This is a genomic window from Citrobacter sp. R4 (assembly GCF_026719175.1).
In the GTDB taxonomy this organism is placed as follows: domain Bacteria; phylum Pseudomonadota; class Gammaproteobacteria; order Enterobacterales; family Enterobacteriaceae; genus Citrobacter_A; species Citrobacter_A sedlakii.
On record NZ_JAPPSU010000015.1, the window covers coordinates 1 to 84,688 of the forward strand.

Annotated in this window: 77 protein-coding genes, 6 tRNA genes, 2 rRNA genes and 2 pseudogenes; 63 read left to right on the top strand and 24 right to left on the bottom strand. The window is 55.3% G+C overall.

What is annotated here, in order from left to right:
- The 4 genes from OOJ60_RS21410 to OOJ60_RS21425 form a co-directional block, all read left to right on the top strand.
- A 23S ribosomal RNA gene (locus OOJ60_RS21410) occupies positions 1–102 on the top strand; the annotation flags it as partial.
- 129 nt (positions 103–231) lie between these two features.
- Positions 232–347 (top strand): 5S ribosomal RNA (gene rrf, locus OOJ60_RS21415).
- A 54-nt stretch (positions 348–401) separates the two neighbouring features.
- Positions 402–478: transfer RNA gene (locus OOJ60_RS21420), tRNA-Asp, on the top strand.
- Between the two features lie 8 nt (positions 479–486).
- Positions 487–562, top strand: a tRNA-Trp gene (locus OOJ60_RS21425).
- A 95-nt stretch (positions 563–657) separates the two neighbouring features.
- Here the strand turns inward: OOJ60_RS21425 and hdfR are convergent.
- Positions 658–1,491 (bottom strand): HTH-type transcriptional regulator HdfR, encoded by an 834-nt coding sequence (gene hdfR, locus OOJ60_RS21430; protein WP_199957865.1) that lies wholly within the window; start codon positions 1,489–1,491, stop codon positions 658–660.
- A gap of 118 nt (positions 1,492–1,609) precedes the next feature.
- On the opposite strand from hdfR, the gene maoP reads away from it, so the two are divergent.
- The gene (gene maoP, locus OOJ60_RS21435) at positions 1,610–1,948 is read left to right on the top strand and encodes a macrodomain Ori organization protein MaoP (RefSeq protein ID WP_042292859.1); all 339 of its coding nucleotides are present in this window, start codon (positions 1,610–1,612) and stop codon (positions 1,946–1,948) included.
- Between the two features lie 25 nt (positions 1,949–1,973).
- Here the strand turns inward: maoP and OOJ60_RS21440 are convergent, their stop codons facing one another.
- The gene (locus tag OOJ60_RS21440) at positions 1,974–3,494 is read right to left on the bottom strand and encodes a YifB family Mg chelatase-like AAA ATPase (RefSeq protein WP_205613155.1); all 1,521 of its coding nucleotides are present in this window, start codon (positions 3,492–3,494) and stop codon (positions 1,974–1,976) included.
- A 351-nt stretch (positions 3,495–3,845) separates the two neighbouring features.
- Between OOJ60_RS21440 and ilvL the strand changes: the two genes are divergently transcribed.
- The 7 genes from ilvL to ilvA all read left to right on the top strand — a co-directional run bounded on the left by ilvL (position 3,846) and on the right by ilvA (position 10,399).
- Positions 3,846–3,944 (top strand): ilv operon leader peptide, encoded by a 99-nt coding sequence (gene ilvL, locus OOJ60_RS21445; protein WP_001311244.1) that lies wholly within the window; start codon positions 3,846–3,848, stop codon positions 3,942–3,944.
- 86 nt (positions 3,945–4,030) lie between these two features.
- The gene (gene ilvX, locus OOJ60_RS24910; protein WP_204375586.1) at positions 4,031–4,081 is read left to right on the top strand and encodes a peptide IlvX; all 51 of its coding nucleotides are present in this window, start codon (positions 4,031–4,033) and stop codon (positions 4,079–4,081) included.
- Positions 4,082–4,083: 2 nt separating this feature from the next.
- On the top strand, positions 4,084–5,730 hold the full coding sequence (gene ilvG / locus OOJ60_RS21450) for an acetolactate synthase 2 catalytic subunit (RefSeq protein WP_205613156.1): 1,647 nt from the start codon (positions 4,084–4,086) through the stop codon (positions 5,728–5,730).
- Complete coding sequence (ilvM, locus tag OOJ60_RS21455) at positions 5,727–5,990, top strand: acetolactate synthase 2 small subunit (RefSeq protein ID WP_042292846.1); 264 nt, start codon at positions 5,727–5,729, stop codon at positions 5,988–5,990. Before ilvG ends, ilvM begins: the two co-directional genes overlap by 4 nt.
- A gap of 19 nt (positions 5,991–6,009) precedes the next feature.
- Positions 6,010–6,939 carry a branched-chain-amino-acid transaminase gene (ilvE, locus tag OOJ60_RS21460; protein WP_042292843.1) on the top strand — a complete coding sequence of 310 codons (930 nt, stop codon included), beginning with the start codon at positions 6,010–6,012 and terminating at the stop codon, positions 6,937–6,939.
- A gap of 62 nt (positions 6,940–7,001) precedes the next feature.
- Complete coding sequence (gene ilvD / locus OOJ60_RS21465) at positions 7,002–8,852, top strand: dihydroxy-acid dehydratase (protein ID WP_042292842.1); 1,851 nt, start codon at positions 7,002–7,004, stop codon at positions 8,850–8,852.
- Positions 8,853–8,854: 2 nt separating this feature from the next.
- Positions 8,855–10,399 (top strand): threonine ammonia-lyase, biosynthetic, encoded by a 1,545-nt coding sequence (gene ilvA / locus OOJ60_RS21470; RefSeq protein WP_205613182.1) that lies wholly within the window; start codon positions 8,855–8,857, stop codon positions 10,397–10,399.
- Here the strand turns inward: ilvA and ilvY are convergent.
- A complete protein-coding gene (ilvY, locus tag OOJ60_RS21475; RefSeq protein ID WP_042292841.1) occupies positions 10,396–11,286 on the bottom strand; it encodes an HTH-type transcriptional activator IlvY in 891 nt (296 codons plus the stop codon). The genes ilvA and ilvY overlap by 4 nt on opposite strands.
- Before the next feature lie 152 nt (positions 11,287–11,438).
- Here ilvY and ilvC point away from each other — a divergent pair, with 152 nt between their 5' ends.
- Positions 11,439–12,914 (top strand): ketol-acid reductoisomerase, encoded by a 1,476-nt coding sequence (gene ilvC, locus OOJ60_RS21480; RefSeq protein ID WP_042292840.1) that lies wholly within the window; start codon positions 11,439–11,441, stop codon positions 12,912–12,914.
- 63 nt (positions 12,915–12,977) lie between these two features.
- Here ilvC and ppiC read toward each other — a convergent pair whose 3' ends face one another.
- From ppiC to OOJ60_RS21500, 4 genes are all read right to left on the bottom strand, one after another.
- The gene (ppiC, locus tag OOJ60_RS21485; protein WP_001140251.1) at positions 12,978–13,259 is read right to left on the bottom strand and encodes a peptidylprolyl isomerase PpiC; all 282 of its coding nucleotides are present in this window, start codon (positions 13,257–13,259) and stop codon (positions 12,978–12,980) included.
- 100 nt (positions 13,260–13,359) lie between these two features.
- Positions 13,360–14,505, bottom strand: coding sequence for a glycerate kinase (locus OOJ60_RS21490; protein ID WP_205613157.1), 1,146 nt, complete (start codon positions 14,503–14,505; stop codon positions 13,360–13,362).
- A 7-nt stretch (positions 14,506–14,512) separates the two neighbouring features.
- Positions 14,513–15,781, bottom strand: coding sequence for a GntP family permease (locus OOJ60_RS21495; RefSeq protein WP_042292830.1), 1,269 nt, complete (start codon positions 15,779–15,781; stop codon positions 14,513–14,515).
- Positions 15,782–15,900: 119 nt separating this feature from the next.
- Complete coding sequence (locus OOJ60_RS21500) at positions 15,901–17,040, bottom strand: sugar diacid recognition domain-containing protein (protein WP_042292828.1); 1,140 nt, start codon at positions 17,038–17,040, stop codon at positions 15,901–15,903.
- A gap of 393 nt (positions 17,041–17,433) precedes the next feature.
- On the opposite strand from OOJ60_RS21500, the gene rep reads away from it, so the two are divergent.
- Positions 17,434–19,458, top strand: a complete 2,025-nt coding sequence (rep, locus tag OOJ60_RS21505; RefSeq protein ID WP_205613158.1) for a DNA helicase Rep — start codon at positions 17,434–17,436, stop codon at positions 19,456–19,458.
- A 30-nt stretch (positions 19,459–19,488) separates the two neighbouring features.
- Here the strand turns inward: rep and gppA are convergent, their stop codons facing one another.
- Positions 19,489–20,979, bottom strand: a complete 1,491-nt coding sequence (gene gppA / locus OOJ60_RS21510; RefSeq protein ID WP_205613159.1) for a guanosine-5'-triphosphate,3'-diphosphate diphosphatase — start codon at positions 20,977–20,979, stop codon at positions 19,489–19,491.
- Between the two features lie 5 nt (positions 20,980–20,984).
- Positions 20,985–22,250: an ATP-dependent RNA helicase RhlB gene (rhlB, locus tag OOJ60_RS21515; protein ID WP_060569249.1), complete on the bottom strand. Its 1,266-nt coding sequence runs from the start codon at positions 22,248–22,250 to the stop codon at positions 20,985–20,987.
- 143 nt (positions 22,251–22,393) lie between these two features.
- Here rhlB and trxA point away from each other — a divergent pair, with 143 nt between their 5' ends.
- The 18 genes from trxA to OOJ60_RS21605 all read left to right on the top strand — a co-directional run bounded on the left by trxA (position 22,394) and on the right by OOJ60_RS21605 (position 37,520).
- Positions 22,394–22,723 (top strand): thioredoxin TrxA, encoded by a 330-nt coding sequence (gene trxA, locus OOJ60_RS21520; RefSeq protein ID WP_042292820.1) that lies wholly within the window; start codon positions 22,394–22,396, stop codon positions 22,721–22,723.
- A 125-nt stretch (positions 22,724–22,848) separates the two neighbouring features.
- Complete coding sequence (locus tag OOJ60_RS21525; protein ID WP_120714861.1) at positions 22,849–22,971, top strand: rho operon leader peptide; 123 nt, start codon at positions 22,849–22,851, stop codon at positions 22,969–22,971.
- Between the two features lie 87 nt (positions 22,972–23,058).
- Positions 23,059–24,318: a transcription termination factor Rho gene (gene rho, locus OOJ60_RS21530; RefSeq protein WP_002437993.1), complete on the top strand. Its 1,260-nt coding sequence runs from the start codon at positions 23,059–23,061 to the stop codon at positions 24,316–24,318.
- A 240-nt stretch (positions 24,319–24,558) separates the two neighbouring features.
- Positions 24,559–25,662: a UDP-N-acetylglucosamine--undecaprenyl-phosphate N-acetylglucosaminephosphotransferase gene (gene wecA, locus OOJ60_RS21535; RefSeq protein ID WP_205613160.1), complete on the top strand. Its 1,104-nt coding sequence runs from the start codon at positions 24,559–24,561 to the stop codon at positions 25,660–25,662.
- Between the two features lie 12 nt (positions 25,663–25,674).
- The gene (gene wzzE, locus OOJ60_RS21540; protein WP_042292818.1) at positions 25,675–26,721 is read left to right on the top strand and encodes an ECA polysaccharide chain length modulation protein; all 1,047 of its coding nucleotides are present in this window, start codon (positions 25,675–25,677) and stop codon (positions 26,719–26,721) included.
- A 55-nt stretch (positions 26,722–26,776) separates the two neighbouring features.
- Positions 26,777–27,907, top strand: a complete 1,131-nt coding sequence (wecB, locus tag OOJ60_RS21545; RefSeq protein ID WP_205613161.1) for a non-hydrolyzing UDP-N-acetylglucosamine 2-epimerase — start codon at positions 26,777–26,779, stop codon at positions 27,905–27,907.
- The gene (wecC, locus tag OOJ60_RS21550; protein WP_205613162.1) at positions 27,904–29,166 is read left to right on the top strand and encodes a UDP-N-acetyl-D-mannosamine dehydrogenase; all 1,263 of its coding nucleotides are present in this window, start codon (positions 27,904–27,906) and stop codon (positions 29,164–29,166) included. Before wecB ends, wecC begins: the two co-directional genes overlap by 4 nt.
- The gene (rffC, locus tag OOJ60_RS21555) at positions 29,163–29,840 is read left to right on the top strand and encodes a dTDP-4-amino-4,6-dideoxy-D-galactose acyltransferase (protein ID WP_205613163.1); all 678 of its coding nucleotides are present in this window, start codon (positions 29,163–29,165) and stop codon (positions 29,838–29,840) included. Before wecC ends, rffC begins: the two co-directional genes overlap by 4 nt.
- Before the next feature lie 4 nt (positions 29,841–29,844).
- The gene (gene rffA, locus OOJ60_RS21560) at positions 29,845–30,975 is read left to right on the top strand and encodes a dTDP-4-amino-4,6-dideoxygalactose transaminase (RefSeq protein WP_205613164.1); all 1,131 of its coding nucleotides are present in this window, start codon (positions 29,845–29,847) and stop codon (positions 30,973–30,975) included.
- 1 nt (position 30,976) lies between these two features.
- Positions 30,977–32,227, top strand: coding sequence for a lipid III flippase WzxE (wzxE, locus tag OOJ60_RS21565; protein WP_205613165.1), 1,251 nt, complete (start codon positions 30,977–30,979; stop codon positions 32,225–32,227).
- Entirely contained in the window at positions 32,224–33,303 is a 1,080-nt protein-coding gene (locus OOJ60_RS21570) for a TDP-N-acetylfucosamine:lipid II N-acetylfucosaminyltransferase (RefSeq protein ID WP_205613166.1), read from the top strand. The genes wzxE and OOJ60_RS21570 overlap by 4 nt, the downstream gene beginning before the upstream one ends.
- Positions 33,300–34,652: an ECA oligosaccharide polymerase gene (gene wzyE / locus OOJ60_RS21575; protein ID WP_205613167.1), complete on the top strand. Its 1,353-nt coding sequence runs from the start codon at positions 33,300–33,302 to the stop codon at positions 34,650–34,652. The genes OOJ60_RS21570 and wzyE overlap by 4 nt, the downstream gene beginning before the upstream one ends.
- A gap of 2 nt (positions 34,653–34,654) precedes the next feature.
- Entirely contained in the window at positions 34,655–35,395 is a 741-nt protein-coding gene (gene wecG, locus OOJ60_RS21580; protein ID WP_042292808.1) for a lipopolysaccharide N-acetylmannosaminouronosyltransferase, read from the top strand.
- 202 nt (positions 35,396–35,597) lie between these two features.
- The gene (thrP, locus tag OOJ60_RS21585; RefSeq protein WP_042292806.1) at positions 35,598–36,983 is read left to right on the top strand and encodes a bifunctional threonine/serine APC transporter ThrP; all 1,386 of its coding nucleotides are present in this window, start codon (positions 35,598–35,600) and stop codon (positions 36,981–36,983) included.
- A gap of 102 nt (positions 36,984–37,085) precedes the next feature.
- Positions 37,086–37,162 (top strand) — tRNA-Arg (locus OOJ60_RS21590).
- A 57-nt stretch (positions 37,163–37,219) separates the two neighbouring features.
- Positions 37,220–37,295, top strand: a tRNA-His gene (locus OOJ60_RS21595).
- A gap of 19 nt (positions 37,296–37,314) precedes the next feature.
- A tRNA-Leu gene (locus tag OOJ60_RS21600) sits at positions 37,315–37,401 on the top strand.
- A gap of 42 nt (positions 37,402–37,443) precedes the next feature.
- Positions 37,444–37,520: transfer RNA gene (locus OOJ60_RS21605), tRNA-Pro, on the top strand.
- A 569-nt stretch (positions 37,521–38,089) separates the two neighbouring features.
- On the opposite strand, the gene hemY is transcribed toward OOJ60_RS21605, so the two are convergent.
- Genes hemY through hemC form a run of 4 tightly spaced genes read right to left on the bottom strand, consistent with a single transcriptional unit; the run spans position 38,090 to position 42,173 of the window.
- A complete protein-coding gene (hemY, locus tag OOJ60_RS21610; protein ID WP_042292802.1) occupies positions 38,090–39,286 on the bottom strand; it encodes a protoheme IX biogenesis protein HemY in 1,197 nt (398 codons plus the stop codon).
- Between the two features lie 2 nt (positions 39,287–39,288).
- On the bottom strand, positions 39,289–40,473 hold the full coding sequence (gene hemX / locus OOJ60_RS21615; RefSeq protein ID WP_205613168.1) for a uroporphyrinogen-III C-methyltransferase: 1,185 nt from the start codon (positions 40,471–40,473) through the stop codon (positions 39,289–39,291).
- Positions 40,474–40,494: 21 nt separating this feature from the next.
- On the bottom strand, positions 40,495–41,235 hold the full coding sequence (gene hemD, locus OOJ60_RS21620) for a uroporphyrinogen-III synthase (RefSeq protein ID WP_205613169.1): 741 nt from the start codon (positions 41,233–41,235) through the stop codon (positions 40,495–40,497).
- Positions 41,232–42,173 (bottom strand): hydroxymethylbilane synthase, encoded by a 942-nt coding sequence (gene hemC / locus OOJ60_RS21625; RefSeq protein ID WP_042292864.1) that lies wholly within the window; start codon positions 42,171–42,173, stop codon positions 41,232–41,234. The genes hemD and hemC overlap by 4 nt, the downstream gene beginning before the upstream one ends.
- Before the next feature lie 388 nt (positions 42,174–42,561).
- Here hemC and cyaA point away from each other — a divergent pair, with 388 nt between their 5' ends.
- The gene (gene cyaA, locus OOJ60_RS21630; RefSeq protein WP_042292797.1) at positions 42,562–45,108 is read left to right on the top strand and encodes a class I adenylate cyclase; all 2,547 of its coding nucleotides are present in this window, start codon (positions 42,562–42,564) and stop codon (positions 45,106–45,108) included.
- A gap of 60 nt (positions 45,109–45,168) precedes the next feature.
- Here cyaA and cyaY read toward each other — a convergent pair whose 3' ends face one another.
- Positions 45,169–45,489 (bottom strand): iron donor protein CyaY, encoded by a 321-nt coding sequence (gene cyaY / locus OOJ60_RS21635; protein ID WP_042292793.1) that lies wholly within the window; start codon positions 45,487–45,489, stop codon positions 45,169–45,171.
- Between the two features lie 139 nt (positions 45,490–45,628).
- Here cyaY and lptM point away from each other — a divergent pair, with 139 nt between their 5' ends.
- The 8 genes from lptM to corA all read left to right on the top strand — a co-directional run bounded on the left by lptM (position 45,629) and on the right by corA (position 52,687).
- Positions 45,629–45,832 (top strand): LPS translocon maturation chaperone LptM, encoded by a 204-nt coding sequence (gene lptM / locus OOJ60_RS21640; protein ID WP_042292789.1) that lies wholly within the window; start codon positions 45,629–45,631, stop codon positions 45,830–45,832.
- A gap of 36 nt (positions 45,833–45,868) precedes the next feature.
- Positions 45,869–46,693 (top strand): diaminopimelate epimerase, encoded by an 825-nt coding sequence (dapF, locus tag OOJ60_RS21645; RefSeq protein ID WP_042292786.1) that lies wholly within the window; start codon positions 45,869–45,871, stop codon positions 46,691–46,693.
- Positions 46,690–47,397, top strand: coding sequence for a DUF484 domain-containing protein (locus tag OOJ60_RS21650; RefSeq protein WP_042292783.1), 708 nt, complete (start codon positions 46,690–46,692; stop codon positions 47,395–47,397). The genes dapF and OOJ60_RS21650 overlap by 4 nt, the downstream gene beginning before the upstream one ends.
- On the top strand, positions 47,394–48,290 hold the full coding sequence (xerC, locus tag OOJ60_RS21655; RefSeq protein WP_042292780.1) for a tyrosine recombinase XerC: 897 nt from the start codon (positions 47,394–47,396) through the stop codon (positions 48,288–48,290). Before OOJ60_RS21650 ends, xerC begins: the two co-directional genes overlap by 4 nt.
- A complete protein-coding gene (gene yigB / locus OOJ60_RS21660; RefSeq protein WP_181822256.1) occupies positions 48,290–49,006 on the top strand; it encodes a 5-amino-6-(5-phospho-D-ribitylamino)uracil phosphatase YigB in 717 nt (238 codons plus the stop codon). Before xerC ends, yigB begins: the two co-directional genes overlap by 1 nt.
- Before the next feature lie 90 nt (positions 49,007–49,096).
- The gene (uvrD, locus tag OOJ60_RS21665) at positions 49,097–51,259 is read left to right on the top strand and encodes a DNA helicase II (RefSeq protein ID WP_042292776.1); all 2,163 of its coding nucleotides are present in this window, start codon (positions 49,097–49,099) and stop codon (positions 51,257–51,259) included.
- A gap of 269 nt (positions 51,260–51,528) precedes the next feature.
- Entirely contained in the window at positions 51,529–51,585 is a 57-nt protein-coding gene (ysgD, locus tag OOJ60_RS21670) for a YsgD/CorL family protein (protein ID WP_212723238.1), read from the top strand.
- A 151-nt stretch (positions 51,586–51,736) separates the two neighbouring features.
- Positions 51,737–52,687, top strand: coding sequence for a magnesium/cobalt transporter CorA (corA, locus tag OOJ60_RS21675; RefSeq protein ID WP_205613170.1), 951 nt, complete (start codon positions 51,737–51,739; stop codon positions 52,685–52,687).
- A gap of 51 nt (positions 52,688–52,738) precedes the next feature.
- On the opposite strand, the gene rarD is transcribed toward corA, so the two are convergent.
- Positions 52,739–53,635, bottom strand: a complete 897-nt coding sequence (gene rarD / locus OOJ60_RS21680; RefSeq protein WP_205613171.1) for an EamA family transporter RarD — start codon at positions 53,633–53,635, stop codon at positions 52,739–52,741.
- A gap of 43 nt (positions 53,636–53,678) precedes the next feature.
- Positions 53,679–54,146, bottom strand: a complete 468-nt coding sequence (gene yigI, locus OOJ60_RS21685; protein WP_042292767.1) for an acyl-CoA thioesterase YigI — start codon at positions 54,144–54,146, stop codon at positions 53,679–53,681.
- Positions 54,147–54,311: 165 nt separating this feature from the next.
- Here yigI and pldA point away from each other — a divergent pair, with 165 nt between their 5' ends.
- The 3 genes from pldA (at position 54,312) to rhtC (ending at position 57,773) form a co-directional block, all read left to right on the top strand.
- Entirely contained in the window at positions 54,312–55,181 is an 870-nt protein-coding gene (gene pldA, locus OOJ60_RS21690; RefSeq protein ID WP_205613172.1) for a phospholipase A, read from the top strand.
- A 75-nt stretch (positions 55,182–55,256) separates the two neighbouring features.
- Entirely contained in the window at positions 55,257–57,086 is a 1,830-nt protein-coding gene (recQ, locus tag OOJ60_RS21695; RefSeq protein WP_042292863.1) for an ATP-dependent DNA helicase RecQ, read from the top strand.
- A 66-nt stretch (positions 57,087–57,152) separates the two neighbouring features.
- Positions 57,153–57,773 (top strand): threonine export protein RhtC, encoded by a 621-nt coding sequence (rhtC, locus tag OOJ60_RS21700; protein WP_042292762.1) that lies wholly within the window; start codon positions 57,153–57,155, stop codon positions 57,771–57,773.
- 14 nt (positions 57,774–57,787) lie between these two features.
- Here rhtC and OOJ60_RS21705 read toward each other — a convergent pair.
- A pseudogene (locus OOJ60_RS21705) lies at positions 57,788–57,862 on the bottom strand (hypothetical protein); the annotation flags it as partial.
- Between the two features lie 108 nt (positions 57,863–57,970).
- A complete protein-coding gene (gene rhtB / locus OOJ60_RS21710) occupies positions 57,971–58,591 on the bottom strand; it encodes a homoserine/homoserine lactone efflux protein (protein ID WP_205613173.1) in 621 nt (206 codons plus the stop codon).
- Positions 58,592–58,701: 110 nt separating this feature from the next.
- Between rhtB and pldB the strand changes: the two genes are divergently transcribed.
- The 3 genes from pldB to OOJ60_RS21725 all read left to right on the top strand — a co-directional run bounded on the left by pldB (position 58,702) and on the right by OOJ60_RS21725 (position 61,513).
- Positions 58,702–59,724 (top strand): lysophospholipase L2, encoded by a 1,023-nt coding sequence (gene pldB / locus OOJ60_RS21715; protein ID WP_205613174.1) that lies wholly within the window; start codon positions 58,702–58,704, stop codon positions 59,722–59,724.
- A gap of 8 nt (positions 59,725–59,732) precedes the next feature.
- Entirely contained in the window at positions 59,733–60,533 is an 801-nt protein-coding gene (gene yigL / locus OOJ60_RS21720) for a sugar/pyridoxal phosphate phosphatase YigL (protein ID WP_205613175.1), read from the top strand.
- 80 nt (positions 60,534–60,613) lie between these two features.
- Positions 60,614–61,513 carry a carboxylate/amino acid/amine transporter gene (locus OOJ60_RS21725; protein WP_205613183.1) on the top strand — a complete coding sequence of 300 codons (900 nt, stop codon included), beginning with the start codon at positions 60,614–60,616 and terminating at the stop codon, positions 61,511–61,513.
- Here the strand turns inward: OOJ60_RS21725 and metR are convergent.
- Positions 61,401–62,354, bottom strand: coding sequence for an HTH-type transcriptional regulator MetR (gene metR / locus OOJ60_RS21730; protein ID WP_042292748.1), 954 nt, complete (start codon positions 62,352–62,354; stop codon positions 61,401–61,403). The genes OOJ60_RS21725 and metR overlap by 113 nt on opposite strands.
- Before the next feature lie 232 nt (positions 62,355–62,586).
- Here metR and metE point away from each other — a divergent pair, with 232 nt between their 5' ends.
- Complete coding sequence (gene metE / locus OOJ60_RS21735; RefSeq protein ID WP_199957926.1) at positions 62,587–64,848, top strand: 5-methyltetrahydropteroyltriglutamate--homocysteine S-methyltransferase; 2,262 nt, start codon at positions 62,587–62,589, stop codon at positions 64,846–64,848.
- A gap of 62 nt (positions 64,849–64,910) precedes the next feature.
- On the opposite strand, the gene OOJ60_RS21740 is transcribed toward metE, so the two are convergent.
- A complete protein-coding gene (locus OOJ60_RS21740) occupies positions 64,911–65,723 on the bottom strand; it encodes a dienelactone hydrolase family protein (RefSeq protein ID WP_205613176.1) in 813 nt (270 codons plus the stop codon).
- Positions 65,724–65,984: 261 nt separating this feature from the next.
- Between OOJ60_RS21740 and udp the strand changes: the two genes are divergently transcribed.
- From udp to tatC, 8 genes and pseudogenes are all read left to right on the top strand, one after another.
- Entirely contained in the window at positions 65,985–66,746 is a 762-nt protein-coding gene (udp, locus tag OOJ60_RS21745; RefSeq protein WP_042292742.1) for a uridine phosphorylase, read from the top strand.
- A gap of 139 nt (positions 66,747–66,885) precedes the next feature.
- The gene (rmuC, locus tag OOJ60_RS21750) at positions 66,886–68,313 is read left to right on the top strand and encodes a DNA recombination protein RmuC (RefSeq protein ID WP_205613177.1); all 1,428 of its coding nucleotides are present in this window, start codon (positions 66,886–66,888) and stop codon (positions 68,311–68,313) included.
- A gap of 94 nt (positions 68,314–68,407) precedes the next feature.
- Entirely contained in the window at positions 68,408–69,163 is a 756-nt protein-coding gene (ubiE, locus tag OOJ60_RS21755) for a bifunctional demethylmenaquinone methyltransferase/2-methoxy-6-polyprenyl-1,4-benzoquinol methylase UbiE (RefSeq protein WP_042292737.1), read from the top strand.
- Between the two features lie 13 nt (positions 69,164–69,176).
- Complete coding sequence (gene ubiJ, locus OOJ60_RS21760; protein WP_042292733.1) at positions 69,177–69,782, top strand: ubiquinone biosynthesis protein UbiJ; 606 nt, start codon at positions 69,177–69,179, stop codon at positions 69,780–69,782.
- Complete coding sequence (ubiB, locus tag OOJ60_RS21765) at positions 69,779–71,419, top strand: ubiquinone biosynthesis regulatory protein kinase UbiB (protein ID WP_042292730.1); 1,641 nt, start codon at positions 69,779–69,781, stop codon at positions 71,417–71,419. Before ubiJ ends, ubiB begins: the two co-directional genes overlap by 4 nt.
- 79 nt (positions 71,420–71,498) lie before the next feature.
- Positions 71,499–71,753 carry a Sec-independent protein translocase subunit TatA gene (gene tatA, locus OOJ60_RS21770; RefSeq protein ID WP_042292727.1) on the top strand — a complete coding sequence of 85 codons (255 nt, stop codon included), beginning with the start codon at positions 71,499–71,501 and terminating at the stop codon, positions 71,751–71,753.
- A 3-nt stretch (positions 71,754–71,756) separates the two neighbouring features.
- Complete coding sequence (gene tatB / locus OOJ60_RS21775; protein ID WP_042292725.1) at positions 71,757–72,323, top strand: Sec-independent protein translocase protein TatB; 567 nt, start codon at positions 71,757–71,759, stop codon at positions 72,321–72,323.
- A 2-nt stretch (positions 72,324–72,325) separates the two neighbouring features.
- Positions 72,326–73,027: pseudogene (gene tatC / locus OOJ60_RS21780) on the top strand (Sec-independent protein translocase subunit TatC); the annotation flags it as partial.
- Here the strand turns inward: tatC and bcsF are convergent.
- Complete coding sequence (bcsF, locus tag OOJ60_RS24915; protein WP_373887571.1) at positions 72,987–73,094, bottom strand: cellulose biosynthesis protein BcsF; 108 nt, start codon at positions 73,092–73,094, stop codon at positions 72,987–72,989. The pseudogene tatC and the gene bcsF overlap by 41 nt on opposite strands.
- Positions 73,095–73,158: 64 nt before the next feature.
- Here bcsF and tatD point away from each other — a divergent pair, with 64 nt between their 5' ends.
- Positions 73,159–73,941, top strand: coding sequence for a 3'-5' ssDNA/RNA exonuclease TatD (gene tatD, locus OOJ60_RS21785; protein WP_205613179.1), 783 nt, complete (start codon positions 73,159–73,161; stop codon positions 73,939–73,941).
- Between the two features lie 24 nt (positions 73,942–73,965).
- Here tatD and rfaH read toward each other — a convergent pair whose 3' ends face one another.
- Positions 73,966–74,454: a transcription/translation regulatory transformer protein RfaH gene (gene rfaH / locus OOJ60_RS21790; RefSeq protein ID WP_042292718.1), complete on the bottom strand. Its 489-nt coding sequence runs from the start codon at positions 74,452–74,454 to the stop codon at positions 73,966–73,968.
- A gap of 179 nt (positions 74,455–74,633) precedes the next feature.
- On the opposite strand from rfaH, the gene ubiD reads away from it, so the two are divergent.
- Positions 74,634–76,127, top strand: a complete 1,494-nt coding sequence (gene ubiD, locus OOJ60_RS21795; RefSeq protein WP_072197114.1) for a 4-hydroxy-3-polyprenylbenzoate decarboxylase — start codon at positions 74,634–74,636, stop codon at positions 76,125–76,127.
- A 40-nt stretch (positions 76,128–76,167) separates the two neighbouring features.
- Positions 76,168–76,869, top strand: a complete 702-nt coding sequence (gene fre, locus OOJ60_RS21800) for an NAD(P)H-flavin reductase (protein WP_042292715.1) — start codon at positions 76,168–76,170, stop codon at positions 76,867–76,869.
- A gap of 119 nt (positions 76,870–76,988) precedes the next feature.
- Here fre and fadA read toward each other — a convergent pair whose 3' ends face one another.
- Both fadA and fadB read right to left on the bottom strand, forming a co-directional pair.
- A complete protein-coding gene (gene fadA, locus OOJ60_RS21805) occupies positions 76,989–78,152 on the bottom strand; it encodes an acetyl-CoA C-acyltransferase FadA (RefSeq protein ID WP_042292712.1) in 1,164 nt (387 codons plus the stop codon).
- 9 nt (positions 78,153–78,161) lie between these two features.
- Positions 78,162–80,351 carry a fatty acid oxidation complex subunit alpha FadB gene (gene fadB / locus OOJ60_RS21810; protein WP_205613180.1) on the bottom strand — a complete coding sequence of 730 codons (2,190 nt, stop codon included), beginning with the start codon at positions 80,349–80,351 and terminating at the stop codon, positions 78,162–78,164.
- 189 nt (positions 80,352–80,540) lie between these two features.
- On the opposite strand from fadB, the gene pepQ reads away from it, so the two are divergent.
- From pepQ to hemG, 4 genes are read left to right on the top strand one after another with little or no spacing between them, the layout of a single operon-like run.
- Entirely contained in the window at positions 80,541–81,872 is a 1,332-nt protein-coding gene (gene pepQ, locus OOJ60_RS21815) for a Xaa-Pro dipeptidase (protein WP_205613181.1), read from the top strand.
- A complete protein-coding gene (locus OOJ60_RS21820; RefSeq protein WP_042292704.1) occupies positions 81,872–82,486 on the top strand; it encodes an IMPACT family protein in 615 nt (204 codons plus the stop codon). The genes pepQ and OOJ60_RS21820 overlap by 1 nt, the downstream gene beginning before the upstream one ends.
- 37 nt (positions 82,487–82,523) lie before the next feature.
- Complete coding sequence (gene trkH, locus OOJ60_RS21825; protein WP_042292700.1) at positions 82,524–83,975, top strand: Trk system potassium transporter TrkH; 1,452 nt, start codon at positions 82,524–82,526, stop codon at positions 83,973–83,975.
- A gap of 11 nt (positions 83,976–83,986) precedes the next feature.
- Positions 83,987–84,532 (top strand): menaquinone-dependent protoporphyrinogen IX dehydrogenase, encoded by a 546-nt coding sequence (gene hemG / locus OOJ60_RS21830; protein ID WP_042292697.1) that lies wholly within the window; start codon positions 83,987–83,989, stop codon positions 84,530–84,532.
- Positions 84,533–84,688 lie beyond the last annotated feature (156 nt).

Below are 84,688 nucleotides of genomic sequence, written 5' to 3' on the forward strand. Positions count from 1 at the left end.
CTCCTGAAGGAACGTTGAAGACGACGACGTTGATAGGCCGGGTGTGTAAGCGCAGCGATGCGTTGAGCTAACCGGTACTAATGAACCGTGAGGCTTAACCTTACAACGCCGAAGATGTTTTGGCGGAATTGAGAAGATTTTCAGCTCAGATTCAGAGTTAAGTACGCAATAGTTTGCGCAGCCAGCGCTGCTGATGCGATAAAGTATTGCGTACAGAGCACAAAGAATTTGCCTGGCGGCCGTAGCGCGGTGGTCCCACCTGACCCCATGCCGAACTCAGAAGTGAAACGCCGTAGCGCCGATGGTAGTGTGGGGTCTCCCCATGCGAGAGTAGGGAACTGCCAGGCATCAAATTAAGCAGTAGACTGATGTAAAAATCAGTGGTTGTAGAAAAATTCGGTGGAGCGGTAGTTCAGTTGGTTAGAATACCTGCCTGTCACGCAGGGGGTCGCGGGTTCGAGTCCCGTCCGTTCCGCCACCCTAATTAGGGGCGTAGTTCAATTGGTAGAGCACCGGTCTCCAAAACCGGGTGTTGGGAGTTCGAGTCTCTCCGCCCCTGCCATAAAATAATCCTTAGCATTTGCTAAGGATTTTTTTTGTTTGTAAAACAGTGAATTCACCATCCCTTCTTATCGGCATCCTTGCCTCATGATTGTTTTATTCTTCCAGTACGCCGGTTTTTAAAAGATCTCTGATCAGCGCATGTTTATCGCTATTCTGCAGCCATATGGCGTATAACGGACGCGATAGCGTTGCACTGTCGGCAACGGTATGCAAACCGCCTTTTTCCTTAGCCCATGCTGTGGGTAACCAGGTGCAACCATTCAACGCCGACAGTTGCTGTCTGGCCAGTTCGGCGGAACTGGTGGTTAGCACGGGTATTTCATCCGAGGCGATCAGACCCACTTCATGCTGCTGAAAGTCCGGACCCCACTCCAGCCGCAGATAATTCAACGCATCCTTTAGCATAGAAGGGCGCGCGCAGTATAACGCCAGGGTGAAATGCCCAAGTAACTGACTACTGAATTCATCCATCTTCGGCGCTTCGGTCGTGATCAGCAGATCAAGCTGACGCTCATGTAACTGCTTGACCAGAGACTGGCGCTGGGCAATACGCGCTTCGAATTGCAGGCTGGTTTGCGGCTCTTGTGTCTGGTATAGCCGACCCAGCCAGTCATTGAGCATACACTCCCACAAAGAAGCGCTGGCACCGATAGAGAACTCATTATGCCTTGAGGTATGGGCGACTTCTTTGCGGGCCGCCTGCCACGTATTCATCAGCGTTTCGGCATAGGGTAAAAGCTTCTCCCCCGCTGCTGTTAAGCGGATATTGTTTCTGTGGCGTGTGAAAAGGTTCACGCCCAGCTGGTTTTCCAGCTGTCTGATGCGAAAGCTCACCGCCGACTGTGTCAGATAGAGTGCTTCCGCAGCCCGGCCAAAGTGGCGTGTCCGGCTCACTTCCAGGAAAGTTTTTAGCAATTCCGTATCCACAGTGCTCTCCGCAAAATTATTTGTCGTTATGATTTAAATGTTTTGTTTTACACTCTGTCAAGCGTAACTAATACTCCGCGCCATAAATAGCTCGGCCAAAGAATTAGGAGCGTGCAGGATGGCGGAAAGCTTTACGACGACTAATCGATATTTCGACAACAAATATTATCCACGCGGGTTCTCTCGTCATGGTGATTTCACCATCAAAGAGGCACAACTGCTTGAGCGTCATGGTTATGCCTTCAACGAGCTGGATCTTGGCAAGCGTGAGCCGGTTACCGAGGAAGAGAAACTCTTTGTGGCGGTATGCCGTGGTGAACGCGAGCCGGTGACCGAAGCGGAACGTGTATGGTCTAAATACATGTCGCGCATCAAGCGTCCAAAACGTTTCCACACCCTGTCAGGCGGTAAACCGCAGATGGAAGGGGCTGAAGACTACACTGAGTCTGATGACTAACGAAAAAAGGGCGTAAGCCCTTTTTTTACGTCAGGAGTTTCTGCAGATGAGCAAGCAACCTGTCTATGGCCCGGTAGCTCACTGCTTCCTGTAAATGCTGGCGAGTGATCCCTTCCGCCTGTTCGAGATCGGCAATGGTCCGGGAAACCTTCAACAAACGTTGCCACGCCCTGATAGACAGCCCCAGATGGATGAGCGTTTCTTCCAGCCACTGCGAATCCTCGTTGTTCAACGGGCAATGCTGACGAATTTCTTTATTTTGCAAATGTGCGTTGAGTTTACCCTGCCGCCTGTACTGCCGTTCCTGCGCAGCGATGACCCGCTGCTTAACCGTAGCGCTACTTTCACCTTTGACTTCGGTCTGACTGAGCATACCTGCAGGTAGCAACGGGATCTCCAACGAAAGATCGAAGCGGTCGAGAAACGGTCCGGACAGCCGGCCAAGATAGCGCAGTGTTTGTTCTGGCGTACATCGATTGTGTTTTCCCTGATAATGTCCGGTAGGGCTGGGGTTCATTGCCGCAACCAATTGAAAACGCGCCGGATAGGCGATCTTAGCCCGCGTGCGCGAAAGGTGAATCTGCCCGGACTCTATCGGCTCACGTAACGCATCTAATGTGCGTCGTTCGAATTCGGGGAGTTCATCGAGAAAAAGTATGCCGTTATGCGCCAGAGAAATTTCACCGGGTCCGGGAATGGAGCCGCCACCGACCATTGCCGCCAGGGATGCGCTGTGATGTGGCGATCGAAAGGGGCGCTGTTTCCACTGCTTTTGCACACTGGTCGAATTAACCAGGCTAAGGATTGCCGCGCTTTCCAGCGCCTCTTTGTTACTTAGAGGTGGTAATAATCCATTAAGCCGACTGGCAAGCATTGTTTTACCGGTGCCCGGAGGGCCAATAAGAAGTAGGTTGTGTCCACCTGCCGCCGTAATCTCCAGGCTGCGCTTACCTTGCTCCTGGCCAATAATATCGTTGAGATCGTCGTGAGTGGGCGAAGAACCCCATACGCCCGGAGAAGGGGGATCGAGCGGCTGCTTGCCTTCCAGAAATGCGCAGACTGCCTGCAGATGGTCGGCTATCAGACAGCCATCGCCGTCAATCAGTCCTACTTCGTCTTCATTCTCTTTTGCAACGATGATGCTTCTTCCTGCGCGTATCGCTTCGGTAGCGCTGGAGATGGCGCCAGGAACGCCACGTAGCGCGCCTGTAAGCGCTAATTCGCCCACTAACTCATATTGATCAAGCCTATGGGTCTTAAGCTGCTCAGAAGCCACCAGAAGCGCAACGGCGATAGGTAAATCGTATCTCCCTCCCTCCTTGGGGAGATCGGCAGGGGCAAGATTAATCGTGATTTTCTTAGCCGGGAATTCATACCCGCTATTGATAATAGCGCTACGAACCCGATCCCGGGCCTCCTTTACGGTGGTTTCCGGCAGCCCCACCAGCGTCAGGCCTGGGAGCCCGTTACTGATATGGACTTCGATTGTGATAGCCGGCGCGTTAACGCCGAGCGCAGCTCGCGTATGAACAATTGACAGTGACATAGCCCCTCCAGAGGCCATGATTATGGCGTACGCGTTAGGGGGAATGTTGTGTAATTTTGCGTTTTTTCGAGGGGTATTCCGGTATTTTTACTGAATTTGAAAGCATAGAACCGTATTCCGGAAGACTGCTCGCAAAAGGCGATCAGACAGGTATGTTGCACAACGGAAACAGCGAGTTACCCGTGCAAGGTGAATTTTTTTCAAATATTACTTTTTGTATAAAAAACAACGACGTTACGTTTAATCATCAACAGCATCGGAAAAAACAAACCAAAAAAATCTTGTGCAATCGGCAAAATCTATGGTAACTCTTTAGGCATTCCTTCGAACAAGATGCAAGAATCGACAAAAATGACAGCCCTTCTACGAGTGATTAGCCTGGTCGTGATTAGCGTGGTGGTGATTATTATCCCACCGTGCGGGGCTGCACTTGGACGAGGAAAGGCTTAGAAATCAAGCCTTAACGAACTAAGACCCCCGCACCGAAAGGTCCGGGGGTTTTTTTTGACCTTAAAACTACCATCGAGGAGCAGATAATGAATAACAGCATAAAATTCTGTTTCTCAGGATTTACGGCGGGGAACTAACTATGAATGGAGCACAGTGGGTGGTACATGCGTTGCGTGCGCAGGGTGTCGAGACCGTTTTCGGCTATCCCGGTGGCGCAATTATGCCGGTCTACGATGCGTTGTATGACGGTGGCGTGGAGCACCTGTTGTGCCGCCATGAGCAGGGTGCTGCGATGGCCGCTATTGGCTACGCCCGCGCTACAGGTAAAACCGGAGTCTGTATCGCCACTTCCGGTCCGGGGGCGACTAACCTGATCACCGGCCTGGCGGATGCGCTGCTGGATTCCGTTCCGGTAGTGGCTATCACGGGGCAGGTTTCTGCGCCGTTCATCGGTACTGATGCATTTCAGGAAGTGGATGTATTAGGTCTTTCGCTGGCCTGCACCAAACACAGTTTCCTGGTGCAGTCGCTGGAAGAATTGCCACGCATCATGGCAGAGGCGTTTGACGTCGCCCGTTCCGGCCGTCCCGGTCCTGTACTGGTCGATATCCCGAAAGATATCCAGTTAGCCAGCGGTGCGCTGGAGCCATATTTCACCACCGTTGAAAGCGAAGCGGCTTTCCCCCATGCAGAAGTTGAACAAGCTCGCGCTATGTTGGCGCAGGCGCAAAAACCTATGTTGTACGTCGGCGGCGGCGTAGGAATGGCGCAGGCGGTACCGGCGCTGCGTGAGTTTCTGGCGACAACACAAATGCCCGTTACCTGTACGCTGAAAGGTTTGGGCGCCGTGGAGGCTGACTATCCGTACTATCTGGGGATGCTTGGTATGCATGGCACCAAAGCGGCAAATTTCGCGGTACAGGAGTGCGACTTACTGATTGCGATCGGCGCACGTTTTGATGACCGGGTGACTGGCAAATTAAACACTTTCGCGCCGCACGCCAGTGTGATTCATATGGATATCGACCCGGCTGAGCTGAACAAACTGCGCCAGGCCCACGTTGCGCTGCAGGGCGATTTAAATGCCCTTCTGCCTGCTTTACAGCAACCGGTAAATATCGATGCGTGGCGCCAGCGTAACGCGGAGCTGCGAGCGGAACACAGCTGGCGCTACGACCATCCGGGCGATGCCATTTACGCGCCGCTGCTGTTGAAGCAGTTGTCCGAACGTAAACCGGCAAACTGCGTGGTGACAACCGATGTCGGCCAGCACCAGATGTGGTCAGCGCAACACATGACTTATACCCGTCCGGAGAATTTCATCACCTCCAGCGGATTAGGCACCATGGGGTTTGGCTTACCGGCTGCGGTAGGCGCACAGGTTGCGCGGCCCAACGATACCGTAATCTGTATCTCCGGTGATGGCTCCTTCATGATGAACGTTCAGGAGTTAGGCACCGTAAAACGCAGGCGGTTACCGTTGAAGATGGTATTACTGGATAACCAACGGTTAGGGATGGTTCGACAATGGCAACAACTGTTTTTTGCAGAACGATATAGCGAAACCACTCTGACCGATAACCCCGATTTCCTCATGTTAGCCAGCGCTTTCGGCATCCCTGGCCAACACATCACCCGTAAAGACCAGGTTGAAGCGGCACTCGACACCCTGCTGAACAGCGAGGGGCCATACCTGCTTCATGTCTCAATCAATGAACTTGAGAATGTCTGGCCTCTGGTGCCGCCTGGCGCCAGCAACTCTGAAATGCTGGAGAAAACATTATGATGCAACATCAGGTCGCCGTTGAAGCGCGCTTTAATCCCGAAACGTTAGAACGCGTATTGCGCGTGGTCCGTCATCGCGGATTTCAGGTATGCGCCATGAATATGGAAGCCGCCAGCGATGCGCAAAACATCAATATCGAATTAACCGTTGCCAGCCCTCGGTCGGTCGACTTACTGTTTAGTCAGTTAACAAAACTGGTAGACGTTGCACATGTAGCCATCTGCCAGAGCACAACCACATCACAACAAATCCGTGCTTGAGCGCGACAGGAAGAAAAAAATGACGACGAAAAAAGCTGATTACATTTGGTTCAATGGGGAGATGGTTCGTTGGGAGGACGCGAAAGTCCACGTGATGTCCCACGCGCTGCATTACGGTACGTCCGTGTTTGAAGGTATCCGTTGCTACGACTCTCACAAAGGACCGGTGGTGTTCCGTCATCGTGAACACATGCAGCGTCTGCATGACTCAGCCAAAATTTATCGTTTCCCGGTTTCGCAAAGCGTGGACGAATTGATGGAAGCCTGTCGCGACGTGATCCGTAAAAACAACCTGACCAGCGCCTACATACGTCCGCTGGTGTTTGTCGGTGATGTTGGCATGGGCGTGAACCCACCTCCGGGATACAACACCGACGTGATCATCGCAGCGTTCCCATGGGGCGCATACCTGGGCGCCGAAGCCCTGGAACAGGGGATCGATGCGATGGTGTCGTCCTGGAATCGCGCAGCGCCAAATACCATTCCGACGGCGGCGAAAGCGGGCGGCAACTATCTTTCCTCTCTGCTGGTGGGCAGCGAAGCCCGCCGCCATGGGTATCAGGAAGGTATCGCCCTGGACGTGAATGGCTATATCTCCGAAGGCGCAGGCGAAAACCTGTTTGAAGTGAAAGATGGCGTGCTGTTCACGCCGCCGTTTACCTCTTCCGCGCTGCCGGGTATCACCCGCGACGCGATCATCAAACTGGCGAAAGACCTCGGTATCGAAGTGCGCGAGCAGGTCCTGTCCCGCGAATCCCTGTATCTGGCTGACGAAGTGTTTATGTCAGGTACCGCGGCGGAAATCACCCCGGTGCGCAGCGTTGACGGAATCCAGGTAGGCGAAGGCCGCTGCGGTCCGGTCACGAAGCGCATTCAGCAAGCCTTCTTCGGTCTCTTCACCGGTGAAACGGAAGATAAATACGGCTGGTTGGATCAGGTTAATCACTAAGAATAAAAAATGGGACGGCACGCACCGTCCCATTTCACAGACAGACACTGGGAGTAAAAAGTATGCCTAAGTACCGTTCCGCCACCACCACTCATGGCCGCAATATGGCGGGAGCCCGCGCGCTGTGGCGCGCCACTGGAATGACCGATGACGATTTTGGTAAGCCGATCATTGCGGTCGTGAACTCGTTTACCCAGTTCGTGCCGGGGCACGTGCACCTGCGCGATCTCGGTAAACTGGTTGCCGAACAAATAGAAGCCGCAGGTGGCGTGGCGAAAGAGTTCAACACCATCGCCGTGGATGATGGTATCGCCATGGGCCACGGAGGGATGCTTTATTCGCTGCCGTCCCGCGAATTGATCGCCGATTCAGTCGAGTACATGGTGAACGCCCACTGCGCTGATGCGATGGTTTGTATCTCCAACTGCGACAAAATCACCCCCGGAATGCTGATGGCCTCATTGCGCCTGAACATTCCGGTGATCTTTGTTTCCGGCGGTCCGATGGAAGCCGGGAAAACCAAACTGTCCGATCAGATCATCAAACTCGATCTGGTCGACGCGATGATCCAGGGCGCAGACCCGAAAGTCTCTGACGACCAAAGCAATCAGGTTGAACGCTCTGCCTGCCCGACCTGTGGTTCCTGTTCCGGAATGTTCACCGCCAACTCCATGAACTGCCTGACCGAAGCGCTGGGCCTTTCCCAGCCGGGCAACGGTTCGCTGTTGGCGACCCACGCTGACCGTAAACAGCTGTTCCTTAACGCCGGCAAACGCATCGTTGAGCTGACGAAACGCTACTACGAGCAGGACGACGCCAGCGCGCTGCCGCGCAACATCGCCAGCAAGGCAGCATTCGAAAACGCCATGACGCTGGATATCGCCATGGGCGGTTCAACCAATACCGTTCTGCACCTGCTGGCCGCCGCGCAGGAAGCGGAGATTGACTTCACCATGAGCGATATCGACAAGCTGTCCCGCAAAGTGCCGCAATTGTGCAAGGTGGCGCCAAGCACCCAAAAATACCACATGGAAGATGTCCACCGTGCGGGGGGCGTGCTGGGGATCCTCGGCGAACTGGATCGTGCGGGGCTGCTGAACCGTGACGTGAAAAACGTACTGGGGCTGACGCTGCCGCAAACGCTTGAGCAGTACGACGTGATGGTGACGCAGGATGAGGCCGTGAAGCAGATGTTCCGTGCCGGTCCCGCTGGTATTCGCACCACCAAAGCGTTCTCGCAGGACTGTCGTTGGGAGACACTGGACGACGATCGCGCGGGAGGATGTATCCGCTCGCTGGAACATGCCTACAGCAAAGACGGCGGTCTGGCGGTACTGTACGGTAACTTCGCGGAAAACGGCTGCATCGTAAAAACCGCAGGCGTGGACGACAGCATCCTGACTTTCACCGGCCCGGCGAAAGTCTACGAAAGCCAGGACGACGCGGTAGAAGCCATTCTCGGCGGCAAAGTGGTGGAAGGCGACGTTGTGGTGATCCGCTACGAAGGGCCGAAAGGCGGTCCGGGAATGCAAGAAATGCTCTACCCAACCAGCTTCCTGAAATCCATGGGCCTCGGCAAAGCCTGTGCGCTGATCACCGATGGTCGTTTCTCTGGCGGGACCTCTGGTCTCTCCATCGGCCACGTTTCCCCTGAAGCGGCAAGCGGCGGCAATATTGGCCTGATTGAAGATGGCGATCTGATCGCCATTGATATCCCTAACCGTGGCATTCAGTTGCAGGTGAGCGACGCCGAACTGGCGGCGCGCCGTGAAGCGCAGGAAGCGCGCGGTGACAAAGCCTGGACGCCGAAAAACCGTCAGCGTCAGGTGTCGTTTGCCCTGCGCGCCTACGCCAGCCTCGCGACCAGCGCAGACAAAGGCGCGGTGCGCGACAAATCCAAACTTGGAGGCTAATGATGGCCGAGTCACAACCCTTATCAGCCGCCCCCGAGGGGGCGGAATATCTCCGGGCGGTGCTGCGCGCGCCGGTTTATGAAGCGGCGCAGGTCACGCCTCTGCAAAAAATGGAAAAACTCTCCTCGCGCCTCGACAACGTCATCCTGGTGAAGCGCGAAGACCGCCAGCCGGTGCACAGCTTTAAGCTGCGCGGCGCTTACGCGATGATGGCGGGCTTAACCGAGGACCAAAAAGCGCGCGGTGTGATCACCGCGTCGGCGGGCAATCATGCGCAGGGCGTGGCGTTTTCCTCTGCGCGTCTGGGCGTGAAGGCGCTGATTGTCATGCCGGTTGCGACTGCTGATATCAAAGTGGATGCGGTGCGCGGTTTTGGCGGAGAAGTCCTGCTACACGGCGCGAATTTTGATGAGGCGAAAGCAAAAGCGATCGAACTGGCGCAGCAGCAGGGCTTTACCTGGGTGCCGCCGTTCGACCACCCGATGGTGATTGCCGGGCAGGGGACGCTGGCGCTTGAACTGCTCCAGCAGGACGCTCACCTTGATCGCGTGTTCGTGCCGGTGGGCGGCGGCGGCCTGGCGGCAGGTGTGGCGGTGCTGATCAAACAGCTGATGCCGCAGATCAAGGTCATTGCCATTGAAGCGGAAGACTCTGCGTGCCTGAAAGCGGCGCTCGATGCCGGGCATCCGGTCGATCTCCCGCGTGTGGGGCTGTTTGCCGAGGGCGTGGCGGTCAAACGCATCGGCGATGAAACCTTCCGTCTGTGCCAGGAGTATCTTGACGATATTATCACGGTTGATAGCGATGCTATCTGCGCGGCGATGAAAGATCTGTTCGAGGACGTGCGTGCGGTGGCGGAACCGTCCGGCGCGCTGGCGCTGGCGGGCATGAAAAAATATATCGCCCAGCACAACATTCGCGGCGAACGTCTGGCGCACGTGCTGTCTGGCGCTAACGTTAACTTCCACGGCCTGCGCTACGTTTCCGAGCGCTGCGAGCTGGGTGAACAGCGTGAAGCCTTGCTGGCGGTGACCATTCCGGAAGAGAAGGGCAGCTTTCTGAAATTTTGCCAGCTCCTCGGCGGTCGTTCGGTAACGGAATTTAACTACCGTTTTGCCGATGCCAAGGATGCCTGCATTTTTGTCGGCGTGCGTTTAAGTCGCGGTCTGGAAGAGCGCAAAGAGATCCTTAATTTGCTGCATGAAGGCGGCTACAGCGTGGTCGATCTCTCTGACGACGAGATGGCGAAGCTCCATGTGCGCTATATGGTCGGCGGGCGTCCATCTAAGCCGCTGAAAGAACGGCTTTACAGCTTCGAGTTTCCGGAATCTCCCGGCGCCTTGCTGAAGTTTTTGTATACGCTCGGCACCCACTGGAACATCTCTCTGTTCCATTACCGCAGCCATGGCACCGACTACGGGCGCGTGCTGGCAGCCTTCGAACTGGGCGATCACGAGCCGGATTTCGAAACGCGCCTGAACGAACTGGGCTATGAGTGTCACGACGAAACTCAAAACCCGGCGTTCCGTTTCTTCCTGGCGGGCTAGTGGTTCGGCAATATCTTCCAGAACGCATCAATCAGCGGCTCATGCAGCCGCTTTTTCGTTGCGCACACCCCCAACTCAAACGGGGTTTTTTCGTCGCTACGCTCTAAAATCATCACGCGATTGCGTACCGGTTCAGGACTGTTTTCCAACACCACTTCCGGCAGCAGCGCCACGCCGCAGCCGAGCGCGACCATCGACACCATCGCTTCATGCCCGCCGACGGTTGCGTAAATCATGGGGTTACTGATTTTATGGCGGCGAAACCACAGCTCAATGCGGCGGCGCACCGGCCCCTGGTCAGCCATGATGAACGGCACTGTCGACCAGTCGGGTTTTTCCACCGCGACCTGACTGCGTACCGGGCAGGGTAGCGCCGGGGCGATCAGCACCACCGCCAGATTCTCCAGCATCGAGAATGCCACCGCGCCGGGCAGCGTTTCAGGTTTCCCGGCAATGGCGAGATCCGCTTCGCCCGTCACCACCTTTTCCATCGCGTCGGCGGCGTCGCCCGTGGTGAGTTTAATTTCCACCGAGGGGTGCTCCGCGCGAAAGCGATCGAGAACAGGCGGCAAATGACTGTAAGCGGCGGTCACGGAGCAGAAAATATGCAGCTCGCCGGAGAGCGACGGTCCCTGCTGATCGAGCGTGTGCCGCAGTTGCTGATACTGCAATAAGGTCTGTTGGGCAAAGACCCGTAGCTCTTCGCCCGCTTCCGTGAGCGTGACGGTGCGGTTATCGCGCACGAACAGCGGCTGGCCAAGGTCTTCCTCAAGGCGCTGTATCTGTCGGGAAAGCGTGGACGGGCTGACGTGCATCGCCCGGGCGCTGCGGCCAAAGTGACGGCTTTCCGCCAGATGCAGGAACATTTTCAGATCGCGTAAATCCACCGATTCCACTCCCTCTTTTTACATTGCAAAAATTGCAATGTGACGTTGTGAATATATCAATTTCCGCAATAAATTTCCTGTTGTAATGTGGGTACATTCTCGCTGAAACGCGAACCGAACAATAAGACACACAACATCACGAGGTATCACCCATGGCTAACTACTTTAATACACTGAACCTGCGCCAGCAGTTGGCGCAGCTGGGCAAATGCCGCTTTATGGGCCGCGATGAATTTGCCGATGGCGCGAGCTACCTTCAGGGTAAAAAAGTGGTCATCGTCGGCTGTGGCGCGCAGGGGCTGAACCAGGGCCTGAATATGCGTGACTCCGGTCTGGATATCTCTTACGCCCTGCGCAAAGAAGCAATTGCCGAAAAGCGAGCGTCCTGGCGTAAAGCGACCGAAAACGGCTTTAAAGTGGGTACCTACGAAGAGCTGATCCCGCAGGCGGACCTGGTGGTAAACCTGACGCCAGACAAGCAGCACTCTGACGTGGTGCGTTCCGTACAGCCGCTGATGAAAGACGGCGCCGCGCTGGGTTACTCTCACGGCTTTAACATTGTTGAAGTGGGCGAGCAGATCCGTAAAGACATCACCGTGGTGATGGTGGCGCCGAAGTGCCCGGGTACGGAAGTACGCGAAGAGTACAAGCGTGGCTTCGGCGTGCCGACCCTGATCGCGGTTCACCCGGAAAACGATCCGAAAGGCGAAGGCATGGCGATTGCCAAAGCATGGGCGGCAGCGACCGGTGGCCACCGCGCGGGCGTGCTGGAATCGTCCTTCGTTGCCGAAGTGAAATCTGACCTGATGGGCGAGCAGACCATTCTGTGCGGCATGCTGCAGGCGGGTTCTCTGCTGTGCTTCGACAAGCTGGTGGAAGAGGGCACCGACCCGGCATACGCGGAAAAACTGATTCAGTTCGGCTGGGAAACCATCACCGAAGCGCTGAAGCAGGGCGGCATTACGCTGATGATGGACCGCCTGTCTAATCCGGCGAAACTGCGTGCTTACGCGCTGTCCGAACAGCTGAAAGCGATCATGGCGCCGCTGTTCCAGAAACACATGGATGACATCATCTCCGGCGAGTTCTCCTCCGGCATGATGGCGGACTGGGCGAACGACGATAAGAAACTGCTGACCTGGCGTGAAGAAACCGGTAAAACCGCGTTCGAAACGGCGCCACAGTATGAAGGCAAAATCAGTGAGCAGGAGTATTTCGATAAAGGCGTACTGATGATCGCGATGGTGAAAGCGGGCGTTGAGCTGGCGTTCGAAACCATGGTGGATTCCGGCATCATCGAAGAGTCTGCGTACTACGAATCCCTGCACGAACTGCCGCTGATCGCGAACACCATCGCCCGTAAGCGTCTGTACGAAATGAACGTGGTTATCTCTGATACCGCCGAGTACGGTAACTACCTGTTCTCTTACGCCTGCGTACCGCTGCTGAAAGAGTTCATGACCACCCTGCAGCCGGGCGATCTGGGCAAAGCGATTGCGGAAGGGGCGGTAGACAACGCGCAGTTGCGCGATGTGAACGAGGCGATTCGCGGCCATGCTATCGAGCAGGTAGGTAAGAAACTGCGCGGCTATATGACCGATATGAAGCGTATCGCTGTCGCTGGCTAATTCCGCGTTGCCAGCATCCGGCAAAGATAAAAAACCCGGTGTTTGAAGACACCGGGTTTTTTGTTAGTTACGGTACAGCACCTTAATGATGTGGTAGCCGAACTGGGTGTGCAGCGGACCGGTTGGTTCCAGTACCGGGCAGGAAAAGACCACTTTATCGAATGCCGGAACCATCTGGCCCTGACGGAATTCGCCCAGGTCGCCGCCGCGTTTGCCAGACGGACAGATTGAGTGTTTCTTCGCCAGTTTGCCGAAGTCGGCGCCGTTTTTAATCTGCTCAAGAAGATCCAGCGCCAGTTTTTCTTCTTTAACAAGAATATGCAGTGCTGCTGCTGTTTTTGCCATGATCGTGCCTTGCGTGGGATGAGTGAAGCGGGCGATTTTAGCACGGGGCTGGTGAGAAAGAATATCCAGGCCAGCTACTGCTTGCTGGCCTGGCTGAAGATTAGCGCATCTGCTGCTGTGATAATTTCCAGACGCTGGCAATATTGCGTGCCGAAACGCGCAGGTTGTATTCCGCATCCTGTAGCGCTTCCGGCAGCGTGGCGATTCGCGTCAGCACGGAGAACACCGCGTCCAGCCCGTGCTGATGCACAATCTGGTGATCGGTCGTTAAGCCGCCCGCCAGCGCGATCACCGGTTTCTGATACCGCTTAGCGCAGCGTGCGACGCCAATCGGCGTTTTACCGCTGATGCTCTGGCTATCAAGACGACCTTCACCGGTGATCACCAGGCTGGCATCCGCGACCAGGCTATCGAGATGCAGCGCGTCAATAACAATCTCCACGCCCGGCTTTAACTCCGCGTTCAGTATCCCTAACAGCGCCGCGCCCATGCCGCCTGCGGCGCCTGCGCCAGGCGTCGTCATCACGTTTCGTCCGGTTGCGTCCTGAAGCCGTTTACCAAAGTTGGCCAGCGCAGCGTCTAAGGAGGCAACCATTTCCGGCGTTGCCCCTTTTTGCGGACCGAAGATGGCTGACGCTCCTGTTGCGCCACAGAGTGGATTGTTAACGTCGCAGGCGACGGTGACAGAAACGTTTTTCAGTCGAGCGTCGCAGCCTGAGGCATCGATGATGGCCAGGTCACTTAGCGCGCCGCCGCCGAAAGGAAGCGATTTCCCGTTTGTATCAAGCAGCGCCACACCAAGTGCCTGTAGCATACCTGCGCCGCCGTCATTGGTGGCGCTACCGCCAATCCCGAGAATAATGCGCTCAACGCCGTGGTCCAGCGCGGCAAGGATCAATTCGCCGGTGCCATAGCTGGTGGTGAGCATAGGGTCACGGCGTTCTGGCGGGACATGATGCAGTCCGGATGCGGAGGCCATTTCAACGATTGCCGTTTTCCCATCTCCCAGCATACCCCAGCGCGCCTGTACTGGCGTCCCCAGCGGTCCGGTCACATTCTGGAACAGATAATGGCCTTCGGTTGCTTCAACCATTGACTCGACGGTACCTTCGCCGCCGTCTGCCATCGGCAATTTGACATACTCGGCCTCGGGATAAATTTCACGAAATCCCTGCTCGATAGCGGTGGCCACCTGCATGGCCGATAAACTTTCTTTAAATGAATCTGGTGCAATGACTATTTTCATCGTGTTCTTACCCGGCAAGTCCGAAGACGCCAAACATCAGTGTGGAAATCAGGGCGATAACAAAACCGACAAGGGTTTCATAAGGCAGCAGTTTTAACCGTTCGTGGATCGGCATGCCGACACTGCCGCCCGTGGCGTGGAAGAAGCTGCCGTGGGGCAGGTGATCCAGTACGGTTGCGCCAGCGTGAATCATGGCGGCACCGGCAAGGGCTGATACGCCAAGACCCAGCAGCGTCTGGCTGAATACCCCGGCGGCAACGGCGGTTCCCGCCGTGGTGGACGCTGTTGCCATAGACATGATCGCGCCGGAAATAGGGGCCAGCAGATAAGAAGGCAGGCCGGAAGAGGTCAGCCCATGAATGAGCACATCTTTCAGTTCCGAGTTGGCGATAATCCCGGCGAGCGTACCGGTACCGAGCAGCATGATGGCTACCGGCGCCATGCGCGTAAGCCCGGACATCATAAAGGCGTTACTTTGCTTAAACCTACCCATCAGGATCGCACCGGCTAACCCACCGACGGGCAGGGCAATCAGCGGATCGATGGCGATACCCGCAACAGGTCGTAGCGCCAGCAGCACAATGGCGACGAGCGGCGCGCTGATAGCGGCAAGAAATCCCGGCTGCTTGCCGTGGTTGTCGTGTGAAATCACTTCGTCGGGCATCACCATCAAGCCTTTCTGGCTGAGACGTTTTGCCAGGAAATAAGCCACGATCAGGCCGAACAGACCGGGGATTATCCCGGCCATCATCACGGAGGTGAGGGGAACATGAAAGGCGTCCGACGCGGCGATGGCATTGGGGTTAGGCGACATCACATTACCCGCTTTACCGCCGCCAATCATCGCCAGCAGAATGGCGAGTTTCGACAAACCGGCACGACGGGCAATAGACAGGGCAATCGGTGCAACGGTGATAACCGCCACGTCGATAAATACGCCGACGGCGGTCAGAATCATCGTCGCAATGGCTAAGGCTAAAAGCGCCCGGCTTTCGCCCACTTTTTTCACTACCGTTTCAGCGATGGTGTTTGCCGCGCCGGATTCAATTAATACGCCGGCCAGTACACCTGCCGCGAGAATGCGCAGCACGGCATTGGTAATGCCTTGCGCGCCGGTGACCATTAGCGTCACGGTTTGCACCAGATCGGCGCCGCCGACCAGACCGCCTACCAGCGCGCCGACCATCATGCCGTAAGCCGGCGAGACTTTGCGTAAAATTAAAACGATCGCCACCACGAGTGCGATGATGGCGCCAGTTGCTGTTATTGAAACCATCTTCTGCTTTCTCCATGAAAATAACAGGGGGCAGTATGGAGAAAGCAGCCGCGTTAGACTTGTGTGTATCGGCTAAAAATACGGCGCCAGACGGCGAAAAATTTGGAGGAAAATACAGTTCAGCGCTGTAACTCCATGCCGATATACAACCAGAGTAACTGCTTTAAGTTATTGATTTGTATTCCTGTAATATCTTCCACTCGCTGCAGTCGATAGCGTAATGTATTGACATGAATATGCAGGCTGGTCGCTGTTTGCGAAAGATCACAATTATGCTCAAAATAATGCTGTAGCGTTTTTTGCAGAACGCCTTTGGTGTCCTGGGCAACCAGATCGCGCCAGATTTTGGATAATTCTTCCGCTTGCCAGGTACCGGAAAGCCCGCCCAATAATGACGCCAGCGCATAGTCGTCATGAAAAATGAACTGATGCTTCAACTTCAGTCTTTTCGCCATGGCCTGGGTGGATTTCGCGGTCTGAAAAGAGCGACGCAGGCCGTTTTCGCCGGTGAAATAGCCACCGACAATCAGTCGGGAAAAACCACAGGACTGTGCGTAATGTTTAAATCTCTGCAGATCGCTTAGTTCCAACGATTTATGCCAGACGCCGTTTTTTAGCGCGATAGGTTTTAAGATTATCAGCTCATTAAAGTCGGAAAACGTGACCAAATGGTCGCGGGCGCGATATTCAAAATACTCCATCAGATTACGCAGCGCGTCGCGATCCGGTTGTTGCAGTTCCATAATCACCACCACCCGCGGAAGCTGGAGATTAATTCCCAGCCATGAGACCACCGCGTTCAGCGAGTCCGGCGGCGGGTCACGCAAAATCAGCTGATTAATCAGCTCTTCGCGGTAACGCTTATCCCACTGTTTTTGCTCGAGGAGCGCCATTTGTTCAATGATTAATTCCGAAGCCATCTTCACCAACTGCGCATATGCCTTCACTTCACCAGGCTCGCCGGTAATGCCCAGTACGCCAATCAGCTGGTCGCGAAAATTAATCGGTAAATTGATGCCGGGCTTAACGCCTTTAAGCTTATTGGCGGTCGCGGAATCAATTTCGACGACCCGGTTTTCGGTCAATGCGAGTACGGCGCCTTCATGGCGTTGATGTAAACGTGAGGCTTCCCCGGAAGCAATGATCATCCCATGCTCGTTCATCACATTTACCGAGTACGGAATTATCCCCATTGTGCGTTGAACTATCTGGCGTGCGGTAGAGTCTTGCAGGTAATAATTAGCGTGAATCTTGTTCATTTTATGCTCAGCATGAAAGGCGGGCGCAATATGTGGCCCATATCCGATCTATTAGCGTATCCAGTGGTGAAATGTTTCGGGTGAACAGACAAAGAAAGCGGGCAGTACGGCCTCTTTTTTGTCGGTTTATACAAATAAAAATGCCCCAGGAAGCTTGTATCCTCTGTTTTCCCTTTAAACTCAAATGATTAATTCTTTTTCTGTTCGCCTGTTCCGTCTTTTTTTTCGATGTGATCGACGTAGGATATTGTTCGGAAATTAATCATTTCTTGCACGCCAGCGCCGTGTTCTTTTCTTTCAGGCGGCCTCCGTACGTACAGTCACGGAAAGCTCAATCTCTGCCTCGCTTTCTGCTACAATCCCTCCCCCGTTCGAAGATTGAGCAACATTCCCATGCGTTTAAACCCCGGCCAACAACACGCTGTCGAATTCGTCACCGGACCTTGCCTGGTGCTGGCGGGGGCGGGTTCCGGTAAGACACGCGTTATCACCAACAAAATCGCCCATTTGATACGCGGCTGCGGTTACCAGGCGCGACACATCGCTGCGGTGACCTTTACCAACAAGGCGGCGCGCGAAATGAAAGAACGTGTCGGGCAGACGCTGGGGCGTAAAGAAGCGCGTGGGCTGATGATCTCCACCTTCCATACGCTGGGGCTGGAGGTGATAAAACGCGAATACGCCGCGCTGGGAATGAAATCCAATTTCTCGCTGTTTGACGACACCGATCAGGTCGCCTTGCTGAAAGAGCTGACGGAAGGGTTGATTAACGATGACAAAGTGGTGCTGCAACAGCTGATCGCGACGATCTCAAACTGGAAGAACGATCTCAAAACGCCAGCCCAGGCGGCAGCAAGCGCGAAAGGCGAACGCGATCGCATTTTTGCGCACTGCTATGGCCTGTACGATGCGCACCTGAAAGCCTGTAACGTTCTCGACTTTGACGATCTGATTTTACTGCCAACACTGCTGCTGCAGCGTAATGAGGAAGTGCGCGAGCGCTGGCAGAACAAGATCCGCTATCTGCTGGTGGACGAGTATCAGGATACCAATACCAGCCAGTACGAGCTGGTCAAGCTGCTGGTGGGGAACCGCGCGCGCTTTACCGTCGTGGGTGATGACGACCAGTCGATCTACTCCTGGCGCGGTGCGCGACCTCAAAACCTGGTGCTGTTGAGCCAGGATTTTCCGGCGCTGCAGGTTATCAAGCTGGAGCAGAACTACCGCTCTTCCGGGCGGATCCTGAAAGCAGCAAATATTCTTATTGCCAATAATCCGCACGTCTTTGAAAAGCGGCTCTTTTCGGAGCTGGGATATGGCGCGGAGCTGAAAGTGCTTAGCGCAAACAACGAAGAGCATGAGGCCGAGCGTGTAACCGGCGAACTGATCGCCCATCACTTCGTGAATAAAACGGAATACAAGGATTACGCCATTCTGTATCGCGGTAATCATCAGTCGCGGGTGTTTGAAAAATACCTCATGCAGAACCGTATTCCGTACAAAATATCCGGCGGCACCTCGTTCTTCTCTCGCCCGGAGATCAAAGATCTGCTGGCCTATCTTCGGGTGCTGACCAATCCGGATGATGACAGCGCTTTCCTGCGCATCGTGAATACGCCAAAACGCGAAATCGGACCGGCTACGCTGCAAAAGCTGGGCGAGTGGGCTATGACCCGCAATAAAAGCCTGTTTACCGCCAGCTTTGATCTGGGCCTGAGCCAGACGCTTACCGGGCGCGGCTACGATTCGTTGACCCGATTTACCCACTGGCTGGGTGAAATCCAGCGTCTGGCCGAGCGCGAACCCATTGCCGCCGTACGCGATCTGATTCACGGCATTGATTATGAATCCTGGCTGTACGAAACCTCGCCCAGCCCGAAAGCGGCCGAAATGCGCATGAAAAACGTCAACCAGCTGTTTAGCTGGATGACTGAAATGCTGGAAGGCAGCGAATTGGATGAGCCGATGACGCTGACCCAGGTGGTGACACGCTTTACGCTGCGCGACATGATGGAGCGCGGTGAAAGCGAAGAAGAACTGGATCAGGTTCAACTGATGACGCTTCACGCCTCGAAAGGTCTGGAGTTTCCGTATGTGTTTATGGTGGGAATGGAAGAGGGATTTCTGCCGCACCAAAGCAGCATCGATGAAGACAACATTGATGAAGAACGCCGTCTGGCCTACGTAGGCATAACCCGCGCGCAAAAAGAACTGATCTTCACCCTCTGTAAAGAGCGCCGTCAGTACGGCGAGCTGGTACGCCCGGAGCCGAGCCGTTTCCTGCTGGAATTACCGCAGGACGATCTGATCTGGGAGCAGGAACGCAAAGTGGTAAGCGCAGAAGAACGCATGCAGAAAGGGCAAAGCCATCTGGCGAACCTGAAAGCAATGATGGCGGCAAAGAAAGCGAAGTTATAGGCCGGATTCGCGAAGCGTCATCCGGCAAAATCACGACGACTGAACATCTAAAGGCCAGTGAACATAGCTTTGCCACTGGCTTTCCTGCGCAATCAACTCATTTCCCAGCGGATGCTGTTCCAGCCACCCTTTCGGTAGCGTAATCGTCAGTATCTCATTTGTCGCCTGCAGGGCGATCGACGGCAGCAGATCGTCACGACGGCGGCTGGCGAAAATAATCGCCAGTCTTAGCAGACGACAAAGGTGCTCAGCCACGCGCGGCGGCACGGCGTTTTGCTGGTGCAGCGAGGAAAGATCAACCGGGTTGGTTTGGTTCAATAACAGCGTGGCGAGCAGTTTTTTCTGCGCGGGGGTGAATCCAGGCAGGTCCAGATTGCGCACCAGATACGCCGCGTGCTGAGGCGCTTGTTTGAAATCTACGCTCAGGCCGATTTCATGCAGCATGCAGGCGCTGATCAACAGTTCGCGGCTGATCGGCTCAAGATGCCACTCATGTTCTACTTGTCCGACGAAATTCTCCGCCAGTCTGGCAACGCGGTTCGCTTGTTCGGTGTCGACCATAAACCGACGCTGGACGTTACGCAGCGTACGGCTACGAATATCCTGATCGACTGCAAGATGCAGCATACCGTACACCAGCCCTTCGCGCAGCGCGCCGCCGGCCAGGGTCATGCCCTGAATATTCAGTTCGGTAAAAATGGCGATGAGAATGGCCAACCCGCTGGGGAATACCAGTGCGCGTTCAAGGGTTAAGCCCTCAATTTCCAGTTCTTCCAGCCGGCCACAGTGAATCGCCCGCTGTTTCAACTGCTGGAGTTTCGACAGCGTAATGCGCTCATCCATGCCCTGCGCCATCATGATTTCCTGAAGCGCCTGCACGGTGCCGGATGCACCAACGCACACTTTCCAGCCGTGGTAGCGAAGTTCATCGGCTACCGGACGCAGCACGTCTCGCGCGGCTTTTTCCGCTTCGTCGAAATTTTCCTGCGCCAGATTACGGTCGGTGAAATAGCGCTCAAGCCAGGTGACGCAGCCCATCGACAGACTAAACAGCGACGTGGTTTGTGCGCCCGTGCCGGTAACCAGTTCAGTGCTCGCGCCGCCGATGTCGACAACCAGTCGCTGATCCGCGCCGCCGGTGGTATGCGCCACGCCCTGATAAATCAGGCGCGCTTCTTCTTCGCCGCTGATGACCTGTACCGGGCAACCGAGAATCTCTTGCGCTTTAGCGATAAATTCATCGGCATTCACCGCTATGCGTAGCGTTGCGGTCGCAACCACGCGGATTTGCGGCTGAGGAATATCCTGAAGGCGCTCGGCAAACAGGCGCAGGCATTGCCAGCCGCGCTCCATAGCTTCAGCAGAAAGGGTGTTCTCGCTGTTCAGGCCAGCGGCCAGACGCACCTTGCGTTTAATTCGCGTGAGCGTCTGGATGCTTCCCGCCACCTCGCGCACCACCAGCATATGAAAACTATTCGAGCCTAAATCAATTGCGGCGTACAGCGAGGAGGTGCTTAGCATGTTTTTTAACCCGAACGACGACGGTTACGCGGGGCGCCAGCCCGACGCGGGCCATTGCCTGGGCGCGAGCGCGTCAGACGCAGCGGCTTCGGCAGATTGTTCATCAGCGCATCCGGATTGTATTTGCTGACCGGAATGGAGTGACCGATGTAGGTTTCGATCGCCGGAAGGTTCAGCGCGTACTCTTCACACGCCAGGCTGATGGAGTGGCCACTTGCGCCTGCGCGTCCGGTTCGGCCAATGCGGTGGACGTAATCTTCGCAATCGTCCGGCAAATCGTAGTTAAATACGTGGGTTACTGCGGGAATATGCAGCCCGCGTGCGGCAACATCGGTAGCGACAAGAATATCCAGATCGCCGCGGGTGAACTCGTCGAGAATGCGCAGGCGTTTTTTTTGCGCCACGTCGCCCGTCAGCAGGCCCACGCGATGACCATCGGCGGCCAGATGGCCCCAGATGTCTTCACAGCGGTGTTTCGTGTTAGCGAAAACAATGGCGCGATCCGGCCATTCTTCTTCAATTAATGTTTGCAGAAGGCGCATCTTCTCTTCGTTAGACGGATAGAAAAGCTCTTCTTTAATACGGTGGCCGGTTTTTTGTTCCGGCTCGACTTCCACGTATTCGGCGTTGTTCATTTGTTCGAACGCCAGTTCACGCACGCGGTAAGAGAGGGTTGCGGAGAACAGCATGTTCAGACGCTGTGTGGCTGGCGGCATGCGGCGGAACAGCCAGCGGATATCTTTAATAAAGCCCAGATCGTACATGCGATCGGCTTCGTCGAGGACAACGACCTGAATCGCGCCCAGGTTAATGTGATTCTGTTTTGCGTAGTCGATCAGACGGCCTGTGGTGCCGATAAGAATATCGACGCCGCTTTCCAGCACTTTCAGCTGCTTGTCATAGCCGTCGCCGCCGTAGGCGAGACCCAGCTTCAGACCTGTGGTCTGCGCCAGCGGCTCGGCATCGGCGTGGATCTGCACGGCTAACTCACGCGTCGGCGCCATGATTAAGGCGCGCGGCTGGTTCACCTTGCGATCGTCAATCGCGGGATGAGAGAGAAGATAATGAAACGTTGACGTCAGGAACGCCATCGTTTTGCCAGTACCGGTTTGCGCCTGCCCTGCAACATCGCGACCGGCCAGCGTAAGCGGCAGCGCGAGGGCCTGAATGGGCGTGCAATTATGAAACCCTTTATTTTCAAGGGCTTCGATCACCTTTGGGTGCAGGGCGAAGTCGGAAAACTTCTGTTCTGTTAAATGTGTTTTGCTCATAGTGTGGTAGAATATCAGCTTACTATTGCTTTACGAAAGCGTATCCGGTGAAATAAAGTCAACCTTTAGTTGGTTAATGCGACATCAACACGTCGTTGATGAAGGCAAAACCAACGTACCAGGCTTATTCCTGTGGAGTTAATATGAGCGATAAAATTATTCACCTGACTGACGACAGTTTTGACACGGATGTACTCAAAGCGGACGGGGCAATCCTCGTCGATTTCTGGGCAGAGTGGTGCGGACCGTGCAAAATGATCGCCCCGATTCTGGATGAGATCGCTGACGAATATCAGGGCAAACTGACGGTTGCTAAACTGAACATTGACCAGAACCCAGGCACCGCGCCGAAGTATGGTATCCGTGGCATCCCGACTCTGCTGCTGTTCAAAAACGGTGAAGTTGCAGCGACCAAAGTGGGCGCACTGTCCAAAGGTCAGCTGAAAGAATTCCTCGACGCGAATATCGCGTAAGAGGATACCTCATGCTCGGGCGCCCTTAATCCTAAATGATTCGGATGACTGGACGCCCGGCGTGAGTCGTGCTAAGTTAGTGTTGACTTCGTATTAAACATACCTTATTAAGTTTGAATCTTGCTATTTCCACAACGTCTCAGTTTCACCCGAGATGTGGACAGATTCCTGGCTTATCATTCATTCCGTCTTGTCGTTTCAGTTCTGCGTACTTTCCTGTGACCAGACAGCGAACAGACATGAGTTGATGGCCGTAAACAGGCATGGATGACCCTGCCATACCATTCACAACATTAAGTTCGAGATTTACCCCAAGTTTAAGAACTCACACCATTATGAATCTTACCGAATTAAAGAATACGCCGGTTTCTGAGCTGATCACTCTCGGCGAAAATATGGGGCTGGAAAACCTGGCTCGTATGCGTAAGCAGGACATTATTTTTGCCATCCTGAAGCAGCACGCAAAGAGTGGCGAAGATATCTTTGGTGACGGTGTGCTGGAGATATTGCAGGATGGATTTGGTTTCCTCCGCTCTGCAGACAGCTCCTACCTCGCCGGTCCTGATGACATCTACGTTTCCCCCAGCCAAATCCGCCGTTTCAACCTCCGCACTGGTGATACCATCTCTGGTAAGATTCGCCCGCCGAAAGAAGGCGAACGCTACTTTGCGCTGTTGAAAGTTAACGAAGTTAACTATGACAAACCGGAAAACGCCCGCAATAAAATCCTTTTCGAAAACTTAACGCCGCTGCATGCCAACTCTCGTCTGCGCATGGAACGGGGTAACGGTTCGACTGAAGACTTAACGGCGCGCGTGTTGGATCTGGCTTCGCCAATCGGTCGCGGTCAGCGTGGCTTGATTGTGGCGCCGCCGAAAGCGGGTAAAACCATGCTGCTGCAAAATATTGCGCAGAGCATTGCCTACAACCACCCAGACTGCGTGCTGATGGTATTGCTGATCGACGAACGTCCGGAAGAAGTGACCGAGATGCAGCGTCTGGTGAAAGGTGAAGTGGTTGCGTCGACTTTTGACGAACCGGCATCCCGTCACGTTCAGGTCGCCGAAATGGTGATCGAAAAAGCGAAGCGCCTGGTTGAACATAAGAAAGACGTTATCATTCTGCTCGACTCCATCACCCGTCTGGCGCGTGCCTACAACACCGTGGTACCGGCTTCCGGTAAAGTGTTGACCGGTGGTGTGGATGCCAACGCCCTGCATCGTCCGAAGCGTTTCTTCGGGGCGGCGCGTAACGTGGAAGAGGGCGGCAGCCTGACCATCATCGCGACCGCGCTTATCGATACCGGCTCCAAAATGGATGAAGTTATCTACGAGGAGTTTAAAGGCACCGGTAACATGGAACTGCACCTCTCCCGTAAGATCGCGGAAAAACGCGTCTTCCCGGCTATCGACTACAACCGTTCCGGTACCCGTAAAGAAGAGTTGCTTACCACCCAGGAAGAGCTGCAGAAGATGTGGATCCTGCGTAAGATCATTCACCCAATGGGCGAAATCGACGCAATGGAGTTCCTCATCAATAAGCTGGCGATGACCAAGACCAACGATGATTTCTTCGACATGATGAAGCGTTCGTAAGAGTACGACCAGCCAAAAACGCCACGTTTTTACGTGGCGTTTTGCTTTTATGCCTGTAATCTTAACAACGTCTTAATAAGATGTTGCGTAAACACACTCCGCTGCACCGCGTTTTGCCTGGTAAAAACGAAATGTGGTTAAAAATAATACAAAACAGACGCTTCGGAATGGAGTTTCCCTTCTGAATACAGGTCTTCATGGTTATACTTCTGCTAATAATTTTCTCTGAGAGCACGCATTGTGAATTTACTGACAGTCAGTACTGATCTCATCAGTATTTTTTTATTCACGACACTGTTTCTGTTTTTTGCGCGCAAGGTAGCAAAAAAGATCGGTTTAGTGGATAAGCCCAACTTCCGCAAACGTCACCAGGGATTGATACCGTTGGTTGGGGGCATTTCAGTATATGCGGGGATCTGTTTCACGTTCGGCATCGCAGATTATTATATTCCCCATGCTGCTCTTTATCTTGCCTGTGCGGGCGTGCTGGTTTTTATCGGCGCGCTCGACGATCGCTTTGATATCAGCGTAAAAATACGCGCTACCGTACAGGCCGCTATCGGCGTCGTTATGATGGTGGTCGGTAAACTCTACCTCAGCAGTCTCGGCTACATTTTTGGGCCGTGGGAAATGGTGCTCGGTCCTTTCGGTTATTTCCTCACCCTTTTCGCCGTCTGGGCGGCCATCAATGCCTTTAATATGGTTGATGGCATCGACGGTCTGTTAGGTGGGCTTTCCAGCGTCTCCTTTGGGGCGATGGGGCTTATCCTCTGGTTTGACGGACAGACAAGCCTTGCCATCTGGTGCTTTGCGATGATAGCCGCCATCCTGCCGTATATCCTGTTGAACCTGGGCGCGCTGGGTCGACGCTACAAGGTTTTTATGGGGGACGCTGGCAGTACGCTGATAGGCTTTACCGTCATCTGGATCCTGTTAGAAACCACGCAAGGACAAACCCATCCTATTAGCCCGGTTACCGCGCTGTGGATTATCGCCATTCCGCTGATGGACATGGTGGCCATTATGTACCGCCGCCTGCGCAAAGGAATGAGTCCGTTCTCGCCTGACCGTCAGCACATTCATCATTTGATCATGCGCGCAGGGTTTACTTCCCGCCAGGCGTTTGTCCTCATTACCCTGGCCGCTGCCCTCCTCGCCTCTATTGGCGTGCTTGCGGAATACTCTCAAATTGTGCCTGAGTGGGTCATGTTGGTGCTCTTTTTGCTAGCATTCTTCCTCTACGGTTATTGCATTAAGCGTGCCTGGAAAGTGGCGAGATTCATCAAACGCTTAAAGCGCAGACTGCGCAGAAACCGAGATAATAAGCCAAATTTAATCAAGTAAATCGAGGGTGCGATGACTCAACCATTACCGGGGGCACACGCCGTGAGCGCTGAAAATGAACTGGATATTCGTGGGTTGTTTCGTACCTTATGGGCCGGGAAGGTATGGATTGTCGGTGTCGCACTGTTGTTCGCGCTGCTCGCGTTAGCGTATACCTTCTTTGCCCGCCAGGAGTGGAGCGCGACCGCCATTTCCGATCGCCCTACGGTGAACATGCTGGGAGGCTACTATTCCCAGCAGCAGTTTCTGCGTAATCTGGATGTCAAAGTCAGCAATACGCCAGCCGATCAGCCTTCGGTGATGGATGAAGCCTACAAAGAGTTCGTGATGCAGTTGGCCTCATGGGATACTCGTCGCGATTTTTGGCTGCAAACCGACTATTACAAGCAACGGATGGTGGGTAACAGCAAGGCCGATGCCGCGATGCTGGATGAGCTGATCAACAATATTCAGTTTATCCCCGGTGATTTCACTCGTGCTGTTAACGACAGCGTCAAGCTGATTGCCGAAACCGCACCTGACGCCAACAATCTGTTGCGCCAGTATGTCGCCTTCTCGAGCCAGCGCGCGGCAAGCCATCTGAATGACGAGCTGAAAGGCGCTTGGGCGGCGCGGACCGTGCAAATGAAAGCGCAGGTTAAACGCCAGGAAGAGGTGGCAAAAGCCATTTTCTCCCGCCGCGTAAGCAGTATCGAACAGGCGCTGAAAATCGCCGAGCAGCACAATATTTCTCGCACGCAGACAGACGTTCCGCCGGATGAATTGCCGGAGTCGGAACTGTTTTTATTGGGACGTCCGATGCTCCAGGCTCGCCTCGAAAATTTACAGGCCGTTGGTCCCACCTTCGATCTGGACTACTTCCAGAACCGGGCCATGCTGAATACATTGAACGTGGGGCCAACCCTGGACCCGCGTTTTCAGACCTATCGCTATTTGCGGACGCCGGAAGAACCGGTAAAACGCGATAGCCCGCGCCGTGCCTTCCTGATGGTGATGTGGGGCATCGTGGGGGGGCTTATCGGCGCTGGTGTTGCGTTAACCCGCCGCCGCACGATCTAGCACGACTGCCGCAGTGAGGGGCTGGGCCCTCACTGACTATTCGAAGAGAATCGATGTGAAAGTACTGACTGTATTTGGCACGCGACCGGAAGCCATCAAAATGGCGCCTTTGGTTCATGCGCTGGCAAAGGATCCTGATTTCGAAGCGAGAGTTTGCGTCACCGCGCAACACCGGGAGATGCTCGATCAGGTTTTGAACCTCTTTTCCATTGTTCCTGACTACGATCTTAATATTATGCAACCGGGTCAGGGGCTGACAGAAATAACCTGTCGAATTCTGGAAGGGCTGAAGCCTATCCTGTCTGATTTCAAGCCTGATGTGGTACTGGTACATGGCGATACCACCACCACTATCGCCACCAGTCTTGCGGCATTTTATCAACGCATCCCTGTCGGGCATGTGGAAGCCGGACTTCGCACTGGCGATCTGTTTTCGCCGTGGCCGGAGGAGGCAAACCGGACGTTGACCGGCCATCTGGCGATGTACCATTTCGCGCCGACTGAAAACTCACGGCAAAACCTGCTGCGTGAAAATATCGCTGACAGCCGCATCTTTGTTACCGGCAATACGGTGATCGATGCGCTTATTTGGGTGCGTGACCGCGTCCTGGCCAGCGATAAGCTGCGCTCAGCGCTGGCCGAACGCTACCCTTTCCTGTGCGAAGATAAAAAGCTGATTCTGGTGACGGGGCATCGACGTGAAAGTTTTGGCCGTGGTTTTGAGCAGATTTGCCATGCGCTGGCGGATATTGCCGCCGCCAACCAGGACGTGCAAATTGTCTATCCGGTCCATCTGAACCCCAACGTCAGTGAGCCGGTCAACCGTATTCTCGGTCACGTTGAAAACGTGATGCTGATTGAACCGCAGGACTATTTACCTTTTGTCTGGCTGATGAATCACGCCTGGCTGATCCTCACCGACTCCGGAGGGATTCAGGAAGAAGCACCGTCGCTGGGCAAACCGGTACTGGTGATGCGTGAAACGACCGAACGCCCAGAAGCCGTGACGGCGGGGACGGTGCGCCTGGTGGGCACTGACTCCCGGCGCATTGTTGCGGAAGTCACGCGCTTGCTGTATGACGAAAATGAATATCAGACCATGAGTCGCGCCCATAACCCTTACGGTGACGGGCAGGCCTGTGGCCGAATTTTAGACGCTTTAAAAAACAGTCGGGTATCGCTATGAGTTTTTCTACCATTTCTGTTATTGGTCTGGGATATATCGGTTTGCCAACGGCGGCCGCCTTCGCGTCGCGCCAAAAGCAGGTCATTGGTGTGGACGTTAACCCGCACGCGGTAGATACCATCAACCGCGGTGAAATTCATATCGTTGAGCCGGATCTGGGCAAGGTGGTAAAAACGGCGGTTGAGGGTGGATCTTTGCGCGCCACCACTACGCCGGTTGACGCTGACGCATACCTGATCGCCGTTCCCACACCGTTTAAAGGCGATCACGAACCCGATATGGCCTATGTCGAAGCCGCAGCGAAATCCGTGGCGCCGGTACTGAAAAAAGGGGCGCTGGTGATCCTTGAGTCTACCTCGCCAGTCGGTGCGACAGAGCAAATGGCTGCCTGGTTGGCGGCGATGCGCCCGGATCTCACTTTCCCGCAGCAGGCCGGAGAGCAGGCTGACGTCAATGTGGCCTATTGCCCTGAACGCGTACTGCCGGGTCAGGTGATGGTCGAACTGATTAAGAATGACCGCGTGATTGGCGGTATGACGCCGGTATGCTCGGCGCGCGCCAGCGAACTGTACAAGATCTTCCTTGAAGGTGAGTGCGTGGTGACGAACGCCCGCACAGCGGAAATGTGTAAGCTCACGGAAAACAGTTTCCGCGATGTCAATATTGCTTTTGCGAATGAACTGTCGCTGATCTGCGCCGATCAGGGGATTAACGTCTGGGAACTGATCCAACTGGCGAATCGCCATCCTCGGGTCAATATACTCCAGCCCGGACCGGGCGTTGGCGGGCACTGCATCGCCGTCGATCCGTGGTTTATCGTGGCGCAAAACCCGCAGCAGTCGCGTCTGATTCGTACCGCGCGTGAAGTCAACGACGGTAAGCCGCACTGGGTTGTTGACCAGGTGAAAGCCGCCGTGGCGGATTGCCTGGCTGCGACCGATAAGCGCGCCAGCGAAGTGAAAATCGCCTGCTTTGGGCTGGCTTTCAAACCGAATATCGACGATCTCCGCGAAAGCCCGGCAATGGAAATTACGCAGAATATCGCCCAATGGCACAGCGGTGAAACGCTGGCGGTGGAGCCGAATATCCATCAGTTACCGAAAAAGCTGGATGGCCTGTGCGCGCTGGCGACGCTGGACGATGCGCTGGCAACCGCCGACGTGCTGGTGATGCTGGTCGATCATAATGAGTTTAAAGCGATGCGCGGTGACGCGGTTCGTCAGCAATATATCGTTGATACCAAAGGGGTCTGGCGGTGAGGATCCGCGCCAGTATTGAGCCGTTAAGCTGGGAAAACGCTTTCTTTGGCGTGAACAGCGCCATTGTGCGCATTAACCCTGCGGCGTCGCCTTTAACGGTGGCAGCACTACAGCGATGGTCACGTGTGCAGGCGAAAATTCCGGCGGCGAATACGGTTGAGCTGGATGCGCTGCAACAACTGGGTTTTTCCCTTGTCGAGGGCGAAGTCGATTTAGCGCTGCCCGTGACGGCAGAATGCGCGCAGAATGGCGCGGAAATTGCACAGTTGGCAGACATTCCTGCGCTGCGCGACCATGCCGCTGTCGCCTTCGCACAAAGCCGCTTTCGCGCGCCGTGGTATGCGCCAGACGCCAGCGCACGCTTCTATGCGCAGTGGATAGAAAACGCGGTGCGCGGCACGTTTGATAGCCAGTGTCTGGTTCTGCGGGCGGTGAACGGCGATATCCGCGGCTATGTTTCGCTGCGAGAAATGAATGACAGCGAGGCGCGCATCGGCTTACTGGCCGGGCGTGGCGCAGGCGCTGAGCTGGTGCAGGCGGCGCTCGGCTGGGCGCGGGCGCATGGCAAAACGACATTGCGGGTGGCGACCCAAATGGGCAACACCGCCGCGCTTAAACGTTATATACAAAGCGGTGCGAACGTGGAAAGCACTGCGTACTGGTTATACAGGTGACAACATGATTCCGTTTAACGCACCGCCGGTGGTGGGAAGCGAACTTGACTACATGCAGTCTGCGATGGGCAGCGGCAAACTGTGCGGCGACGGCGGTTTTACCCGGCGCTGTCAGCAGTGGCTGGAGCAGCGTTTTGGCAGCGCGAAAGTGTTGCTGACGCCGTCCTGCACCGCCTCTCTGGAAATGGCGGCGCTGCTGCTGGATATCCAGCCGGGCGATGAAGTGATCATGCCGAGCTATACCTTTGTATCGACGGCAAATGCCTTCGTGCTGCGCGGCGCGAAAATCATCTTTGTGGATATCCGTCCGGATACCATGAACATCGACGAAACGCGCATTGAAGCGGCGATCACCGATAAAACCCGGGCGATTGTGCCGGTTCATTATGCGGGCGTGGCCTGTGAGATGGACACTATCATGGCGCTGGCGGAAAAATATCATCTGTATGTGGTCGAAGATGCCGCGCAGGGTGTGATGTCGACGTACAAAGGCCGCACGTTGGGAACAATCGGTCACATCGGCTGCTTTAGTTTCCACGAAACCAAAAATTACACCGCGGGCGGCGAAGGCGGCGCGACGCTGATTAACGATCGCAAACTGATCGAACGCGCGGAGATCATCCGTGAAAAGGGTACTAACCGCAGCCAGTTTTTCCGCGGTCAGGTGGATAAATATACCTGGCGCGATATCGGCTCCAGCTATCTGATGTCCGATCTCCAGGCCGCTTATCTGTGGGCGCAACTGGAAGCCGCAGATCGCATTAACCAACAGCGTCTGGCGTTGTGGCAAACCTATTATGACGCGCTACAGCCCCTGGCGCGTGCCGGGCGTATTGAACTGCCGTCCATTCCGGGCGACTGCAAACAGAACGCTCATATGTTCTATATCAAGCTGCGTAATATTGATGACCGGAGCGCGCTGATCAACTTCCTCAAAGAAGCGGAAATCATGGCGGTGTTTCACTATATCCCGCTGCACGATTGCCCGGCAGGGGAGAAGTTTGGTGAATTCCACGGCGAAGATCGCTATACCACCAAAGAGAGTGAACGCCTGCTGCGCCTGCCGCTGTTCTATAACCTGTCGGCAGTGAATCAACGCACGGTGATTACCACATTGCTGAATTATTTCGCCTGATATGTCGCTTGCGAAAGCGTCCCTGTGGACGGCGGCCAGTACGCTGGTCAAAATTGGCGCCGGGTTACTGGTCGTTAAACTGTTGGCGGTGACATTCGGCCCGGCGGGCGTCGGGCAGGCGGGAAACTTCCGCCAGATGGTCACCGTACTCGGCGTGCTGGCGGGCGCCGGGATTTTCAACGGCGTCACTAAATACGTTGCGCAGACGCACGACAACCCGGCGCAGTTGCGAAAAGTCGTCGGTACCTCTTCAGCGATGGTGCTCGGATTTTCCACGCTGCTGGCGCTGGTGTTCCTGGTGGCGGCTGCGCCGATAAGTCAGGGGTTATTCGGTCATACTCAGTATCAGGGGCTAGTACGTTTAGTGGCGCTGGTGCAGATGGGTATCGCCTGGGCTAACCTGCTGCTGGCGCTGATGAAGGGCTTTCGCGATGCAGCCGGAAACGCGCTGTCATTGATTGTCGGCAGCCTGGTGGGGGTCGTCGCCTATTACGGCTGCTACCGGGTAGGCGGTTATGAAGGCGCGCTGCTTGGCCTGGCGCTGGTGCCCGCGCTGGTGGTCATTCCGGCGGCTGTGATACTGATGAAGCGGGGGACGATCCCGCTGCGCTACCTGAAGCCGTCCTGGGATAACGGACTGGCGGGTCAGCTCAGCAAGTTCACCCTGATGGCGCTAATCACTTCCGTCACGCTGCCGGTGGCTTATGTCATGATGCGAAACCTGCTGGCGGCGCACTACAGTTGGAATGACGTTGGCATCTGGCAGGGCGTGAGCAGTATTTCCGACGCTTATCTACAATTTATTACCGCCTCGTTCAGCGTCTGGCTGTTGCCTACGCTGTCGCGACTGACCGAGAAACGCGATATTACGCGGGAAGTGGTCAGGTCGCTGAAGTTTGTGCTGCCAGCGGTGGCGGTGGCAAGTTTTACCGTCTGGTTGCTGCGCGATGTTGCTATCTGGCTGCTTTTCTCTGACAAGTTCAGCGCCATGCGCGATCTGTTTGCCTGGCAACTGGTCGGGGATGTGCTGAAAGTCGGCGCATATGTATTTGGCTATTTGGTGATCGCGAAAGCGTCGCTGCGGTTTTACATACTGGCTGAAATCAGCCAGTTCATTTTACTGACGGCATTTGCGCACTGGCTGATCCCGACGCACGGCGCGCTGGGTGCGGCGCAGGCGTATATGGCCACCTATGTCGTCTATTTTTCACTCTGTTGTGGCGTATTTTTACTCTGGCGTAGGCGGGCATGACTGTACTGATTCACGTACTGGGATCGGATATCCCTCACCATAATCAAACCGTGCTGCGGTTTTTTAACGACGCGCTGGCGCAAACCAGCGAGCATGCCCGTCTCTTTATGGTTGCCGGTCAGGACACCGGACTGACGGAAAGTTGTCCGTCGCTCTCCCTTTCGTTTTACAACGGTAAAAAATCGCTGGCCGAGGCGGTTATCGCGAAAGCCAAAGCGAACCGCCAGCAGCGGTTCTTTTTTCACGGGCAGTTCAATACCGCGCTATGGCTGGCGCTGCTCAGCGGCGGCATTAAGCCCGGTCAGTTTTACTGGCATATTTGGGGCGCGGATCTGTACGAAGTGTCCGGCGGTCTGAAATTTAAGCTGTTCTATCCAGTTCGCCGTCTGGCGCAGAACCGCGTTGGCGGTGTGTTTGCCACCCGTGGCGATCTGCGCTATTTCGCCGGGCTGCATCCACGCGTTCCTGGTGAACTGCTGTATTTCCCGACGCGAATGGATCCCGCGCTAAATAATATGGCGAACGACCGGCAGCGTAGCGGGAAAATGACCGTTCTGGTGGGGAATTCCGGCGATCGCAGCAACGAACATATTGCCGCGCTGAAAGCGGTGCATCAGCAGTTTGGCGATACGGTCAACGTCATCGTCCCGATGGGGTATCCGGCCAATAACGACGCCTATATTGCTGAAGTGAAACAGGCCGGTCTGGCGCTGTTCCGCGCGGAACATTTGCAGGTGCTTGAGGAAAAACTGGCATTCGACGCCTATCTGACGCTGCTTCGCCAGTGCGACCTCGGCTATTTTATTTTTGCCCGTCAGCAGGGGATTGGCACGCTGTGCCTGCTTATCCAGGCCGGGGTACCGTGCGTGCTGAACCGCGAAAACCCGTTCTGGCAGGATATGGTGGAACAGCAACTGCCGGTACTGTTTACCAGCGATGCGCTGAATGAACAGGTGGTGCGAGAAGCGCAGCGCCAGCTGGCATCGGTTGATAAAAACGCGATCACTTTCTTTAGCCCGAACTACCTGCAACCCTGGCACAAGGCGATCAGAATCGCCGCAGGGGAGGCCGTATGAGCCTGATGCAGTTCAGTGGGCTGTTCGCCGTCTGGCTACTGGCGACGTTGTTCATTGCCACGTTGACCTGGTTCGAATTTCGCCGCGTGCGCTTTAACTTCAACGTCTTTTTCTCGCTGCTGTTTCTGCTGACCTTCTTTTTCGGTTTTCCACTGACCAGTGTGCTGGTGTTCCGCTTTGATGTGGGCGTCGCGCCGCCGGAAATTTTGTTACAGGCCTTGTTGTCCGCCGCCTGTTTTTATGCGGTCTATTATGTGACCTATAAGACCCGCTTGCGTAAACGGGCAGCAGACGTACCTCGCAAACCGCTGTTTACCATGAACCGCGTGGAAACCCATTTAACGTGGGTGATTCTGATGGGCATCGCGCTGGTGAGCGTTGGCGTTTTCTTTATGCACAACGGTTTCCTGTTGTTCCGTCTGCATTCCTACAGCCAGATTTTTTCCAGCGAAGTTTCCGGCGTGGCGTTAAAGCGCTTCTTTTACTTTTTCATTCCGGCGATGCTGGTGGTTTATTTCCTGCGTCAGGACAGCAAAGCCTGGTTGTTCTTTCTGGTCAGTACCGTCGCGTTTGGACTACTGACCTATATGATCGTTGGCGGCACCCGCGCCAATATCATCATCGCTTTCGCTATTTTCCTGTTTATTGGCATCATTCGCGGCTGGATTTCATTGTGGATGCTGGCGGCGGCGGGCGTGCTGGGGACTGTCGGCATGTTCTGGCTGGCGCTAAAACGCTATGGGCTGAACGTCAGCGGCGATGAGGCGTTTTACACTTTCCTTTATCTGACCCGCGATACCTTTTCACCGTGGGAAAACCTGGCGCTGCTGCTGCAAAATTACGACAAAATCGAATTTCAGGGGCTGGCGCCCATTGTCCGCGACTTTTACGTGTTCATACCTTCCTGGCTGTGGCCTGGGCGTCCCGGCATGGTGCTAAACGCCGCTAACTATTTTACCTGGGAAGTGCTGAACAACCACTCCGGATTGGCAATCTCTCCAACGTTAATTGGTTCGCTGGTGGTGATGGGCGGCGCGCTGTTTATCCCGCTGGGGGCGATCGTGGTGGGCCTGATCATCAAATGGTTTGACTGGCTGTATGAGTTGGGTAACCGCGAGACGAATCGCTATAAGGCGGCCATTCTGCACAGTTTCTGCTTTGGCGCGATATTCAACATGATCGTGCTGGCGCGTGAGGGGCTGGACTCGTTTGTCTCTCGCGTGGTGTTTTTCATGGTGGTTTTTGGCGCCAGTCTGCTGATCGCTAAACTCCTGTTCTGGCTGTTCGACAGCGCCGGACTGATCCATAAACGTATAAAAACCCTGCCGCGAAAACAGGTTGAAGGATAGCAATGACTGAGAAAACAACGGCGCCGCTCTATGCGCTGCGCGGGCTTCAGCTAATAGGCTGGCGCAACATGCAACATGCGCTGGATTACCTTTATGCTGGCGGTAAGTTGAAGCAGGGCACCCTGGTGGCGATCAACGCCGAAAAAGTGCTGACGGCGGAAGATAATCCTGAAGTCAGGGCGTTGATTAACGCGGCAGAATACAAATATGCCGATGGGATCAGCGTTGTGCGTTCGATTCGCAAAAAATTTCCGGAAGCAGAGGTGTCACGCGTAGCGGGAGCCGATCTGTGGGAAGAATTAATGGCGCGCGCTGGGCAAGAAGGTACGCCAGTATTTCTGGTGGGTGGAAAGGCTGACGTGTTAGCGCAAACCGAAGCGAAACTGCGCGCGCAGTGGAACGTTAATGTTGTGGGTCGCCAGGACGGTTATTTTACCCCAGAGCAGCGGCAGGCGCTGTTTGCGCGTATTCACGCCAGCGGTGCGCAGATCGTCACCGTGGCGATGGGATCGCCGAAACAGGAAATCTTCATGCGTGACTGCCGTCAGGTGCATCCTCAAGCCCTGTATATGGGGGTGGGTGGGACCTACGACGTGTTTACCGGGCACGTCAAGCGCGCGCCGAAAGTGTGGCAAAACCTGGGGCTGGAGTGGCTTTATCGTCTGCTGTCTCAACCGAGCCGCATTACCCGTCAGCTTCGCTTGTTGCGCTATCTGCGCTGGCACTATACCGGCGATCTCTGATCTCCCTTTCCTTGCAGGCAGCGTATTCTGCTGACAACGCTGCCTTTCATCCCTGCATCCGTTCCTTTTTTACACAAATCATGCATTTTTTTAATGCTTCATTTGCCATTTTGCCAAATTTGCGAAACCATGCGCCCCCATCGATGTACCCATAACAATAACCGGTAAAGCCGGATGGTAAGCAAACACGACAAGAGGATGTATGGCAGAGAATAAAGCAGAGCTACAGCGTGGGCTGGAGGCTCGTCATATCGAATTAATTGCCCTCGGGGGCACCATTGGCGTTGGTCTGTTCATGGGGGCCGCCAGCACGCTGAAATGGGCGGGGCCGTCGGTTTTATTAGCGTATATCATCGCCGGCCTGTTCGTCTTTTTCATTATGCGCTCAATGGGCGAGATGCTGTTCCTGGAACCGGTGACCGGTTCGTTCGCCGTTTACGCGCACCGCTACATGAGCCCGTTTTTCGGCTACCTTACCGCCTGGTCATACTGGTTTATGTGGATGGCGGTGGGGATCTCAGAAATTACCGCCATTGGTGTTTACGTGCAGTTCTGGTTCCCGGAGATGGCGCAGTGGATACCTGCGCTTATCGCCGTCGGGCTGGTGGCGCTGGCCAACCTTGCGGCCGTGCGTTTGTATGGCGAAATCGAGTTCTGGTTCGCGATGATCAAAGTCACCACTATTATCGTGATGATTGTTATCGGGCTGGGGGTGATTTTCTTCGGCTTTGGCAACGGCGGTCAGGCGATTGGCTTTGGTAACCTGACTGAGCACGGCGGCTTTTTTGCCGGTGGCTGGAAAGGCTTCCTTACCGCGCTATGTATTGTGGTCGCGTCGTATCAGGGCGTGGAGCTCATCGGTATTACCGCCGGTGAAGCGAAGAATCCGCAAGTTACTCTGCGCAGCGCGGTCGGTAAAGTGCTATGGCGAATCCTGATTTTTTACGTGGGCGCGATTTTCGTTATCGTCACGATTTTCCCGTGGAATGAAATCGGGAGCAACGGTAGCCCGTTCGTGCTGACCTTTGCCAAAATCGGCATTACCGCCGCTGCGGGTATTATTAATTTTGTGGTGCTGACGGCAGCGCTGTCTGGCTGTAACAGCGGAATGTACAGCTGCGGGAGGATGCTTTACGCGCTGGCAAAGAACCGTCAGTTGCCTGCGGCGATGGCGAAAGTGTCGCGTCATGGCGTACCGGTAGCCGGGGTGGCGCTGTCGATTCTGATTCTGCTGGTTGGCTCCTGCCTGAACTACATCATTCCTAATCCGCAACGGGTGTTTGTGTATGTCTACAGCGCCAGCGTGCTGCCGGGGATGGTGCCATGGTTTGTGATCCTGATTAGCCAGCTGCGTTTTCGTCGGGCACATAAAGAGGCGATCGCCTCGCATCCGTTCCGCTCCATGTTATTCCCGTGGGCAAACTGGATAACAATGGCTTTCCTGGTGTGCGTGCTGATTGGCATGTACATTAACGAAGAGACGCGTATGTCGCTGTTTGTCGGCATTCTGTTCTTGCTTGGCGTGACGCTCGTTTATAAGGTTTTTGGCCTTAACCGCCACGGTATCGCGCAGAAAACGCAGGAATAACGGACAAAACGCGCAAAGCGTAACCAAACGCGCATTTTATTTAAAAAGGCACTAGACAGCGGGGTGTGAAGTCCGTATTATCCACCCCCGCAACGGCGCTAAGCGCCCGTAGCTCAGCTGGATAGAGCGCTGCCCTCCGGAGGCAGAGGTCTCAGGTTCGAATCCTGTCGGGCGCACCATTCACCCGGTGCTGGAGCTGCGGTGGTCTCGATACCGCGTAATACAGATTTGCAGTGGTGGCTATAGCTCAGTTGGTAGAGCCCTGGATTGTGATTCCAGTTGTCGTGGGTTCGAATCCCATTAGCCACCCCATTATTAAAAGTTGTGAAATGCGAAGGTGGCGGAATTGGTAGACGCGCTAGCTTCAGGTGTTAGTGTCCTTACGGACGTGGGGGTTCAAGTCCCCCCCCTCGCACCACGACTTAATGAATTGAACTAAAAATTCAAAAAAGCAGTACATCGGCGAGTAGCGCAGCTTGGTAGCGCAACTGGTTTGGGACCAGTGGGTCGGAGGTTCGAATCCTCTCTCGCCGACCAATTTTGAACCCCGCTTCGGCGGGGTTTTTTGTTTTCTGCGCTTCAACGTCTGCTGTTGTCGCCAGACGACATCCCGCATGTTTATTGTCGTCAATCAGTGACAGATAATCCTTTGAAAATAAACTATTTACTTTAATAGCCTGATAGATGTCTCTGCCTGGCGACAATCTGTGCGCGATAGTGCAGACGATCCCGCCGCTAACAGTCGCCATCGCGCGCCATTACAGGCCTGGTAAAAAGTCTTAATCCCTATTTTTGGCGGTGCAATTCTGGCATGCAATGTGCAATAATATACGCGTAGATGCTCATTCCATCTCTTATGCTCGCCATAGTGCCTCATAAACTCAGGAATGATGCAGAGCCGTTTACGGTGCTTATCGTCCACTGACAGATGTCGCTTCGGCCTCATCAAACACCATGGACATAACGTTGAGTGAAGCACCCCTTTATGTTGTCATACAGACCTGTTTTGACGCCTGCTCCCTAAAAGAGCAGGCGTTTTTTTATGTGATTAGCGTACGGGCATTGCAGGCCCGGTAAGCGAAGCGTCACCGGGCGTGAGAGAGGTATTACTGCGGGGGATTGTTCTGCAAGGTCAGCATCAGGCCGTCGCGGCGCATGGTGGCCGCTTCTTCCGGCTGATGCAGACGGTCCAGCGCGTCGGCAAGCCAGGCGTAATCATACGCGTCCGGACGCTGCTTAAGCGCGGCGCGGAAGGCGATAGTCGCTTCCTGCCATTCACCGTGCTTCATCAGCGATTGCCCCAGCGTACTCCACAACAGCGGACGATCGCCCACGGTCTTGATCTGCTGACGCAGCACTTTCTCCAGCTGTTCCGGGTTGTTGGTTTTCAGACGAGGGATTGGCAGCACCAGACGATCGTCATACTGGCGCTTCAGGCCGTCGATGATAATCTGCTGCGCCATATCGTGATCGTCACACTCGATCAGGTGTTCAGCCATTGCCACCTGCAGGGCGACCTGATGGCGTGTTTTACGGCTCTGGTGTTTCCACCATTCACGTAACCCTTCGCTGCCCTGATCGGCTCGCGCCTGATCCATCAAACCAATCCACGCCTGCTGCTCCAGCGCGGCGCGATGTTCTTCGTCGCCGACGTTGGCTTTCGCCATTGACGGGATAATATCCAGCAGCGAACTCCACGCGCCGGTGCGGATGTAGGCTTGTTCCGCCAGGCGCAGTACTTCCGGATGACGTGGCGTGACTTCCAGCAGTTTATCAACGCCGTGACGCGCCGCATGGTTCTCATTACGCGCCAGCTGCAGGCGTACGCGGGCAATCTCCACCGGAATGGTGTCGTTACCTGCCAGTTCCGCCGCGCGTTCCAGATGTTGATTAGCGCGCGCTTCATCGCCGCGCTGCTGCGCCGCTTCCGCCGCCAGCAGATAGTTTACGACCGGTTGTTCGGCATGGTCGGCGTTTTTCGCCATCAGCTTTTCAACCTGTTGGTAGTCGCCTTCCGCCAGCTTCAGCAGCGCCTGTTCCGTTTGCTTACGCGCGCGACGACGCTTACGGCCAACGAACCAGCCTCGCGTATGGGCGCCGGTACGAAGGATTCGGCGCAGCACCCATTCGATGGCAAACAGCACCACCATCGCAAGGATCAGGATGATGACCAGCCCGGTGACGCTGGTTTCGATGTTATATGTATCGGTCTGGATCAGCACGTAACCCTGATGGCCGGCGATCATCGGCCCCACCACAATCCCGGCTATCAACAGCACAAAGAGCAATAATACTTTCAGCATCATTATTCTCCTTGCGGCGCGGCTGCCGGGGCTTCAGCCTGCGGTGCGGCAGGTGCGGGCGCGGCTTCCGTTGTTGTCGCGGTTGGTTGCGCCAGTAGGTTACGCACACGGGTCTGCATTAATTTTTCAAGAATGGCCTGGCTTTGCAGCGTTTCCGGCACGTCCATCGTGATGTTCTGCTGGCTGAGCTTATCCACTTCTTCAAGGAAGGCTTTGGTGGTGGCGTCGTCAGTATCGTAGTAAGCGCGTACCCAGGTTGAGACATTATCCAGCGCCTGGCGGTAGGTTTCTTCCTGATGACGCGGCACTGCCTGCGCGGCGACTAACAGACGAGAGCGAATGTTCTCCCGCAGATAGACATCCTGATTCGGCGCCAGTAGCGGCACGGCGGTGTCGTCGCGACGACGAACGGTAATAAAGCTGTCCATAAAGTTCTGCCAGCTTTTTTGCAGATTAATGCGCCATTCACTGATCGAACTGGAAAGCTCAGGGCTGTCTGCATCCATCGGCGAACCGTCATTGTCGTTATCGGCCAGACGCAGGTTATCGATCTGATTAGACAGCTGATTGACCTTCAGGATAATGCCGTCGTAATCCACCTGGGAAACCGCGGAGAGGCTGGCAATATCGTCGGTAATCGCCCGACGAGCAGCGATCAGGCTTGGATCGTTCATGTCCGCCAGGCTGGCGTCGGCGCTTTTCAGCAATGCCGCCGCCGTGGTGACATCCTGATCGCTCCACAGCTTACGACCTGCCAGCTTGACGAGGAAATCCGCCTGCGCCAGCAGCCAGGTTTTTGCATCGCTACCGGAAATAGTGGCGACTTTTTGCTGCACTTCATCCAGTTGTCTGGACAGTTCGGCTTGCTGGCGATTGGCCTGCTCAAGCTGTGCCGCCTGCTGTTTGATAATGCCTTCCAGCTCCGCTTTCTGGCTTTCCTGCGCCTTTTGCAGCGCGGTCAGTTGATTAACCAGCGCATCGTTCGCGGCGCTTTGGGTGGTTGCCTGTTGTTTTCCCCAGCCATAAAGCCCAACGCCCGCCGCCAGCGCAATCGCGATAGCCACTGCGCTCAGGACCAGCGCGGTGCTGTTGTTACTCTTTTTTTCAGCTTTTACTGGCTGTGGCGTGGTGTCCACGGCCTCCCTGGTTTCTTCAACCACGGCGGAGGATTTTTCTTGTTCCGTCATTATGGCTTCCCATTATGAGAGTTATTGTAATGCGCGCAGTAGCGCATCGTTGTCGGCGTTATCGGCGACCTGAATATCTTGCCAGCCCAGTTCCCGGGCGAGGTGCGCCAGACGCTCACTGACGACAATAAGCCGGCAGCGTAGTAACCAGTTTTCGCGATACCACTGCGGAATCAGCGCGGTAAGCTGTTGCAGCATTTCGCCGCTGGTGACAACCACCGTCGTCACCCCGCGCGACTGCCAGCGCATTGCTTCTTCCGCGCCATCGTAATGTTTAGCGCTGCGTTGATAACATTCATAAAACGCCACGTCAGCGCCGCGCGCCGTCAGGGTTTCCCCCAACAGTTCCCGACCGCCGTTACCGCGTAGGATCAGCGCCCGTTTACCTGCAATATTTTGTAATTCAGGTAATTGTAGCAACACTTCGCTAATTTCCCGATCCTGCGGATAGCGAATATCGTGACCGCTGACGGTATGAAGCGCCAGCGCGGTGGTGCGGCCAATGGCGAAATAGCGCGGTTCAGCGGGCCACTTCTCCCTTTGCCGCTCCAGGTGCGCATGGGCGAAAGAGACCGCGTGTTGCGACAGCGCAAACAGCAGATCGTTATCCGTCAGCGCCGCCAGCGCCTCGGGGAGTCGCGACAGATCGCGCCCCGGCGTGAATTCGATGAGCGGAAAGCTCCAGGCCTCCTGCCCCAGTGCGCGCAGACGGCTCACTAATTCCTCCCCTGCGGGAGACGGGCGGGTGACCAGAATGCTCATGCGGGGGACTCTCCGTTATACACTTCCGTCAGAATAGCGCGGGCGCCGTTGTCCAGCAGCTCTTCGGCAAGCGAGATGCCCATCTGCTCGGCCTGATCGGCGGCACCGCGACGTTCACCGCGCACCATCACCGAACCGTCCGGGGCGCCAACCAGCGCACGCAGCCAAATTTCGCCATCAATCATTTCAGCATAGCTGCCAATCGGCACCTGGCAGCCGCCTTCCAGACGGGTGTTCATGGCGCGCTCAGCTTTCACCCGCAGCGCGGTGATCTCGTCATTCAGCGGCGCCAGCAGCGCCTGGGTGCGCGTATCATCAAGACGGCATTCAATGCCGACCGCGCCCTGGCCCACTGCAGGGAGCGAAATTTCCGGCGGCAGCGCGGTGCGGATGCGTGATTCAAGTCCTAAGCGTTTGAGGCCTGCAACGGCAAGAATAATCGCGTCGTAGTCGCCGTTATCCAGTTTGCTTAAACGCGTGCCGACGTTGCCGCGCAGGGAACGGATAATAAGATCCGGACGGCGCTCGGCGAGCTGGCACTGGCGGCGTAAGCTCGACGTGCCCACAATACTGCCTGCGGGCAATTCGTCGAGTGTATTGAAGGTATTTGAAACAAAGGCGTCACGCGGATCTTCGCGTTCGCAGATAGTCACCAGCCCCAGCCCTTCAGGGAATTCGACCGGGACATCTTTCATTGAGTGCACTGCGATATCGGCGCGTTTTTCCAGTAGCGCGACTTCGAGTTCTTTCACGAACAAGCCTTTACCGCCCACCTTGGCCAGCGGGGTGTCAAGAATGACGTCGCCACGCGTCACCATTGGCACCAGTTCCACCACCAGGCCGGGATGATTTGCCATCAGCGCGTCTTTGACATAATGTGCCTGCCAGAGCGCAAGGGGGCTTTGGCGTGTGGCAATTCTTAAAACATTGTCTAACATGCTTGTTACCGTCATTATCGTCCGTGGTTCATCCTAACATCCTTACAAGTGGGATGGCAGTGTTACGGTCAAAGGTAAGTAAAGGATAAGACGCAGCGCGACAGCTGGCAGTAAATAATGACGAGAAGCCGCCCGATCGTATTACAGAATTTACGCGCAGCGATTGGTGCTACACTTGTATGTAGTGCATCTTTCTTTACGGTCAATGAGCAAGGTGTTAAATTGATCACGTTTTAGACCATTTTTTCGTCGGTAAGCACAAAAATACGGACGAAAAGGGTAACGGTTTTTTTGACATACGGTTTATCCCGAATGGTGAAGGTCGCGCGCAGGCGTTCTTACTGCGACGATCGACAACATGACGGGTAGCAACATCAGGCGATACGTCTTGTACCTCTATATTGAGACTCTGAAACAGAGACTGGATGCCATAAATCAATTGCGCGTGGATCGCGCGCTTGCTGCCATGGGACCTGCTTTTCAGCAGGTGTACAGTCTTCTGCCGACATTATTGCATTACCACCATCCGCTGATGCCGGGGTACCTTGATGGTAACGTTCCCCGAGGCATTTGCTTCTACACGCCTGATGAAACCCAACGCCACTACCTGAACGAACTGGAACTGCACCGAGGACTCGCGCCGCAGGATCCGCCGAAGGGCGAATTGCCTATCACTGGCGTTTACTCAATGGGCAGCACCTCCTCCGTTGGGCAAAGCTGTTCGTCTGACCTGGATATCTGGGTATGCCACCAGTCGTGGCTCGACAGTGAAGAGCGCCAACTACTGCAACGAAAATGCAGCCTGCTGGAAAGCTGGGCCGCCTCGCTGGGGGTGGAAGTCAGCTTCTTCCTGATCGATGAAAACCGTTTCCGTCACAATGAAAGCGGTAGCCTGGGGGGAGAAGACTGTGGCTCCACCCAGCACATCCTGCTGCTCGACGAATTTTACCGCACTGCTGTGCGCCTCGCCGGTAAGCGTATTCTGTGGAATATGGTGCCGGGCGACGAAGAAGAGCATTACGATGACTACGTGATGACGCTCTACGCGCAGGGCGTGCTTACGCCGAACGAATGGCTGGATCTGGGCGGCTTAAGCTCACTCTCCGCCGAAGAATACTTCGGCGCCAGCCTGTGGCAACTGTATAAAAGCATTGATTCCCCCTACAAAGCGGTGCTCAAAACGCTGCTGCTTGAGGCTTATTCCTGGGAATACCCCAATCCGCGCCTGCTTGCAAAAGACATTAAACAGCGCCTGCACGACGGCGAAATTGTGTCATTTGGGCTCGATCCATACTGCATGATGCTGGAGCGCGTTACTGAATATCTCACGGCGATTGAAGATCCGACGCGCCTGGATCTGGTGCGTCGATGTTTCTATCTGAAAGTGTGCGAGAAACTGAGCCGCGAGCGCGCCTGTGTGGGGTGGCGACGTGAGGTACTGAGCCAGTTAGTGAACGAATGGGGATGGGACGACGCCCGTCTGGCTATGCTCGATAACCGGGCAAACTGGAAGATCGATCAGGTGCGTGAAGCGCATAACGAGCTGCTCGACGCCATGATGCAAAGCTATCGTAATCTGATCCGCTTTGCGCGCAGGAATAACCTTAGCGTTAGCGCCAGTCCGCAGGATATCGGCGTTCTCACCCGTAAACTGTATGCGGCATTTGAAGCCCTGCCGGGTAAAGTCACGCTGGTGAACCCGCAGATTTCGCCCGATCTCTCTGAACCGAATTTAACCTTTATCCATGTGCCGCCGGGCCGCGCCAACCGTTCAGGTTGGTATCTTTATAACCGCGCGCCGAACATGGATTCGATCATCAGCCATCAACCGCTGGAATATAACCGCTATCTGAACAAACTGGTGGCCTGGGCGTGGTTTAACGGCCTGCTGACCTCGCGGACGCATCTGTTTATTAAGGGCAACGGTATTGTGGATCTGCCGAAGCTGCAGGAGATGGTGGCGGATGTTTCGCATCACTTCCCGTTGCGTCTGCCAGCGCCGACGCCGAAAGCGCTCTACAGTCCGTGTGAAATTCGCCATCTGGCGATTATCGTTAACCTTGAATATGACCCGACGGCGGCGTTCCGCAATCAGGTGGTGCATTTCGACTTCCGTAAACTGGATGTGTTCAGCTTTGGCGAAGAGCAAAATTGCCTGGTCGGCAGCGTTGACCTGTTGTACCGCAACTCGTGGAACGAAGTGCGTACCCTGCACTTTAACGGCGAACAGGCGATGATCGAAGCGCTGAAGACGATTCTCGGCAAAATGCACCAGGATGCCGCGCCGCCGGACAGCGTGGAAGTGTTCTGCTACAGCCAGCATCTGCGCGGCTTAATTCGTACCCGCGTACAGCAACTGGTTTCCGAGTGCATTGAACTGCGTCTTTCCAGCACCCGTCAGGAAACGGGACGCTTTAAGGCGCTGCGCGTTTCCGGCCAGACCTGGGGCCTGTTCTTTGAGCGCCTTAACGTGTCGGTGCAGAAGCTGGAAAACGCCATTGAGTTTTACGGCGCGATTTCGCATAACAAGCTGCACGGCCTTTCCGTGCAGGTGGAAACGAACCAGGTGAAGCTGCCGCCGGTGGTGGATGGCTTTGCCAGCGAAGGGATCATCCAGTTCTTCTTTGAAGAAACCGGCGATGAGAAGGGCTTTAATATTTACATTCTGGACGAGAGCAACCGTGCGGAAGTGTATCATCACTGCGAAGGCAGTAAGGAAGAGCTGGTGCGTGACGTCAGCCGCTTCTACTCGTCGTCGCATGACCGCTTTACTTACGGCTCCAGCTTCATAAATTTCAACCTGCCGCAGTTTTATCAGATTGTGAAAACCGACGGGCGCGCCCAGGTGATCCCGTTCCGCGCGCAATCTATCAGCAACGTCCCGCCGGCCAACCAGGATAACGACGCGCCGCTGCTGCAACAGTACTTTTCGTAATTATCGCGCCCGATGACGCTTCGCTTATCGGGCCGACATTCGGACGAACCTGAAACAAACTTAGCGGAAGCTGACCGTCTCGCCCGCCTGCTGCGTTGCCGCCTGTTCCAGCAGATCCCAGAAGGTTTCGCCGCTGCGATCGCACACCCATTCGTCGCCTTTCAGGTCAAAATGGTAACCGCCCTGTTTGGTTGCCAGCCATACCTGATGCAACGGTTCCTGACGGTTGATAATAATTTTGCTGCCGTTTTCAAAGCTAATGGTCAGCACGCCGCCATTGATCTCGCAGTCGATATCGCTGTCACCGTCCCAATCGTCCAGACGTTCTTCGATGGTCATCCACAGGGTATCTGCCAGGCGATGGAATTCACTGTCGTTCATTGTCGTTTCCCGTTTTTTTCGTGATGGCGGCAGTATAACGCGAAACAAAACGTGTTGCAGATTACTGGCAAACTCTTGCTTTTACGTCTTCTCCTGCGATGATAGAAAGCAGAAAGCATGAACTTACAGGCAATCCATAATGAAAAACGTGTTTCAGGCACTCGCTGTACTTCTGACTCTGTTCAGCCTGACGGGCTGTGGCTTAAAAGGTCCGCTTTATTTCCCGCCAGCCGATAAAAACGCGCCGCCGCCGACCAAACCTGTTGATCCGCAAACGCAATCAACGACGCCCGATCAAAACGATCGCGCAACGGGAGACGGGCCAACGCAGGTGAACTACTGACGGTGTGTTTCTGTCCCCGCGTGAACGGAGTGAATAATGCAATTCTCTAAAATGCATGGCCTTGGCAACGATTTTATGGTCGTCGACGCGGTAACGCAGAATGTCTTTTTTTCACCGGAACTCATCCGCCGCCTGTCTGACCGGCATCTGGGCGTGGGATTTGACCAATTGTTGGTGGTCGAGCCGCCGTACGATCCGGAGCTGGATTTTCATTATCGCATCTTCAATGCCGACGGCAGCGAAGTGTCCCAGTGCGGTAATGGCGCGCGCTGCTTCGCGCGTTTTGTGCGCCTGAAAGGGCTGACCAATAAACGCGATATACGCGTCAGTACGGCCAATGGCCGAATGGTGCTGAGCGTAACGGACGACGAGCTGGTGCGGGTGAACATGGGGGAACCCAATTTCGAGCCGTCTCAAGTGCCGTTTCGCGCGAACAAAGCGGAAAAGACCTATATTATGCGCGCCGCCGAGCAGACAATATTGTGCGGCGTGGTTTCAATGGGAAACCCGCACTGCGTGATTCAGGTCGATGACGTCGACACGGCGGCAGTGGAAACGCTTGGACCAGTGCTGGAAAGCCACGAGCGTTTCCCCGAGCGGGCAAATATTGGTTTTATGCAGGTTGTGAAGCGTGAGCATATTCGTTTACGCGTTTACGAGCGCGGCGCGGGCGAGACGCAAGCCTGCGGCAGCGGTGCGTGCGCGGCCGTCGCCGTCGGCATTCAACAAGGTCTGCTGGCGGAAGATGTTCGCGTCGAATTACCGGGCGGTCGCCTTGATATCGCCTGGAAAGGTCCGGGCCATCCGTTATACATGACAGGTCCGGCGGCACATGTTTACGACGGGTTTATCCATCTATGAAGCAGCCAGGGGAAGAACTACAGGAAACGCTTATGGAACTCGATGACCGGGCGGTCGTCGACTATCTGCAAAAGAATCCTGAATTCTTTATCCGCAACGCGCACGCGGTGGAAGCGATGCGTGTTCCCCATCCGGTGCGGGGCACGGTATCGCTGGTTGAGTGGCATATGGCGCGCGCGCGTAATCACATCAACGTTCTTGAAGAAAACATGTCGCTGCTGGTGGCGCAGGCGACAGCGAACGAAAGCCTGTTTTACCGTCTACTGCATTTGCAGGGGCGGCTGGTCGCTGCAACCAGTCTGGATGATATGTTAATGCGCTTTCATCGCTGGGCGCGGGATCTGGGGCTGGCGGGCGCGACCGTCCGTTTGTTTCCCGATCGCTGGCGACTCGGCGCGCCGTCGAGCTACACCCATCTGGCGCTAAACCGGCAAGCCTTTGAACCGCTGCGTATTCAACGACTGGGGCAGGCACACCATTATCTTGGGCCTTTAAACGGTCCGGAGTTGCTGGTGGTGCTGCCGGAAGCCAAAGCGATTGGCTCGGTCGCGATGTCGATGCTGGGGCGCGACGGCGATTTGGGCGTGATCGTATTCAGCAGCCGCGATGTGCATCATTATCAACAGGGACAGGGAACGCAGTTGCTGCAGGAGGTCGCGCTGATGCTACCGGATCTGCTGGAGCGCTGGATTGAACGCGTATGAGCGATTTCAACACCGATGTCGACCGTTTCCTGCGCTATCTCGGCGTGGAGCGCCAGCTTAGCCCCATTACGCTGAAAAACTACCAGCGTCAGTTGGATGCCATTATCGCCCTTGCTACCGCGGCGGGGCTGGAGAGCTGGCAACACTGTGACGCGGCGATGGTGCGCAGTTTCGCGGCGCGCAGCCGTCGACAAGGGCTTGGCCCTGCCAGCCTGGCGTTACGTCTTTCCGCATTGCGCAGTTTCTTCGACTGGATGGTCAGCGAAGGAAAACTGAGCGCCAACCCGGCGAAAGGCGTTTCTGCGCCGAAAACGCCTCGCCATTTGCCGAAAAATATCGACGTCGACGACATGAACCGTTTGCTGGACATCGACCTTAACGATCCGCTCGCCGTGCGCGACCGGGCGATGCTGGAGGTGATGTACGGCGCGGGGCTGCGTTTGTCCGAACTGGTGGGGCTGGATATTAAGCATCTCGATCTCGACACTGGCGAAGTGTGGGTGATGGGGAAAGGCAGCAAAGAGCGCCGTTTGCCCATTGGCCGGAACGCAGTGGCGTGGATTGAACACTGGCTGGATCTGCGCGGTCTGTTTGGCAGTGAAGAAGACGCGCTGTTCCTGTCGAAGCTTGGCAAGCGGATCTCCGCGCGTAACGTGCAGAAGCGTTTTGCCGAGTGGGGGATCAAACAGGGACTGAACAGCCACGTCCACCCGCACAAGTTACGTCATTCGTTCGCGACCCACATGCTGGAGTCAAGCGGCGACCTGCGTGGCGTACAGGAGCTGTTAGGACACGCTAACCTCTCCACCACGCAAATCTATACTCATCTGGATTTTCAACACCTTGCCTCGGTGTACGATGCGGCGCACCCGCGCGCCAAACGGGGGAAATAATGCGTTTTTACCGGCCTTTAGGGCACATTTCCGCGATCACCTTCGATCTCGATGACACCCTTTATGATAACCGTCCGGTTATCCTGCGCACCGAGCAGGAAGCGCTTGCCTTTGTGCAAAATTATCATCCGGCGCTGCGCACGATTCAGAATGCCGATCTGCAACGCCTGCGCCAGGTTGTGCGCGAGGCGGACCCGGACATCTATCACGATGTGACCCGCTGGCGGCATCGCGCGGTGGAACAGGCAATGCTCAACGCAGGCCTCCCGGCGGAAGACGCGATAGCAGGCGCAAATGCGGCGATGATGAACTTTGCTAAATGGCGCAGTCAGGTCGATGTGCCGCAAGCCACGCATGACACGCTGAAGGCGTTAGCGAAGAAATGGCCGCTGGTGGCGATCACCAACGGTAACGCCCAGCCGGAACTGTTTGGTCTTGGCGACTATTTTGAATTTGTGCTGCGCGCAGGTCCGGATGGTCGCTCAAAGCCGTTTAGCGACATGTACTTTCTGGCGGCGGAAAAACTCAACGTGCCGATCGGCGAGATCCTGCACGTGGGCGACGATCTGACCACCGATGTTGCCGGAGCGATCCGCAGCGGTTTGCAGGCCTGCTGGATCAAGCCGCAAAATGCCGACCTGATGCAGACCTATGACAGCCGCTTGTTGCCGCATATGGAAATTTCACGGTTGGCATCCCTCACGACGCTGATATAATCACCAGCAGAACTCTGTATATATACCCAGCTTTTTTTGGCGGATGGCGCTACGCTTATCCGCCCTACCTACTTATACGCGGCGGTGCCAATGGACGTTTCTTACCTGCTCGACAGCCTCAATGACAAACAGCGCGAAGCGGTGGCCGCGCCACGCAGCAACATGCTGGTTCTCGCCGGGGCGGGGAGTGGTAAAACCCGCGTTCTGGTACACCGTATCGCCTGGTTGCTGACTGTGGAGAACAACTCGCCGTATTCGATTATGGCGGTGACCTTCACCAACAAAGCGGCGGCGGAAATGCGCCACCGTATCGGCCAACTGATGGGCACCAGCCAGGGCGGAATGTGGGTGGGGACCTTCCACGGGCTGGCACACCGACTGCTGCGTGCGCACCACATGGACGCCAACCTGCCGCAGGATTTCCAGATCCTGGACAGTGAAGACCAGTTGCGTCTGCTCAAGCGCCTGATCAAGGCGATGAACCTTGACGAGAAGCAGTGGCCGCCGCGCCAGGCCATGTGGTTCATCAACAGCCAGAAAGACGAAGGGCTGCGGCCGCACCACCTACAGAGTTTTGGAAATCCGGTAGAGCAGACCTGGCAGAAGGTGTATCAGGCCTATCAGGAAGCGTGCGATCGCGCCGGACTGGTGGATTTTGCCGAACTGCTGCTGCGCGCCCATGAGCTATGGCTTAATAAACCGCATATCCTTCAGCACTACCGCGAGCGTTTCACCAATATTCTGGTGGACGAATTTCAGGATACCAATAACATCCAGTACGCGTGGGTGCGTTTGCTTGCGGGCGATAGCGGAAAAGTGATGATTGTGGGCGACGACGACCAGTCCATTTATGGCTGGCGCGGCGCGCAGGTGGAAAATATCCAGCGCTTTCTCAACGACTTCCCCGGCGCGCAAACCATTCGTCTGGAGCAGAACTACCGTTCGACCAGCAACATTCTGAGCGCGGCCAACGCCCTGATTGAAAATAACAACGGTCGACTGGGGAAAAAACTGTGGACCGACGGCGTTGACGGTGAGCCTATCTCGCTTTACTGCGCCTTCAACGAACTGGACGAAGCGCGGTTTGTGGTTAACCGCATCAAAACCTGGCAGGACAACGGTGGGGCGCTGGAACAGTGCGCCATTCTCTACCGCAGCAACGCCCAGTCGCGCGTGCTGGAAGAAGCCTTGCTGCAAGCCAGCATGCCGTACCGAATTTATGGCGGTATGCGCTTCTTCGAACGTCAGGAAATTAAAGACGCACTCTCTTACCTGCGCCTGATCGCGAACCGCAATGACGACGCCGCTTTTGAACGCGTGGTCAATACGCCAACCCGCGGGATTGGCGATCGCACCCTTGACGTGGTGCGCCAGACCTCGCGCGATCGCCAGCTTACTCTCTGGCAGGCCTGTCGCGACCTGTTGCAAGAAAAAGCGCTGGCCGGACGCGCCGCCAGTGCGCTCCAGCGTTTTATGGAGCTGATTGACGCGCTGGCGCAGGAAACCGCCGATATGCCGCTGCACGTGCAGACTGACCGGGTGATTAAAGATTCCGGGCTGCGCACTATGTATGAGCAGGAAAAAGGTGAGAAAGGACAAACCCGTATTGAAAACTTAGAGGAGCTGGTGACGGCGACGCGTCAGTTCAGCTACAACGAAGAAGATGAAGATTTAATGCCGCTGCAGGCGTTCCTTTCCCACGCGGCGCTGGAAGCGGGAGAAGGGCAGGCGGATACCTGGCAGGACGCGGTTCAGCTCATGACGTTACACTCCGCGAAAGGGCTGGAATTCCCACAGGTGTTTATCGTCGGCATGGAAGAGGGGATGTTCCCCAGCCAGATGTCGCTGGATGAAGGGGGGCGTCTGGAAGAAGAGCGCCGCCTGGCGTACGTTGGCGTAACACGCGCGATGCAAAAACTTACCCTGACCTACGCCGAAACTCGCCGTCTGTATGGTAAAGAGGTCTATCACCGCCCGTCGCGCTTTATCGGCGAACTACCGGAAGCGTGTGTGGAAGAAGTCCGCCTGCGGGCGACGGTCAGCCGTCCGGTCAGCCATCAGCGGATGGGCGCGCCCCTTGCAGAAAACGATACCGGGTATAAGCTGGGCCAGCGCGTACGCCATGCGAAGTTCGGTGACGGCACCATTGTGAATCTGGAAGGCAGCGGCGAGCACAGCCGGTTACAGGTCGCCTTCCAGGGACAGGGGATAAAATGGCTGGTCGCGGCATACGCGAAGCTGGAAACGGTCTGATGGCGCTAACGCATTGATTCTTAGGCCGGATAAGGGAGTTATGCCATCGTCCGGCCTGGCTTATTCCCGGATGACGGCAGTCTTATCAGACAGACGCTTTTCGCTTCCACATCGCCGCTTAATATTCTGAAATCATAGATAAATCCCCCCTCTCTGCTAACCTTTTTACATAAGGGGAAATTATTACTTTTTCGCGTTCCGTTGCGAGTTGACGGCAAATTTTTGCTGGCGTAACATGCGCGCACGATTACGCTAAGAGGACATTCGCCTTGGACACACCCAGTAGATACTGGCTCATTATCCTGTCATCCAGGATCAACTCCTAAGGCTATCCCTTTTTGCTGATGGCCTTAGCGGTTGTCAGCGACCTGCATTTTTTCCCGTCGCGCTGAGTCAGGCTTTTATGGTCTGAAACCCAACTTGTTTCTGTGTGCCCACCGAACTGTCCGATATTTTTACGCATTGGGAGTCCCGGTCATGCTGAGCGCATTTCAACTGGAAAACAATCGACTGAGCCGGCTGGAAGTCGAAGAATCACAAACCCTGATTAATGCCGTGTGGGTCGACCTGGTCGAACCGGACGATGACGAGCGTTTGCGCGTACAATCCGAGCTGGGGCAGAGCCTGGCAACCCGCCCCGAACTGGAAGACATCGAAGCATCCGCGCGTTTTTTTGAAGACGAAGACGGCCTGCACATCCACTCCTTCTTCTTCTTTGAAGACGCGGAAGATCACGCCGGTAACTCCACCGTGGCGTTTACCATTCGCGATGGCCGTCTGTTTACCCTGCGTGAGCGCGAACTGCCCGCGTTTCGTTTATACCGCATGCGCGCCCGTAGCCAGGCGATGGTCGACGGTAACGCCTATGAACTGCTGCTCGATCTGTTCGAAACCAAAATCGAACAGCTGGCGGATGAAATTGAAAACATCTACAGCGACCTGGAACAGCTTAGCCGTGTGATCATGGAAGGGCATCAGGGCGATGAATATGATGAAGCGCTTTCGACGCTGGCGGAGCTGGAGGATATCGGCTGGAAGGTGCGTTTGTGTCTGATGGATACCCAGCGCGCGCTGAACTTCCTGGTACGCAAAGCGCGTCTGCCGGGTGGTCAACTGGAGCAGGCGCGCGAGATCTTACGCGATATCGAATCCCTGCTGCCGCACAACGAATCTCTGTTCCAGAAGGTGAACTTCCTGATGCAGGCGGCGATGGGCTTTATCAACATCGAGCAGAACCGCATCATCAAGATCTTCTCGGTGGTCTCCGTGGTGTTCCTGCCGCCGACGCTGGTGGCATCCAGTTACGGGATGAACTTTGAGTTTATGCCGGAGCTAAAATGGAGCTTTGGCTACCCTGGCGCGATTATCTTCATGATCCTCGCGGGGCTGGCGCCGTATCTGTACTTTAAACGTAAGAACTGGCTGTAAAACCTGGCGGGTTCCCTCTCCAGACAGGAGAGGGTCAGGGGGACGGGTAAATCACACGCTTTTACGCGTCCTGCGCTGGGTATAAATCGCATCGGCGACAAAAATCGCCAGCGCCAACCAGATAAACGCGAACGTCACCATCTTATCTGCCCCCGGCACTTCGCCGTAAAACATGACTGCCAGCAGGAACATCAGCGTCGGGCCAATGTACTGGAAGAAGCCCAGCGTTGAGAGGCGCAAACGGGTTGCGGCGCCGGTAAAGCACAGCAGCGGGACGGTAGTCACGACGCCTGCGGCGATCAGCAATAGATTAAGTGACAGCGGGTTTTGCCCCATGTGGCTGGTTGTGCTGTCCGCAATACCAAACAGGTAAATCGCCGCTACTGGCAACAGCCACAGCGTTTCAAACAGCATGCCGGTTTGTGCTTCCACGGCAATCTTTTTACGGACCAGACCGTAAAAGGCAAAGCTAAACGCCAGCCCCAGCGCGATGACTGGCAGCGACCCAAAGGTCCATAACTGCACCAACACGCCGCACACCGCCAGAATTACGGCCACCCACTGCATCCGGCGAAAGCGTTCGCCGAGGAAAATCATTCCCAGCAGGATATTGACCAGCGGATTAATGAAGTAACCGAGGCTGGCTTCCAGCATGTGGTGATTGTTCACCGCCCAGATAAACAACAGCCAGTTACCGCCAATCAGCACGGCAGACAACGCCAGCAGGAACACCTTTTTCGGTGTCTGCAGCAGCGTTTTGACGCCGGACCACTGACGGCTGACGCTCATCAGCGCCACCATAAAAAAGAATGACCAGATCACCCGGTGCGTCAGGATTTCATCCGCAGGGACGTAATGAATCAGTTTGAAGTACGCAGGGGCGATGCCCCAAATAAAATAAGCGGCAAGAGCGAGTAACACGCCCTGCCGCGTTTGCTTTGCATCCATCGGGAAAACTCGTGTCTGAAATGTAACAACAGTTTATCGTGTTTTACCCTACCATATAAGTGGCGGTGGCGCTGGCAATGTATAACTGCTCTTCATTGTGTAATTCCACCCGCGCCACGGCGACTTTATTCCCGGCGCGCAGCAAGCTGCTGGTAGCGGTGAAACGGTTACCCCTGCCCGGACGCAGGTAATCGACGCGTAAATCGATGGTCCCCATTCGCGACAGCCGTTGACGTAGCTCGTCTTCGCTGATGGTTTCATGGCGGGTCAGCGTGCTCCCTACGCAAACCAGTCCGGCGGCAACATCCAGCGCTGAGGCGATCACCCCGCCATGCAAAATACTTTGCGCCCAGTTACCGACCATCATCGGTTGATTATTAAACGCCAGTTGGGCAAATTCTTTTTCGTAGCGTTCGAGTTCCAGCCCCAGCGCCCGGTTAAACGGCATGTGGTAGACAAACATTTCGCCCACAAGCTTCAGGGCTTGCTCCGCGGTGAGTACAGCAGACATACGATTCCGTCACTCCATTGGTTAATGAAATGTTGATGTTATGCTTCTTGTTTGTTGATTTCTACTTTAAGACGGGATAACTAACCGCAACACCAGTAAATATGTAGAATGGCGGAAACAATTTTTATTCAAAACTTAACTATTTCGTTCAGGAGAACAACAAGAATGCGGGCGATTCTGGGTGGTTTATGGACGGCAGCTATGCTGCCAGTGGTCGCTTTTGCGCAAGAAGCGACGGTAAAAGAGGTGCATGACACGCCGTCGGTACAGGGCAGTATCATCGCCAATATGCTGGTGGAGCATGACAATCCGTTCACGCTTTACCCTTACGACAACAACTACCTGATCTACACCAGTACCAGCGACTTAAATAAAGAAGCGATCAGCACTTATAACTGGTCTGAAAACGCCCGCAAAGACGAAGTGAAATTCCAGTTGAGCCTGGCATTCCCGCTGTGGCGAGGGATCCTGGGACCCCATTCAGTCCTGGGGGCGTCGTATACTCAGAAATCCTGGTGGCAGCTTTCCAACAGCGAAGAGTCCTCGCCGTTTCGTGAAACCAACTACGAGCCACAACTTTTTCTCGGCTTTGCAACCGATTATCGCTTTGCGGGCTGGACGCTGCGCGACGTGGAAATGGGGTACAACCATGATTCCAACGGGCGTTCGGACCCAACCTCACGTAGCTGGAACCGTCTTTACACGCGCCTGATGGCGGAAAACGGCAACTGGCTGGTGGAGGTGAAACCGTGGTATGTCATCGGCAGCACCGACGATAACCCCGATATCACCAAATATATGGGCTATTACCAGTTGAAAATCGGGTATCACCTCGGCGATGCGGTGCTGAGCGCGAAAGGACAGTATAACTGGAACACCGGCTACGGCGGCGCTGAACTGGGTCTGAGCTATCCGCTGACGAAGCACGTTCGGCTTTACACCCAGGTATACAGCGGCTATGGCGAGTCGCTTATCGATTACAACTTCAACCAGACGCGAGTGGGTGTCGGCGTGATGCTTAACGATATCTTCTGATCGATTAAACATTGCAGTTTCTCTCTCAGGCGCTGAAAATAGCGCCTGTTTTATTTGATGGCGAACGGGGTGAATGTGGCGCAGGCGGAAGTGTTGAATCTGGAGTCCGGAGCTAAACAGGTTTTGCAGGAGACCTTTGGCTACCAACAGTTTCGCCCGGGCCAGGAAGCGATCATCGACACTGCGATGTCCGGACGCGACTGCCTGGTGGTTATGCCGACCGGCGGCGGGAAATCCCTGTGCTATCAAATCCCTGCTTTGCTCCTTGATGGGTTAACGGTGGTGGTCTCGCCGCTGATTTCCCTGATGAAAGACCAGGTCGATCAGCTGCTGGCGAACGGCGTGGCGGCGGCCTGCCTGAACTCGACCCAGACGCGTGAACAGCAACATGAGGTGATGGCAGGATGCCGTACCGGGAAGATTCGTTTGCTCTATATCGCACCTGAACGTCTGATGCTGGATAACTTCCTCGAGCATCTTGCCCACTGGAATCCCGTCTTACTGGCCGTTGATGAAGCGCACTGTATTTCGCAGTGGGGCCACGACTTTCGCCCGGAATACGCGGCGTTAGGCCAGCTTCGCCAGCGCTTCCCCGCGCTGCCGTTTATGGCGCTGACCGCCACGGCGGATGAAACCACCCGGCTGGATATCGTCCGTTTATTAGGCCTCAACGACCCCTTAATTCAGATCAGCAGTTTTGACCGGCCCAACATTCGCTACATGTTGATGGAGAAATTTAAGCCGCTCGATCAACTGATGCGCTACGTGCAGGAGCAGCGCGGCAAGTCCGGCATCATTTACTGCAACAGCCGGGCGAAAGTAGAAGATACCGCCGCACGCCTGCAAAGCCGTGGGCTTAGCGCTGCGGCGTACCATGCGGGGCTGGAAAATGACGTGCGTGCGGACGTGCAGGAGAAATTCCAGCGCGACGACCTGCAAATCGTGGTGGCGACCGTGGCGTTCGGCATGGGCATCAACAAACCCAACGTGCGTTTTGTGGTGCATTTTGATATTCCGCGCAACATTGAATCCTATTACCAGGAGACGGGACGCGCGGGTCGTGACGGCCTGCCTGCGGAAGCCATGCTGTTTTACGATCCGGCGGATATGGCGTGGTTGCGCCGCTGCCTGGAAGAAAAACCGCAGGGGCAACTGCAGGATATCGAGCGACATAAGCTGAATGCGATGGGCGCGTTTGCCGAGGCGCAGACCTGTCGTCGTCTGGTACTGCTCAACTACTTTGGTGAAGGGCGGCAGGAGCCGTGCGGTAACTGTGATATCTGCCTTGATCCGCCTAAACAGTACGATGGCCTGCAGGACGCGCAAATTGCCCTCTCGACGATAGGCCGGGTGAACCAGCGTTTTGGCATGGGGTATGTTGTTGAGGTGATCCGCGGCGCCAACAACCAGCGCATCCGTGAACTGGGACATGACAAGCTCAAAGTCTACGGTATGGGACGCGAGAAAAGCCATGAGCACTGGGTCAGCGTGATCCGTCAACTGATCCACCTGGGACTGGTGACGCAAAATATCGCCCAGCATTCCGCGTTACAAATGACCGACGCGGCGCGTCCGGTGCTGCGCGGCGAAGTGCCGCTTCAGCTTGCTGTACCGCGTATCGTTGCCCTTAAGCCGCGGGTTATGCAGAAATCCTTCGGCGGCAATTACGATCGCAAGTTGTTCGCAAAACTGCGCAAATTGCGTAAAGCGATCGCCGACGAAGAAAATATCCCGCCGTACGTGGTGTTTAACGATGCCACCCTGATTGAGATGGCCGAACAGATGCCGGTTTCCGCCAGCGAAATGCTCAGCGTCAACGGTGTCGGGATGCGTAAACTCGAACGCTTCGGTAAAGAATTTATGGCGCTGATTCGCGCTCACGTAGACGGTGACGACGAGGAGTAGTCAGCCAGGCAAAAAAGTGCCAGGATGGTGACTCACTGAACTGTTTCCCCCGCGAGTATTTCGATCATGCTAATGTTATTTCTCACCGTGGCGATGGTGCACATTGTAGCGCTCATGAGTCCGGGTCCGGATTTCTTTTTCGTCTCGCAGACTGCCGTCAGCCGCTCGCGTAAAGAAGCGATGATGGGCGTGCTGGGGATTACCTGTGGCGTTATGGTCTGGGCGGGTATCGCGCTGCTTGGCCTGCATCTGATTATTGAAAAAATGGCCTGGCTGCATACTATTATTATGGTCGGCGGCGGTCTGTATCTGTGCTGGATGGGCTACCAGATGCTACGCGGCGCGCTGAAAAAGCAGGATACTGCCGCGCCCGCGCCGCAGGTTGAACTGGCGCAGAGCGGACGCAGTTTTCTGAAGGGATTGCTGACCAATCTGGCGAACCCAAAAGCGATAATCTATTTCGGTTCGGTGTTTTCCCTGTTTGTTGGCGATAACGTGGGTACCGCCGCGCGCTGGGGTATCTTTGTGCTGATTATCGTGGAAACATTCGCGTGGTTTACGGTGGTGGCGAGTCTGTTTGCGCTGCCACAGATGCGTCGCGGCTATCAGCGGCTGGCGAAATGGATCGACGGCTTTGCCGGCGCGCTGTTTGCGGGTTTTGGCATCCATTTGATCATTTCGCGCTGATTTATTTCCCGCCTTACCAGCACGGTAATTTGTTGTCCGCTCATCTGCTCCAGCATAAACCGCTGAGTCAGTCTATCCAGCAACACTGCGTTCAACAGCAAAGAATGAACCCTGTTTCTTTCTTTGCTGTCTGGTTCGACGGTCAATATTCCACCGTTCTGATCGTCAACAAGGTATTGCGAGCGCGACTCCGTTTGTCACGCATGCCTTGCCGAAGCCAGTAGCGCGCCGACCAGCATAAACAGCGAACCGAACACTTTATTCAGCGCCTTCATCTGCTTCGGTCCTTTGATCCAGAGCGCAATTCGCTGCGCCAGCGTCGCGTAACCAATCATCACCACAATATCAACGACAATCGTCGTCACACCGAGAATGATGTACTGCATCAGTTGCGGCTCCTTCGGCATGACGAACTGTGGAAACAGCGCGGCGAGAAAAACGATGCTTTTCGGGTTGGTCAGGTTGACGAAGACGGCGCGCTGAAACAGACGCCCGCGGGATTGGGTATTCGCCATGGTGGTCAAATCAATGGCCCCCGCTGCACGCCACTGCTGGATGCCCAACCAGATCAGATAGGCCGCGCCCGCCCATTTCAGTATCTCAAATGCGAGTACCGACCGAGAGAACAGCGTTCCCAGTCCGACGCCGACCAGCACGATATGGATAGCCAGGCCCGCCTGTAACCCGGCGATAGAAGCTATTGCGCCACGATAGCCATGGTTAATGGAGGTGGTCATGGTATTGATGGCGCCGGAGCCCGGTGAAAGGCTCAAAATTATGGACGTCAAAAGGTAGGCGAACCACCATTCGAAAGTCATCGGAAACTCCCTGATTGTCTATTTTTATGCCACAATACGCTACTGTTGTGCGGTTGTGTCAGGCAACGACAAAAAAACGATTTTACCTGGTAAACGAGGCTGGATACCTGATGTTTCAGCAGCAAAAAGACTGGGAAACGAGAGAAAATGCGTTCGCGGCGTTCTCAATGGAACCGCTGACCGATTTCTGGCGCCAGCGGGAGGAAGCGGAATTTACGGGCGTAGACAGCGTGCCGGTACGTTTCGTCCGTTTTCGCGCGGAGCAAAACGATCGGGTGATCGTGGTTTGTCCGGGGCGTATTGAAAGCTACGTTAAATATGCCGAACTGGCCTATGACCTGTTTCATCTTGGCTTTGATGTCCTGATCATTGATCACCGGGGGCAGGGCCGTTCCGGGCGCATGTTATCGGATCCGCACCGTGGTCATGTCGATAACTTCAACGATTATGTTGATGATTTAACGGCGTTCTGGGAACAGGAAGTGCAGCCGGGACCGTGGCGGAAGCGCTACATTCTGGCGCACTCGATGGGCGGCGCGATTGCGACTTTGTTTCTGCAACGTCATCCAAACCAGTGCGACGCGATCGCGCTGTGCGCGCCGATGTTTGGTATTGTGATGCGCCTGCCCGACTGGATGGTTCGCCATATTCTCGACTGGGCCGAGGGGCATCCCCGCATCCGTGAAGGTTATGCGATTGGCACCGGGCGCTGGCGGGCGTTGCCGTTTGGCATGAATTTGTTAACGCACAGTCGGCAGCGTTATCGGCGTAACCTGCGGTTTTACGCCGATGAGCCACAATTGCGCGTGGGCGGCCCGACCTACCATTGGGTACGTGAAGGCATCCTGGCGGCAGAGCATGTGCTGGCCGGGGCGGGCGACGACGCCACGCCAACGTTGCTGATCCAGGCCGAAGAAGAGCGTGTGGTGGATAACCACATGCATTACCGTTTTTGTGAAATCCGCGCCGCGGCGGGACACCCGGTCGAAGGGGGTCAACCGCTTGTCATCAAAGGCGCGTACCATGAGATCCTTTTTGAAAAGGACGCCATGCGCTCAGTCGCGCTTCACGCTATTGTTGATTTTTTCAACAAGCATAACTCACCAGCGGAAACCGCTTTGCTTAGAGGTTGAATTTCTATATGTATCAGGTTGTTGCGTCTGATTTAGATGGCACGCTGCTCTCGCCCGACCATACCCTATCTCCTTACGCTAAAGAGACACTGAAACTGCTGACCGCGCGTGGCGTTAACTTTGTTTTTGCCACCGGTCGCCACCACGTCGACGTGGGACAAATCCGTGATAATCTGGAAATTAAGTCCTACATGATCACCTCTAACGGTGCGCGGGTGCATGATATGGACGGCAATCTGGTGTTTACCCATAATCTGGATCGCGATATCGCCAGCGATCTGTTTGGTGTGGTGAACGCAAGCCCGGATATCATCACGAATGTCTATCGTGACGATGAATGGTTTATGAACCGTCACCGCCCGGATGAAATGCGTTTTTTCAAAGAGGCAGTCTTTAACTACTCCCTGTTTGAGCCTGCGCTGCTGGAGCCGGAAGGCATCAGCAAGGTATTCTTCACCAGCGACAGCCATGAGGTGCTGCTGCCACTGGAACAGGCGATCAACGCGCGCTGGGGCGACCGCGTGAACGTCAGTTTTTCCACGCTCACCTGTCTGGAGGTGATGGCAGGCGGCGTATCGAAAGGCCACGCGCTGGAAGCCGTGGCGAAGGCGATGGGCTACAGCCTGAACGACTGCATCGCCTTTGGTGATGGCATGAACGACGCGGAAATGCTGTCGATGGCTGGCAAGGGCTGCATCATGGGCAACGCCCACCAGCGTCTGAAAGATTTACATGCAGAGCTGGAAGTGATTGGGATTAATGCCGATGATGCGGTGCCGCATTATCTGCGCAATCTGTTTTTGCGTTAAGGTGATTGTTCGTTAGTTAGTCAGTTGTCAACCTAACTCTTCGCTACAATGGATACTCCTTGAAAGCGGAGAGTTCCATTGTGGCGTTACTCATCATTACCACCATCCTGTGGGCGTTTTCTTTTAGCCTGTTCGGCGAATACCTTGCCGGACACGTCGACAGCTATTTCGCCGTGCTGGTGCGGGTTGGCCTGGCGGCGTTGGTCTTTTTACCGTTTCTGCGCACGCGCGGCCACAGCCTGAAAACTGTCGGGCTGTATATGCTGGTGGGCGCAATGCAGCTCGGCATAATGTATATGTTGAGTTTCCACGCCTATCTGTATTTGACCGTGTCGGAACTGTTGTTGTTTACCGTGCTGACGCCGCTTTATATCACGCTGATTTATGACGTGATGAGCAAACGCCGCCTGCGCTGGGGATATGCGTTTAGCGCCCTGCTGGCGGTGATCGGCGCGGGTATTATCCGTTATGATCAGGTCACCGATCACTTCTGGACCGGCCTTCTGCTGGTGCAGCTTTCCAATATCAGCTTTGCCATCGGCATGGTGGGCTACAAGCGTCTAATGGAAACCCGCCCTATGGCGCAGTACAACGCGTTCGCCTGGTTCTACGTCGGCGCGTTTCTGGTGGCGGTGGCGGCGTGGTCTTTGCTTGGCAATGCGCAGAAGATGCCAGAAACGACGCTGCAGTGGGGCATTCTGGTCTTCCTCGGCGTGGCGGCGTCAGGTATCGGCTATTTCATGTGGAACGTGGGGGCGACGCAGGTGGATGCCGGCACGTTAGGCATTATGAATAACATGCATGTGCCTGCCGGGCTGCTGGTTAATCTGGCGATCTGGCATCAACAGCCTCACTGGCCGAGCTTTATCACAGGCGCGGTTGTGATACTGGCTTCTCTGTGGGTGCATCGAAAGTGGGTCGCTCCGCGCTCCGCACAAACGGCAGGTGATCGCAGGCATGACTGCGCGCCGAGCGAATAAACGCATCGGTCACCGGCTGGCGTTGTTCGCCGTCGCGCACGGCGGCGTAAAGGCGGCTCCAGAGCCCATCGCCCAGAGTTTTGGTGACCACCAGACCCTGGCGCTCAAAACTCTCCACCACCCAGTGCGGCAGGGCGGCGATGCCCATTCTTGCCGCTACCATCTGAATCAACAATAGCGTGTTATCAACGCTTTTCAGCGCCGGGCTGATGCCTGCGGGCTGCAGAAAATGTCGCCAGACGTCCAGTCTGCTGCGCTGTACCGGATAGATCAGCAACGTTTCACTGGCTAAATCTTCCGGTGAGATCTGGATTTGACTGGCCAGCGGGTGATCGGGCGCCAGTACCAGCCGCACTTCGAAATCAAACATTGGGGAATAGTGCAGCCCGCTGCGCGGCAGAATGTCGGAGGTCAGTACCAGATCCAGTTCGTCCTGTTGCAACGCTGGCTGCGGATCAAACGTCACCCCGGATTTAAAATCCATCTCTACCTGCGGCCACTTCGCGCGGAACTGCTCCAGCGCCGGGGTCAGCCACTGAATACAGCTGTGGCACTCAATCGCGATGCGCAAGCGTGTTTGCTGCGGTTCATTACAGGCCTGAAGCGCGCGGCTAATCTGCGGCAATACCTGGTTGGCGAGCTGTAACAATATCTCACCCTGCGGCGTAAAGCGCAGCGGCTGGCTTTTACGGATAAACAGCCGAAAGCCAAGGCGCTGTTCCAGATCGCTGAACTGGTGAGACAAGGCGGATTGGGTCTGATGCAGCGTCGCGGCGGCGGCGGCGAGCGACCCGGTATTCCGCAGCGCCTGGAGCGTTTTCAGGTGTTTAATCTCGATCATGAAAGTCCTTCACTTCGGCATGAGCAAATTGCGCTTGAGGAATATACAGTAACCGCCAAATATAGATGTGTAAACATCTGGACGTCTAAATCCTGCGTCTTTCGAATTTATGGTGCGTTGGCTGCACTTCCTCACCCCAGTCACTTACTTCAGTAAGCTGCTGGGGATGAGCAAGTTTGCCGCCTTCCCTAAATCCGAAATCCTTCGGATTACACATTATGAGGTTATAAAAATGACAATTATTAATCACACCCTCGGTTTTCCTCGCGTCGGCCTGCGTCGCGAGCTGAAAAAAGCGCAAGAAAGCTACTGGGCGGGCAACGCGTCCCGTGAAGAGCTGCTGGCGGTAGGGCGTGAATTGCGCGCGCGCCACTGGGATCAACAAAAACAGGCCGGTATTGACCTGCTGCCGGTTGGCGATTTCGCCTGGTACGACCATGTGCTGACCACCAGCCTGCTGCTTGGCAACGTACCGGCGCGTCATCAGAATAAAGACGGCTCTGTTGATATCGATACCCTGTTCCGCATTGGCCGCGGTCGCGCGCCGACCGGTGAACCGGCTGCGGCGGCAGAAATGACCAAATGGTTTAACACTAACTATCACTACATGGTGCCGGAATTCGTAAAAGGTCAGCAGTTCAAACTGACCTGGACCCAGCTTCTGGACGAAGTAGACGAAGCGCTGGCGCTGGGCCACCAGGTGAAACCGGTCCTGCTGGGGCCGATAACGTACCTGTGGCTGGGTAAAGTGAAAGGCGAGCAATTTGACCGTCTCAGCCTGCTGAACGATATTCTGCCGGTCTATAAACAGGTGCTGATTGAACTGGGCAAACGCGGCATTCAGTGGGTACAAATCGATGAGCCTGCGCTGGTGCTGGAGCTGCCCCAGGTTTGGCTCGATGCCTTTAAACCGGCGTATGACGCGCTCACCGGACAGGTGAAGCTGCTGCTCACTACCTATTTCGAGGGCGTGACGCCGAATCTCGACACTATTACTGCGCTGCCGGTACAGGGTCTGCACGTTGACCTGGTACACGGTAAAGACGATGTGGCGGAACTGCATACGCGTCTGCCCGCTGACTGGCTACTGTCTGCAGGTCTGGTAAACGGTCGTAACGTCTGGCGCGCCGATCTAACGGAAAAATACGCACAAATTAAGGACATCGTGGACAAACGTGAGCTGTGGATCGCTTCTTCCTGCTCCCTGCTGCACAGCCCGATCGATCTGAGCGTAGAGACCCGTCTGGATGCGGAGGTGAAAAGCTGGTTTGCCTTTGCTCTGCAAAAATGTGAAGAGCTGGCCCTGCTGCGCGATGCGCTGAACAGCGGCGACACGACGGCAATTCGCGAGTGGAGCGTACCAATTCAGGCGCGTCGGCAGTCAACACGCGTACATAATGCGGCGGTAGAAAAACGTCTGGCGGCGATCTCCGCGCAGGACAGTCAACGTCAGAATCCGTATGAAGTACGCGCCGAAGCCCAGCGTGCGCGTTTCAAATTACCCGCCTGGCCGACGACCACCATCGGTTCCTTCCCGCAAACCACGGAAATCCGCGGCCTGCGACTGGACTTCAAAAAAGGTAATCTGGATGCGAATCACTACCGCACCGGTATTGCCGAACACATTAAGCAGGCGATTGTTGAACAGGAGCGATTAGGGCTGGACGTGCTGGTCCATGGCGAAGCTGAGCGTAACGACATGGTGGAGTACTTTGGTGAGCATCTTGACGGCTTTGTTTTTACCCAGAACGGCTGGGTGCAGAGTTACGGCTCGCGCTGCGTGAAGCCGCCAGTGGTAATTGGTGATGTCAGCCGTCCTGCGCCGATTACCGTCGACTGGGCGAAGTACGCTCAGTCGCTGACCGACAAGCCGGTAAAAGGCATGTTAACCGGTCCGGTGACCATTCTCTGCTGGTCCTTCCCGCGCGAAGACGTAACCCGCGAAACCATCGCCAAACAGATCGCGCTGGCGCTGCGGGATGAAGTGGCGGATCTGGAGGCGGCGGGCATTGGTATTATCCAGATTGACGAACCGGCGCTACGTGAAGGTCTGCCGCTGCGTCGCAGCGACTGGGATGCCTATTTACAGTGGGGCGTGGAAGCGTTCCGCATCAGCGCCGCCGTCGCTAAGGACGACACGCAGATCCACACCCACATGTGCTACTGCGAGTTTAACGACATCATGGACTCGATTGCCGCGCTGGATGCGGATGTGATCACCATTGAGACATCGCGTTCAGACATGGAGCTACTGGAGTCATTTGAAGAGTTCGACTACCCGAACGAAATTGGGCCGGGCGTGTATGACATTCACTCCCCGAACGTGCCAGGCGTGGAGTGGATTGAAGCCCTGCTGCAAAAAGCGGCCCAGCGCATCCCGGCGGAACGTTTGTGGGTCAACCCGGACTGCGGCCTGAAAACTCGCGGCTGGCCGGAAACGCGTGCGGCGCTGGCGAACATGGTGAAGGCAGCGCAGAATTTGCGTCAGGGTTAATATCTTTGCCAACCCTGTGACAAAGGCCCGGCAAGGCGTAGCCGCCACCGGGCTTTTAATCATTACGCTCTCTTCCCGCCGTACTGGCTGAACCACGCCAGCATTCTCTGCCAGCCATCTTTCGCGGATTCTGCATGATAACTCGGACGGTAATCGGCATTAAATGCGTGTCCGGCATCCGGATAAACTACAATCTCTGCTTTCGCGTTTGCCGCCCGCAGCGCCTGGCGCATTGTCTCAACCGTATCGAGCGGGATCCCCGTATCCTGACCACCATACAGCCCCAGCACTGGCGCATTTAAATCCGTGGCGATGTCGACCGGATGCTTCGGTGAGTTCAGGGTCTTTTCACCCATCAGTTTCCCATACCAGGCGACGGCAGCTTTGAGCTGTGGATTATGCGCGGCGTACAGCCAGCTAATGCGTCCCCCCCAGCAAAAACCGGTCACCATCAGACGGTGCGGATCGCCGCCGTTGCGGGCCGCCCAACTGGCGACGTGGTCAAGATCGGCCAGCACCTGTGCATCCGGCACTTTGCTGACCAGATTGCTGAACAGCGTCGGGATGTCGCTGTAATCATTCGGATCGCCCTCGCGAAAATAGAGCTCTGGCGCAATAGCCAGATACCCTTCCAGCGCCAGCCGGCGGCAAATATCGCGAATGTGTTCATGCACGCCAAAAATTTCCTGCACTACAATGACCACTGGCAGGGGCGCATCGTTCTGTTTTGGTCGCGCCTGATAAGCCGGCATATCTTCTCCCTGAGAAGGGATGGAGGTAAATCCGGCAATAATGGCGTCGTCCGGAGTGTGAACCGTTGTAGAGGCGAGGGGAGTGGCCGCAGGTGCAAAGCCCGTTTGTTGTGTTGAGGTCATGGTATTCTCCGTACCCTTAAAATACATAGCGCAATGTTAACTATAGACAGCCTTCACTAAAGCACACTGCCTGAATTGGCTCAATTTTTGTGCAATGGAAGGCAGGGTTGACAAATAATTGTGATCGGCATCACTTAATCAGAGTAATTCAATGCAACTGTTTTCCCTCATGGTGATGATGGTCACGAAAATCACCTGCGTCCTTCGGTAGAGTATCTTTTTGCTTCTTCTGACTAAAACCGAATCACAGAGGAGTTTTATATGTCCAAGTCTGATGTTTTTCATCTCGGCCTCACCAAAAGCGATTTACAAGGGGCTACGCTTGCAATCGTTCCAGGCGATCCGGAGCGTGTGGAAAAGATCGCCGCGCTGATGGATAAGCCGGTTAAGCTGGCATCGCATCGCGAATTTACGACCTGGCGCGCAGAGCTGGACGGCAAGTCTGTGATTGTCTGCTCGACCGGTATCGGCGGCCCGTCCACCTCCATCGCCGTAGAAGAGCTGGCACAGCTGGGCATTCGTACTTTCCTGCGTATCGGTACCACCGGCGCGATTCAGCCGCATATCAATGTGGGCGATGTTCTGGTGACCACGGCATCTGTGCGTCTCGACGGTGCAAGCCTGCACTTCGCGCCGATGGAATTCCCGGCGGTGGCAGATTTTGACTGTACCACCGCGCTGGTCGAGGCGGCGAAATCAATAGGGGCGACCACGCACGTAGGCGTAACCGCGTCCTCTGATACTTTCTATCCAGGGCAGGAGCGTTACGACACCTATTCTGGTCGCGTTGTGAGCCGCTTTAAAGGCTCGATGGAAGAATGGCAGGCGATGGGCGTCATGAACTATGAGATGGAGTCCGCAACTTTGCTGACCATGTGCGCCAGCCAGGGCCTGCGTGCGGGAATGGTTGCCGGGGTTATCGTCAACCGTACTCAGCAAGAGATACCGAACGCCGAGACCATGAAGCAAACCGAAAGCCATGCGGTGAAAATCGTGGTGGAAGCGGCGCGTCGCCTGATCTAATTTTCTTTTTTTCCCCCCAGGGCCGACGCGTTCGGCCTTTTTATTTTGCGTAACGCCTCGCAGGAAATCCCTTTCAAACTGGACGTTTATACAGCACAATTCTATTTTGTGCTGGTGAGTGGTTGCGGCAGGAGGCATTTTGGATATCTCTCTCATAATTTATGCAGTGATAGCGTTGGTAGGCGTTGCGCTGGGCTGGCTGATCGCCAGTTATCAACATGCACAGCAAAAAGCCGATCAGCTTACCGAGCGTGAAGAGATGGTGGCGGCGCTAAGCGCGGCCAGACAGGAGCTTGCCCAAAGCGATCACTGGCGCGACGAGTGCGAACTGCTGAACAATGAGCTTCGCAGCCTGCGCAGTATTAACACCTCGCTGGAAGCGGATCTGCGGGAAGTCACGACGCGAATGGAAGCGACGCAGCAGCATGCGGAAGACAAAATTCGTCAGATGATCAACAGCGAGCAGCGCCTCAGCGAGCAGTTCGAAAACCTGGCGAACCGGATTTTTGAGCAAAGCAACCGCCGGGTCGACGAGCAAAACCGACAGAGCCTTAACAGCCTGCTCACGCCGTTGCGTGAGCAACTGGACGGTTTTCGCCGCCAGGTTCAGGACAGCTTTGGTCAGGAGGCGCGCGAGCGGCATACGCTGGCGCATGAGATTCGTAATCTGCAACAGCTCAATGCGCAGATGGCGCAGGAAGCGGTCAATCTCACGCGCGCGCTGAAAGGCGACAATAAAACCCAGGGCAACTGGGGTGAGGTGGTGCTTACCCGCGTGCTGGAGGCTTCCGGCCTGCGCGAAGGCTATGAGTACGAAACGCAGGTCAGCATTGAAAATGATGTCCGTTCGCGGATGCAGCCCGACGTGATTGTCCGCTTACCGCAGGGCAAAGATGTCGTGATCGACGCTAAAATGACGCTGGTGGCCTATGAGCGCTATTTCAACGCGGAAGATGACGTCACCCGTGAGAGCGCGCTCCAGGAGCATATCGCATCCGTGCGTAACCATATTCGCCTGCTTGGGCGTAAAGATTACCAGCAGCTTCCAGGGCTGCGCTCGCTGGACTATGTGCTGATGTTTATCCCCGTCGAGCCTGCTTTTTTGCTGGCGCTGGACAGACAGCCCGAACTGATTACCGAGGCATTGAGAAATAACATTATGCTGGTCAGCCCTACGACGTTGCTGGTGGCGTTACGGACCATCGCCAACCTGTGGCGCTACGAACATCAAAGCCGCAATGCGCAGCAAATTGCCGAACGAGCCAGTAAACTGTACGACAAGATGCGGCTGTTTGTGGATGATATGTCGTCTGTCGGGCAAAGCCTCGAGAAAGCGCAGGACAACTACCGTCAGGCGATGAAAAAGCTGACGTCGGGGCGCGGCAACGTGCTGGCGCAGGCAGAAGCGTTTCGGGGTTTAGGCGTGGAAATCAAACGCGAGATTAATCCGGAACTGGCCGAACAGGCGACGTCGCAGGATGAAGAATACCGTTTGCGCGCGGTGCCCGAAGCACCTGAAAACACGCTTCATTCAGACGATAGCGGCGTCAAACAGCAATCGATTTAGCCCGTTTGGCGTCGCCGGAACGGGTAGAAGGGTAGGGCAAATAGCCCCAATCTGTTACACTTCTCGAACAATTTTTTGATGAGCAGGCACTGAGATGGTGGATAATTCACAAGAAACGACGCACTTTGGTTTTCAGACTGTCGCTAAAGAACAGAAAGCAGACATGGTGGCCCACGTTTTTCATTCTGTGGCCTCAAAATATGATGTCATGAATGATTTAATGTCATTTGGCATTCATCGCTTGTGGAAGCGCTTCACTATCGACTGCAGCGGCGTTCGCCGCGGTCAGACGGTGCTTGATCTGGCCGGAGGGACGGGCGATCTGACGGCCAAGTTCTCTCGCCTGGTCGGTGAAACCGGCAAGGTGATTCTGGCGGATATCAATGACTCCATGCTTAAGATGGGCCGTGAAAAACTGCGTAACATCGGGGTTATCGGCAACGTCGAATACGTTCAGGCTAACGCGGAAGCGCTGCCCTTTCCGGACAACACCTTTGACTGTATCACCATTTCCTTCGGTCTACGTAACGTCACGGACAAAGACAAAGCCCTGCGCTCCATGTTCCGCGTGCTGAAACCCGGCGGACGCCTGCTGGTGTTGGAATTTTCTAAGCCGATTATCGAGCCGCTGAGCAAAGCCTACGATGCCTACTCTTTCCACGTTCTACCACGTATCGGTTCCATGGTGGCGAACGATGCGGACAGCTACCGCTATTTAGCGGAATCTATTCGTATGCATCCCGATCAGGACACGCTGAAAGCGATGATGCAGGACGCCGGGTTTGAAAGCGTCGATTATTACAACCTGACGGCGGGTGTGGTAGCGCTGCATCGCGGCTATAAGTTCTGACAGGAGAGCGGGGATGCCTTTTAAACCCTTAGTGACCGCAGGAATGGAAAGTCTGCTCAATACGTTCCTGTACCGTTCACCAGCGCTGAAAACCGCGCGAACGCGCCTGCTGGGTAAAGTGCTGCGCGTGGAACTAAAAGGCTTTTCGACATCATTGATTCTGGTTTTCAGCGAGCGTCAGGTTGACGTGCTGGGTGAGTGGGCGGGCGAGGCTGATTGCACCGTCATTACCTACGCCAGCGTGCTGCCTGAACTGCGCGACCGTCAGCAGCTCACCGCGCTGATTCGCAGTGGCGAACTGGAAGTTCAGGGTGATATTCAGGTCGTTCAGAATTTTGTCGCCCTTGCTGATTTAGCGGAATTCGATCCTGCCGAGCTGATCGCGCCCTACACTGGCGATATCGCGGCGGAAGGGATCGGTAAAGCCCTGCGCGGTGGGGCCAGATTTCTCCGTCACGGCATTCAACGCCAACAGCGCTATGTCGCCGAAGCAATCACGGAAGAGTGGCGAATGGCGCCCGGACCCCTTGAGGTCGCCTGGTTTGCGGAAGAAACGGCAGCGGTGGAACGCGCTGTTGATGCGCTGACGAAGCGGCTGGAAAAACTGGAGGCTAAATGACGCCAGGTGAAGTACGGCGCCTATATTTCATCATTCGCACCTTTTTAAGCTACGGACTTGATGAGCTCATCCCCAGAATGCGGATCACGCTGCCGCTACGGTTATGGCGATATGGCCTGTTCTGGATGCCAAACCGTCATAAAGACAAACTGCTGGGAGAGCGGCTGAGACTGGCACTGCAAGAGTTAGGGCCAGTGTGGATCAAGTTCGGGCAGATGCTCTCTACCCGCCGCGATCTCTTCCCGCCGCAAATTGCTGACCAGCTTGCGCTGTTGCAGGACAAAGTCGCGCCGTTTGACGGCAAACTGGCGAAAGCACAAATCGAAGCGGCGATGGGCGGACTGCCCGTTGAAGCCTGGTTTGACGATTTTGAGATCAAGCCACTGGCGTCAGCGTCCATCGCCCAGGTGCATACGGCCAGGCTGAAATCGAACGGCAAAGAGGTGGTCATTAAGGTTATCCGCCCGGACATTTTGCCGATCATCAAAGCGGATCTTAAGCTTATTTACCGCCTGGCGCGCTGGGTGCCCCGCTTGCTGCCGGATGGTCGTCGTCTGCGTCCAACGGAAGTGGTACGCGAGTACGAGAAGACGCTAATCGATGAGTTGAACCTGCTGCGCGAGTCGGCTAATGCTATCCAGCTGCGCCGAAACTTTGAAGGCAGTCCGATGCTCTACGTCCCGGAAGTGTATTCTGACTATTGCAGTGAGAACATGATGGTGATGGAGCGCATTTACGGTATTCCAGTTTCCGATGTCGTGGCGCTGGAAAAGAACGGCACCAACATGCAACTGCTGGCAGAACGCGGTGTGCAAGTGTTCTTCACCCAGGTGTTTCGCGACAGCTTTTTCCATGCGGACATGCACCCCGGCAATATCTTCGTGAGCTATGAGCACCCGGAAGATCCGCAGTATATAGGTATTGATTGCGGTATTGTCGGCTCGTTAAACAAAGAAGATAAACGTTATCTGGCGGAAAATTTCATCGCCTTCTTTAACCGTGATTACCGCAAAGTGGCGGAATTACACGTCGATTCAGGCTGGGTTCCGCCGGATACCAACGTCGAAGAGTTTGAGTTCGCTATCCGCACGGTCTGTGAGCCTATCTTTGAAAAGCCGCTGGCGGAGATCTCGTTTGGCCACGTGTTGTTAAACCTTTTCAATACGGCGCGTCGATTCAACATGGAAGTGCAGCCGCAGCTGGTATTATTGCAGAAGACATTGTTGTACGTTGAAGGCGTGGGTCGTCAGCTGTATCCGCAGCTCGATCTCTGGAAAACGGCGAAACCTTTTCTCGAATCCTGGATCAAAGATCAGGTCGGTATTCCTGCTCTGGTCAGAGCCTTTAAGGAAAAAGCGCCGTTCTGGGTCGAAAAAATGCCGGAACTGCCTGAACTGGTGTACGACAGTTTGCGCCAGGGCAAATATTTACAGCACAGTGTTGATAAGATTGCGCGCGAGCTTCATGAGAACCATGTCCGTCAGGGTCAGTCCCGTTATTTATTCGGTATTGGCGCCACGCTGCTATTGAGTGGGACCTTCCTGCTGATTAGTCGCCCTGAATGGGGCTATATGCCCGGCTGGTTAATGGCGGGCGGCCTCGTCGCCTGGATCGTTGGCTGGCGCAAAACTCGCTGATTTTTTCATCGCTCATCGCGGGCTATGTAACGTATACTACGGGCCTAATTATTTCATCATCTATCACTGAGGAACATGTATGGGTGGTATCAGTATTTGGCAGTTGGTGATCATTGCCGTCATCGTTGTCCTGTTGTTTGGCACCAAAAAGCTCGGTTCTATCGGTTCCGATCTCGGCGCATCCATTAAAGGCTTCAAAAAAGCCATGAGTGATGATGATGCGAAACAGGAAAAAACCAGTCAGGATGCTGACTTCACCGCGAAGTCAATCACTGACAAACCCGCAGACGCTAAAACAGAAGACGCCAAGCGCCACGATAAAGAGCAGGTGTAATTCGTGTTTGATATCGGTTTTAGCGAACTGTTACTGGTATTTATTATCGGCCTCGTCGTGCTGGGGCCGCAGCGACTGCCGGTAGCCGTCAAAACGATAGCGGGCTGGGTTCGCGCGCTGCGCTCTCTCGCCACGACCGTTCAGAATGAACTGACGCAGGAACTGAAGCTCCAGGAGTTTCAGGACAGCCTGAAGAAAGTTGAGAAAGCGAGCCTCGAAAACCTGACGCCTGAGTTGAAGGCCTCAATGGACGAACTGCGTCAGGCGGCAGAGTCGATGAAACGTTCCTACAGCGCTAACGAGCCGGAAAAGGCGAGTGATGAAGCGCATACTATCCATAACCCGATAGTCAAAGGGAACGAAGAGCAGCATGAAGGAGTTACCCCGGCGACGGCAGAAGTCCAGGCCAGCGCGCCTGAACAGGCCCCCGAGGCTCTGGAAACGGCTGCGGTTGCCGAGGATAAAAAACCTGTGGCGGCGGAGAAGCCTGTCGCTGGCGTGAAAGACGCTGAACCGAAATCCGCTGCGCCTGCTGCAGGCGCCTCCACCACGTCGAGTGATAAACCGTAAACATGGCTGTAGAAGATACTCAACCGCTTATCACGCACCTGATCGAGCTGCGCAAACGCCTGCTTAACTGCATCATTGCGGTTATCGTGATTTTTCTGGCATTGGTCTATTTTGCTAATGACATCTATCACCTGGTTTCCGCGCCGCTGATAAAACAGCTGCCGCAGGGTGCGACCATGATCGCGACGGACGTCGCATCACCCTTTTTCACGCCAATCAAACTGACCTTCATGGTGTCGCTGATCCTGTCAGCACCAGTGATCCTGTATCAGGTCTGGGCGTTTATTGCACCAGCGTTGTATAAACATGAGCGTCGGTTGGTGGTACCGCTGCTGATCTCCAGTTCGCTGCTGTTCTATATTGGTATGGCGTTCGCCTATTTCGTGGTGTTCCCGCTGGCGTTTGGCTTTTTGGCTAACACTGCGCCGGAAGGCGTACAGGTATCGACCGACATTGCCAGCTATCTCAGCTTTGTCATGGCGCTGTTTATGGCGTTTGGTATTTCCTTTGAGGTGCCCGTTGCCATCGTATTGCTGTGTTGGGTAGGTATTACCACGCCGGACGATCTGCGTAAAAAACGTCCCTACGTGCTGGTTGGCGCCTTTGTAATTGGCATGCTGCTTACGCCGCCGGACGTTTTTTCTCAAACGCTGCTGGCAATACCTATGTACTGCCTGTTTGAAGTCGGCGTTTTCTTTTCGCGTTTTTACGTCGGCAAACGACAGACGCGGGATGAAGATAACGAGGCGGAAGCAGAAGCAGACGCTGCAAGAGCCGGAAAGTCCGAAGATTAAATATAACCGCCCGTCAGGGCGGTTTTCATATGGAGAGAAGCATGTTTGATATTGGCGTAAACCTGACCAGTTCGCAGTTCTCCAGAGACCGGGACGAGGTGGTGGCGCGAGCGCTTGCCGCTGGCGTGAACGGCATGCTTCTTACCGGCACGAATCTCCATGAAAGTCAGCAGGCACAGCGTCTTGCGCAACATTATCCCCAATGTTGGTCCACCGCCGGCGTTCACCCGCACGACAGTAGCCAATGGCAACCGTCAACAGAGGAAGCCATTGTCGCCCTGGCGGCGTTACCGGAGGTGGTGGCGATTGGCGAGTGCGGTCTTGATTTCAATCGCAACTTTTCCACGCCAGAAGAGCAGGAACGAGCTTTCGACGCACAGTTGCGGATAGCCGCCGAATTACAGATGCCGGTTTTTATGCATTGCCGTGACGCGCATACGCGTTTCCTGGCGCTGCTCGATCCGTGGCTGGATAAGCTCCCGGGCGCTGTGCTGCACTGTTTTACCGGCACACGCCAGGAGATGCAGGCGTGCATCGACAGAGGGTTATACATAGGCATTACGGGCTGGGTGTGTGATGAGCGCCGCGGGCTGGCGTTGCGTGAAATACTGCCGTTTATTCCTGCGGATAAGCTGCTGATCGAAACCGATGCACCCTATTTATTGCCGCGCGATCTGTCGCCGAAACCGGCGTCGCGGCGCAATGAACCGGCGCATCTGCCGCATATCTTTGCGCGTATCTCGCACTGGCGCGGGGACGATCCGCAGTGGCTTGTCGCCGCAACGGATACCAATGTCAGAACGCTGTTCGGCATCGCGCTGTGAACCGAATGCGGGTCGGCAAGAGCGTTATAGCTTACGGAAACCCGTGTTTTTCACACTCTGCTTCACCTCTTTATTCAGCAGGTTAAGCAGCAGCATAGAGCGCGCTTCGCCGTCTGGTTCGGTGAAGATTGCCTGAAGCCCTTCAAAGGCGCCTTCGGTGATGATCACGCTGTCACCCGGGTAAGGCGTCTCCGGATCCACAATGCCTTCCGGTTTATACACGGAGAGCTGATGGATGACGCTGGGGGGCACGGTGGCCGGGGAAGCGCCAAAACGAACGAAGTGGCTGACGCCTCGCGTGGCGTTAATCGTTGTGGTATGAATCACTTCCGGATCAAATTCCACAAACAGATAGTTGGGGAACAGCGGTTCGCTGACTGCGGTACGTTTTCCACGCACCATCTTTTCCAGGGTGATCATCGGCGTCAGGCAATTGACCGCCTGTCTTTCGAGGTGTTCCTGGGCACGCTGAAGTTGCCCGCGCTTGCAGTACAGTAAATACCAGGATTGCATAATGACTCTTATCCGCTTGTTCGGGGCGCAAGCATAGCAAAAGCTATGCGCTAAGTTAATTATACCCGGCGTAATTCCGGCTGCTTCTTTGTTGGCTGCCTGAGTTCACGCTAATTTAACAAAAATACAGCATCACGATGATGAACGCCGTATAATGAGGCGCTTACCCAGAGGCTATAATGGACGCCATGAAATATCACGATTTACGCGACTTCCTGACGCTGCTTGAACAACAGGGCGAACTTAAACGCATCACGCTTGAAGTTGACCCGCACCTGGAAATCACCGAAATTGCTGACCGCACGCTGCGTGCTGGCGGACCCGCGCTGCTGTTTGAAAATCCTAAAGGCTATTCCATGCCGGTGCTCTGTAACCTGTTTGGCACGCCAAAGCGCGTCGCGATGGGGATGGGGCAGGATGATGTCTCCGCACTGCGTGAAGTGGGTAAGCTGCTGGCCTTTCTGAAAGAACCGGAACCGCCGAGGGGCTTTCGCGATCTCTTTGACAAACTTCCGCAGTTCAAACAGGTGCTGAATATGCCGACGAAGCGCCTTCGTGGCGCGCCCTGTCAGCAGAAGATTATTACGGGTGATGACGTCGATCTGAACCGCATTCCCATTATGACCTGCTGGCCGGAAGATGCTGCGCCGCTCATTACCTGGGGGCTTACCGTGACCCGTGGGCCGCATAAAGAGCGGCAGAATCTGGGCATTTATCGTCAGCAGTTGATTGGTAAAAATAAGCTCATCATGCGCTGGCTGTCGCATCGCGGCGGCGCACTCGATTATCAGGAGTGGTGTGCGGCGCACCCTGGCGAGCGCTTCCCGGTTTCCGTGGCGCTGGGGGCCGATCCGGCCACGATTCTTGGCGCAGTGACGCCAGTGCCGGATACGCTGTCCGAATATGCTTTTGCCGGTCTGCTGCGCGGTACAAAAACCGAAGTGGTTAAATGTATTTCTAACGATCTCGAAGTGCCAGCCAGCGCGGAGATCGTACTGGAAGGGTATCTTGAGCCCGGTGAGATGGCGCCGGAAGGCCCATACGGGGACCATACCGGCTATTACAACGAGGTGGACAGCTTCCCGGTCTTTACCGTCACGCATATTACCCAACGTGAAGACGCCATTTACCACTCGACTTATACCGGTCGTCCACCGGATGAACCGGCGGTACTTGGCGTAGCGTTGAACGAAGTCTTTGTCCCCATTTTGCAAAAGCAGTTTCCGGAAATTGTCGACTTTTACCTGCCGCCGGAAGGCTGTTCATACCGTCTGGCCGTTGTGACGATGAAAAAACAGTACGCGGGACATGCGAAACGCGTCATGATGGGCGTCTGGTCATTTTTACGCCAGTTTATGTACACCAAGTTTGTTATCGTCTGCGATGACGATGTCAACGCTCGCGACTGGAACGACGTCATCTGGGCGATCACCACCCGTATGGACCCTGCACGGGACACGGTGCTGGTCGAAAACACGCCAATCGATTATCTGGATTTTGCTTCGCCGGTCTCCGGGCTGGGTTCAAAAATGGGGCTGGATGCCACGAACAAATGGCCAGGTGAAACCCAACGCGAGTGGGGGCGTCCCATTAAAAAAGACCCGGATGTTATCGCGCGTGTTGACGCGATCTGGGATGAACTGGCCATCTTTAATCACGGTAAAGGCGCCTGAGGCGCGAACGTTTTGCCCTATAGACCCATAGAGGGAGCGCATGACAACCTTAAGCTGTAAAGTGACCTCGGTAGAAGCTATCACCGATACCGTATACCGCGTTCGTTTAGTGCCCGACGCGGCATTTTCCTTTCGTGCCGGTCAGTATTTGATGGTGGTGATGGACGAACGGGATAAACGTCCGTTCTCAATGGCGTCAACGCCGGACGAACAGGGGTTTATTGAGCTTCATATTGGCGCGTCTGAAATTAACCTCTATGCCAAAGCGGTGATGGATCGCATTCTTAAAGATCATGAGATCGTCGTGGATATTCCGCACGGTGAAGCGTGGCTGCGCGACGATGAAGAGCGCCCGCTGATCCTGATTGCCGGCGGTACCGGATTTTCTTACGCGCGTTCAATACTGTTGACGGCCCTGGCGCGCAACCCGAACCGTGAGGTGACCATTTACTGGGGTGGCCGCGAAGAAAAGCATCTCTACGATCTCTCAGAGCTGGAAGCGCTGACGCTGAAGCACCCGAACCTGCGCGTGGAGCCGGTGGTTGAACAGCCTGAAGCGGGCTGGCGTGGGCGCACCGGGACGGTATTAACCGCCGTGTTGCAGGATCACGGTACGTTGGCAGAACATGATATTTATATTGCGGGTCGCTTTGAGATGGCGAAAATTGCACGCGACCTGTTCTGCAACGAGCGCAGCGCGCGAGCCGATCGTCTGTTTGGCGATGCGTTCGCTTTCATTTAAGCAATAAAAAACCCGCCCCTGACAGGCGGGAAGAACGGCAACTAAATAATGCCCGGTGAAGGGAGACGCCCTCCGGTGATTTTTCTGGTGGCCCGGAGCGTGCCGGGCCTTGAACTCACCTAGACACGCTCGAATACTGTCGCGATGCCCTGCCCCAGGCCGATACACATTGTCGCCAGACCAAATTCCACATCTTTACGTTCCATCAGATTGATTAACGTCGTGCTGATGCGGGCGCCTGAACAGCCGAGCGGATGACCGAGGGCGATCGCGCCGCCGTTCAGGTTGATCTTCTCGTCAATCTGCTCCATCAGCCCAAGATCTTTAATGCACGGCAGGATCTGCGCGGCAAACGCTTCGTTCATCTCAAACACGCCGATATCACTGGCGGTCAGCCCGGCTTTCTTCAGCGCCAGCGTCGACGCCGGAACCGGACCGTAGCCCATGATCGAGGGATCGCACCCCACCACCGCCATTGAACGTACGCGGGCGCGTATTTTCAGGCCCAGTTCCCGCGCACGGCTCTCGCTCATCACCAGCATCGCGGCTGCGCCGTCGGAAAGGGCTGACGAAGTGCCTGCCGTTACCGTACCGCTGACCGGATCGAACGCCGGACGCAGGGTGGACAGCGCTTCGACGGTCGTTTCCGGACGGATCACTTCGTCATAAGTCAATTGCTTTAGCACACCGTCCGCGTCGTGACCGCCGGTCGGGATGATCTCATTCTTAAACGCGCCAGACTGGGTTGCCGCCCAGGCTCGGGCGTGCGAGCGCGCGGCAAACGCGTCCTGCATTTCACGGCTGATGCCATGCATGCGGGAGAGCATCTCTGCGGTTAGCCCCATCATACCCGCGGCTTTGGCGACGTTGCGGCTCAGACCCGGATGGAAATCCACGCCGTGGCTCATCGGCACATGGCCCATATGCTCCACGCCGCCGACAAGACAGGCCTGCGCATCGCCGGTCATGATCATCCGCGCGGCGTCATGCAGCGCCTGCATTGACGAACCGCAAAGGCGGTTAACGGTAACTGCCGGAACCGAGTGCGGGATCTCCGCCAGCAGCGACGCGTTGCGGGCGATGTTGAAACCTTGCTCCAGGGTCTGCTGTACGCAGCCCCAGTAGATATCGTCCAGCGCGGCAGGATCCAGCGCCGGGTTACGCGCCAGCAGGCTACGCATCAGGTGCGCGGAGAGATCTTCCGCGCGCACGTTACGGAACGCGCCGCCTTTTGAACGGCCCATCGGGGTGCGAATCGCATCAACAATGACAACCTTTTCCATTGTGACTCCTTAAGCCGTTTTCAGCTCGCCAACCGGACGGGCTGGCTCAACTGCTGGATAGTAGGGTTCGTTATGGCGCGCTTTGTCGCGCAGCCCTTCCGGCACGTCATACAGCGGACCGAGAGACTGATACTGTTGCGCCATGTCGAGGTACTTCGCGCTGCCGAGCGTATCCAGCCAGCGGAACGCGCCGCCGTGGAATGGCGGGAAGCCCAGGCCGTACACCAATGCCATATCGGCTTCCGCCGGGCTGGCGATGACGCCTTCTTCAAGACAACGCACCACTTCGTTGACCATTGGGATCATCATGCGGGCGATAATTTCGTCGTCGCTGAAATCACGCTTCGCGTTGCTGACGTCCGCCAGCAGGCTGTCCACGGCCGCGTCGTCGTCTTTTTTCGGTTTACCTTTGCTGTCTTCTTTATAGCGCCAGAAACCCAGGCCGTTCTTCTGACCAAAACGGTTGGCGTCGAAGAGGGCGTCGATCGCGTCGCGATAATCTTTCTGCATACGCTGCGGGAAACCTGCGGCCATCACTGCCTGCGCATGGTGGGCGGTATCAATGCCCACGACGTCCAGCAGATACGCCGGACCCATCGGCCAGCCAAATTGCTTTTCCATCACTTTGTCGATTTTGCGGAAATCCGCGCCGTCGCGCAGCAGTTGGCTGAATCCGGCAAAGTACGGAAACAGCACGCGGTTAACGAAGAAGCCCGGGCAGTCGTTAACGACGATGGGCGTTTTGCCCATTTTGCTGGCCCACGCCACCACTTTGGCGATGGTGTCGTCAGACGTTTGTTCGCCACGGATCACTTCGACCAGCGGCATACGGTGCACCGGGTTAAAGAAATGCATCCCGCAGAAGTTTTCCGGACGCTTCAGTACGCTTGCCAGTTCGCTAATGGGAATCGTGGACGTGTTTGACGCCAGCACAGCATCCGGGCGGACCTTTTCTTCTGTTTCCGCCAGCACGGCTTTTTTCACCTTCGGATTTTCCACAACGGCTTCCACAACCACGTCCACGCGATCAAAGCCAGCATAGTCGAGCGTCGGATGAATCGTCGAAATCACCCCCGCCATCTTCAGACCGTCAATCTTGCCGCGCTCCAGCTGTTTATTCAGCAGTTTGGCGGCTTCGGTCATTCCCAGCGTCAGCGATTTGTCGTTGATATCCTTCATGATCACCGGCACGCCTTTCCATGCCGATTGATAAGCGATACCGCCGCCCATAATACCCGCGCCCAGCACGGCAGCCTGCTTTGGCGTCTCAACGTCTTTGGTCAGCTTCTTCGCTTTGCCTTTTACGAACTGATCGTTCAGGAAGATGCCAACCAGCGCGCGCGCTTCGTTGGTATGCGCCAATGGAACAAAGCTCTTATTTTCCAGGTTCAGCGCTTCTTCGCGGCCAAAGCGCGCCGCCGCTTCAATGGTTTTCACCGCTGTCATAGGGGCCGGGTAATGTTTGCCCGCCGTCTGCGCGACCATGCCTTTGGCGATGGTAAAGCTCATGGCGGCTTCAATCTTACTGAGTTTAAGGGGGTCCAGTTTTGGCTGACGTTTCGCTCTCCAGTCCAGATCGCCGTTAATCGCCTGGCGCAGTACCGCTATTGCGCCTTCCGTCAGTTTTTCCGCCTTCACCACACCATCGACCAGGCCAATTTTCAGCGCCTGCTCTGCGCCAACGTCTTTACCGGCGGCAATAATTTCCAGCGCGCTGTCGGCGCCCAGCATGCGCGGCATACGGACGGAGCCGCCAAAGCCTGGCATAATGCCCAGCTTCGTTTCCGGCAGACCGATGCGCAGATCGGGCGTCGCCAGACGGTAATCGGTCGCCAGCACGCATTCGCAGCCGCCGCCCAACGCATAGCCGTTGACGGCGGAAAGGGTAGGGACCGGCAGGTCTTCCAGACGGTTAAAGACGCTGTTGGCAAAATGTAGCCACTGGCTTAACTGTTCTTCGGGAACCAGAAACAGTGAAAGAAATTCGGTGATGTCCGCACCGACAATAAAGGCTGCTTTCTCAGAACGCAGCAGCAGCCCTTTTAGATCTGTCTGCTTTTCCAGTACATCCAGCGCCTGGCCGAGGCTGGCGACGGTCGCAGTGTCGAGTTTATTGACTGAGCCGGGGGCATCGAACACCAGTTCGGCGATGCCATCTTCCAGCCAGTCGAGGTACAGGGTGTCGCCTTTGTAAAGCATGTCAGTCTCCTGAATCCGCATGGGGATCTGGTCGTACCAGATGAATCGAAGTGTGTATTTTGTGTTAAAGAAATGCAAACAAGTGATTAAAAAAATGCCGATCCGATCACGGTCGGCAGAAATCACGCTCTTTCGGGTCGTTGTGCTAAGATGCGGAGACTTGAGGTCAAAAAAGCAGAAGGATAGAAAATGGAATCACTGGCCGCACTCTATAAAAATCATATCGTTACCCTACAGGAACGGACACGTGACGCGCTGGCGCGCTTCAAACTCGATGCGTTACTTATTCATTCCGGCGAGCTGGTTAACGTCTTCCTCGACGATCATCCCTATCCGTTTAAAGTGAATCCGCAGTTTAAGGCGTGGGTGCCAGTGACGCAGGTGCCGAACTGCTGGCTGCTGGTGGATGGCGTAAACAAACCGAAACTGTGGTTCTATTTACCGGTGGATTACTGGCACAATGTGGAACCGCTGCCGACCTCCTTCTGGACAGAAGAAATTGAAGTCATTGCGCTGCCAAAAGCGGAGGGCATTGGTAGCCAACTGCCTGCTGCACGCGGCAATATCGGCTATATTGGCCCGGTTCCGGAGCGCGCGCTGCAACTGGATATTGCGGCCAGCAATATCAACCCGAAAGGGGTGATTGATTACCTGCATTATTATCGCGCCTATAAAACAGACTATGAGCTGGCCTGTATGCGTGAAGCGCAGAAAATGGCGGTGAATGGTCATCGTGCCGCAGAGGAAGCCTTCCGTTCCGGCATGAGCGAGTTCGACATTAATCTGGCCTACCTGACCGCCACCGGACATCGTGATACCGATGTGCCTTACGGCAATATCGTCGCACTCAATGAACACGCCTCTGTACTGCATTACACCAAACTGGATCATCAGGCGCCATCTGAAATCCGCAGCTTTTTGCTGGATGCGGGCGCGGAGTACAACGGTTACGCGGCAGATCTCACACGTACCTGGTCGGCGAAAAGCGACAACGATTATGCGCAGCTGGTAAAAGACGTTAACGATGAACAGCTGGCGCTGATCGCCACCATGAAGGCGGGCGTCAGCTACGTTGATTATCACATCCAGTTCCATCAACGCATCGCCAAGCTGTTGCGTAAGCACCAGATTGTTACGGATATGAGCGAAGAAGCGATGGTGGAGAATAATCTTACCGGGCCGTTTATGCCGCACGGAATCGGCCATCAGTTGGGGTTACAGGTACACGACGTTGGCGGATTTATGCAGGATGACAGCGGTACGCATCTTGCCGCGCCGTTAAAATATCCGTACCTGCGCTGTACCCGCGTGCTCCAGCCTGGCATGGTCCTGACCATTGAGCCGGGGATTTACTTCATCGAGTCGCTGCTTGCGCCGTGGCGCGAAGGGCAGTACAGCAAGCATTTCAACTGGCAGAAAATTGAAGCGCTGAAACCGTTCGGCGGCATTCGTATCGAAGATAACGTGGTGATTCATGATAACGGCGTGGAAAACATGACGCGGGATCTGAAACTGGCGTAATGGACAGTTGGTTAATTCCTGCGGCGCCGGTCACTGTAGTCGAGGAGATCAAAAAAAGCCGCTTTATTACGCTTCTGGCGCATACCGATGGCGTTGAGGCGGCGAAAGCCTTTGTCGGGTCAGTGAAAGCGGCGCATCCGGATGCCCGTCACCATTGCGTGGCGTGGGTGGCAGGCGCGCCGGATGATTCGCAGCAATTGGGGTTTTCCGACGATGGCGAACCGGCGGGCACGGCGGGCAAGCCAATGCTTGCCCAACTGATGGGCTGCGGCGTTGGGGAAATCACCGCCGTGGTGGTGCGCTATTACGGTGGGATCCTGCTCGGAACAGGTGGATTGGTGAAAGCGTACGGCGGCGGCGTCAATCAGGCGCTGCGTCAGCTAACAACACAGCGCAAGACGCCGTTAACCGAATATACTTTGCAGTGTGAATACGCGCAGTTGGCTGGCGTGGAAACACTTCTGGCTCAGCATGACGGCAACATCGTCACGCGTGAATACCAGGCGTTCGTTCGGCTCAGGGTGGCGCTTCCTTATGCGAAAGTGGCCGAATTTTCAGCAAGGCTGGCGGATTTTAGCCGCGGTTCATTGCATTTGTTAGCGATTGAAGAATAATCCCCCCTCATTTTGAAGAACTAAGGAAGCGGCAGAGATGCATTTTCGCGCCATTACCCGAATCGTTGGACTACTGGTCATCTTATTTTCGGGGACGATGATTATTCCCGGACTGGTAGCCCTCATCTATCGTGATGGGGCGGGACGTGCATTTACGCAAACGTTCTTTGTCGCGCTGGCGATAGGCTCAATGCTGTGGTGGCCTAACCGCCGCGAGAAAGGTGAACTGAAATCGCGCGAAGGGTTTCTGATTGTGGTGTTGTTCTGGACCGTGCTGGGTAGCGTGGGTGCGTTACCGTTTATTTTCTCGGAAAGCCCGAACCTCACCATTACCGATGCGTTTTTTGAATCATTTTCCGGTTTAACCACAACGGGCGCCACCACACTGGTGGGTCTGGATTCGTTACCGCACGCGATTCTTTTTTATCGCCAGATGCTGCAGTGGTTTGGCGGGATGGGGATCATCGTATTGGCGGTGGCGATTCTGCCGATACTTGGCGTCGGGGGGATGCAGCTGTATCGCGCTGAAATGCCCGGGCCGCTAAAAGACAACAAAATGCGCCCGCGTATTGCGGAGACGGCAAAGACGCTGTGGCTGATCTACGTCCTGCTGACCGTGGCCTGCGCGCTGGCGCTATGGTTTGCCGGGATGCCCGCGTTTGACGCTATCGGGCACAGCTTCGCCACTATCGCCATCGGCGGGTTTTCTACGCATGACGCCAGCGTGGGCTATTTTGACAGCCCAACGATTAACACAATTATCGCTATCTTTTTATTAATCTCCGGCTGTAACTATGGTTTGCACTTCTCTTTGTTAAGCGGACGTAGCCTCAAAGTGTACTGGCGTGACCCGGAGTTTCGCATGTTTGTTGGCGTGCAGCTTACGCTGGTGGTCATCTGCACGATCGTGCTGTGGTTCCATGATGTTTATAACTCTGCGCTAACGACGCTCAACCAGGCCTTTTTCCAGGTGGTGTCGATGGCGACGACGGCGGGCTTTACTACCGACAGTATTGCGCGCTGGCCGCTGTTCCTGCCAGTGCTGCTGTTGTGCTCTGCGTTTATCGGCGGTTGCGCCGGATCGACAGGCGGGGGGCTGAAGGTGATCCGTATCCTCCTGCTGTTCAAACAAGGGAACCGAGAACTGAAGCGACTGGTACATCCGAATGCGGTCTACAGTATTAAGCTGGGGAACCGTGCGCTGCCGGAACGTATCCTCGAAGCGGTTTGGGGTTTTTTCTCGGCGTATGCTCTGGTATTTATTGTCAGTATGCTGGCGATTATCGCGACTGGCGTGGACGACTTTTCCGCGTTTGCCTCCGTGGTGGCTACACTTAACAACCTTGGACCCGGGCTGGGTGTCGTCGCGGACAACTTTGCCAGTATGAATCCGGTGGCGAAATGGATCCTGATTGCCAATATGCTGTTTGGCCGTCTTGAGGTCTTCACTTTGCTGGTACTTTTTACCCCGACCTTCTGGCGTGAATAATGGAGTAACACGTGAAAACACTGATTCTTTTTTCAACCCGGGATGGACAAACGCGCGAAATCGCTTCGTATCTGGCGTCAGAACTGAAAGAACTGGGCATCTGGGCAGACGTCGTGAATTTGCACCGTACCGAAGAACCTGAATGGGACAGCTACGATCGCGTGGTTATTGGCGCGTCTATACGTTACGGGCATTACCATACAGCCTTTCAGGAGTTCGTAAAAAAACATGCGACGCGGCTGAACGGGATGCCGAGCGCGTTCTATTCCGTAAATCTGGTGGCGCGTAAACCGGAAAAGCGCACGCCGCAGACCAACAGTTACGCGCGTAAATTTTTAATGAGCTCGCAGTGGCGCCCTGACCGCTGTGCGGTGATCGCCGGCGCGTTGCTTTACCCGCGCTATCGCTGGTATGACCGCATAATGATCAAACTGATTATGAAAATGTCAGGCGGCGAAACGGACACCAATAAAGAAGTGATCTATACCGACTGGGAGCAGGTTGCAGGTTTTGCCCGGGAAATCGCCCAGTTAACCGTCAAATCGCCGGTTAAATAAACGTAAAGAATAAAAATTGCGCGGTTGATAAATTATTTTAAATTTCCTCTTGTCAGCCCGAAATAACTCCCTATAATGCGCCACCACTGACACGGAACAACGGCACGCAAGCCGCCGGGTCAGCGGGGTTCAGACCAGAACCTCACGGAGAAAAGC

Excerpts from the sequence above, each read along its gene's own strand:
- OOJ60_RS21570 (WP_205613166.1), top strand. The coding sequence starts at position 32,224 with ATGACTGTACTGATTCACGTACTGGGATCGGATATCCCTCACCATAAT.
- ilvA (WP_205613182.1), top strand. The coding sequence starts at position 8,855 with ATGGCCGAGTCACAACCCTTATCAGCCGCCCCCGAGGGGGCGGAATAT.
- ubiB (WP_042292730.1), top strand. The coding sequence starts at position 69,779 with ATGACGCCAGGTGAAGTACGGCGCCTATATTTCATCATTCGCACCTTT.
- corA (WP_205613170.1), top strand. The coding sequence starts at position 51,737 with ATGCTGAGCGCATTTCAACTGGAAAACAATCGACTGAGCCGGCTGGAA.
- wecG (WP_042292808.1), top strand. The coding sequence starts at position 34,655 with ATGACTGAGAAAACAACGGCGCCGCTCTATGCGCTGCGCGGGCTTCAG.
- ilvG (WP_205613156.1), top strand. The coding sequence starts at position 4,084 with ATGAATGGAGCACAGTGGGTGGTACATGCGTTGCGTGCGCAGGGTGTC.
- ilvE (WP_042292843.1), top strand. The coding sequence starts at position 6,010 with ATGACGACGAAAAAAGCTGATTACATTTGGTTCAATGGGGAGATGGTT.
- hemX (WP_205613168.1), bottom strand. The coding sequence starts at position 40,473 with ATGACGGAACAAGAAAAATCCTCCGCCGTGGTTGAAGAAACCAGGGAG.
- ilvM (WP_042292846.1), top strand. The coding sequence starts at position 5,727 with ATGATGCAACATCAGGTCGCCGTTGAAGCGCGCTTTAATCCCGAAACG.
- fre (WP_042292715.1), top strand. The coding sequence starts at position 76,168 with ATGACAACCTTAAGCTGTAAAGTGACCTCGGTAGAAGCTATCACCGAT.
- hemC (WP_042292864.1), bottom strand. The coding sequence starts at position 42,173 with ATGTTAGACAATGTTTTAAGAATTGCCACACGCCAAAGCCCCCTTGCG.
- rffA (WP_205613164.1), top strand. The coding sequence starts at position 29,845 with ATGATTCCGTTTAACGCACCGCCGGTGGTGGGAAGCGAACTTGACTAC.
- OOJ60_RS21490 (WP_205613157.1), bottom strand. The coding sequence starts at position 14,505 with ATGAAAATAGTCATTGCACCAGATTCATTTAAAGAAAGTTTATCGGCC.
- maoP (WP_042292859.1), top strand. The coding sequence starts at position 1,610 with ATGGCGGAAAGCTTTACGACGACTAATCGATATTTCGACAACAAATAT.
- uvrD (WP_042292776.1), top strand. The coding sequence starts at position 49,097 with ATGGACGTTTCTTACCTGCTCGACAGCCTCAATGACAAACAGCGCGAA.
- rhlB (WP_060569249.1), bottom strand. The coding sequence starts at position 22,250 with ATGAGCAAAACACATTTAACAGAACAGAAGTTTTCCGACTTCGCCCTG.
- metE (WP_199957926.1), top strand. The coding sequence starts at position 62,587 with ATGACAATTATTAATCACACCCTCGGTTTTCCTCGCGTCGGCCTGCGT.
- ilvD (WP_042292842.1), top strand. The coding sequence starts at position 7,002 with ATGCCTAAGTACCGTTCCGCCACCACCACTCATGGCCGCAATATGGCG.
- OOJ60_RS21500 (WP_042292828.1), bottom strand. The coding sequence starts at position 17,040 with ATGAACAAGATTCACGCTAATTATTACCTGCAAGACTCTACCGCACGC.
- yigB (WP_181822256.1), top strand. The coding sequence starts at position 48,290 with ATGCGTTTTTACCGGCCTTTAGGGCACATTTCCGCGATCACCTTCGAT.
- hemY (WP_042292802.1), bottom strand. The coding sequence starts at position 39,286 with ATGCTGAAAGTATTATTGCTCTTTGTGCTGTTGATAGCCGGGATTGTG.
- tatD (WP_205613179.1), top strand. The coding sequence starts at position 73,159 with ATGTTTGATATTGGCGTAAACCTGACCAGTTCGCAGTTCTCCAGAGAC.
- pldA (WP_205613172.1), top strand. The coding sequence starts at position 54,312 with ATGCGGGCGATTCTGGGTGGTTTATGGACGGCAGCTATGCTGCCAGTG.
- ubiE (WP_042292737.1), top strand. The coding sequence starts at position 68,408 with ATGGTGGATAATTCACAAGAAACGACGCACTTTGGTTTTCAGACTGTC.
- pepQ (WP_205613181.1), top strand. The coding sequence starts at position 80,541 with ATGGAATCACTGGCCGCACTCTATAAAAATCATATCGTTACCCTACAG.
- pldB (WP_205613174.1), top strand. The coding sequence starts at position 58,702 with ATGTTTCAGCAGCAAAAAGACTGGGAAACGAGAGAAAATGCGTTCGCG.
- xerC (WP_042292780.1), top strand. The coding sequence starts at position 47,394 with ATGAGCGATTTCAACACCGATGTCGACCGTTTCCTGCGCTATCTCGGC.
- rho (WP_002437993.1), top strand. The coding sequence starts at position 23,059 with ATGAATCTTACCGAATTAAAGAATACGCCGGTTTCTGAGCTGATCACT.
- ilvL (WP_001311244.1), top strand. The coding sequence starts at position 3,846 with ATGACAGCCCTTCTACGAGTGATTAGCCTGGTCGTGATTAGCGTGGTG.
- yigI (WP_042292767.1), bottom strand. The coding sequence starts at position 54,146 with ATGTCTGCTGTACTCACCGCGGAGCAAGCCCTGAAGCTTGTGGGCGAA.
- OOJ60_RS21440 (WP_205613155.1), bottom strand. The coding sequence starts at position 3,494 with ATGTCACTGTCAATTGTTCATACGCGAGCTGCGCTCGGCGTTAACGCG.
- OOJ60_RS21820 (WP_042292704.1), top strand. The coding sequence starts at position 81,872 with ATGGACAGTTGGTTAATTCCTGCGGCGCCGGTCACTGTAGTCGAGGAG.
- rhtB (WP_205613173.1), bottom strand. The coding sequence starts at position 58,591 with ATGACTTTCGAATGGTGGTTCGCCTACCTTTTGACGTCCATAATTTTG.
- wecC (WP_205613162.1), top strand. The coding sequence starts at position 27,904 with ATGAGTTTTTCTACCATTTCTGTTATTGGTCTGGGATATATCGGTTTG.
- udp (WP_042292742.1), top strand. The coding sequence starts at position 65,985 with ATGTCCAAGTCTGATGTTTTTCATCTCGGCCTCACCAAAAGCGATTTA.
- gppA (WP_205613159.1), bottom strand. The coding sequence starts at position 20,979 with ATGCTAAGCACCTCCTCGCTGTACGCCGCAATTGATTTAGGCTCGAAT.
- ppiC (WP_001140251.1), bottom strand. The coding sequence starts at position 13,259 with ATGGCAAAAACAGCAGCAGCACTGCATATTCTTGTTAAAGAAGAAAAA.
- ubiJ (WP_042292733.1), top strand. The coding sequence starts at position 69,177 with ATGCCTTTTAAACCCTTAGTGACCGCAGGAATGGAAAGTCTGCTCAAT.
- rhtC (WP_042292762.1), top strand. The coding sequence starts at position 57,153 with ATGCTAATGTTATTTCTCACCGTGGCGATGGTGCACATTGTAGCGCTC.
- thrP (WP_042292806.1), top strand. The coding sequence starts at position 35,598 with ATGGCAGAGAATAAAGCAGAGCTACAGCGTGGGCTGGAGGCTCGTCAT.
- wzyE (WP_205613167.1), top strand. The coding sequence starts at position 33,300 with ATGAGCCTGATGCAGTTCAGTGGGCTGTTCGCCGTCTGGCTACTGGCG.
- lptM (WP_042292789.1), top strand. The coding sequence starts at position 45,629 with ATGAAAAACGTGTTTCAGGCACTCGCTGTACTTCTGACTCTGTTCAGC.
- OOJ60_RS21495 (WP_042292830.1), bottom strand. The coding sequence starts at position 15,781 with ATGGTTTCAATAACAGCAACTGGCGCCATCATCGCACTCGTGGTGGCG.
- OOJ60_RS21740 (WP_205613176.1), bottom strand. The coding sequence starts at position 65,723 with ATGACCTCAACACAACAAACGGGCTTTGCACCTGCGGCCACTCCCCTC.
- dapF (WP_042292786.1), top strand. The coding sequence starts at position 45,869 with ATGCAATTCTCTAAAATGCATGGCCTTGGCAACGATTTTATGGTCGTC.
- trxA (WP_042292820.1), top strand. The coding sequence starts at position 22,394 with ATGAGCGATAAAATTATTCACCTGACTGACGACAGTTTTGACACGGAT.
- yigL (WP_205613175.1), top strand. The coding sequence starts at position 59,733 with ATGTATCAGGTTGTTGCGTCTGATTTAGATGGCACGCTGCTCTCGCCC.
- rfaH (WP_042292718.1), bottom strand. The coding sequence starts at position 74,454 with ATGCAATCCTGGTATTTACTGTACTGCAAGCGCGGGCAACTTCAGCGT.
- cyaY (WP_042292793.1), bottom strand. The coding sequence starts at position 45,489 with ATGAACGACAGTGAATTCCATCGCCTGGCAGATACCCTGTGGATGACC.
- OOJ60_RS21650 (WP_042292783.1), top strand. The coding sequence starts at position 46,690 with ATGAAGCAGCCAGGGGAAGAACTACAGGAAACGCTTATGGAACTCGAT.
- tatA (WP_042292727.1), top strand. The coding sequence starts at position 71,499 with ATGGGTGGTATCAGTATTTGGCAGTTGGTGATCATTGCCGTCATCGTT.
- trkH (WP_042292700.1), top strand. The coding sequence starts at position 82,524 with ATGCATTTTCGCGCCATTACCCGAATCGTTGGACTACTGGTCATCTTA.
- fadA (WP_042292712.1), bottom strand. The coding sequence starts at position 78,152 with ATGGAAAAGGTTGTCATTGTTGATGCGATTCGCACCCCGATGGGCCGT.
- rarD (WP_205613171.1), bottom strand. The coding sequence starts at position 53,635 with ATGGATGCAAAGCAAACGCGGCAGGGCGTGTTACTCGCTCTTGCCGCT.
- hemD (WP_205613169.1), bottom strand. The coding sequence starts at position 41,235 with ATGAGCATTCTGGTCACCCGCCCGTCTCCCGCAGGGGAGGAATTAGTG.
- ubiD (WP_072197114.1), top strand. The coding sequence starts at position 74,634 with ATGGACGCCATGAAATATCACGATTTACGCGACTTCCTGACGCTGCTT.
- wzxE (WP_205613165.1), top strand. The coding sequence starts at position 30,977 with ATGTCGCTTGCGAAAGCGTCCCTGTGGACGGCGGCCAGTACGCTGGTC.
- fadB (WP_205613180.1), bottom strand. The coding sequence starts at position 80,351 with ATGCTTTACAAAGGCGACACCCTGTACCTCGACTGGCTGGAAGATGGC.
- rep (WP_205613158.1), top strand. The coding sequence starts at position 17,434 with ATGCGTTTAAACCCCGGCCAACAACACGCTGTCGAATTCGTCACCGGA.
- wzzE (WP_042292818.1), top strand. The coding sequence starts at position 25,675 with ATGACTCAACCATTACCGGGGGCACACGCCGTGAGCGCTGAAAATGAA.
- metR (WP_042292748.1), bottom strand. The coding sequence starts at position 62,354 with ATGATCGAGATTAAACACCTGAAAACGCTCCAGGCGCTGCGGAATACC.
- ilvC (WP_042292840.1), top strand. The coding sequence starts at position 11,439 with ATGGCTAACTACTTTAATACACTGAACCTGCGCCAGCAGTTGGCGCAG.